Raw genomic sequence first — 115,343 nt, 5'->3', positions numbered from 1 at the left:
CGACCACGACCACTCAACATGCGGTCACGATCATCACGACCATGACCACGATCACCACGATCATCACCATCATTCCGATCATTTAGAAAATGATGGTTTTACTTCCATCTCTTTCCAAAGTGACAAGCCTTTTTCTATCAGGAAGTTTCAGTATTTCTTAGATAACCAACTACCCTCAAATATCTTCCGAGCCAAGGGTATTATGTGGTTTGATGAAAGTCCGAAGCGTCATATTTTCCACCTTTGCGGTAAACGCTTTACCTTGGATGATGATGAATGGCAAGGTAAATTGAAAAATCAGCTAGTGCTGATTGGTCAAAATTTAGATCGTGAGGCTTTAATCAGTCAACTCGAAAACTGTATTTGTCTACCTTCAACCTCTCGCGGTAAAGGCTTTGGCAAATAAAAGTTAGGAGTGGGAAGTTTACTACTCGTTCCCAGGTGGAACCTGGGAATGCATTCTTAATGGCTTTGCCATCAATTTTAAGCGTTCTGATTAAAATGCGTGTTGTTATCCAGCGAGTTAAATCATCTCAAGTTACAGTTAATGGTGAAATTATCGGCAAAATTGGGCGGGGGCTAAATTTACTTGTAGGTATTGCTAATACCGACACTGATGCTGAAATCGACTGGATGGTGCGGAAGTGCTTAGAATTGCGGCTATTTCCTGACGAAAAAGATGACCGTTGGCAAAAATCTGTACAAGAAATTGGCGGCGATTTGTTGGTAGTTAGTCAGTTTACGCTTTATGGTGACTGTAGCAAAGGTCGCCGTCCTTCTTTTGACCGTTCAGCGGCTCCCCAATCAGCAGAAGATTTGTATAATCGTTTTGTTAGCAAATTAAGAGCTAGCAGTTTGCAGGTGGAAACAGGTCAATTTGGTGCAATGATGCAAGTGACAATTGAAAACGATGGTCCCGTAACTTTGTTACTAGAAAAATAACTAGTACAGAACGGCGTAAATAAACCATCCATTCCAAATCAATGAAACGCTTACGTTGTATTGATTTTTAATTTTTAATTTTTAATTCCGCCTTGTGGTACTAGCCTAAGTATATATACCAAAAAAAGAATAACAATAGCCTCTAGACCGTGGTGTTCTAATTGATGAGAGAATATTAAATTAACCATCACCAAAGTTTAAATTCATTTATCATGGCGAAAATCCAGTTTTCTAGAGGTCTTGACGAAGAAGTAACTCCAGATGTGCGCTTGACGCGATCGCGCAGTGGCGATAGTGGCACAGCAACATTTATTTTTACGAATCCAAAGATTTTAGATCAAGGTAGCACCGAAGATATTACCGGGATGTACTTGATTGACGAAGAAGGAGAGATAATTACCCGCGAAGTCAAGGCTAAATTTGTCAACGGGAAACCGGAAGAATTAGAAGCACTTTACGTGATGAAATCTGTTCAAGAATGGGATCGCTTTATACGCTTCATGGAGCGATATGCTGAAGAAAACGATCTGGGACTGAGCAAAAATGAGGCATAGGGCATAGGGCATCGGTAAGCTAAAACACATCTAATTTGCATATTAAAATTTTCTCAATCTCTTGTGGGGTGGGCATCTTGCCCGCCCTGATTATGCAACTTGAATGCTGATTAGCTTAATTATTGTCATACCCAATGCGCTATTCCCGATGCCCAATATCCACGCTCAAACGTTCAGGACTGACTTATGACGCCACAACCCCACCCAGATTCGCCGATAATTACGGTAACTTGTGCTGTGGTTACTGTTAGCGATACACGCACTTTTGAAACAGACAAAAGTGGCCAGCTAATTCAGCAGTTACTTCTTGGTGCTAACCATACTGTGGGAGGCTACACGATTATCAAAGATGAACCAACACAAATTCAAGGGCAGATAGAAAATCTGGGTAAAAGTGCAAATTTGGATGCTGTAATTTTCAATGGTGGTACAGGTATTGCACCAAGAGATACCACTTATGATGCCATTGAGAAGTTACTGGAGAAGACTTTGCCGGGATTTGGTGAGTTATTTCGTTTTTTAAGTTATCAAGAAATTGGTTCGCGGGCGATCGCTTCTCGCGCTGTTGCTGGTGTTTATCAAGATAAATTAATTTTCTCGCTTCCTGGTTCTAGTAATGCGGTGCGACTGGCGATGGAAAAACTGATTTTGCCCGAACTCAATCACTTGGTAAGTCAGGTTGGTAAGGGGATGACATGAGTAGCCGTTTAGAAAGTTACTATGATAACTTTTGTAAAACTGAGGCATGAGGTACTGAAATCATCCTTTCTATCCTTACATCTTGAGGCTACCCAGAATTATAGTGAGACGGATGAAATTTTAATATCAGATCAGCATGGAGCCTATTTACTGGAATTGCATAATTGCTCACGGCATCACTGCATTTTCATACTTTGGCATCTCCACAGTCATAGGGGTTTTCTTTGCTAAAACTAAGGCAACTATCCCTTCTAAGTTTTGGCTAGCCTTTTTCTTATCGGGTGGATTCGTTCTATTCTGCGGATTTCATCATTTACTGGCGATCTTTGAGCCGTATATGCCAGTATCGCTGCTACATTTAGGCGTGCTAGATATAATGGCATTTATTTCTTTGTCTGCCTTACTCTACCTGACGCCAACCGCTTATCTAGCTGTAAAGGCGATCGCTAAATCTCAAGAAGATATCCGCGAACTTCAACGCAGCCAGCAGATGCAACAGCTATTTCTAGATCAGGGGCCGTTTGGAGCCTATATCAAAGATGAGCAATCTAGAGTGCTTTACTACAACCAGGAGCTACAGTCTAGATTTTCAGTAGATTCACAAGAATGGTTGGGAAAAACGGACAGTGAATTCTTGCCAGATCCAGAAGAGGGGTGGCGAGTAATGGAAAACGATCAAGTCGTTTTGAAAACTGTACGCCCCTTGAAGCTGATTGAAGAGGCAAAAATGCCTGGTAACGATCAGCCATGCTACTGGCTATCGTTTAAGTTTCCGTTTAAGGATTACGCAACGGGCGCTAACCGCATCGGTGGGATCAGTATTGATATTACAGAAACCATAGAAGCACAGCGATCGCTCACCGAGCTAAATCGGCAGCTAGCAGAAAAAACACTGGAATTAGAGGCAAAAAAACGAGAACTTATATATCTCTCAGATATGGCGGATATGCTTTATTCTTGCGAGTCTGAAAATGAGGTGTATAAAGTAGTTGCTTTAACTTGTTCCAAGCTATTTACGAATATCAGTGGTTCTATCTATATCATTTCCAATTCCAAGAATTATGTTCAGTTGAATAGTTTTTGGGGAGGTAAAAGAAGCAGTAAAGAAATATTTTCACTATCTGATTGTTGGGCATTGCGGAGAGGAAAATTAAATCTTTTATCGCCTCGTAATTCAGGAATAATATGCAGTCACTTAATACAGCCAGTTAGCGGTATACATTTGTGTGTTCCATTGTTTGCACAAGGCGAATTAGTTGGGATCTTACACATCGATGCGCTTGAAGAAATTAGTCCAGAAGATCAACAAATTATTGAGATTATTGCTAGAACTTTAGGTATTGCACTGAATAATTTATCGATAAAACAACGCCTAACTCATGATAACTTGCGGGATGGGATGACCCAACTATTCAACCAAAGCTATATGCAGAGTATAACAGAACAAAGGTTAGCTGAAGCTGAACGTTCGGGACAACCTCTTAGTATTATTTTTCTTGATATCGATAACTTCAAATCTTACAACTCGCGCTATGGGCACATCACTGCCAACATTGTTCTCCAAGGATTAGCAAAATTACTGTTAAAATCTATTCGCTCCTTTGATATTGCTTGCAGATGGGGTGGTGAAGAATTTGTGATTGTGATGCCTAATATGACACTAGAAACGCTTAGGAAGCGAGTAGAACAATTAAGGATAGATATTGAACAAATGCAATTACGAGACGGCGATCAGATCCTTGAAGGCATCACTGCTTCTTTTGGAATAGCTGTATCAGAACCAGGGATTACGGTTAAGGATTTTCTGAATCGGGCAAATCAAGCGATGCTTGAGGCAAAGCGAACAGGAAAGAATCGGGTTAGGGAGTATGTAAATACCTATAATTAACGTGAGTTCTACGAATCATATAGTGTCTATCTAATTAGCCGTAAAAAAGACCTCTAAGAAGGTTTTACTATGCAAAACCGTCCCTCTCCGACTCGGAGAGGGACAGACTTGAACTTTAGTTCAAGGCAGGGAGAGGTTTATCGAACTCACGTTATAATTAATGTCGGAATTTTTCCTCCTACCAAAAAAACAACTCCCTGAAGATTTGGGAGTTGTTTTTTATATTCAAGCAGTTTTATAAAACATTCAGAATGGAGCGATGTCTGTGGCGGGCTGCGCCTACGCTAAACAGATGGTAGCCAAAATAGCAGCTATAATATAAAACACTCCAACCACTTGCAATTCAGACCAGCCAGTAAGTTCTAAATGATGGTGTAAAGGTGCCATTTTAAAGAGACGTTTACCTTTGCCATCGGGGCCTTTCGTGGCTTTGTAATAACTTACCTGTGCCATCACCGAAAGGGTTTCTACGAAGAAGATACCACTGAGAATAAACAGAGCTACTAAAGTGTTTGTCAATAATGCTACAGCAGCTAAAGCTCCTCCCAATGCCAGGGAACCAGTATCTCCCATGAAGACGCGGGCTGGGTTGCGATTATGGGCTAAGAAACCTAAGCACCCGCCACTTAAAGCAGCACAGAAAACCATCAATCCTGGTGCTGTTGGGGCGACTAAAGCACCTAATGCCAAAAGTGCGATCGCAACTGTTCCTGCTGCCAAGCCATCAATACCATCTGTTAAATTAGTCGCATTACTTTCTGCAACTAGCACAAAACCAGCTAAAGGCCAAAATAGAAATCCTAATGGTAGTGTCAAGCCCACCCAAGGCAAAGCAATATTTGTAATATTAGAAGGTTGATTAAACATCAGCCATAGACAAAACACAGCCGCAAAACTCACCTGCAAAGCTAGTTTTGTCCGGGGAGATATACCTTTATTTGATTTCCGGCGCAGAATTTGCCAATCGTCAAGCCAGCCTATCAATCCATAGCTGGTTGTCAAAGCCGAAACTGCAAGTACCTCTTTAGAAAAGTTAGACAATATACAGGCAATCAGCACAGATACAGGTATAAAAAATATACCGCCCATTGTGGGAGTGCCTGCTTTTTTGAGATGAGCTTGGGGCCCATCTTCGCGAATTATTTGCCCAGTTTTAAGTGCTTGAAGTAAAGGTATTACCCAATAGCCCACCACACCTGAACCCAACGTACACAACAGCAGTGGCAGAGTTAGCGAGATGCTTTGCCAGGGTAGCCGATTGGCCATCGAATCCAAGAAAAATGCTGTTGTACCTAGCCCTATGGCTAATAAAGAGGCGAGAGCGATTCCAGAAATATTTAATCCTTGCTCAGGAGATAATTTAGCGTCCACAAAAGTTTCCCTTCACTCCACACTTATAAAATTGAATACTAGTAACTAGGGATACTGCCAAGTCCCTAGCCTGAAAAGGCTAATTCTCAGCGATTCCTATATCATCATCGTCATCATCATCGAGGTCGTAGCCAATTCCATCTTCTACACCCATTAGGGAGTCTATTCCTTCTTCGTCACCTTGAAAATCCGGTTCGTGAACATCACGCGCGATGATGCGACCATTATTTTGTAACCAGTCCAACAAAGAAGACTCTGGCTTTACGGGGATGACATCGGCTCGCTGGTTACGGGGTTCTTCACGTAATGGAGAGTTCAACATATCGAGTCAGGACAAGAAAAGGTTGACGTAAGTTGACATTTAGAGTCTATCACTTGACACGGATTAATTTAGTTATCTTTTCAACCCTTTGGTTGATAAATCCGCATTCGGATAGAAATTTTTTTATTTAATAAGCATAAGGCTTAGTCCAAGCGATTCTTAGTAATTTGTATGGCTCTACATATATGTCATTAATATCTTGTTTATGCTGATGGAAAGTGAATAATTTTTGAGGTGACAGGCGATGATGGGAAAAGCGGCTCTTATGGATGCGATCGCTGGTACAAATCGCGGTCTACTAGCGACCGAAGCACAGAAACAAGCTATCTTAGCAGCGATCGCTACTTTAGAAGACTTTAATCCTACACCCCGTCCGGTGGAAGCTAGTAATTTGCTAGATGGCAATTGGCGATTACTATACACCACTAGCAAGGCTCTTTTAAACTTAGATCGTCTACCCTTATGTAAACTGGGTCAAATCTATCAGTGTATTCGGGTAGAAACTACCAGTGTTTACAACATAGCTGAGATTTATGGCTTACCTTATTTAGAAGGATTAGTCAGCGTTGCTGCTAAATTTGAGCCTGTTTCAGGTCGGCGTGTCCAAGTAAAATTTGAGCGTTCTATTATCGGCTTACAACGTTTAATAGAATACAATTCTCCGGTAACTTTTATCCAACAAATTGAAGAAGGTAGAAAATTTCCCGGAATTGATGTTGCTATAAAAAGTGACAGACAGCAAGGCTGGTTAGATATCACTTATATAGATAACGACCTACGGATCGGCAGAGGTAATGAGGGAAGTGTGTTTGTCTTAACTAAAACATAAGCTTTTACAAAATAGCTCTTTGCGAATGAAAGTACACTATAACGTCTACCTTGTCAAGTAGGGTCTAATACCTTTTGCAATTTTAGATGTGCTATGCGATCGGGGAGATGAGGAAGATAAGGGGAGATGAGGGGAGAGAAGGAAGAAAGAATAACTAATATTCAATCCCCAATCCCCAATCCCCAATCCCCAGTCCCCAGTCCCCAGCCCCCAATTCAGACAAATAACTTAACAAAGACTCCTGCTGCGACCTTGAGGATGTAGAGTGAAATCAATTAGCCCTCTAGATTGGCGATTGATAACTAAAAGGGAAAATAATCATGGTTCAACGTGGTTCTAAAGTACGTATTCTCCGCCCTGAATCCTACTGGTTTCAGGATTTAGGAACTGTGGCTTCCATTGACCAAAGCGGCATCAAATACCCTGTAATTGTCCGCTTTGAAAAGGTCAATTACTCTGGTATCAATACCAACAACTTTGCCCAGGATGAATTAGTCGAGGTTGAAGCACCAAAGGCTAAACCACCTAAAAAATAGCAGCAACGCTATAAAGGGGTTGTTTGATGCGATGATGAAGGGTAGTCTTAAGTCTGAAGTATGAAATCTGAAATTTTCAGTTCATTCATTCTTCGTTCTAGCCTACCCTAATCTACGAGAGCCGCCCTGCGGGTATTTACGGTTTCTTTTGGGTAGTAATACGAGCTATATACGGCTATGTAAGTTACTACCCCATCTCTTCTGCCTCGATCGCTCAAATAAATCACAATTGCCTGCTTAACTCAGCTTGAATGCCTGAACTGCCTGAAGTTGAAACAGTCCGAAGGGGTCTAAATCAATTGACCCTCAACCAAGAAATCACGGGTGGAGATGTGTTGCTCGATCGCACCATCGCCTACCCGTTTTCTGTTGGTGAGTTTGTTAATGGAATTGAAGAAAATGCGATCGCTACTTGGCATCGTCGCGGTAAATATCTCCTCGCCGAACTCTCCTCATCTTCCGGCTGGCTAGGGGTTCATCTGCGAATGACTGGTCAACTACTGTGGTTACATCGAGATGAACCACTACACAAACACACGCGGGTTAGATTATTTTTTGGGGATCAGCAGGAATTACGTTTTGTCGATCAGCGAACCTTCGGTAAAATATGGTTGGTTCCGCCTGGTGTTGCTGTAGAAAGTATTATCACCGGTTTGGCAAAATTGGCAGTAGATCCATTTTCACCAGAATTTACTGTTGAATATCTAGCAAGCAAACTCCAAAACCGCCGCCGTCCGATTAAGACTGCGCTACTGGATCAATCGGTGGTGGCGGGATTAGGTAACATCTACGCCGATGAAGCGTTGTTTAAGAGCGGAATTTTACCTGAAACCTTGTGTATAGATTTGCAGCTAAAGCAAATTAAGCCTTTGCGAACCGCCATCATTCAAGTGTTAGAAACCAGCATTGAGGCTGGTGGTACGACATTTAGTAATTTCTTAAATGTCAAAGGTACTAACGGCAACTATGGTGGTGTAGCCTGGGTTTATAACCGCGCTGGAGAACCCTGTCGAGTTTGTGGTACATCAATTCAACGGATCAGGTTAGCTGGGCGTTCTAGTCATTTTTGCTCCCAGTGTCAAACGCTAGGAGGAGTGAGGAGACGCGATTAATCGCTTCTTTACAGGAGTTAGGAGTTCTAATTCAGAACTCTTTTAAAATACAGGTGAAAGACGTTACAAATTTGAGAGAGGAATTCATGGCAGTAAAAAAAGGGGATATAGTTCGCGCTGTGCGCGAAAAACTAGAAAACAGTCTGGAGGCTAAAGCCAGCGATCCTCGCTTTCCTTCTTATTTGTTTGAAACCAAGGGCGAAATTGTAGATATCAAAGGTGATTACGCCCTAATTAAATTTGGGAACGTGCCAACACCTAATATTTGGTTACGTGTGGATCAGCTCGAAGAGTTTAAATAATCAATAAAGAATTCAGGAGTCAGAATTCAGAATTCAGCATTTATTTTGACTCCTGAATTCTTGCTGAGAAAAATCGCATCTTAATTTAACGTGAATTCGATTGCTTATATAATTTCTATCCAATTTACTCAATCAAAAAACCTCTAAGAAGGTTTTACTACGCAAAACCGTCCCTCTCCGAGTCGGAGAGGGACAGACTTGAACTTTAGTTCAAGGCTGGGAGAGGTTCGTCGAACTCATGTTAATTTATGTTTTCTTCCTCTAACTCCCCAATTGTGTGTAATTATAGCGGTTCTCAATTGCGTGAAATACAGACCTAACCCCCAGCCCCTTCCTGCGTTCGCGCAGCGTGCCGAAGGCAGGGAAGGGGAGTGAGCATCAAAACGAGAAGCGCTATATTCGTGATTTGTAGAAATAGCAGCAAAAATAAAAGGCAGCGGGATTAAAACCTGCTGCCTTACTTGTTATTCATCACCCTTTGAAAACCAATATCACAAGATTGGTTCGGCGTTAGCGGCGAGAATCCTGATCTGCGGGATCGCCGTAAGGGTCTTCGCTGGCTGGACGGACATCACCAAACTCCCCTGTGTCTGCGGGGTCGCCGTAGGGGTCTTCGCTAGCGGGGCGAACGTTGCCGTAAGACGCAATATCTGCGGGATCGCCGTAGGGGTCTTGACTGGCTGGGGTAACGTTGCCGTAAGATGCCGGGTCTGCGGGGTCGCCGTAGGGGTCTTCGCTGGCTGGACGTACATTGCGATCGCGAAATTCGCCATCTTGATCGGCTTGATCGCTGTTCGACCCCAAAAGTAAGTCTTTCGCCTTTCGGAAAAATTCATTTACCATAATCTGTCTCCTGATTTAAGTTCGTGTTTCCGACGGGCGCGATCGGCGTTATCCTCTGGGAAACCCGCTTTCTTATTTACACACGCTTCGCCGTTCTAGAGTGCTGGTGCTGCGGATGAAGTTATACCCGTGAGATCGCGACCTGTGGCACTCCGGTTATAGCCTTGGAATTCCCGATACTTTTGTGCTTCCGATTCTGGTACGCGAATTCCTTCTGCTGGTGGCGTTACCCAGTGAGCGCGATGTTCAGCATCACGGTAGTATACACGCCCATTCTTGGAAAGATAGTATTTACCTTGCGCTCCTTCTTGGGAAGCATTCTTGTGCTGGTTGTAGAGGTAATAAAGTCCAGCCGCTCCCGCCAAAATAGCAACTTTTTGCCCTGTAGACAAGCCCTTCTTAGCTTCGGTTTGGTTGGTGCGATCGCTCACTGTTCTACCAATGCTGTCATCTACTGGTGGTGGCACATTAGCTTTTTGGGAACCGCCTCCACAGCTACTCAGCAAGGGTACCATTAACAATGCCGAAAGCAGCACTGCAAATAGACGCGAAACTATTTTACGTTCTTTATATATTGTGTTCATTGGATTTCGTTCTCACCTGTATTTGCTAAAAGCCTTGCTGTTGCAAAAACAAAGTTGGAATTCCTGTTATTTCGCGGGGAATTGAAACAAACATATACCACTTAATTTACAACTGCACAGCTACAGCGTGTCTCTATCATGATCGTGGATTTTCTCAAGTATTCCATCCTGCCTTTGAGAGAAGTTGCATTCATCCTAAGGAAATATATTTTTGATTTTTTATGGGTCTATTTAGCTCAAACGCTGGAATCTTCAGCAATTTCTCGGTTATTTTTTCTGTGTAAATAATTTAAAAAGATACAGTTACTATGATGCTTTTTGTGAAAAAGTACGCTCAATATGACATCAAAAAATACTAGCACTCGTCTTCTTTTGGCTTTGTGGGATTTGGGAGGAACGCAGCAGGAAGTTAAGAAAGGTCAGCTTACAAAGCGAATTGTATCGAAAAGCCAGAAGGTAGCAGATTATCAGGGCATATTCGAGGATTTGCAGAAAGAGGGTGCGATCGCAATCTCCAAAAAGGGATATTCTCTCACGTCTGACAAGGGTTTAGAGGCATTGGGTGAGGGTTTGAGAAGTGGCGATTTTAAGTTTGAAGGGACGATTGTCGGTACGTGGGCGGCGAATGCGTTGGTGAAGTGGATTAATCAGATTGATGTTGTGGTGACTGGTGCAGATGTACTGGTTAATGGGAAGGGTGCGATCGCATCTTATGACGAGTTTAAATCTGTGGCGTTGGAAGTCTACGACAAGTTGAACCAGAACTACAACCTAGATGATCTGGTGCCAATTTATCGTATCAGAAGGGAAGTCGGCGATCGCATTAGTCGTTCCAATTTCAATGAATGGTTGCTAGAAATGCAGGCTAACGACATTTTGCAACTACAAGGCGGTAGCTTACCAGACAATGATCCAGCACAGATAGAAGATTCTATAACCACAGAAGTGAGTGGATTGCGCTGCTATGCCAAGCGTTTGAACTCATAAACCCAACTTTCTAAATACTTTTGATTCTTGAATTATCGCCATTCAATATCTGTCTCATACCAAATTTATGAATAGCTCCTCATCTGCAATTACAGACATCACTAATGCCATTGCAAGCCAAAATCCTTTTGATAGACCTTTAGTAGTTAGAAGTCAAGATGTTTGGGGAAAGGGTTTTCCTGATGTACCTTCTTTAAATGCTCAGGTTTCAGATACTATTTTTGAAGCCATTGAGAAAGTTCGCCTTGGACAGCGCCACATCTTTGGTGTCACCATTACTGCTGAAAAAGGATTAGGCAAAAGCCACCTCATTAGCAGGATTAGACATCGCCTTCAGGCTGATGGGACTGCATTGTTTGTCTATATGAGTGAGTGCGCTGACTTAAACCGAATTAAAACTGAATTTTTGCGAAATCTTGCTAATAGCCTTAAACAAATTGGTAGTCAAGGTGTAAGTCAATGGCGAGAATTAGCAACCGCTCTGATTAACGAAGCTTTCAACAAAAATCATACACCGCAACAACTTGTTAATCAATTTCCAGGAGCTTTGGCAAAAAATCCACGAGTTGTTGATATTTTGAGAGATAAGATACTATCGATCAAGCCTGATATCGAAAACCCTGATATTCTTACAGCTATAATATGGACACTTTCTCCTGATTCAGGTCATGAATCCTTTGCTATCAACTGGTTGTCTGGAAGGAACTTACCACAGTCGAAAGCAGACGAAATGGGTTTAGCAAATCCTAGTAACCAAGATAAAGAAGCAGAATCTTTTACTACAATTCGTCAAATTCTTGATTTAATAGGGCGCTATAAACCAATAGTGATTTGTTTTGATGAATTAGATGTACCAGAATGTAATGAGGCAGGTTTTACTAAAGCACAAGTTGTTGCTGGTATAGCTAAGGATTTGTACAACAGCATTAAAAGTGGTGTTTTGCTAACAGCTATGTATGCTGAAACATGGGTTCATCAAGTCAAAGTCTTATCTTATGCTGAAGCAGTAGTAGATCGGATTGGTGAAAAAGTTTTGGAGTTAAAGTATCTCAATTCTGATGATGTTGTAACTTTAGTTTCTACTTGGCTAAAAGATTTTTATGATCAAAAAGGACTAACACCACCGCATCTAGTATATCCTTTTGACGAAGATAAACTGAGAGAATTGGGAAAAGAAAGACCTATTGTTAGACGAGTATTAAAGTGGTGTGCTGAAAATTTTAAAGTTCCCACAGAGCCACAACCTCAGATACTATCTAAAAACCCTGTAGAATCTGCTTACATTAAGGAATTTGAGGGGCTTGCAAGCACTATACAAGATTATATGGATAATAAAGTTGTGCTTTCTGATTCACTATGGTTAGGCTTTTCTGCACTAATTGGAGAAACTATAGAAAAATTCAAAATTGAAGATATTACAGAAATTACGGTCAAAGCTGCTGATAGAGGATACATAGACTTCAAAATTGTTGGCAAAGACAACGGTAAAACAGTCAAAATTGGAGTAGCCGTATTACAAGAATCAGGTGGAATGTTTGTTCAGGCAACATTAAAGCGATTAATTGATTACAAAAAGTTTGATTTGACTCGTGGATGTTTAGTTCGTTCTAAGCAAGTTAATAAAGGTGCTACTAAAGCTCAAGAATATCTTAGCCAACTACTATCACCTAAACTTGGTGGAGAATGGGTATTGCTGAAAAGTGAAGATATAAAACCACTGTTAGCTATTATATTAGTTTTTTATGCGCGTGAAGATTATGAATTGAGTGAAGAAGAAATACTTGATTTTATTTTCGTAAATAAAATAGCAGTTGATAATTATCTTATTCGTGAAATTCTCAGTGATCCATCAGGGCAAGTTCCTCAAGATGCTATTAATGAAGAAACTGAGGGTAGCAACGTAACTCGAACAGAGATTACAAATACCGTAAGTGTTGGTGCAGATGATTTATTTCAGGGATAATGATTAATACCGCTTTACGTTTACCAGCATCAGAAATTGAGGCGTTGTTGCAAGGAAGAATAATTGTAGTAATGCCTAATCAATTTATTACTAAAGGGCGAGAATTCGCCCTTTGTCCAACAGATTCATCAATTAATTTACTACCTGTTGAGCAGTACTATCACTCAAGTTTTTTACCAATTGCCCAAAGTGCATTCACACAGCTAAATAGTCAGGGTGTTTTAATACAACCTCAGCAAATTAACTTACTTCCAGATGAGGAACAGTTAAAACTGCCCCTTCTCGCTTATAAAATAGCCTTGATAAAAGCTTGGGCGAGATGTGAGATGTGCCAAATTCTGAATAATGCTGAATCTTTAGCTTATTTATCACAGCTAACTATTTGGACAAAAGAAGGTTTACAGGAAATATTAACGCAACGTCAAAATATTTTTCTGGCATATCTGCGAGTATATCATTTGCCTAAATCAATTGAAATTGCCATAAATTCAAACAGCCAATTTATTCCCTTACCACAGTTTATTAATGTTACTGATACCAAACCTGTAATAAACGATCGCACCTTCGCCCAACGCAAACGCCAATTAGAAAAGCTAGAACCCCCGCTACATCCTGAATTGGAAGAATTGCAGAGTGCGATCGCATCCCTAAGCATTAGCCAACCAGCAGCGAAACAATTAGACAACGATATCCAAGTATTTTTAGGTTGGAGTAGTGACAAGCTAATTAAGCAAGCCGATCCGAATTTAGCTTGGATAAATGATATTGCAGCATTGGGCGATCGCAGTATCGAACAAGATGATAAAAAAACTAACTATCAAGCTGGTACAGATTTTGAAAATGTAGTGCGTGATAGCTTAGAGCTTCTGGGATTTACGATTGACTATGCTCACAAAGGCGGTGCGGGTGGTTTAGATTTATTTTGTTCCAAACCATACCCATTATTTGGTGAATGCAAAGCAGGTAGAAAGATTCCCAATGATACCGCAGTGCAACTATTGAATTTGGGAATGCTACGCCGACCAGACCTTTTTAATCAGGCTGCTAAATTAATTATTGGCCCTGGTGAACCAACAACTCAACTACAAGATGCTGCAAAAATACAAAGTATGGCTATCATTAAACCAGAAACGCTTCAGAAATTAGTCAAGTTACAAAGTAACCATCGCAACTCAGTAGACTTATTTAAGCTAAAAGAATATTTAAAAGCAGGTCAATCTGATGAGGAAGTAGAAAAATATATTGACCAAGTTTATACAGAGATGAGCCTGCGATCGCAGATAATTACAGCACTCAAAGAACTCTCTGAACAAGACAATGAAACTTCAAAAGTTACACATCCAAGTTTCACAGTTACAGAAATCCGTGTTCATTACAATGCTACTCATAATCCCCGATTAAATGACGAATTAGTTCACGATTTATTGATTGAACTTTCTTCACCATTAACAGGCTACTTGGGGCGAATTAAAGGTAGTGATTGGAAGAGCGATCGCTTTTACTTTCTCCGCGATTTACCTACAAGCTAAAGACAGCAAAATATATCTCTTTTATTACCTCTGTGTTCTCTGCATCTCTGTGGTGTGGTAGCCTGTGGCAAGCCTCTCTGCGTTAAAAATAAATGAAGTGCAGGTTGTTTTGCAGTTGATTCATTCATAAATAATTAATACTATCTATTGACTTAATTTTATTTTATGATACTCAACAAAAAGCTTAGTTCAGCCAACTCTAGGTATAGCAATCCTTCATCTTTTTCTGCGTAAATATTATTTATGGTGACAAACTTTACAGAAAGTTCATACTGAGCCACTGTGTAGCTTCATTTACATAAGATAGTAGATTTAGTACTGTCGAAGAAACACATTATACTTACTACACTGGTATTTATTAATCAAAAATATCTACCAAGTTTAAAGCTTAGGTAAATGACCCATGTATTATCAAATTTGGAATTTCTTTCTTAAAGAAGATAAATACATTTATTGGAAAGAAAAAATAAAAGTTAACAAAAACTTTGACAGAGTTACATGGCAAAAAATTATTGATTTTTTGTCACTAGTAGAGCAAACTTTCCAGTTAAAAAGTCAACTAGCAGAAACCGATAGCCTTGAGCCATTTCTCAAATTAGCAACAGAAAATGGTTATAATTTAACCGCAGAAGAACTTGCCTGGTTTCTAATTACGAGAAGACAGATTTGGGATCTTTTTGATGTTGCACAAAAAACGCCATCTCTCAAAGAAGAATTGCTAATAGCGAAAGATCCACAACAGTTTGTTGATATCGCTGCCGAAAACGGCTATTACTTTTCTGTAGATGAGTTAGCTTGGCTGTTAATTGAAATCAAATCATCTTCAGATTTAGTATCTATTAACAACAGTGTTGGAGAGATTCTTACGGTCTCAAGCTACGGTAGAATTGAAATAGGATACTGGATTTGGCTGGCAGAACATTGGGGAATCGTACCGCCATTCTGTCATCGTGATAAGCCAGGTGCTTTTTCGTCTGAAAATAACAATAATCCTTTTTTACTCGATCGCTGTTTCTTACCCAAGAGTTACTTTAGTCAACGCTTCTTGGTAACTAGTCATTAGTTCTTTCAAGGTGACTCGTCAAATTACGAATTACGAATTATACAGTGAAGCATCCTAGACGGAAGATATATCTTCTATCTAGGATGCTTCACAATAAAAAATTGTTGCTGATACAACAATTATGGGTAAAACGTGATATTTAGACTAGAGCTATCAGCTAGCAGAAACCTTCAAACTACCGGGTTTCTGAAGATCACCTTGTAAAACAACACCTCGCTGATTGGCGTGGATATGACGCAAAATCTTGTAAATTGCCTCAACTTGATCTGATGCGCCTGCTTTTTCGGCGAGTTCGTCAAGAGAAAGGGGAGTTTTTTCTTTTTGTAGTACTGCTACCACTCGTGTTTGCAAATCCAGAATGGAGGCGGCAGCTTTTTTGCCAGCTTCTACCCCTGGTTGATGGTAGGCGTTGACGTTAACCAAACTAGCGTATAAACCAACAGCGCGTTCATACAACGCAATTAATGCCCCTACAGTTCGGGGATTAACTTGGGGAATCGTAACTGTAATGGAATCGCGGTGATTTTCATAAAGCGCTTGTCGGGTTCCTTGGAGAAAACCAGAAAGATAATCGCCTGATGTAACTCCCGGATCTATTTCAGTGGATGGGCCCTGACGATCTTCCAACACTTCAATGAAGGTAGCAAAGAAATTCGCTACACCTTCGCGTAACTGCTGGACGTAAGCGTGTTGGTCTGTTGAGCCTTTGTTGCCATAAACAGCGATGCCTTGATGGACAACATTACCGTCTAAGTCTTTTTCTTTGCCCAAAGATTCCATCACCAGCTGTTGTAAATAACGGCTGAATAAAAATAAGCTGTCCTTGTAAGGTAGGACAACCATATCTTTTTCGCCCTTACCGTTGCCAGTAAAGTACCAAGACAAGGCAAGTAAGGCTGCTGGGTTGTTTTTCACATCTGGGACGCGGGTAGCGTCATCCATCTCTTTTGCACCATCTAGGATGGCACGAACATCAATCCCCTGTAATGCGGCGGGTACTAGCCCCACAGCAGACATTTCTGAGGTGCGTCCTCCTACCCAGTCATACATGGGAAATCTGGCTAGCCAGCCTTCTTCTTTGGCTAGTTTATCGAGGTTGCTATCAACGCTGGTAATTGCTACCGCATATTGAGCAAATTCCAAATTGTGTCCGGCGTAGGCTTTTTTAACTTCAATCATGCCGTTACGAGGTTCAGGCGTTCCCCCAGATTTGGAGATCACCAATACCAGAGTGCTGGCGAGGCTATTTCGGAGATGATTGAGAACGCGATCGATACCTGCGGGATCGTTGTTATCGATAAAGTGAAGTTTCAGGGGCGGGAAATCAGGAGCGAGAGCTTCGGCGACAAATTGGGGGCCGAGGGCGGAACCACCAATGCCAATGGAAATAATATCCGTAAAGCGGCTTGCTCTGGGAGGATGAATAGCACCTGTTTGGACTTTTTCCGCAAAGGCTTCGATTTGTTCTAGGGTTTGGACTATTTCTTGTGTAAGTTCTGGCGCTGGCGCTAAATCAGGATTTCGCAACCAGTAGTGCCCAACCATGCGGTTCTCATCAGGATTTGCGATCGCACCCTTCTCTAGTTGAGCCATATCCGCAAACGCCTTGTCAAACTTCGGCTGCAACGATTCCACAAAGGCATCATCGAACCGTATCCGACTCACGTCTAAGTACAGCCCCAATCCCTCGTGGAAATATAACCAGTTTTGGTATCGTTGCCAAAGTGCCCTAGCATCCATAGGGAAATCTCAAATAAAGTGTTTCTCAAAAACCAGTTTAATGTAAGGTTATAGCGATCCCTGCCTAGCCTTATACAGTTTACAGTTTTCAGTGTTCCCTTAACCGTGCCAATTTTAGATTTTAGATTTTAGATTTTAGATTTTAGATTAAAAATTATTTCGGTTGATGCCCCGCACTTCTTTACCAGACGCTACCGCGAACGTGCTAAGAAAGCGAAGTGGGTGAAACAAATCCAAAATCCGCAATTCCAAAATCCAAAATTGATTGACTCCTCAGTTTAAACATCTGGCATAGGAATGACACGCAGAAATTTCACAATTTCACCCCTGATTTCTATACCAATCAGATAATTATCGAGGGTGAAGCGGTGAAAAATGCCTTCACCATCAAGCTGTCGTAGTTCTTGTAAATCACTCAACTGCCACTTTTGGGCTAACTCAATAAAAACAAAATCATGCACCCGCTCGTAGGCGGCAGGTTCTAGATTCTTCAGGTCTAGTAAAAAAGACCTGGCATAGCGCATTTCCAGACTCACTGGGCGTTACCTTCACCAAAACTTGAGGGGCCACTGGCATTAGAAAAGAAAGCGCTGCTGAATCAAAAAAACATCAACAGTCTTACCGCTTCTTCATGGGTTAATATATCCCACGGTTGCTGCGATCGCTTAACCTGTTGTATCGCTTTGAGCATATAAAAGTCATAATATAAACCTTCCAGAACGTTCCAAATGTCTTGCAAATCGTCATCACCTAATTGCTCAATTAGATGATGCATTCTCAGTCGCAGCAAATTCATACGTTAATTATTCCCTACCAACAAACACCAACAATAAATAGTATTCCCATAAAATTAGCTACGCTCAAGCTACGCTAAAATTTATTCGCTTAGTGAGTGGGAGTGGGGAGTAGGGAGTAGGGGCACAAGCGAAAATAACGATTCCCCATTCCCAATTCCCATTCCTACTTCCCCACTCCCCATTCCTCACTCTCCACTCCCCATTCCAAAACATGGTTGACTATCTAATTTTCTTAGCAATTTCTACAGCACTTTTCGCTTTATTCGCACTCGGACTCAATTTACAGTGGGGTTTTACGGGGCTAATTAACTTTGGTCATATTGCTTTCATGACTCTGGGAGCATATACAACCGTATTGTTAAGCTTAAAGGGTGTACCCCTATTAATATCGGCAATAGCTGGGGCAATTGTCGCCGCCTTGTTGGGTTTGATAATTGGTTTTGCAACTCTACGCTTACGGGAAGATTATCTAGGAATTGTCACCATTGGTACGGGCGAATTAATTCGTTTGGTGGTGAATAACCAGGAATTACCTGTGGGTGACACTTGGGTTTCTGGGGCGTTTGGTGTGCAAAGTTATCCCATACCCCTATCCACAGAACCGAATTTGTTTGTCAGATTTGTGATGATTGGGTTGTTAACGCTGCTAGCTGCCATAACTTTCTTTACATTGTGGCGATGGATTCGTACTACCCAAGTATCTCGGACTACTGATTTAGGCAAAAGGACAACTAGCAAGCAAGAATTTGTATCGCGCTTGGCTGTGGGAATTGTGTTAGCAATTTTGGCGGCAGCAATTTATATTTCCGGGGTGATTGGACTGTATAACTACAACCCAAAAGCAGGTTTAATGCTAGTGTTGCTGTTGGTTTTAGCACTTGTATACTGGCGCTTAGAAATTTTGGTGCGATCGCCTTGGGGTAGAATTCTCAAAGCCATCCGAGAAGATGAAGAAATTCCCAAGGCTCTGGGAAAAAATGTCTTTTGGTATAAATTACAATCTCTCATGTTAGGGGGTGCGATCGCGGGTATCGCTGGTGCTTTCTTCGCTTGGCAACTCGGCGCTATTTACCCTGATAATTTCCAACCACAAATCACCTTTGACACTTGGATTATGGTGATTTTAGGCGGTTCTGGTAATAACGTTGGCACAATCTTAGGTGCGGTAATTTTCTTTGCTTACGATGCGCTGACGCGAGAAGTCTTACCTAGAATCATTCCCCTTGATGAAGCCCGTTTGGGTGCATTTCGGATCATGGTAATCGGATTAATTTTGATGGTACTGATGATTTGGCGTCCTCAAGGTATCTTAGGGAAAAAGGAGGAACTCACCCTTGGTAAATAATCAGTCATCCCCGCTTCCCCTTTTGGTAGCCACTGGACTTTCTAAAAGCTTTGGCGGTGTCAAAGCAGTTAATGAAGCGAAAATCGAAGTCCCTAAAGGCAGCATTACGGGCTTGATTGGCCCCAATGGTGCTGGTAAAACTACTTTATTTAACTTACTCTCAAACTTTATTCGCCCCGACAAGGGACGAGTAATTTTTGACGGCGAACCGATTCACAATTTACAACCATATCAAATCGCCCAGCAGGGAGTAATACGCACCTTTCAGGTTGCACGCACTCTCTCGCGGTTGTCGGTGTTAGAAAATATGCTGCTGGCGGCGCAAAAACAAACTGGTGAAAATTTTTGGCAGGTGCAGTTGCAACCGCACATTGTTGCTAAGGAAGAAAAGCAACTGCAAGAGCGAGCAATGTACCTATTAGAATCAGTGGGCTTGGCAAAAAAAGCACATGATTATGCTGGTTGCTTGTCTGGTGGACAACGTAAGCTGCTAGAAATGGGACGGGCGCTGATGACGAATCCCAAGTTAATTTTGTTGGATGAACCAGCCGCCGGGGTGAATCCGAGATTGATTGATGATATTTGCGATCGCATTATCACTTGGAATCGCCAAGACGGGATGACCTTTTTGATTATCGAACACAATATGGATGTGGTTATGTCCTTGTGCGATCGCGTTTGGGTACTTGCTGAAGGGCAGAATTTAGCTGATGGTACACCCTCGGAGATTCAAACTAATCCCAAAGTTCTAGAAGCTTATTTGGGCAAATAAACTCATACTCATGTTAAATGCCCAAATAATCTTGGGCAAAAGGCAAATTAGTATATGCCCAAGAAAATTAGAGAACTGAAAAGTTTATTACTGCGATCGGGGTTTACCTAAAAATCGGCAAAGGGAAGTCATAGCAAATGGATACATCCAAAATTATCTAAAGCTATTATCATTGCTGGTAAAGATGGTAGTGACGCTAAACTATATTTAGAAAAACAGGTTAATGAAGCACTAGAAGAATTAAATAAGATAGAAGCGGAGGAAAAGAAGGAACCAGAAGCATGAAATATACAATCTTAATTCAATGGTCAAATGAAGATGAATGTTATGTAGTTTCATTACCTGATTTCTCGGATGTTATGCAGCCTTGTACTCATGGAGACACTTATGAGGAGGCTTTGAAAAATGCTCAGGAAGTCTTGGAAATGTTAATAGAATCTTACTTAGAAGATGGTCAGCCTTTACCAGATCCACAAACATTAGGTAAGTCTTTAAAAGTGGCTTGAATACAACATGGATGTGATTATGTTCTTGTGCGATCGCGTTTGGGTACTTGCCGAAGGGCAAAATTTAGCTGATGGTACACCCTGGGAAATTCAAACCAATCCCAAAGTTCTAGAAGCTTATTTGGGAAAAAAAAGTGCTATAAACTTTCTGTTTATGCAATGTATTTAGTAATTTGACTTTGGACAAATAAAAGTAGATGAATACTGTTACTTTTCCAAAGTCAAAGGGAACACTATTAATAGCATTTAGGTTCAACTAAATATTATGGGTATTACAGCTAGCTATAAACGCATTACGCCGCAAAAATTTGCAGAAATTCAGAATGATACTGAAGCAGCAGCATCTTTCTTTAAGCTTAATTTAGATGATTTAGTTTTTGATTTTAGTAATCCACAGACAATGATTGCCCAACTACAAGAGCAACGAAGCAATAAACGTGACTTCAGCCTTGATGATTGGCACGCACTACATTTTCTTCTCACTGGAGAGTCAAGTTTGGAAGGTGATACCCAAATATCACCCCCTCTTTGTAATGTAGTCATGGGAGGTACGCCGACACACATTGAAGCGGGTTACGGATTTGTACGCTATCTCACACTTGAAGAGGTTCGAGATGTTGCCGATGCTTTAAGTCAAATTTCTGTTGAAGAATTGAAGAGCCGATTTAATTCTACTGTATTTAATGAAGCAGGAATTTACCCAAATCCTAGCCCTGGAGGATGGGACGAAGAGGAGATAGAGCCATTGTTTGAACTATATTCAAAATTGGTAGAGTTTTTTCAGAATGCTGCAAAAGAAGGTGATATTGTTTTGCTGTCATCTGATTAATTTTTTTTGGAAATTTGGCTCTTGTTAAAATCGAGTTGTATATCTTCAGTGGAAAAAGCTTTTTATGTCAATGATGACAATCAGAGATTTAGAGCAAGTTCAAACCGCTTTTACTGAAGCAGGTTTAGATTACCAGCTGGAACTCGAAAATGGGAAAATTTCAGTCATGGGCCCGTCAGATATTGTATCCAGCGAAATCAGTAGTCGTCTCATCGCCTTTCTCTTTGCTTGGATAAATCCTCGTCGCTGGGGAAGAGTGTTTGATTCTGCTGGCGGTTTTATCATGCCAGATACAAACCTCAAAGCATCCGATGTTTCCTTTGTGCGGGCTTCCCGACTTCTCCAAAGTCCTCGTTACTTTGGCGAACTTGTCCCTGACTTGGTGGTAGAAATTAAATCTCAGAGCGATAAAATTAAACTTATAACAGCCAAGATTCTGAAATTTATAGAACTAGGAGCCGTTGTCGGGATTCTGATCGATCCTGATGAAGAGACAGTTACAATTTATCGCTCTACAGGTGAACCTACAGTTTTAGAAAATGGTGATATTTTAACGATACCAGAACTGTTTCCCGGTTGGGAATTGCCCGTTACTGAATTGTGGCCTCCTATTTTTACCGAGGGAGAAACACAAATTTAGTGAAGGATTTTGGTAGTTACTTGCTAAACAATTCCAACTTAATTTTGTTGGATGAACCAGCATCCGGGGTGAATTGGAGGTTTATTTTTCAATCCTCATTATTTTCTGCAAAATTTATTTGCTCATAAAGGTCGCGCAATTCAATTTGAAAATCAACCGTTTGCAGTGATAAAGTTGCAGATTCATCTTCAAGTTCAGTAAATGACCATTGACTTTCCGCAGTTTTTACATATTGCATCACATGATACTGATATTGGTCAATTAAAATATATTCTTTGAATTCTGGAATAGAGCGATAATAAAGAAACTTATCGCCTTGGTCATAATTTTTAGTCGATTTAGATAAAACTTCAGCAATTAATATCGGGTTCATAACCGTTGTTGTGCTGGTTCCTGTATAAATAGGTTGTCCCTCAATCACCATCACATCAGGATACGTGTGCTGCCGATAACGGGGTATCCATAAACGTACATCGCCAATATAAACATCATAGTTTTTGCCTCTCAAACCAAACTTCAAATAAGCATAAAAGTTGCCTGCAATTTTATTGTGATTTGTAGTGCCACCCGTCATCGGTACAATTTCTCCATCACGGTATTCGCTTTTGTATTCTGCTTTTTCTTCAATTTCTAAATACTCTTCAGGTGTGTAATATATTTTTTGTGTTTCTAACTGCATAAAAATACGACCTATAATTGCGCGGTTGCTTATTCATCTTTGATATCTATGTTATACGCCAATAAACCCCATTCTCTCGCTGCATTAACTGGCAAGCAATTAACTCTCGTCGCAGGGTGGCGCAGTCGGGATGGTAGTGTTTGAGAATGTCATTTACCATGCGTTCAGGATAGTTGATTCCCACTTCAAACTGGTTTACCAACCATTTAAGAATTACTAAACGTTTTTTGCGGCTAGCGGGGATTTCTTTAAGGGATTCGCCGTCGAAATAGTTTTTCAACACTTTGCTTTCCCAAGCTTCAGTATCCACATCCCCAATCAAGGATGCTATTTTCTCAGGTGTAAAAATTTCCTTGCTAATGCTTTGTAAAGCCTCGCTATCCAATTGATATAGGCGGCTATTACCTTCAGGGCGCATTGTTACCAAATTTAGGTCTTTAAGTTTTGCTAAATGATGAGATACCGTCGGTTCCTTGAGTTGCAGTAGCACCGCTAATTCTTCGACGCTACACTCCTGATTCGCCAGGATACCTACAATCTTCAATCGGCTATCATCCGCTAATGCCTTGAAAAAGCGCAGTAAGATGTTAAATTGCTCTGGCTGCATAACTAACTTCTAATTAGATAGATATCTAATTAGAAGTATATCTAATTTAAAACAAAAGATCCCCGACAACTTTTACGAAGTCGGGGATCTTACTTGTTGTTTAATTTAACTAAACTGTTCCTCTGCATCGAGGTTGAACAGCATTTGCAAAGTTTGCATACAGCGCCGTCTAGCTTCCACATCTTGCTGCGATCGCAATTGCACCATCGGGTCATGTAAAATTTTATTGACAATTCCCCGTGTTAATGCTTCAATTACCTCTTGATGTTTTTCAGCAAATTCTGAACCCAATCTCGACAAAGCTTTTTCTAACTCTTGTTCGCGGATGGTTTCTACTTTATTTCGCAGACAGCTAATAGTGGTAACAGTTTCAAGAGAACGCCACCAAATATCAAAGGCTTCCACTTCTTCTTCTAAAAGTCGCTCGGCTTCCTGTGCAATCTTGCGACGGCTTTCGTAGTTTTGCGCTACTACTGCCTTCAAATCATCCACATTAAACGCCTGCACGTTTTCTAATTCATTTACATCCGCATGAACATTACGCGGCACAGAAATATCAAATAACATTAGAGAGCGCTGAACTTCTAAAACCATTTCTAATTTGGCGCGGTCAAGTATTGGCTCTGTTGCCGAAGTACTGGTAAACACCAAATCACTATCGGCAATTACGCTCATCATTTCCGATAGCGGATGAATATTGATCGGTTGCTGAGGGAATTGCTTTGTTAATTCTAGGGCGCGATCGCGAGAGCGATTTACAATACTAATTTCCACAGCACCTTTAGAAATTAGGTGTTGCACCAGCAGCCGCGACATTTTACCAGCACCCAAAATTACCACTCGGCAAGCAGCTAAATTTGCCACTTTTATCTGTGCTAACTCCACAGCTGCCGAACTGATCGAGACAGCCCCAGTACCAATACTAGTTTCAGTGCGAACCCGCTTACCAGCTGTTAGCGCTTGTTTAAATAATCGATTCAAAATGGTTTTTATACCGCTATATTGCTGCCCCAGTTTGTGAGTAGTCTTCACCTGAGCCAGAATTTGACCTTCTCCGAGTACCAGACTATCTAAACCACCTGCTACCCGCATCACGTGCATCACGGCATCATCATGGAGCAGCATAAATAAGTGTTGTCGCAGAGAAATCACGGGTAATTTACTATATTCCGCAAGAAACTGCGTTATTTCCCGGATACCTTGGTCTGCTTCACTGGTAACAATATAGATTTCCAGGCGGTTACAAGTGCTAAGAATTGCAACTTCGTCTATATGGGGATAGCTGGCCAACTGAGCGATCGCACTTTCAATTTGTGGTTCTGGAATGCTCAGTTTTTCCCGGACTTCTACTGGGGCTGTCTTATGGCTTAACCCCACCACTGCTATATTCATTTGCTAAATCGTAGTTACTAATTGGTAGTTGGCAATCTGGCATTAAGTGAGAATAGGGAATGGGGAATTTTTATTATTGGTTGATATTTTTCCAACCAACAATTAATCACTAACTACTAACTACTAACTACTGTAAAGGAAAAGCATTTTGGTGACTATTTTTCCGTTTTATAGAAAGATTTTTTCCTTATGCTTTGCCTCTACTTTTACCATTCCCCATTCCCTAAAAATTAGTTCAATTGGAGAACTTTTGGTTCGCCAAACAAGTGAATTGTGTCAACAAATCGAGCAGTTTTCGACTGGTTAGAAATAACTAAGCTTTGAGTTCTTGCCCCGTCCTTGAAGAAACGTACACCCTGCATGAGATTACCACTGGTAATGCCGCTAGCAGCAAACAGAATAGTTTTACCAGATGCTAGTTCATGAGCATCATAGACCTTATCGGGGTCATTGATATTCATAGACTTTAAGCGATCGATATTGGCTTCTCTGCTTTCTCCAATCAAACCTGTTTTTACGACTGCTGGATCGTAGATCAGTTGACCTTGGAAATGTCCACCCAAAGCACGCATTGCTGCTGCCGAGATTACACCTTCAGGAGCCGCACCGATACCCATCAGCGCGTGGATATTAGTTCCAGCAAAACCACAGCTAATAGCTGCACCCACATCACCATCTGAAATTAGGGCGACTCTAGCTCCAGCCTCACGAATTTCTTTAATTAAATCGTTGTGGCGTTCGCGCTTCATTACTACCACAACAAGTTCTTCAATACTCCGGTCTAAAACCTCAGAGAGAATCTTCAGGTTTTCCGTGGCTGACTTGTTGATATCTACTTTGCCCTTAGCTGCGGGAGGTGCTGCTAACTTCTTCATGTAGAAGTCAGGAGCAGCAAATAATCCGCCCTTTTCAGAAATTGCCAAGACAGCCATCGAACCAGGTTGTCCATAAGCTACCAGGTTCGTACCTTCACAGGGGTCAACTGCGATATCAATTTCAATTAGTTCATCTGGGTTACAGAAACTTGCGGCATCTGGTTGGGTACAGATACCAACTTCTTCCCCGATGTATAGCATCGGCGCGTCGTCACGTTCGCCTTCCCCGATCACGATGCGACCGCGCATGTGGATTTTATTCATCCGCTCCCGCATCGCTTCCACAGCTACCTGGTCAGCGATATTTTTTTCGCCTTTCCCCATCCACTTTGCGGATGCGATCGCGGCTTGTTCCACTACTTCAATAATCTCTAACCCAAGTGTATTTTCCACAGAGTCTACCCTCTCAGCTGCTTGAATTTGCGTCGTTTCATCTGCCTATTTCAGTTTTCAAGTCTACCAAAGGGCGGATACACGTGGAGGAAAGTTAAGTTTTACTGCTAACTGGTTACAAAAGTGCCATTTAAGACATTCTTGTTTTTTACCTTTAGTACTTCAGTATAAAGCGTGTTCAAAATTAACTAAGTTAAAAACTATTACAAATGGGTAGCAGTTATTCAGTATCTATCTTTAGGTATAAAATAATTAAGAAAAAAGCTGGTAAATTCACTAAAAACTGAAAAACGAGGTGCAGAGTTTAGAGCTTGTTAAATTAAGAGGTTAATCGTGTTTATCGACTACATCACCCTCATGTTAATTAACATGGTGGCTGGCTTATTTCTACTAGCTGACTACGTGTATCGTGGTATAGATAGTTCTAACCAAAAACAGTGGATTCCGGGATTTGGCATAACCGGTGCGATCGCACTCACAACTGGTTTACACATGAGCTTCACCTGGCCAGTAATGGGTAGCTTTAATATTGCCTTCGGTGAGACGAGTGTACTATTTGGAATCTTGTTTGTCGCTGCTGCGATCGCCCTGGCTCAAAATTGGGATTTATTGACAATAGCAATTTATGGCTTCTTTGCTGGTGCAGTTGCGATCGTAGTCGGTATCCGTATCATCAACTTGAATTTGACAAAGCAACCGCTTTTATCGGGAATCGGCTTTATTTTAACTGGATTAGGTGGGATTTTTGCCGCGCCAACTCTCTATTGGAAAACCAACCGAACCTGGCGGCTAATTGGCGTAGCAGTGCTGATAGTAGCGGCTTTAATTTGGGCATTGACTGGATATTTATCTTATTGGAATCATTTAGAGGGTTTCCAAAAGTGGGTTCCAGCGCCTATGCGGTAAGCAATGTTCTAGGCTAGAGACATAGTTAAAACCTTGCTTAAGATCAATATGCTGGACTTTCTTAATCCCTTATTAAATCGCCATCCAGAGCGAGTCAAAGCCAACGTCGAACTTTACACCTGGCAAACTTGTCCTTACTGCATTCGTGCCAAAATACTGCTGTGGTGGAAAGGTGTAAATTTCACTGAATACAAAATCGACGGCGACGCAGCAGCCAGAACCAAAATGGCAGAACGCGCCAACGGTCGCCGTACAGTACCGCAAATTTTTATCAATAACCAGCACATTGGCGGCTGCGATGACCTTTATCAACTAGACACACAAAGTCAACTCGATCCCCTTTTAGCCCAAGCCGCTATTTAGACACGATAAATCGCCATCACAAAGAGGAAAAGGGGCAGGGAGCAGGGAGCAGGGGGGAGAACCCCATAAATAAATTTAGGGGCAAGAAAACGGACGCATTATTTCTCGTGGCACTCTCCGCGACGCTCATTCGCCCTTGGCGTCTCCCCTTGGGAAAAGACTCGCTAACGCTGCGCTATCGAAATAAATATTTTAGATGAGGGCATAAATAAATTTAGGGGCTTGAAACCCTTTGAGCAGGGGAATTCCAGAATCTTTCTTCCCTGCCCCCCGCTCCCTGCTCCCCTGCCTCTTGGTCAAGACGAAAGATTATTGTAGAGACGGCGATTCATCGCGTCTCTTCCCTTAACAGAACAGTTAGATAAAAGTCAGAATATTAAGTTGCACATCATGCATTGATAAGAAGATGCTAACTAAGTATACAGAATATCTTATACATCAACAATGGATGAATTATGCCCTAGAATTAGCAAAAACAGCAGGTGATGCAGGTGAAATCCCTGTCGGTGCTGTTATCATTAATTCAACAGGCAAATTGCTAGCACAAGGAGAAAATAGAAAAGAGCGCGACAAAGACCCTACTGCTCATGCGGAAATTCTAGCTATCAAGACAGCTGCAACAACTTTACAAAATTGGCATCTTAATGAATGCACTCTGTATGTAACTCTCGAACCTTGCCCGATGTGTGCAGGTGCTATTTTGCAAGCGCGTCTAGGACTACTGGTATATGGAGTAGACGATACAAAAACTGGCGCAATTCGTACAGTTATTAACATACCCGATAGCGCTGCTTCAAATCATCGCTTACAAGTAATCGGAGGCATTCTGGAGTCAGCTTGTCGTCAACAATTACAGGCCTGGTTTGCCACTAGGCGGCGTCGGGGAAAATAACGGACAGAGGTAAAACTGTCCATCTAGTACGACACAATTCACGCAAGAGAATCTACGGTGTAACTAATCAGACTTTTCGTTAAATTTTTACCTGTCAATCAGCTGCATCCGTCATGATGGAATTTTATTCTTCATCCGATAACTGCCAGCGCACACCAGCAAATCCTCAGGTAGATAGTGCTACCTCAAGGGTTTCTCCTTGGTTAAGTCCTCTGGCACATTTATTAGGGCGTCACTGCCTATTACCATTATTCTTTGGACAAATTAGAATAACCGGACAAAAAAATATCCCCACAACTGGGCCTGTGATCCTTGCGCCTACACATCGAGCGCGTTGGGATGCCTTGCTCGTACCCTATGCTACCGCTTCTCTGAGAAAACAAGACTTGCGGTTTATGGTGACGATTGACGAATGCCAAGGTTTGCAAGGCTGGTTTGTCCGACGTTTGGGTGGGTTTCCTGTAAATTCTAAGCATCCATCAATCCGCACGCTGCGACATGGAGTCGAGCTACTTCAGCAGCAAAAAACCCTGGTAATCTTTCCAGAAGGTAACATTTTTCGCGATGGTCAAGTTCACCAGTTAAAACCAGGAATTGCTCGTCTGGCTTTGAATGCTGAATCTAGTCATTCGGGGCTGGGAGTGAAAATTATACCTATAGGCATTAATTACAGCCAACCTTATCCCAATTGGAGTACAGATGTGAGTATTGACATTGGTTCCCCAATCAGAGTAACGGATTACATGAGTGGCTGTATAAAACAAGATGCCAAAAGCATTACAGCTGATTTAGCCAAGGCACTGCAACAACTAAGTCATCAAGAAACAAAAGTTACTAATCACGCATTTGCAGAAATTACTAATTCTTAATGTCGTAAATATTACTGGTAAAAACAAAATTTTCGCAAGCGTGGACTGGAGACATCACCGAAACAGTGCTGTTAGCGGATAGCTAAGGTTTAGCCCGTGCTGAGTAATAAAAAGTTAAGAAGAATTGTAGGTTGGGTGAAGCAAAGCGTAACCCAACAAAGCTATGAAAATGTTGGGTTTCTACACAACTTAAGGTTTTTGGCGCTAACTGAACTGCATTGTACTATGGGTATCGGCGATCGCTGCGATAGAAGTTAATTGGTATACAGGGGTAGTGGGAACTCTAGTAAACCGATTTTTAGTCTAAATCAGAGATACTTAGGATGTAACTTTGCTTTGTCCAAGACCAAAACAGAGTTAAGATACCCGAAGTTTCCATAACTCTTTTATCTAGTTGTCGCACTAATTGATCCCATGAACACTGCTGCCGCTGTTACCTTGATGCACCGTACTGTTTTATCAGTTATGGCAGTCCTCAGTCTGCTATCACCTGTGAATGCTCAGGTACCACAGTTACCAGGCACTACCAGCCAACCACAACCCATTGACCCCAACGATCCTAATAATCTTCGCCCCGTAACCGAAAGTAACAGCCTTTTGAGCATTGCAGGAGGCGATCGCTTAGTAAAAGAGGCAGAACAAGCTGTTTCTGCTCAAAACTACCCCTTAGCTGCCAAGAAACTGCAAGAAGCACGTCAGGTTTATAATCAGCTATCTAATTTTTATCAAGAGTTAAATTCTAGCTTTTCGGGAATTGACAATAGAGTTTCTGATTCTCAACGTCAAAAAGCTCTATTAACAGCCCAAAAACGAGATGAAGCCACCTTTCAACTAGCATTGGTACATCGCGCCCAAAATCAGCCAGAATTAGCTGTACCATTGTTGATTCAAATAATTAAAAGTCAAAACCCGACGCGGGATTTAGGCAAAAAAGCCTATAAACAGTTGTTTGAATTGGGTTTTGTCGATTCTCCCTATCCCAAAGAAGGTGGTAATTCATCTTCCTCATCCCAAAAAAAATAAATTAAATTTTTGTTGCCTGCTTTTCGCCATCTCCCTCATCTTTCACATCCTTCTCTCCCTGGACAGCACCCTGGAACGCCCAGTGCTAGGATAGGATTATCTGCCATAGCTTTCCCCAGCGTTCTCAAAAATATACCTATGAGGCGCATTTATTCCAGTCCTTGCCAAAACCTGAAATTGGCACAGGTATTTGCTCTATATCTGTTAATAATAGAAAAGTAAGTTTTTTCAGGAATTGCGATGATTAGTCCGCAGCAGGTTGAGGCAATGATCAAGGCGGAACTGCCAGACGCCCAGGTTCAGGTGCAAGACTTGACTGGTGGCGGAGACCACTATCAGGTGACAGTAGTTTCATCGCGCTTCGCAGGTAAAGGACTAGTGCAACAGCACCAGTTAATTTATGGTGCGTTGGGACAGGCTATGTCAACTGAAGCGATTCATGCCTTGGCATTAAAAACATACACTCCTGAAGCATGGCAAGCAACAGCAAGTTCCTAAAGTTATGAGTTAGGAGTTAGGAGTTATGAATGATGAATTTTTAACCCCTCACTCCTTACTCTTCACTCCTCACTCTCTTAATGCAACATAGGAAACACAAATACCATGACGCCAGAACTCAAAGACAAAATTGATAACTTGGTAAAAGACAACAAGATTTTGGTTTTCATGAAGGGAAACAAGTTAATGCCCCAATGTGGTTTCTCCAACAACGTTGTGCAGATTCTCAATACCTTGGGAGTTCCCTTCGAGACAATTGACGTTCTATCCGACTCTGAAATCCGTCAGGGAATTAAAGAATACTCTAACTGGCCCACAATTCCCCAAGTGTATATCAATGGTGAATTCGTTGGTGGTTCTGACATCTTGATTGAACTGTACCAGAAAGGTGAATTGCAGGAAAAAGTAGAAGTCGCTATAGCCTCATAACATCCTGTTTACAACAAACTAGAGGGTGTACTACTGAATTAGCGCTTTTTAATCAAGGCAATGTACTATTTTTAATGTCCTTGAAAGGGGAAATACGATTTATCTCCCCTTTCAAGGTTTTTTAATAGGTTTCTGACAAAAATAGATTGACTCGTTGAGATGATAATTTTTCAATTACTAACTTCCCTAAGTTTCTCATTCATACTCTTGACAAAATCAGGGTATTAAATTTTGGAAGAGTTAGGGAGGATTAAGTCTCAACCCAAATGCATTTCTGGTTAAGTCAACAATCCCCTCAGTCATATTGGCAAAACCAATATGGGGCTGAGGGGACGCGTTTAATCAATACAATATCTCCAAAATCTCACACCACAGCAACCCGTTGACCAATACAGATAATATGCTATAATTATCTGCGGTAATTAGCGGTTACTATCAATCACCAAGTAAATGGTACTTAGTAGTAATCTGGCTGTGGCTGTGGTTGCGGCACTGCAAAATTTGATCCATCGTACAAGAAGCGGCTGGCTTCCTCTTCTAAGCGATGAATCAGGAAAGGTTCAATGACATTGCTATGTCGCAGTGCGGCTAGATATCCATCCAAATACATCCGCATATCATCCGTGCGATAACCGCGATTCCATAGCTCGATGAAGGCATCGGTAAGTCTTTGGTAATAGCGGATGGTTTGTGTGTCTTGGAGCATAACTGCTGTATTAATCTCTTTGGAATGAGAATTGTAAATGATTCACGCTCGAAAGTGAACTGTAATTTCACTTTGGCATTAACTCAAAGTCAACACATCTACTTTGGGTAGTACCCTCGTAGCAGCTACAAGCTACTTTCATCCTATTCCAGAAAACATCGATTCTAGTTAGCTGCTAAGTTATTTTTCTAATTTTCACGATCAACAGCCCAATTGTATTGGTGTTATGTTCCTGGATGTAGGCACTAATTTTGGTGAAAAAATCTACTTTTGCCATCAGGTTGAAAAGCTGTTGTATTAACGTTTAGCTGGTTAGGTTATGGATATTTGCCACATTACATCCATTTCCATACAAATGTTACGCTAAAAGAACTTTTAATAAGTGTAACAACACTTTCGAGAAATTTAATAAAAATTTAATAATATTTCTAATCCCCTTTCGGCAAGGCATAAATTAAAGATATTGACACGCTTTTTATTAGGAAATGTAAAGTTAATAGCAATTGAAGTAACAAAGGCTACAAAACCTTAGAGATGGGCTTGTTACTTTGAAAGTCATCAGACGCTAAGGGGTCTTGCCACCGTGGGTTCGGTTTGTATAGAAATCATTGAGGGGAATCCCCATCTGAGGTCGTTGTTGGGTTGGCACTTGCAACAACTGGAATACCGTGTGCATCAAGCTGCCAGTATTTATCAAGCAAGGGAAGTATTTTTAAGCCATCAACCAACACTGGTAATTTTAGATGCAGACCTACCTGATGGTGATGGTATTGAGTTTTGTCGTTGGTTGCATCGTCAGCAACAGCCTCTAATCTTAATGCTATCTGCTCGTAATAGTGAAGCTGATATCGTTGCAGGTTTAAAGGCGGGTGCAGATGATTACTTGAGCAAACCTTTTGGGATGCAAGAGTTTTTGGCACGGGTAGAGGCACTAATTCGCCGGAAGCGCACACCTACTGCACCAGCTTATTTGGATTATGGTACTTTGCAAATCGATTTAGTTCAGCGCCGCGTCCGTTTTCAGGGGGAGTTCATTGACTTAACGCCACAGGAATTCAGTTTGCTGTACGTTTTAGCACAAGCTGGGGGAGTACCTCTGAGTAGGTCGGAATTATTGCGTCGTGCTTGGCCGGATGCTATTGATAACCCTCGTACCATTGATACTCACGTTTTATCGCTGCGGAAAAAGGTTGAACTCGATCCTCGGCAACCTAATTTGATTCAAACTATCCGTAATGTTGGATACCGTTTTAACATGGAAATTTTGAATACCAACATTTCACAGTCACAAACAACAAAGTTAGCAAGAGAGAGATTTAATAATCAACGTTCAACACTTAGTAGTAGTCAAGTGTGATGGGGACTGGGGACTGGGAACTGGGAACATTTATACCTAATACCTAATACTCAATATCCATCCAAAATTTAAAATCCAAAATCGTCTTGAGCTTCTGCTTTAATTAAGCTTTTTCGTAATTCAATCCAGTCTATCTCAGAGACTTTTTGATTTGCGAATAAACGACCTTGTTGTAAATGTAATAACCGAGTACAAAACATCTGGGCTAGTTCCAGTTGGTGATTTACCATCAGAATCGTGGTTTGATGAGTTTGACTCAACTGGGTTAGTACTTGCATTAGATGAGAAGCTGTACCAGCATCTAGGGCGGAGGTTGGCTCGTCTAATAATAATATTTTAGGCTGGATGACTAAGGCACGAGCGATCGCTACTAGTTGTCTTTGTCCGGCAGAAAGTTGTACCTCTGTTCGCCCTAACCATTCATTGGGAATCTGGATTTGTTCTGTCCAATGATTGATTCGTTGCTGAATTGTCTGTTTGGATAAACCACGCAAAACTAAAGGATAAGCCAAGGCTTGCCCAACTGTCATCCCCAACAGCTTTGACTCTTGCAATACAAGTACAAGCATCTGCCGTAGCTGGATGACAGGAATCTGGCGATATTCTTGATTTTCTAAATAGAGTTTACCACTCGTGGGTTCAATTAAGCGGTTGAGGAGGCATAATAACGAAGTTTTCCCAGCGCCTACTGAGCCTACAATGGCAATGCGTTCGCCGCAGGCGTTGGCGGAGCCATCGCTCTGGAATACTTCTAAGGAAATATCCTGCAATATAGGGTATCCCTGTTGATTGCCAGGAAGTTGGGTTTTCAGCTTTGTAAACAGATTAACTTGCTCTAGCCTGAGTGTGGCTTTTGCTGTATTCAAGGGTATTGGGGACTGGGGATTGGGGACTGGGGATTGGGGACTGGGGACTGGGGAGATGAGGGAGTGTGGGGAGTGTGGGGAAATGAGAATTTTGCTTCCCTCTCCTCCCACACCCCCCACACCTCCCTATGCCCTATGCCCCATATCCAATTTTAAGTTAATTGTTTGGTAGTTAAGGCTGTAGCGATCGCCCAGCCATCGACCAATAGTAACAGCAGAGTGAATCCTAGTAAAATCAGGTACATCCACGGCTGTGCTAAAGGGCGAACATCTGTAGTATCAATGCTTGTTTTTGCTTGGACAATTTGCACTAGACGGGCAAATCCAGCTACACGCATAGGTAGTAAATAAGCTTTCCCATCTTGGCTAAGGAAGTAATAAACTAAGCCTCCTTGACCGGTGCTGCGGGGTTTTAACTCTTTGACATCTGACCAAGATAAAAACCACCCTTTACGAAAAAAGCTAGGCACCCAGGTGGGGTAAGTAACTTTAATTCCCTGGTCATCTACTATTACTTGTTCTGTCAAGACCGCATACAAGGCAACTAAGCCGATGCTAATCCCTATCCACAATAATTCTGGGGGTACGGGTGCAGCTGTTACCTGCGATAAAAAGGGTAATGGGACTGTGAGTGCTATGTATAGACTCAGCAACGTTATCCGAATCAAAGGAGACAGACGAAAAACAGAAGGTGAGATAGTGGCTGAGTTTGCTGTCACGGCTCAATTACAATGTTTTTCTTCATTGTAGGGTAGGTCTATAAGAAGAATTCAGGAGTCAGAATTCAGGAGTCAGAATTCAGGATTAAATTCTGTACAACTGAGTTAATAAATATTGGTTAAAACCGTACAACTCTTAGAGACGCTACGCTACCGCGTAGCAAGATCCCTGTAGGGGTACGTCCCGCTACGCGCTTTCGCCCATAGTGGGCGAAACTAGTATTAAATATTCTCATCTTAAAACTCTATCCCTTTATGGGTGGAGTATTCAGAATTCTGAATTCTGACTCCTGAATTCTGAATTCTGACTCCTGATTTATTTCCCTGGTATTTGATGTACAGTAGTTCACGGTAAATACTTTTGTACTACAATCCAACCAGTCAGGGATACCCAGGCAAATCCTACAAACAGAATAATATTTACACCGATGTGTAAAGGTCTAGCCCAAGGTCGTCTAGCACTAATTTGCGTCGCGCTGAAAGCAGATAGTAAAACTAGTGCTACCACGATCAACCCAGCGATTAAGTGTGACGAGTGACCTAAAGAACCAAAGTGCCCTAAAGTACCAACAATACCGATCGCTAGCAGTAGTAACACTAAACTTACCATGCTGATGCCCATTGTATAGTGGAGCGATCGCACTCCTTTATTTCCACCCATAAATGGGGTAATAAAAGGGAATTGCTGCGAAGTTCTCGCCCGAAACATCCAAACACCGCTGACTGCTAACATCAGATATGCCAGCAGCGATAACCCCATTGACCAGGCGGCTATTTTCCACAACCAAAGAAATGAAGGCAGATTCATAAGAATGATTGTAGATGAGATGGGGTTCGGTTAAAGTCACAAACTATGTAAACTGAATAATTGTCAGCGATCGCCGACTCCAATCTTTGCTAAATAATAATGATAATCAAAAAAGTAGATGTCGCATATCCACAGCCTCTACAGACCTAAACGCAGATATACTTACCCCAAACGCCATTTTAGAAAGCATTAGTATTATTAATTAATAAATTGAGAATAGTCAAAATTGCTACATGAATGATAATATATATTTTTGAGAACTCAAATAAAAAATAATCTGTTTTTCTACTTTCATAATTTAATATATTCTCTTTGATTATGAAGCCCCTTGGTAAAGTTTTACAACAGGCTGACCTTATTTCATCTGAGCAGGTAGAGATTGCTCTCAAAGAACAGACCCAAGTTGCTGGGTTGAAGCTTGGTGAAATTCTAGTCTTGCATGGATGGCTTAAACAAGAAACGGCTGATTTTTTCTCTCAAGAGTGGCCTGCTTTTGTAGAGCATAAACCAAAACAACCCTTAGGTAAATATTTAGAAGAAGCTGGGTTATTAGATAAACACCAAATCACAACTATCCTGACTGAACAACCACAAAATAAACTTCGCTTTGGGGAATTAGCAGTACTTAAGGGTTGGTTGAAACCGACTACGATTAAATTTTTTCTAGAGAATTTTGCTTTAGAATCCCAACTGCACCAGCAGGAAGAAATATCAAACAATCACAGGTCAGCGCAGAAAGAACTGCATTTGAAAATGGTAGTACCACAGCAGAACAATTTTAAAATCTCGAACCCGATTGAGTATTCAGTTTTTACTTTCAATTCGGGAGAGCAAGAATCAGCAGGGTTAGGAGTGTCTAGCCTTAGTACTATAGAATTATTCAAATTAGATGAAATAGCTAGTTGTCCGAAAGCTTTGCTGGCAGAAGTACAATTCTGGACAGATGGACAACCGACTCTCACTGAAAAAATTTGTCAATTGCTTGCAGAATCGCCAGATCGTATTGCCACAGGTGCAGAAGCAGCAATTGTTAATCAAGTAGTACAAACCTACTTGATTAACAATTGGGAAACTCAAGTCGCCGCCGAGCATTTGCAAGAGATACATGAAAGGATGCTCCACAATCAGCAATGCGATCCGTTATCTCTGTTAGAAATGTACCAGCAAATTTGGCAAGAGGGCGAATTACCAACCGAAGATAGTCTAGAACAGGCAGAACTGCTGTATCTAGGATTAATAATCCAACAACAAGACAAACTCAAACTTGGGAACCGGATTTACCAAGCAGTTTTTAATCGCAATTGGGTAAACCTGGAACTAGAGAAAATACTTTCTGCCTCATTGGCCAATACAACCATCTCACCAGCTAATAATTTCAATGCCAGCAATCTCATTGCGCGTCCTGAATCTACAATAACTAAACGATTTTTGATATTGCTAGCAATAGCTGGTTTAATGGTCTGTGGTTCTGGCTTGATGTTTTTTGGTCTCAATGTATTCAAATGGTTACAAGTAGAAATAACTTTCAAACGAGGTAATGTTTTATTACAGCAAGGAAATTATCAACAAGCGATCGCAAAATATAACAACCTTTTAAAATTTGATAGCAATTACTACCAATCTTGGACTAACCGAGGCTATGCACTAGCTGGACTCAAAGAGTATAACCAGATGTTAGAATCATGCACTACCGCAACTATCATTAATCCAGAAGCCGTTTATGCCTGGAATTGTAAAGGGGAAGCATTATATAACCTCAAACAATATCAGGAGGCGATCGCAGCTTTTGATAAAGCGATTATACTCAACTCTAAAGATCCTGTATTCTGGATTAACAAAACTGAAGTCTTACTAGCACTAAAGCAACCAGATGCAGCGCTTAATAGTATTAATCAAGGAATTGAGCTTTTAAAACAAATTTGGGAAGTTGAACAGAAAGATGCAAACGCCAAAGAGTTAGCCATTGCTTTTAGCTATCAAGGTAAAGTTTTATTGCAAAAACAAGATTATGAAGGCTCTCTAAAAGCCTACGAACAGGCATTAAAGTACAATAACCAATATTTTGTAGCTTTACGGGGTAAAGGGATTGCGCTGCAAGGCTTAAAGCAAGACGATCAAGCGATCGCACAATTTTATTTTCTTCTAGATCATCATCAGCTAACTGATACTCAAAAAGCTGAGGTCTGGTACTATTTGGGATTGAGCCTGTGTAAATTCCAGCAAACCGAAAAAGCGAACGTGGCTTTCGATAAAGCTTTGAAGCTCAAACCTAATTACCAACCCGCAAAACGAGGAAAAGAAACTTGTGCGAAAGTAATTACTAATTCGTAATACTAGTACCGCAAGGCGGAATTAAAAATTAAAAATGAATGCAGCGTAAGCGTTTCATTAATTTGAAATGGGTGGTTTATTTACGCCTTGTTGTACTAGTTATAATGGCCACCACCAAGGTCTGGTGTCTGTGTAAGTACGACTAAGAGTCCGAGCATCGGGACGTTGTGCTTGCTTAAAATCGCTACCCAACATTTCATATAAAGCTTGAGAGGGATTATCAACCGGTTTCAGAATAAATAAAACCTGGGCACTGTAATGGTTACAACCGATACCTCTGCGTTCTACAGCACACACTACAGCTTGCTCGTTAAGCTTATCAGCCGTTAAATACTTAGAACTTCCCGTATCATAGACAGCCTGTAAACTCTTAGCTGTATTCTGGCAATCTTGCACAGCACTCACCGCTGAGAAATATTTCGGGAGAAAATTCAACATCATGTAATTTTCGGGAGTTCCGTTTTTAGCCAAACTCAAAATTACTTTTGGTGTACTATCGGTAGTCTTGCAGGTTATTTGTACATTGTTAGCTCTACTGGGTACACAGACTGCTACTATAAAACCCAGAGTTAATATTGGGGCTGTTCCCATAGTTACCCAAGACGGCCACTTGTTCATATTACTTAACCCCCCTTCTCGATCAAAATTCAGGCTGGAATATAAACTCAATAATAATATCATTTTTAGTTAAATTTACTTAAGTTCAACTAAAAAAACATTCCAATAATTTTTCCGTGGGGTGATTTTCCCCTATTCAAAATGAAACAAGTCTTTCGCCAAATTTTAATTGCTAGTAGTGCTTATATCTGCTGTCTAATTACTGGGTTTCCTGTTTTAGCGCAAATTTCTTCAGATAACACACTCCCCGATGGACAAACTGTAGTTTCACCAGGGACAAAGCCAGGGCTGGATTTTTTAATCACAGGCGGAACCCAAGTCGGTAGCAACCTCTTCCATAGCTTTCGAGAATTTTCTGTTCCCACTGGTGGCGAGGCTTTTTTCAGCAACACTCCAGCTTTAAGCAACATTAGTAACATCATTAGCAGAGTTACAGGTGGTTCAATTTCCAATATTGATGGCTTAATTAGAGAAAACTACGGTGCTAATTTTATCCTCATCAATCCCAGTGGTATTAACTTTGGCCCCAACGCTCAACTCAATATTGGTGGCTCATTTTTGGCAAGTACGGCAGATAGCCTCAAATTTGCTGATGGTGCAGAATTTAGTGCTACCGATTCAACAACTTCTTCCCCGCGACTAACGATTAGTGTGCCAGTAGGTTTACAATTTGGGCAAAATCCGCAAGGGATTCGTGTCCAAGGTCAAGGGCATAACCTCAGTCTGCAAAGTCCGATATTCTCACCCTTTACTAGGGGAAACACCACCGGACTAAAGGTGCAGCCAGGTAATACCCTAGCTTTGGTGGGAGGAGGAATTATTTCAGAGGGAGGAACCCTTACAGCCGAGGGTGGACGTATTGATTTAGGTAGTGTGGCAGGAGGTTTTGTAAGTCTCAACCCTAGTCCTCAAGGCTGGAATTTAGGTTATCAAGGGGTAACAAACTTTCAAGATATTGCCTTATCTCAAAAGGCATTAGCAGATACCAGTGGCCCAGGTAGTGGCTCAATTCAGTTGCAAGGGCGAAACATTTCCATCCGCGATGGCTCAATCGTGTTAATTCAAACCCAAGGAGCGCAATCATCAGGGGGAATTAACGTCAATGCCTCTGAATCCTTATCTTTAGTGGGTACTACAGCAAACGCACAGCTTTCAAGTAACTTATTTACAGAAACTCTCGGCAGTGGCAAAAGTGGAGATATTACTGTTAAAACCCCTCGCTTAGTCATTCAGGATGGAGCAGCCATCTCTGCGGCTACTTACACGCCTGCTGCTGGTGGAAATATTGATATTAAAGCTGGCGATTTGTTGGAAGTGTCAGGATTTTCACCAATTAACCCTAGTCGCTTCAGTAATATTACGGCAGCAACTTTTGGGACTGGGAATGCCGGAAGTCTGACAGTTTCAACGCAGCAATTAACTGCGCTTTCAGGAGGAAATATTGCCTCCATAACTGCTGGTACTGGCTTAGGTGGAAATGTAATTATAAATGCCTCGAAGTTAGTAGAATTGATCGGTGTTACACCATTGGTTTTCACCCCTAGCGAAATAACTGCTGGTACTGCTGGCCCAGGAAAAGCTGGTAGTGTTACAATTAATACTCAACGTTTGACGATCAAAGACGGTGGTAGAGTTGATGCTTCCACCTTAGCTAGCGGCCCGGCTGGTAGCGTCACTATTAACGCTCAAGACAGTGTAGAGGTTAGTGGCAAAGTGCCAGGCTCCGTCAATCCTAGTTTGATCATCTCCTCAGCCAACATCGTTGATCCGAGTTTGCAACAGCTATTAAGAGTACCTCCAGTGCCCAGTGGAGCTTCTGGAGATGTGACAATTAACACTGGGAAATTGGTTGTCAACGATGGCGCACAGGTGACAGCGAGAAATGATGGTACTGGAAATGCCGGAACGTTGTGGGTGAAGGCTGGCTCTATTTTGCTGGACAGTCAAGGTGGAATCACAGCGGCTACCAGAGGCGGTCAAGGTGGCAACATTGATTTACAAGTCCAGAATTCTTTAGAAGTATCCGGTAATAGTCAGATATCTAGCGATAATTTTGGTGCGGGAGCAGGTGGAAGATTGACGATCGCAGCAAGTAATGTGGGACTTAGCGATCGCGCCTTATTATCTGCTTCTACCACATCAGGTGAAGGTGGTAACATATCCTTGCAAACGAATTCCTTACTAATGCGTACTAACAGCCAGATATCTGCCACTGCTGGAGGAAGCGGTAACGGAGGCAATATTAATATTGGTGGTTTTAGTTCTGCCAATTTTGTCACGCTCCTAGAAGGCAGTCAGATTACCGCCGCCGCTTTTCAGGGTATGGGAGGAAATATCAGTATCGATACAAAAGGATTCTTTGTGTGTCCAACTTGTCAGATTACTGCTAGTTCCCAATTAGGAGTCGCCGGACAAGTCAGCATCATTACGCCAGAGGCAGAACGGAATTTTGAAGTCATCGATTTACCACAAGAAGTAGCTAAACCAGAACAGGTAGTAGCTCAGGCTTGTCGAGGGACAACAAGTCAAAATAGAAGCGAATTTACCATCACTGGACGCGGAGGATTGCCACCTCGACCGAGCGAACAGTTAAGTACCGGAGCTTTAATTAGTTTTGAGCCTGTTAATACCAGTGCTGCTACAGAAATGAATAATACTCCGCAACTGCCACCCCCAGCCAGAGGTTGGTATGTTAACGCCCAAGGTGTGCTAGTTCTCGCCAGCCAAACGCCTAATCCTACTCCCTATGGTTCTGGGTTAACATCATCGAATTGTCACTAAATATTTTTTATGTTACGTAGTGCGGGATTGGGGATTGGGGATTGGGGACTGGGGACTGGGGACTGGGAAGATGGGGAGATGGGGAAAAATAACTAATAACTAATGACTAATCCAAAATCTAAAATCTAAAATCCAAAATGGTATTAAGTCTTTGGCGATGGAGATTTTTTTTATCTCCTTGCATTATCCTCATACTCTTGCTAAATCACATAAATTATGCATTTGCCCAACCGATTAATCCTGTAACCCCAAAGCCCCCAGAACAACCGCCAGCTAATCCTCTACCACCAACAAACGTACCTATCCAAATACAGCCGACAGTACCGCCAACCCCGGAAGAAGGACTAGATATTCCAGGTAGTATTACTGTGCAAAAGTTTGAGTTTGTTGGTAATACCGCCTTTAGCCAAGGAGAATTAAACTCTGCGATCGCCAATTTTACCAGACAAGCAATTACCTTTGCCGAACTCCTCAAAGCTGCTAATCAAATTACCGAGTTGTATGTTCAAAAGGGTTACATTACCTCTGGTGCATACATTCCCAGTCAAGAGTTTCGTTCTGGTATCATCAAAATTCAGGTAGTAGAAGGCAGTTTAGAAGATATTCAAGTCAATGTGATTAAAGGACGGTTGAACTCAGATTATGTCCGCAGTCGCATTGCGATCGCTACTACCAAACCGCTGAATATCAACCGCCTTAAAGAAGCTTTGCAACTGCTGCAACTCAATCCCCTGATTGAAAGTTTAGATGCCGAACTCACCGCTGGCACTAGACCAGGTGTCAATTCCCTAGCTGTGACAGTCAAGGGAGCGAAAACTTTTAATACCCAACTCAGTATTAATAATAACCGCAATCCCAGTGTTGGGACTTTTGAGCGCGGCATCACCTTATCCGAAGCCAGCCTTTTGGGAATCGGCGATCGCTTGAATTTTACCTACAAAAATACCGATGGTAGCAATAGCTTTGAGGGTGGTTATACCTTGCCAGTCAATCCCCGAAATGGCACTATTGGCTTCAACTATCGAATTACTGACAATAAAATTATTGAACCTCCTTTCGATGATTTGGATGTTGGAGTAAATTCACGGGAATTTGAATTATCTTTTCGTCAGCCAATTCTGCAAAGAGCCACTCCAGAAGTCAGCCAAGAACTTACACTGAGTTTAACCGCAGCTAGGCGGGTAAGTAATTCTTCGATTCAAGGAGTAGATTTTCCCCTGTTTCCTGGGGCTGACGATCGAGGAGAAACGCGGATATCAGAATTAAGTTTCGCCCAAGAATGGTTACAGCGCAGTCGTCAAGAAGTCTTAGCGGCTCGTTCCGAGTTTAATTTGGGGATTGGAGCTTTTAACGCCACAATAAATAACAGCGAACCAGATAGCAGATATTTCCTTTGGCGGGGACAACTGATCTATTTGCGCCTCCTTGGTCAGGCAAAAGGACAACCAGCGATCGCTCCGACTTTGTTGTTGCGTTCTAATGTGCAATTAGCCACAAGCTCTCTGCTTTCCATCGAGCAGTTTAGTGTGGGAGGTCAAGGAACAGTGCGGGGTTATCGCCAAGATGTTTTACTCAGTGATAACGGCATTTTTGCTTCCGCAGAATTACGATTACCCGTCGCCCGTTTCCCAGAACTGCAAGGTACTTTACAGGTTGCACCATTTATCGATTTTGGTACTGTCTGGAATACAGACAGAGAAAATCCCAGCCCTAATACTTTAGTAGGCTCAGGATTAGGACTGCTTTGGCAAATGGGGGATAAATTTACAGCCCGTTTAGATTGGGGTATTCCTTTAATAAATATTGATAATAGCAAGCGCACATGGCAAGAAAACGGCGTGTATTTTCAAATGGAATACAAAGCATTTTGAACGCAGGAACATCTGACTTAATTTTAAATTTTGGATTTTGGATTTTGAATCATAAAAAAGAATTCAGAAGTCAGAATTGAGGGGTCAGAATAAATCAGTCGGGGATTCAGACCCGCGACTGATAGAGACGCGGAAAGCGAGTCATACAAAATTCATTCTGAATTCTGACTCCTGAATTCTGCTCGATAAATCCGAAAAGGTCTTAAGCTCCCGAATTTAAATGCGAGAATAAATCTAAAATATAAAATCTAAGATTAAATGGCAGAGCTAATGACTAAAGGGTATGGAGTCAATCTAAAATCCAAAATTGTATGATTTATAAGAAGTACCGTCGTCTAGTAATTTTTATCCTTTCAGCCTTATTGGGATTGTTATCTAGTTTCACTATGCCAGCTTGGTCAAATCTCCCCAATTTACATCCGAATGCTGCTAATCCTTTAGCCTTAGCAAGAGAAGGTGAACAACGGTACAATGCCGGAGAATTAGAAGCGGCAGCAAAGTTATGGCAAGCGGCGGCTGAGGCTTATGAACAAGTAGGCGATCGCGACGGAATGACTAAGAGTCTGATCAACAAATCCCAGGCTTTGCAAGATTTAGGATTGTACCCCAAAGCTTGCAATACTCTACTCGAAGTTTTTGCAATCAAAAACCCCAACTGTAGCCAAACCCAAATCGAGCAATTCCAGAAAACCCTTACTCAAAAGAGTGATTCCCTGACATTAACTCAAGCCATTGGTTTGCATAGCCTCGGTGATGTCTTACGCAGACAAGGGTTATTACAAAAGTCGCAAGAAATCTTGCAGTTAAGTCTGTCATCAATTGTCGAATCGTCGGAAAAAAGCTCAGTACTACTGAGTTTAGGTAATACCGGACGGATCTTAGGCAACCAAATCCGCGATCGCTGGGACTATGATGCAGTCACAGAAATTATCGATCGCAAATCTCTCTTGGATGCTCTAGCGCCCTACGATCAAGCTGTTTATTACTATATTCAAGCAGCAAAGATAACATCAGCCCCACCACTGCCTAAAATTCAGGCACAACTAAATCACTTCCAGCTATTACTGGAGATGAAAAGATGGTGGGGTGAACAGACGCAACGCCGGGTTACTTCTTGGTCAAGATTTTCGGAAACTAAATTAATTCAACGAGGAAAAGATTTTATCTCTGGGTTAGAGTTGCAGTTAAGCGAAGATGCTCAAGCATTGCAAAATCAAATTCTACCTAACCTGACTACTCTTACTCCCAGTCGTGCTGCCATCTATGCCCAGATTAACTTTGCTGATTCTTTGATGCAAAGCGCCCAAATAAATAACGTTGAACCTTTATTAAAAAATGCACTACAACAGTCACGGACTCTACAGGATAAACGAACTGAAACTTACGCTCTAGGGTATTTGGGCAAACTTTACCACAAACAAGGGCAGTTAAATCAGGCAACCAAACTGACACAGCAAGCACTGATGTTAGCCCAAGAACAAAATATCAGTGGTGATGCCAGAGAAATTACTTATCTTTGGCAATCTCAGTTAGGGAGTTTACTACGGAAACAGGGAGATATCAAAGGAGCGATCGCAGCTTATACCGCCGCCTTTAATACTCTGCAATCCCTACGCAGCGATTTAAACGCCAACAATCAAGATGTCCAGTTTGACTTTCTCCAAGAAGTCAAACCTGTGTATCTAGAATTAGCAGATTTGTTGTTGAAATCAAATTTGAGTGACAACGAATTAAGTGCGCTAATAGTGTCTAATCCTACCATCAAGCAGGAAAAACCGGAAACTAAAAAGTCTCAAAAACGCCTAGAATTTGCCCGTCAGGTGATAGAATCTCTGCAATTAGCAGAACTGGATAACTTTTTTCAAGACCCCTGTTCTGAAACAGCAGATGTCGCGTTGCAAATTGATAATATTGATGCTAATGCAGCCGTAATTTATCCAATTGTTTTACCAGATCGCTTAGAAGTTATCCTTTCCGTATCAGGAAAACCTTTGCAGGAGGTAGTAATACCGATTGGCGAACAAGAAGTTAATGAGACTCTAGATCGGCTCTACGATAATTTAGACAATGTTAGTATCAGTAACTCTGCAAGAAACATTCTCTCAACTTCTAACCCAAATCCCAAAGAATTAAAGGAAAATCTTCAGAAACTTTTACCAATTTTTGGAGAAGTTTATAACTGGCTAATTAAACCTTTCGAGATGCAGCTAGATCCCAAGGAAATCAAGAGTTTAGTATTTGTACTAAATGGGAGATTGCAGAGAGTGCCAATAGCTGCGCTCTACGATGGACAAAATTATCTCATTGAAAAATATAGCCTTGCCCTAGTTCCCAGCCTACAATTGCTCGCTCCTAAACAATTGCGAAGGAAAGAACTTAAGGTCTTAGCTGCTGGAGTTAGCGAGCAAATGAAGGTACAAGGAGAATTTTTTGCCGCACTGATTAATGTTCCCAAGGAATTAGATCAAATTAAACAAACTTTTCCTGCTTCCCAAAAGCTGCTCAATCAAGAGTTTACTGTTAAAACGATTCAAAAACAGTTGAAATCAAATTTTCCTGTAATTCACCTAGCCACTCATGGGCTATTTAGTTCTAATCCCCTGAAGAATTTTATTATTACAGGGGATGGAAAAAGTATCAGTATTAAGGAGTTGAGTGCTTTGCTCAGAGAACCAGGCACACCCGTAGAATTGTTAGTGTTAAGTGCCTGTGAAACTGCTACTGGTGATGAACGAGCTGTCTTAGGCTTGGCAGGGATGGCTGTTCGTTCCGGCGCACGCAGTACCCTTGCCACTCTTTGGCCTGTAGGGGATGCTTCTACTGCTAAATTTATGGGTCAATTTTACCAAGACCTCAAACAGCCAGGGGGGAAACAAGCAGATGCTCTGAAGAACGCTCAACTATCACTGTTAGAATCTTTGAAACTGAATCCACCTTTTCAGGAGTTGCAGAATTTACCACCTCATCCTTATTATTGGGCACCTTATGTTTTAGTCGGAAATTGGCAATAGCAGGAGAGCGTTTCGGGGAAGGTGAGGGAGTAGGGAGTAGGGAGGAAGAGAGAAGCATTTTCCCCTCTGCACCCCGCACCCCGCCCCTCTGCCTATTTTCAATCCCCAGTCCCCAATAATAAATAAAAAGGTTGCTGAATTAGCAACCCTGAAATTTAGTAAAATTCTTTTTTTTAATCAACCTATGCTAAACCAAGGATTTGCAAGGGTTTTGTAGTATCTCCGATTTTTGTATTAATTTGCTGCACCATTAATTTGGTATTAATAGGGTCTTTTCGATCTGATGAGTCTGTATCAAACTCATAATTATTGGGTTCTTCGAGCATTAGGCGATCGCACGGAATCTTATCGGATAAAATTGCACTTGCCATCATCCCTGTGTGAATCTCCACTTGACCTTTTCGCGGAGCTTCAAAAACTAAACGTTGTCCAGGGAAAACAACCCTTTCAAAGTACCAGTTGGGAATATTGCAGATGCGAGCTACCTGTATTTTGCTCGTGGCATTAATGTAGCAGCAGAGAATTTTTCCTGATTGCTCAGGTGGTAGAGGATCTAATATTTGAGCCATAACTGCTGAGGAGCTTTACGCCACAATTTTACATTACACTAGCCAAGCCTAGCACTCACTGATCCCCAGTTGTTGTAACTGCGAATACCAACTGAGCCTTTGTAGATTATTTCTGTCTAAAGATATATTTTCAGTTATGAAATTTTTGTAATTATTTACACCTTTTTTGAAATTATACACTATGGATAAAAGTCTTTGATATTTTTTACTGGTATAAAAGCTTGAATTTTTCTTTAGGCTGATTGTTAGGAAATTGACATAATGATGATCCCCTTGCCTTTCGCATAGCCAGGAAGTGAGTTTTGCTGTTTCATGTATCCCAGGATTAATCATCTGGGATCATCGCTTAATGAATAAACTCGATGTTATGGTAAAGCTATATGAAAAAATGTCTTCATAAAGCTCTCTATAGATTCCATGTATGTTTTATGCACAGCAATTCTAGCGTTTACCGCAGTTGATAATAGCAGCTTCCACATACCAATAATTAGCTAAAATGTCAAGCGCGATTTGATAAATAAAACCAGATAAAACAAGCACACACTTTAAAACTGAATGTTTCTCTCGCTTTCTTCACAGATTGGCAAGATGGAAGTCCAAACACAGATGATGGAAAATCGAATTCTTTACGTTCGCCTTCCTTGTAACCCCATCTTTCCTATTGGGGTTGTCTACCTGAGCGATCATGTCCACAAGCAGTTTCCTGATATTGAACAGCGCATCTTTGATTTAGGAACAGTGCCACCTTTAGATTACAGTTCCGCTCTAGATCGCTGTATCGATGAATTTAAACCAACACTACTAGTATTTTCTTGGCGGGATATTCAAATTTATGCCCCAGTTGGCGGACGTGGTGGCAACCCGCTGCAAAATGCCTTTGAATTTTACTACGCCAAAAATCCTCTATTGAAACTACGCGGCGGATTGGGTGGTTTGCGTATCTTCACCGCTTACTATGTGGAGTTGTGGCAAAATCAGGGCTTAATCAAACGCGGTTTAAAACGCGCCCAAAAATATAACTCTGATGCGCGTGTCGTTGTCGGTGGTGGTGCAGTCAGCGTCTTTTACGAACAATTGGGTAAAAGCTTACCCCAAGGGACAATTATTTCTGTGGGTGAAGGCGAAACCCTGCTAGAAAAACTTTTAAGTGGCAGAGATTTTCGAGATGAACGCTGTTACGTTGCCGGAGAAACTCAACCACGTCAACGGCTAATTCACGAACAACCCACCCCAATAGAAAAAACTGCTTGCAACTACGACTATATCGAAAGCATCTGGCCGGAATTTAACTATTACCTGCAAGAGCAAGACTTTTATATAGGTGTACAAACTAAGCGGGGTTGTCCTCACAACTGTTGTTATTGCGTCTACACCGTCGTCGAAGGCAAACAAGTACGCATCAACCCAGCCGATGAAGTCGTTGCCGAGATGCGCCAATTATACGATCGCGGCATTCGCAATTTCTGGTTTACCGATGCCCAATTCATCCCCGCGAAAAAATTTATCGCCGATGCTGTAGAACTCTTGCAAAAAATCGTCGATTCTGGTATGACCGATATCCACTGGGCAGCATATATCAGAGCCGACAATTTGACACCAGAGTTGTGTGACTTGATGGCGAAAACGGGGATGAACTATTTTGAAATCGGCATTACCAGTGGTTCTCAAGAACTCGTGCGGAAAATGCGGATGGGTTACAACCTGCGAACCGTCTTGCAAAACTGTCGTGACTTAAAAGCTGCTGGTTTCAACGACGTAGTTTCCGTTAACTACTCCTTTAACGTCATTGACGAACGTCCCGAAACCATCCGTCAAACCATCGCTTACCACCGCGAACTAGAACGGATTTTTGGTGCCGATAAAGTCGAACCCGCCATTTTCTTTATTGGACTACAACCCCATACCCATTTAGAAGAATATGCTTTTAAAGAAGGCATCCTCAAACCAGGGTACGATCCAATGAGCTTGATGCCGTGGACAGCCAAAAAACTTCTCTGGAATCCCGAACCCCTTGGTTCATTTTTTGGCGAAGTCTGCTTGCAAGCTTGGCAACAAAACCCCAACGACTTCGGACGCGAAGTCATGAAAATCTTAGAAGAAAAACTGGGTTGTGCCGAATTAGAAGCAGCACTTACAGCACCATTAGAAACGAAAGAAAAACAGTTAGCAGGTGTATCCTAGAAAACACGAATTCTGAATTTTTCCTCCTCTGTGTCCTTTGCGCCTCTGCGGTTATTTTTACCAAATCCCATGTTAGAAGGTTCAATACTCCAACAGCTAGAAACAGCCCATCGCCACACCACCAGGCCAATTCGATTCGGTGTTTACTACAAAAATACCCTAGTTGCCCTGTGCCATGCCCTAGAAGACCATATCTTAACCGACGACGGTACACCCTTGGTGATTGCAGCCTTTCAACAAGGAAAATGGTATCTACAAGAAGCTGAACGATATGCAGACATCGCCCAGCGCAGCCGCCAAATTGCCATCATGGCTGCCGCTGAATCTGGCTTTGCTGAACATCCTACCAGTCAGCTACCCAATGTAGACTTAGTAGCATTAGATCCAGTTGATTCGGTGGCGCAAGAGTGGCACTTAATTATCTTGTCACCTAATTACACAGCAATGGTAATTTGTCAAGAATTATCGGAGGCTGATTATGGGAGTGCTGGAGTGCCGACATCAGACTTAGAGCGTAAATTCTATGGTTTATGGACATTTGAGCCGGAGTTAGTGCAAGAGACAGCAGAAATTGCGATCGCTCACATCCAAAAATACAACCCAGAACTGGCACAAAAACTCACAGGCAATAAACAGCAAATTGTACCATCAATGGCCAGATCCCAAAATTTAGGTGCAGTTGTCTCCCGTGTAGTAGATTACCTCCAGACTGGGCAAGATAATTTATCCATCTCCACAGCACTTCAGAAACAAACCCTAGATCGCAACTTGGTTTCTAACGAAATCCAAGCCTTTTTGCGAATGGCACAACTGATGGATATGGCAGATGTCAACAATCCAATGGCAGCTGCGGAAATAGTAGTACTTGCGGAAGCGATGGCCCAGCTATTGGATCTTCCCGCATGGCAAATTAAGAGATTGCGGCTAGCGGCTTTGTTACATCGCATAGATCCATTACAAAATGCCGAAAGTGTCCTGACTTCTGATCATATACCCGCGCGCTATCTACATCCCCCCAGTTGTCCTTTAATACCAGGGGTGCAAGTATTGCGAACTATGCCACGACTGCGAGCCGTTGCCCAAATTATCACTCACCAAACCGAATGGTGGAATGGCGCAGGGGAACCAATAGGTTTAGTTGGAGATCAAATTCCCCTAGAGTCGAGAATTTTGGCATTATTGGCAGACTTTCAGTGGCGAGTCAATCAGCGAAAATCGTCAAATCAAAGCCGGGAACAGATATTTACTCAAGCTTTAGATGAGTGCAAACAGCAAGAATCTAGCCACTTTGACCCTAAACTTGTAGATACCCTAGCTTTGTTAGTTATGGGTTTACAACAAGGACTCGACTTACCCTTGATGACACCCAAAGTCAGCGCCGGCATCTGGATACTTGATTCCCAATGGGATAGCCACAGCAAGATCAGTGAAGAGATTGGTAATTACTCTACATGAATATTGAAGCCATTAGATTAGGACAACTCAAACAACTTTCAGGGGCAAATTTAGAAGACGAGGAACTCTCTCGACTGGATTTAAGCCGGATTAATCTTGCTGGCGCTACCCTTGTGGGCGCTAATTTTGCTGGTTCTAAACTCGAAGGTGGGCATTTGGAAGGGGCGAACCTCATGGGAGCGAACCTCCAAGAAACTGACTTGCGGGCGAATTTGATGGGAGCAAACCTGATGCAAGCAGATTTAACGGGTGCTGACTTGCGGGGTAGTAATTTGCGTGGCGCTAACTTGATGGGAGCCAGACTCAGTGATGTGTCATTGGTGGGTGCTTTCTTGAGTGGTGCTAATTTGATGAACGTGAACTTGCAAGGGGTTGACTTGCGCGGTGCTGACTTGCGCGGTGCAAACCTGACTGGGGCAAATCTCAAAGGTGCAGATTTGAGTCGCGCCGATTTGCAAGGGGCTTTATTGAGTGAAGCAAACCTGGAAGAAGCTGATTTGCGGGGGGCGAATTTAGCAGGGGCGAATTTGACGGGAGCGAATTTACTTTGTGCAGAGTTAGATGGTGCAAATTTGAGCGGCGTTAATTTGAATAAAGTGTGTTTGGTGGGGACAGTGATTGAAACGCTTGCGTAAAAATTTGTGTAATCGTACCTAGTCGCAGTCCCTATTAAGGAATCAAAGCATGACCGATGACAGCCAATCAAACAATTCAGATGAAGAAGAGTTTGACCCGGTAACAGATCCAAGGGATTGGTCGGCAGCAGAAACAGAGTTAGCCTGTTTTGCGCTTGCCAGAAGCAAGGGTAAACGGTTGGTTAAAATCATCAACACCAAAAAACCACCTATGCCGATTATTTGTATTTTTGAGGACTATCCAGAATGACACCCGTCGCCGCCCAAGTCTCAATCACCGCAATCATTCCCATGTTGACCGCGATCGCAAATCGGCAATGGGAACAGTTCAAAGAACTGGAGGCAAATTTTGTATCCCAGTATGGAGTAGAGGTATGGCAAGAGGTTTTTAATTTCCGTCTCAAGCCAGCACTGGATAAAGATTCTGACAGATGGCTACTGATTCAGTGGTGTGGTGAAGGAATTATCTCAGTCAAGAATGTGGCGTAGGTGCGATCGCGCAAGGTGAATTATGGCGATCGTTTTTATTCCCATCCGAAGGTCACTACTTCGCCGTTTGCAGTATTCTTAGCTATTGTTAAAATTTTTGCAGATTAAGCAGGTGAAAATTTGTGAGTTTACAAGAAATCATCAAACTAGCAAAGCAGCTTTCAACTGTGGATAAAGTACGTTTGATCCAGCAAATTGCTCCTGATATAGAACGCGAGTTAACAGATAAACTCTCTAATTTTCTCCGACAATCTTTATGGGGACTCTGTGCTGATTTAGGAAATGCACCTTCCGCACATGAAATCGATATAGCCCGTAGTGAAGAATGGGCTAGCTTTCCACGGGAGGATATTTGATGCTGCGTGCCGTAGCCACTTTTTCATCACCAAACCCGCTGAATATTATAGGCATCAAAAGCCGAATCACGACTAATCAAAACAAGGGAATGATTTATCGCCTGTGCCACCAGAATACGATCAAACGTATCACGATGATGCAGTGGTAAATAACGGAATTGAACAGTATCGGTAAAGGTAATAGAGAGAATCGTTATACCCGCAGCAATTAGTTTAGGTTCAATCTCTTCAAAAGCACCCTGTAGGGATAGTTTTCCAATGTTGAGTTTAATCGCCATTTCCCAAAGACTTGCAATACTAAAGAAAACAGCCTCACTCAGCAGATTCAATTTTTTCTCTAGTTAACACTGGCAGGGTGGCATCATTCGAGACAAACCAGATAAAAGCATGAGTATCCAATAGTAATCTATTCATTCCATATATTCTTTCATATCTTGAAGCGGCTCATCAAAGTCGTTAGGCAATGGCAGAACAAACATTCCTTTCATCGTTCCAGCAACGCGACGCTTGTTTGTCTGCTTTTCTTGAGTAGAGTTTTTAGCGTGCTTCTCTATCAAAAACTCAATGTAATGAAGCACTTCTGTCTGAAGAGACTCAGGGAGTTCTTCTAATTTTTCTAAAATGACTGGCTGTATCATTGTTTTTTCTCCTTGGCAATTTTTATCAAAAACATCACAGCTATATTTGTTTGAATGTCAAATACATTTCAATACGGTTTAGATAAGCACTTGAACTCAGTATCAAAGGCTTTTAGCAGTCCGTTGCACTAAAATTGTGTTGTGATAGCTAACTTCCACAACTCTCTAGAACAACTTGACAGTTTTCAGGATCTATTTTGATGATCTTTGCCTTTAAATGGTCATTAATTTTGAAGATTTGGTTTGGATGGTCAACAGATGGATGGAACATTTTTGAGGTCGGTAACAAAGCATATAAATCTCCAATATCAACGAACACACCATAGTTTTTGATACCCCGTATAATGCCGCTAACAACCTGACCAACCTGCAACTGCTTGAGTCTGACTGAAACAGAGTGATGGAGCAGTACTAGGAAATTATCCTCCTCTCGCACTTTTATAATATTGAGTGGAAGTTCCTCCCCTACTACCAATTCTTCCCTCTGCTTATCAACATAAGTACGAATTGAGCTATATAAACCCTCAATTTTCACTAATGCACCCCTCGAAGTCTTTTTAAGGATTTTTCCATATACTGTTACGTCCTCAGTCTGCAATTGCCGTACCCGTTCCCATGCTTTTCGCATCTCTAGTTTGCGAATTGAAAAAGAAACTGTTGGTGGATGCTCTTGAGAACACAAGAACCACTGAATAGTTGCTGAGACTCCGTTTCCATGAACATCACGAATTTTAGTGTGTACGATCAGGTCTTCTCTACTTATGGGATAACCACATTTTTCCGAAGCCAGATACAATGCCGTCTCATACAAGCGATCGCTATCTTTTAGTGTCTCAGGTGAACAATGCGAGAAGAAAATATTGTGTTCGCCATCGTAATTTCCCACAACCAGAAATTCTCGGATTTCATTTAATTGCACGGCTTCTTCTGGGGACTGAATATCAGCGAATGATAGCTCTAGGAGTGGAACATAAGCTAGTTGATCGGTATAAAAATCAACTAAAACACCTTTAGGCTCCACCTTAATGATTTTTCCAGTGATGATATCGCCGAGTTGAAAGCTCTCTAAACTAAAGCTCATAGCATAGTGGGCTTAACATAACCCATTATAGAAACAATTTAGTATTTTTAATTCTTTACTGTTCGCCCCCGTATCCCCAAAGCTAGTACACTCATTAATAACACCCCCATCACTCCTTGTAGGGGATTATTATTCACACCGGTCACCCAATCAGGAACCTGGCCAGAATATTTCACTAATTCCCCAACATTAATAATGTAGTAACCCCAAACTAAACCACCATGTAAACCAATTGGAAAACCCAAGCGTCCCCTCCGCCAACGCTTTCCCCACACTTGCGTTAACCCCAGCAGTACTAAAGCTGGAAATTGCGGCAGTGTATGAATAATTGCTTCCAAGGGTTTAATAAAGTGCAATGTAGCAAAGGCAGTTGCATCTGTCCACAGTGCCACACGCAGACTGTAATCTCGTTGTAGTTCATCTAGCAACCAGCCTCGGAATAACAATTCCTCAGCAAATCCAATACCCAAAGCAACAAGTAAACCCTCTAAAATTATTTTCAGCAAGAAAACTTTTGGTTGTTGCCATACCAACCAACCAAACAAACTTTCTACCCCAAAAAGTATCAGAATATTAATTATGCCTATAGCCAAGCCACGTATTAAATCCACACCATTTTGTCGCGTGAATTCTAAACCATAATGCCGCAGAATTTGGGTCTGTTTATAGACATATTTACCCCACAGTCTCAGGAGCGAAATAAACACTACATATAACAATACCAATGTCAATATACTTTCTAAGTTTGAATCATGCACTAGTAAGTATATTGGTGCAGTTAATGGCAACCATAGCAACAATAAAGTCAAAATAAAACAACCCAGCCTAATAGGAGCAGGGTGTTCAGCTAAACGGACAAGGTTTTTTTTCATACCAATGTTAAGTCACCAGCCAATACTCTATATTTCAACTAATGACCAATGACCAATGACTATTCATCAGGTTCAATCGTGCTACTTAAACCGTGACTTATCAATGTTTCGCAATAAAACTCAGCGTGTTCCAGGGCGCAAGTAATGACTAAAGCTAGCCCGTTAGTATGGGCTTCCATCATAATGCTCACAGCCTGGGGTTGTGTAAGGCTTGGTACAGTGGCTATTAGTGACTGTACAACATGCTCCATCGAGTTGTAGTCGTCGTTATGGAGCAAAACGCGATACCGAGGCGCGAGCTTGCGGGTTGTGGAAGGCTTTTGAATGGTTTCAACTGACACGGCTCTTTGCTCTTTTCTCGTTACTTCACTACAACAAAGTCTCTGTTTTGCGATCGCTCAACAGTTGTTCACCTATTCTATAGTATTTCTGCTCAGATACTATGCTAGGAAAACCCTTTACTGCCAAGGATTGGTCGTATTAGTCTTGCGTAGCCACTGGTAAGGCAAATGTCTTAGACACGGCTGCCGTAACAGTGTTACCCTAATCTTACAGAAGCCTTCCTTAAAGTTAACGCATTTTCACTTTGAAGATTAAGGAAGTTGCAAAATAATCCTTGCCCCTGCCCAAGCTGCATAATGATGGACATCAGCCTAGAATTTCTTCAACCAGGACAAATTGTGTCTTTAAAACATGGCGATAGGAATCTGTATGCAGAAGTCATTCAATTTGTAGTTTCCCGTCAGTTATACTGGGTGCGTCCTTTATTAATGGTCACTTTCATTCAAGAATCGCCGCTAATTACCGATTTGCGAGATGCATCTGACCTACTTTGGCCTGCCAATTTATTTTGTCCAGCATTAGACACAGAAGTAATTACCTTCTTGAGCCAAGTTTTAGCAAAAGAACCAAAAACTGAATCAGATTCAGCCGCAAAGCAGCAACTAAATCAGTTTATTCACCAACTGTGGCAAGCATATCAAGAGGGATTGGAGATTGAGGATTGAGGATTAGGGCATTGGGCATGCAGAAGAGACAAGGTAGACAAGGAAGAGGGGGGAAACAAGGGAGAGACTATTCAATAATTCCCCCTTGTCCCCTCATCTTCCCCACTCAGCACTGATTACTCAGCACTCTTGAGGTGCAAGGAGCGAAGGAGAAAACTCTTCTCCCTTAATCTCTCCTCATGGGCAAATTTTGTAGCTCTTTTCAATCCCCGTTACAAAACTTAATTAAGTTAGCGAGTCCGCGTACCCATACAGGGAAGCAAGCTACGCCTTTAGCGTCTCCTAGAGAGTATCATTACGAATTACGAATTACGAATTATTCTAATATCCCAGGCTAGGAACTAACTGAATTCTGCCAGCATCCATCTCTGCCATTAATAATTCGAGGGCTTCGTAATCAACATCAGAAATATAACCAAGTTCTGTCAATTCTGAGTTTATTTCATTTTCTATCTCAGGGGTGAGTTTTTTTATGTCAAGAGCTTTTTCTACCAATTTACGAATAGCGTACTGAGTTCTCATAAGTAATAACCAAACTGTAATATGATACTAATCATTTCAGATTAGTCTAAGTATGAAGAGTGCTCCAAATACTAACTTACTAGTGATATATATCACAGTTTAATTAGTTCGATAAATAATTCGCTTTGGCTTTGCTGTATGCCATCAGCAACGCTAAAGTGAAAGATTTAACCTAACGTTAAGACTTGGCTAAATTAGCTTTAGTTATAGACTAAGCAAGATTTCTCAGCATAGTTACTGATGATTTGTCTGCTCTATGACCGTCTATAGTTGATTGTTTTTGAACTGAGATAAAAAAAAAGTATATATAAACACATTTTAACCTGGAATTATAACAATCTTTAAACAGAGATACGAAAGCAATAAAGATTCAGCAAAGAGAGGTAAGACGTATGGTCGATGCAACAAAATAGAGTTTATGTTCAAATAATCCTTAGCTTGACGCTTCAAAATTCTTAATAGGATGTAACTATGCAGGCAGTGCTTAACTATCCCAAGATTGCAGTTATTCGCCCCCAAGGGTCTTTGAATGCTGCAAACGCCTTGGAATTTGAACGAGATATGACCACCGCGTTGGCACAAAATGGTATTTCCATCTTGGTAGTAGACCTAGCAGCAGTAGAATCCTTAGACAGCACAGGGTTAATGGCATTGTTATCTACACACAAACTGGCTCTTACTTTAGGAAGAAGTTGCCGGCTTTGCGCCGTAGCTCCACCAATTAGAATTATTTTTGAACTGACGCAACTTGATAAGGTATTTGAAATCTTAGACGGTGAAGCTGCATTTAGCCAAACAGAACTTTGATGTAAAAGTACAAAGCTTAGGACAAGAAGTAGACTTTAATGTAAAGGAATTGTAAGTTGCAACGACAAACTCTGTTAGAAGTCCTAATTAAATGCTAAGGTTAGCTTTGGGTAGCTGTAATTAAGGTAGCTAGAAGATAGCACAGTGGTTGTTGCAGTTGAAAAATTAATAACATCGGGTATTTCCAAACCAGCTCGTTACCTGGGTAACGAGCTATTAGCAATACACAAAGCTTGGGATAAGACAGCAATACATTGGGTTTTAACCTACCCAGAAGTATATGAAGTCGGTGCATCTAACTTAGGGCACATTATCCTCTATAACATTTTAAATGCCCAACCGCGTCAATTGTGCGATCGCGCCTACCTCCCAGGACAAGACCTGGCAGCCAAACTACGCGAAACTAATACGCCATTGTTTGCGGTAGAGTCAAAGCGATCGCTAACAGAATTTGACATTTTGGGCTTTAGCCTCAGTTATGAACTGGGTGCAATTAACATCCTCGAAATGTTGGATTTGGCTGGAATTCCCTTGACGTGGCGAGAGAGGCAGGGGGGTAGGGGAGAATTTAGTGATACCCAGTCTTCCTATCCGTTGATTTTCGCTGGTGGGCAAACAGCGACATCAAATCCTGAGCCTTATGCTGACTTCTTCGACTTTTTCGCCCTGGGAGATGGAGAAGAACTGCTGCCAGAAATTGGTTTAGTCTTAGAAGAAGGCAAACAAGCAGGATTAAGTCGGGAACATCTGTTACTTGACTTGGCACAGATACCAGGTGTATACGTACCTCAGTTTTACGATATGGCAGAGGATGGCTCAGTTCACCCTCATCGCCCAGATGTCCCAAAACGAATTCTGCGAAGGGTTGCAACTCCCATACCAGCATATTCCATTGGGTTAGTTCCCTATGTAGAAACAGTTCATGACCGTTTAACCATTGAGATTCGGCGTGGTTGCACTCGTGGCTGTCGCTTCTGTCAACCAGGAATGCTGACTCGACCAGCACGGGATGTAGAACCTGATAAGGTGGTAGAAGCAATTGAACAAGGTATGCGGGCAACTGGTTACAATGAGTTTTCCTTATTATCTCTGAGTTGCTCTGATTACTTATCCCTACCAGCAGTGGGGATGGAAATCAAAAATCGCTTAAAAAATGAAAATATTTCTCTAACTCTACCAAGCCAACGGGTAGACAGATTTGATGAGAATATTGCCAACATCCTTGGAGGTACTCGCCAAGGTGGACTGACTTTTGCTCCTGAGGCTGGTACTCAGCGGATGCGAGATATTGTAAATAAAGGGTTGACAAATGAAGAATTATTGCGGGGGGTGAAAACCGCTTGGGAGCAAGGCTGGGATAAAATAAAGTTGTATTTTATGATTGGCTTGCCGGGTGAGACAGATGCCGACGTTGTAGGCATTGCCGAAACAGTAAGCTGGCTACAGCAAGAATGTCGAGGCAAAGGCAGAAAACCCCTAAACTTTAACCTGACAATTTCTAACTTTACACCCAAGCCCCATACACCATTCCAGTGGCACTCAGTTTCGACTGCTGAATTTAAGCGCAAACAAAACCTGTTGCGGCAAGAATTCCGCCGAGTCAAGGCAGTGAAGGTAAATTTTACCGATGTCCGCATTTCGGCAATGGAAGATTTTGTGGGACGAGGCGATCGCAATTTGGGCAAAGTAGTCCGGCGTGCTTGGGAATTAGGTGCTGGTATGGATTCTTGGTATGAAAATTTAGATCGAGCTTTTAGTGCTTGGGAGATTGCGATCGCCCAAGCCGATTTAGATTGGAAATACCGCCAAATAGAAAATGGCGAATGGAATTTGTTTCATGTACAAGAGCAGAAAAGATCGGGAGATGCGGAAAATACCCAATTCCTAACTCCTAACTCCTCACTCCCTTGTACAGACGCGATTAATCGCGTCTCTCCCCACTCCCTCGATATTCCCCTCCCTTGGGATCATATCGATACCGGGATTAACAAAAAGTGGCTTCAAGAAGACTTGCAACGCGCCCTAGAAGCTGCAATTGTACCCGACTGCTCTTTTGAAGGTTGTTCTCATTGTGGCGTCTGTGGCACTGATTTTGGTCATAACGTGGTGATTGAATCACCTGCTATCCCAAAATTTGCTGGCGAATTTGTCCCCAATACAACTAAGGCGCAAAGACTGCGAGTTTGGTTTGGGAAACAAGGTAGTATGGCTTTGATGAGCCATCTTGATTTAATCCGTCTATTTGACCGAGTTGTGCGGCGAGCAGGCCTACCAATTGCTTTTACTGGCGGGTTTCACCCAATGCCACGGATTTCTCTCGCAACTGCTTTGGCTCTAGGAGCTACTAGCAGCGGTGAAATTGCAGATTTTGAGTTAACTGTGCCAATGGAAGTTGATACTTTCTTCAGAAAGTTGGCTTGTGAAATGCCCACAGACATACCAATATATAATGTGGAGCAGATAGATTTAAAAGCTAGTGCCGCTACCCAACTGCTAGAGTCCGCAGAGTATCTGATTACTGTAGCAGCACTTCAAGAAACAACACCCATACAATGGCAAAACTGGATTGATATAATCAAAGCAAAAGAGGAATTTTGGTACGAGCAAACAACTAAATCAGGCAAGAGCCAGTTAATAAATCTGCGCGATCGCTTGTTTGAACTGGAATTAGTAGAAAACTACAATTGCATTGCAGAATCTATGTCATCTGTAATCCGTTATCTAGGTAGCTATCGCCAGGACGGTCTGCTATTGCGTCCCGAACAAATTCTGTTTATGCTAGAAGCAGTGGCGAATGTAGAATTTCAACTCCTGCACATCCACCGCAATCGGCTAATTTTAGGGGTATAATCCCTGTAAGGCAACTTGCTAGTAGTTGTCCTGACATGGCAGGTAATATGAATTGATTTTTAGCAAGGTTGCGTTAGAATAGGGTGAAGAGAAATTTTCTGGCGCTGCATTGAATTAGCTGGTTCACTACCCTGGTATTCAGGGGGCGAAAGCAAAGATATTTAGAGTGCAACTTCTAGGATTTTATTCTAGACAAACAAAAAGCAGATTAAAGAATGCACACTCTCTCTATAGCTACCTTGTGAATCAGTAACTAACAGCAGGCTCAGTTAGCTTCTCTAAATCCATGCTTTTTAAACAACTGCTGAATGTCTAATCCATGTAGTGCCCAAGAGCTAGTGCATTACTTTTTTAGAGTTAAAGCAACTGCTGTCGGCTATGCCGACTTGTAGACTTTCACAGACGCGCAAAGCGCGGCTTGTCTTAGGCTAGAGCAGCTCAAGGCAGGGTAGCAACTGGCGCTGCTGAGTATAACCCTAAGATAAATCCGGGGAATGGAAAATAGAAATAGTTTCTTTTTCTTAACGAATTCAGTAGGTTATCAATGAAATATCTTGAGTTCAAATGCTCGCTCAGGATTTAAAACTTTCAACTCAGAACTCTCAAGATTTGAGGGTATTGCATCATAAATTAACCACAGACGGTTGATTTAATTGCTTAAACGATATGCAGCAGTTCTGGAATAATCAGCCGTGTAAACGCTCTTAAGAGCGCCAATAGCTATTTAACTTAGAAGCTCAGATTTGCGATTTTTATTACCAGTAGCGCCTTTTGAGGGTTGTGAGGGCAGCAAAAGTATAATATCAAACCGAGAAAACACTAATAATTAGAACTGACGCCCAGACGCGAGGAGTTTTGGATTAGAAGTAATTAACCGGACTTGATACAACAAACCTCAAACCTATAAGTGCTGCCAATTTTTGAGGAAATTGAATGCCGAAACAAATTATTATCGCGGAGCAGCACCAAATTGCTGCGGTTTTTTCTGAAGATCAAATTCAGGAACTCGTTGTTGCTACAGGTCATCATCAAATAGGTGATATCTACTTAGGAGTAGTAGAAAACGTATTACCTGGGATAGATGCAGCTTTTGTCAATATTGGCGATCCAGAGCGTAACGGTTTTATTCACGTCACCGACTTAGGGCCATTAAAGCTGAAGCGTACCGCAGCAGCAATTACAGAACTACTTGCACCACAGCAGAAAGTTTTGGTGCAAGTAATGAAAGAGCCAACGGGGACAAAAGGGCCCAGGCTCACGGGTAATATTACTTTACCTGGACGCTACGTAGTACTGATGCCTTATGGTCGGGGCGTAAATTTATCCCGACGGATTAAAAGTGAAAGTGAACGCAACCGCTTGCGAGCATTAGCGATTTTGGTCAAACCGGCAGGAATGGGCTTGCTCGTGCGTACAGAAGCCGAAGGCAAACCCGAAGAAGCGATTATGGAAGATTTGGAGTTACTGCAAAAGCAATGGGAAGCCATTCAGCAGGAAGCCCATTCTACTCGCGCTCCAGCACTGCTCAACCGGGACGATGACTTTATCCAGCGCGTATTGCGAGATATGTACGGCGCGGATGTCAATCGGATTGTCGTAGATTCTAGTACTGGTTTGAAGCGCGTCAAACAGTACTTGCAGAATTGGAGTGGCGGTCAAACACCGCAGGGATTGTTGATTGACCATCATCGCGATCGCTCCCCAATTTTAGAATACTTCCGCATCACTGCTGCCATTCGCGAAGCTCTAAAACCGAGAGTAGACCTACCATCTGGCGGTTACATCATCATCGAGCCGACAGAGGCATTAACCGTAATTGATGTTAACTCAGGTTCCTTCACGCGATCGGCAACAGCTAGAGAAACAGTTTTGTGGACAAACTGTGAAGCTGCAACAGAAATTGCTCGCCAGTTGCGTCTACGAAATATCGCCGGTGTGATCGTCGTTGATTTTATTGATATGGAATCGCGACGCGACCAACTACAAGTTCTCGAACACTTTAATAAAGCACTCAAAGCAGACAAAGCTCGTCCTCAGATTGCTCAACTTACCGAACTAGGTTTAGTAGAACTGACCCGCAAACGTCAGGGTCAAAATATTTACGAATTATTTGGTGAAACTTGTCCTACCTGTGGCGGTTTAGGACATACTGTGCGTCTCCCTGGAGAAATCGAAAACCGATTGCCGATACCGGCAGATACACCAGAGCGCGAGCGTTTTGTATCCTTACCTCACCGAGAACCACGTCAGCCATCGGCCCGCACTCCAGAACCACGAGAAACCTACGATGGATTTGGGGAAACATTTGATGGCGACTCAGAATTGAGCAACCTAAATCTGATCAATCATCCTAGTTATCAAGAACTTAATGATAAGCGCCGTACCCGGACTCGCCGCAGTCGAATTGGTGTCAATGGGTTAAACGGGAAAGATGAAGCTCGGGTTATTCCCAATCCCTTGGCTTTTGTCAACGAGCCAGATTTAGACCTGGATGTGGAACCAGAACTAGGAGTTGCACCAGAGATCCCATCCCCTACCCTTGGTAAACCAGGTTGGAGTGAAAGAGTAGTAGAGCGCACTAAAATTATCAAGGCAGAACCAGTTAAGCCAGTGGTAGAACCACCGGAGATTAGAACTGTAGAAATGAGCCTCCAAGAACAGGATATATTTGCCTTGATGGGAATATCTCCTTTGGTGAAGCTAGAACAAGAAGTTAAAAATACCAAGTCTGTGATTATTAATGTGATTCAGCCTGGTCAATTGCCAACGACCCCAATTGAATCAACCTCAGAATCAACTATTGTCCAAAAGGCAACACCTGAAATAATCACTATTGCTCAAAAGGCAACACCTGAAATAACTGCAAGTAAAATACCGACACCAAAAGTTATTGAGCCAGAACAAAAATCTTTAATCGAAGAGACAACTGAAGCATCAGAGTTGACTGCGAATCCTTCGGGACGTTTATCTGCCAAAGCTGCCAAAGCCAACGAGATCGCAGATGAAAGTGAAAGTGAAGCCAATAGCAGCGCTACTGCCAGCCGTCGCCGTCGCCGTCGTTCCTCAGCGATCGAGGATAATTAATTTGCTTTATGGTAGAAACATCGCCAACGCCTTTGGAACAATCCACTTGGCTAGAGTTTTCTACCTTGTCAGGGATTGCAGGGTTGGTTGCAGGTGTGGATGAAGTAGGGCGAGGCGCTTTATTTGGCCCTGTAGTAGCGGCAGCAGTGATCCTACCAGATCATGCTTTGCCAATACTGATAGCAGCTAAAATCAAAGACAGTAAAAAATTATCTAGTTCTCGGAGAACTCAGCTAGCACAGCAAATTTGTGAGCTAGCTGTAGACTGGAAAATTGGGTTTGCTTCCACTGCCGAAATTGACAAGATAAATATTTTGCAAGCAACGCTGTTAGCAATGAAGCGGGCTGTGCTGAAGTTAAAGGTACAGCCTGCACTCTGCTTGATTGACGGAAATCAGTCAATCAAAGATTTGCTAGTGCCGCAACAAACAATAGTCAAAGGAGACGAGCGATCGCTCGCTATTGCCTCTGCTAGTATTGTTGCGAAGGTCTGGCGTGATGAACTGGTAATGCGTCTAGCATTAAAATACCCTATGTACAATCTAGAAAGTAACAAGGGTTATGGTAGCCAGCGGCATTTGCTGGCTTTGCAACAATATGGGCCCTCGCCCCTACATCGTCAGTCTTTTCGTCCTTGCCAAATCAAACTACCAAATGCTGAGTGATGAAATAATTACTCAGCATTCAGGATTGGTAATTCAGTACTATCGCCGTTAAGTCCTCTATCTTTGGTTTGTGATATCACCCAGTAGCGATAATCCGCCAAAAGTTGATTTAATAACCGTTGCTTGACTGACAACAACACGCTTTTAAGCAAACCATTGCCAGTAGCTTCTAAAATCGGCTTAGGAGTAAAGGAAAATGGCGGTGGGAAATCTATCACCACTTCTAAATCAGCTTTTCCTTGCAGGCGAGTTCCAGTGCTAAACTCTTTGGGAGACAAATAGCCTTTTAAATTGAGAGCAAAGCGCTGGTTAATATACTCGAAACCTAAAATTTCACAGTTTAGCGATCGCAAATAAATTATTCCATTTGATTCTGCCCATACTCTCATGTCTACAGTAGGTTGAATACTCAGTGACATAAAAGTAAGCGGACGCATTTTCAAGCGAAACACTTCCTCAGAAAGCTGCTGAATCCGGCTATTGTCAACTAAAGCCTTAACCAGACGTTGAGGCTGACGTAAGTAGTGTTGAATGGGAATAGGCTGCTCTGGAACAGCGATTTCAACCGATTGGGAGGCAGTAAACCGGGTAGCCATGAGCTAATAAAAATATCTGTTTCTCAATTTTAATATTTTTTAACAACTTAGTTCTGATTATTAGAAAATTACAAAATTTATAGACCGTAAAAATAATTTTTACTTATCAGGTATACATCATTGGCAAAAAGTTGGTACGTTCATTATTATATTTATTTCAATAAATATAGATTAGGATTTTATACTTGACATAAAAACAAAAATATGATTTTTGTTTAGGTAGAAACTAATAGAAATCTTCAGGATAAAATAGCAAAAAACTGCCTAGAAATCTATCTGATAAAAGACTGATTTCCATAACTTATTTTCTTGGATACATATTTTGGTCTATTTGTTTATTGCGTAAATTTTACACCTAACAGTGTTAACAGTGTCTAGTAGGATTAGATATTGGATATATTTGCCAAGACAGGAATATCATACCTCTATTTACCGATTAAACTTGTAACTCAAGGCTAAAGGCATGACTTTATCGATCGCACATTTAGGGCCTCCCGGCACTTACACAGAACAAGCAGCTGTTTTTTATGTCAACTGGCTAAACAAAAGCACGGGAGTTGAAGCTATGTTAAGCCCTTATCCCACTATCTCCCAATCATTGCACGCCGTTGCTAATGGTCAAGCACAATTGGCTGTTGTGCCGGTGGAAAATTCTATTGAAGGGAGTGTTACCACAACCTTGGATACACTTTGGCAGTTGGACAGCTTGCGAATTCAGTTGGCTTTGGTATTACCCATTGCCCATACATTAATTTCTTGCGCGTCTAACTTAGATAAAATTAAAACTGTTTACTCTCACCCGCAAGCTTTGGCACAATGTCAGGGATGGTTAGAGCGTTTTCTCCCAACTGTACAGATTATTCCCAGCAATTCCACAACCGAAACACTACAGCGATTAGAGCAAGAAACGACAACGGCTGCGATCGCTTCTAGTAGAGCCGCTCAACTTTACAACCTGCCAATACTTGCTAGTGGCATCAACGACAATCCAGAAAACTTTACTCGTTTTTGGGTAGTAAGTCAGGGTGAAACGGACACTGGATACCAGACTCAAAAAGTGTCTACTACTCACACATCGCTGGCTTTTAGTATGCCTGCCAACACACCCGGAGCATTAGTCAAACCTTTGCAAATATTTGCTCAACTAGGGATTAACCTCAGCCGGATTGAATCTCGTCCGACGAAGCGATCGCTAGGCGAATACTTGTTTTTCATGGATTTAGAAGCGGATGCCAAAGAAGCACAAATGCAATCTGCTTTAGCAGAATTAACTATCCACACAGAGGTTTTAAAAATTCTTGGCGCTTACAATGTTTTGCCGATCAGCGCCGTTAATTAAGAAGTTAGGAGTTAATAATTATCAGTTAGGATTTACGAGTTCTCAGTTATTAGCTAGGGAATATAAATTATAAGTTGTCAATCTTTTATTTTTTGTTTTTTCTTCCTAACTCCTAACTCCTAACTTGTGACTCCTAACTCTTAACCCCTCACTTTTCACTAAATGTATCTTTGAGAACAGCACGAGCAGCCAAGTGATTCCGAGTAGAGGTTAAAATTTCTGCTTCCCTCTCTAGACGAGTTACAGTATCTTGCATTTCTAGCAATAACTGCTGCTCTGCGGCGACACCATAAAGGTTACTGGCTACCCAATAGGATAACTCTGTTGGGAGATCGGGTAAATCTTCTGGCAGTTCGATATTTTGTTCGGTTAACTTGGCTGACAGACGCACAACATCTCGTAGCAGTTGTTCTACTTCAGAAGATAAAGGTCGCAAATCTTTAGTTGGTGGTTGGTCTTCAATCCACTCCACTAAACCAACGCGGTATGGCTTTTCACGAACATACTCTAATACACGAAATCTTTGCTGCCCTAAAGTCATCATTTTGATCCGATCGTCTGGTAGCCGCTGGTGATGAATGATTTCAGCACAGCAACCAGTGTTTGCAATTGTACCTTTGACTGGATCGAACATCAAAACCCCGAACCTGCGATCGCTCTCCAAAATCGTGTTCATCATGATTCGGTAGCGAAATTCAAAGATGTGCAGAGGTAATGGCCTGGTAGGAAACAGAACTACTTCGGGTAACGGGAACAGAGGTAGTTCGCGAACTGCAATTTTAGAAGATGATGTCATTGTTACTTTGGTATAAACTTAATCTTAAAAAATAATTTTTCTCTGCTTTTCCCGCACTTTGTCTACATTCTATCATTTGTTTCCTAGCTAAAGAAAAGCCCTGAGATATATTTCTTCAGGGCCGTGTAAATATTCATACTAATGTCCTTCGTTCTTTGTCCTTTGCCAATGACAAATGACCAATGACTAATGACTAAATTAAAGTTTGACTTCAATATCTACACCCGATGGTAGATCCAATTTCATCAGGGCATCAATAGTCTTAGAAGAGGGCTGGTAAATGTCAATAATCCGGCGATGAGTACGGGTTTCAAAATGTTCCCGTGAATCTTTATCTACGTGAGGCGATCGCAGCACACAATAGATTCGGCGTTTTGTTGGTAAAGGAATTGGGCCTATAGCTGTAGCGTTGGTGCGGTTAGCTGTGTCTACAATCTTCTCGCAAGATGTATCTAATAAGCGCCTATCAAAGGCTTGTAAGCGAATTCTAATCTTCTGCTGCTGTAGAGTTGCCATCTTTAATTTTCCAGGTTCTAGAGATTTTAGATTCTAGATTTTAGATTTTAGATTAAATCCAAAATCTAAAATCTAAAATCTAAAATTAATTAAGGGAAGAGAAAGGAGCAGAGAGGCACAATAAATACCATCTCTGCTCCTTCATTATGAGCAAAAAGGTGCTACTTCAAAATTTTGGAGACAACACCAGCACCGATGGTGCGACCACCTTCGCGGATAGCGAAGCGCATTCCTTGTTCAATAGCGATCGCGTTGATCAATTCTACTGTCACTTTAATGCGATCGCCTGGCATTACCATTTCTACTTCTTTACCTTCATCAGAGGTGTAGCCTTTGATAGTACCAGTTACATCGGTTGTCCGTACATAGAACTGGGGACGGTAGCCAGCGAAAAATGGAGTCTTACGGCCACCTTCTTTTTCTGTGAGGACGTACACTTCCCCTTCAAATTGAGTGTGAGGTGTAATTGAACCTGGTTTGGCTATCACCATACCGCGCTCAATATCTTCCTTTTTAAGACCACGCAGTAGTACGCCTGCATTATCTCCAGCCAGACCTTCTTCGAGGCTCTTCTTGAACATTTCAATCCCGGTGACGGCGGTACTACGAGTGTCTCTCAGACCAATTAGCTCGACAGTATCGCCAACCTTGACTTTTCCGCGTTCAATCCGTCCAGTCGCCACAGTACCACGACCTGTGATGGTGAACACGTCTTCTACAGCCATCAGGAAGGGCTTATCAACATCCCGCTCAGGAGTGGGGATGAAAGAATCCACAGCATCCATCAATTCGTAGATTTTGTCTACCCAAGGATTTTCACCTTTTTTGGTCTTAGGATTCTTGGTCATTGCTTCGAGAGCTTGCAGACCAGAGCCTTTGATAATGGGGATATCATCGCCAGGGAAATCATAGCTGGTTAACAGTTCTCTTAGTTCTAGTTCTACTAGTTCCAAGAGTTCTGGGTCATCCATTAAGTCTTCTTTGTTCAAGAATACAACCAGACTGGGAACACCCACCTGTTTTGCTAACAGAATGTGTTCGCGGGTCTGGGGCATAGGCCCATCGGTAGCAGCTACTACGAGGATGCCACCATCCATCTGAGCCGCGCCGGTGATCATGTTCTTCACATAGTCAGCGTGGCCTGGACAGTCTACGTGAGCATAGTGCCGAGTTTCGGTTTCATACTCAACGTGAGCGGTATTGATGGTAATACCCCGTGCTTTTTCTTCTGGCGCGTTATCGATTTGATCGTAGCCTTTAGCTGTAGCTTGACCAAGAGCTGCCAAGGTCATAGTAATGGCTGCTGTTAACGTGGTTTTACCGTGGTCAACGTGGCCAATAGTACCAATATTGAGGTGGGGTTTATTTCTTTCAAACTTTGCGCGTGCCATGAATGCTCATTTCCTTATTTTAACTAAGCGTTCCCTTTGCTTTTTGCAATGATAGTTTCAGCTACGCTGCGAGGCACCTCTTCGTAGTGGCTGAACTCCATCGTGAAGATACCCCGACCTTGCGTTTTTGACCGGATATCAGTGGCGTAGCCAAACATGGTCGCCAGTGGAACTTTGGATGCGACCTTAGCAAGTCCCTGTTCGGTGCTTTGGCTTTCAATTTGCCCCCGGCGGGCGATGAGGTCGCCAATGACGTTCCCGATATAGTCTTCAGGAACTTCAACCTCAACTTTCATCATAGGCTCTAAGAGGACGGGTGAAGCTTTCAGCACAGCCTCTTTCATCGCCATTGAACCAGCGATTTTAAAAGCCATTTCCGAAGAGTCTACATCGTGGTATGACCCATCAATTAGCGTCGCTTTAACGTCAATCAATGGATATCCAGCGAGAACACCGGATTCGCAGCTTTCTTTCATTCCTTGTTCTGCGGGGCCAACATACTCTTTAGGTACTGAACCGCCAGCAATTTTAGAAACGAACTCAAAGCCAGTACCAGGTTCTCCAGGCTCCAAATTGATCACAACGTGACCGTATTGACCCTTACCACCACTTTGGCGGATGAATTTGCCCTCAACTTTGTTTACAGCTTTCCGAATTGTTTCTCGGTAAGCTACTTGCGGCGCACCTACATTCGCTTCCACCTTGAATTCTCGTAACATCCGGTCTACTAGAATTTCTAGGTGTAGCTCTCCCATCCCCGCGATCACGGTTTGGTTTGTTTCGGGATCGACGCGGACACGGAAGGTGGGGTCTTCTTCTGAGAGAGATTGCAGAGCCTTGGACAGCTTGTCCATGTCGTTCTTGGTTTTGGGTTCAACCGCTACCGAGATTACAGGCTCAGGAATGAATAGTGATTCCAGAATTACTGGCGATCCATCATCACAGAGGGTGTCACCTGTCAAGGTGTCTTTCAATCCCAGGGCTGCTCCCAAATCACCCGCTCGCAGTTCATCGACATCTTGCCGATCGTCTGCCTTCATGAGAACTAAGCGGGAAATCCGTTCTTTTTTATTCTTACTAGCGTTGAGAACGTAGCTGCCCTTCTTCAGGACACCAGAATAAACACGAACAAATGTCAGGCGACCATAAGGGTCAGCCATAATCTTGAATGCCAGAGCTGCTAGGGGTTCGTTGTCATCAGCCCGCCGCTCAACAGTATCGCCATTTGGCAGTAAGCCTTGAATTGGCGGTACTTCACTTGGCGCTGGCAGGTAATCGACAACGGCATCCAGCATCAATTGCACGCCTTTGTTTTTGAATGCCGAACCGCAAAGTACTGGCACAATTGTCCCCGCAATTGTGCCTTTACGTAGGGCAGTCCGAACTTCCTGTTCTGTAAGTTCTTCGCCATCAAAGTACTTAGCCATTAGAGCATCATCGGTTTCTGCCGCAGCTTCTATTAGCTTGGTACGGAATTCGTCTACCTGCGCTTGTAGTTCTTCTGGGATATCAGTTTCCTGAATATCAGTTCCTTGGTCATTAGCGTAAATATACGCACGTTGCCGTACTAGGTCAACAATACCTCGGAAGTCGTTTTCACTACCAATTGGTAGTTGAATGGCGATCGCATTTGCCCGCAGGCGATCGCGAATTTGCTCGTGAACTTTATAAAAGTTCGCTCCGGTGCGATCCATCTTGTTGATAAAGGCGATCCGAGGAACTTTGTAGCGTTCTGCTTGCCGCCACACTGTTTCAGACTGCGGTTGCACGCCGCCCACAGAACAAAATACTGCGATTACACCATCCAATACGCGCATGGAGCGCTCAACTTCAATTGTGAAGTCTACGTGACCCGGAGTATCGATAATGTTAATTTGATGATCTTTCCAGCTGGTACTGATAGCAGCGGCAGTAATGGTAATTCCCCGTTCCCGCTCTTGCTCCATCCAGTCTGTGACGGCAGTTCCTTCGTGAACTTCGCCAATTTTATGAATTATCCCAGAGTAAAATAATATTCTCTCTGTTGTTGTTGTTTTGCCCGCATCTATATGCGCCGCAATACCAATGTTGCGTACTTTCTCTAGCGGGATCGTGCGTGCCACAGCTACCTCCTATAGTTTTTGCCTCATGATATCTTGTATATTACTCTTTGTTAAGATTCTATACTTTTACGGAAAACCGTCTTCTTTTTGTAAATCCACGATATACCGCTTCGGCAAGGCGATATATCGCTTTTTTACTTAGTAACGATAGTGGGCAAATGCTTTGTTAGCTTCCGCCATCCGGTGTGTTTCTTCACGTTTGCGAATGGCATTGCCAGTTTCGTTAGCAGCATCCATTAACTCATTTGCCAATTTGCTAGCCATTGTCCGGCCTGGTCTTGAGCGGGAATATTGCACTAACCAACGCAGTGCTAGGGTAGTGCCCCGTTCTGTACGCACTTCCATTGGTACTTGGTAGGTTGCTCCACCAACTCGCCGGGCCTTCACTTCTACTAAAGGCGTGGCATTTCGCACTGCTCTTTCAAATGTTTCTAAGGCACCAGCACCAGTGCGTTCTTCAATAGTTTTTAAGGCATCATAAACAATGCGTGCGGCAAGCGATTTCTTGCCATGACGCATAATCCGTCTGATAATCATGCTGACAAGGCGACTGTTATATACAGAGTCAGACGGAACTGGGCGCCTTTGAATAACACCACGACGAGACATACTTCACCTTTAATTCGGAATTGGCAACGAAATTATATGCTATCAGACACCGGAAACTAAAAGCGGTAGAACCCAACCCTCAGACTTCCTCAATTTTTTCGACCGTTGCAGCAAGGCTGACTTATTGACTGCCAATTTTGGATTTTGGATTTTGAATTTTGGATTAAAAGTTTTCGGTATATATTCCGATCTCAAGGATCTGAACAAATCAAAAGTCTGTAAGCCTAATTCCCTTGTGGGTTCAGCTAATCCAAAAGACGCTCGATAACTCGCTAACGCTACGCTATCGCAAATCTAAAATCTAAAATTCATTGACTTGCTACCTGCAACTAAATACTCAAGGCGACAAGATTATAAACTTTAATGTTCAGATGAGAAATTCGCTGTCAGTTACAACCTTCTCTTCAGAACTTCTACACTTGCTCGCTTAGTGTAGGTGTAGCTTGCTTGATTTTTTTAAACAGACATAATTGCTGTTAGAACACAGACGGCGATGCTTTTAAGGTAGACGATTAATCGTGTTGGATGCGATTAATCGCCTAATCCTATTTTTTCGCTTCTTTAGGCCGCTTGGTTCCATACTTGGAACGGCCTTGCTTGCGGTCTTTGACTCCGGCTGTATCTAGGGTGCCACGGATAATGTGGTATCTCACGCCTGGTAGATCCTTAACCCGACCGCCACGAATCATCACAACTGAGTGTTCTTGTAAGTTGTGACCAATGCCTGGAATGTAAGCTGTAACTTCAAATCCAGAGGTAAGTCTGACTCTTGCTACTTTACGTAGGGCTGAGTTAGGCTTTTTTGGTGTGGTCGTGTATACTCTGGTACAAACTCCCCGACGTTGGGGGCATTGCTTCAGAGCAGGGGACTTGGTTTTCTGACGCGCTTGTTCGCGCTCAGTTCGTATTAGCTGCTGTATTGTTGGCATGAGTTACAGCGTCGTAAAGCTGCTTATGGTCTAAGTTTTAACAAATCCTGATTATATCTTTTTTTACGGCTTTATGTCAATTGTGATTTTTCCTTAGTGATTGAACATCTGTTTTTTGACTAATGCTCAATCACTAATGACTTAAGGAAAAGGAATTGCCACAGCCACAAGTAGCGATCGCCTGGGGATTGTGGAAGCGAAAACCACCACCCATTAAGTCTTCTGAATAATCCACCCTCAAACCGTTGAGGTAATTTAAGCTTGTGGCATCTATAACTACTTGAATTTCATCCAAGTCGAAAACCTGGTCGCCAACTTTTATTGCTTCATCGAAGGACATATCATAAAATAACCCGGAACAACCACCTGGTTTTACTGCCAATCGAAACAAGACATTTGGCTGTTGTTTGGACTTTATCCGCCCAATTTCACTCACGGCTGCTTGACTCAGATGAATCATGGAACTCGTTTTTTGCAATTGAATACCCCATCTTCCATTTTACAGATGGGTTGACTCTTGCTTGTGCAAAATTCTAAATTATCTGAGGCATGAGCGCGATCGCTATTACTACATTTATAACACTAACATATTTCAGCCCCCACCTTAACTAGGTAGGGACTTCTGGGGTGTAGTAGTTCGTTTACAAAGAAGGTTTACACGAATTAGCTTTGAGATTAAAGCTTTAATAGCGTTCTTCTGCTTTTAATCTTTGGTACGAGCATAGTCATCTTGGTAGCGGATAATATCATCTTCTCCCAAGTATTCGCCATTTTGGACTTCAATCAACACCAAGGGAATCACGCCAGGATTCTCTAAACGATGAGATGTACATTGGGGTACATAAGTTGACTCATTATTACTCAGTAAGACTTCTTTCTCCCCACAAACTACTCTAGCTGTACCAGAGACAACAATCCAATGTTCACTGCGGTGATGGTGCATCTGTAGACTGAGGCGGTGTCCGGGCTTAACTTCGATGCGCTTAATTTTGTATCCGCGCCCTTCTTCCAAAACTGTAAAAGCACCCCAAGGACGTAATTCAGTTGCAGCAACGCCCCTAGAAGTGATGACTGGAGGTAGGTGTAGAGTTTCAGTCTGTGTAGTTTCTTGATATCGAGCCATAGTTACCTCATTTGAAGACATAACAAACCGTTGGTACTCTTAACTATTGATAAAAAATCTGGCGTTATCTTGCAACCTTGAAAATCAGCAATTTTGTCGCACTTTGATAAACATAGCAAAATCAAACCTGATGGTGTAAACTATCACTACTAAAATTCTGATGTTTACACCAAGTCTTCATCAAGCAAAATGGCAGCTTGTTCTAAACTTTAAAAAGTGATTGGGGATTGGGGACTGGGGACTGGGGATTGAGTTTTTTCTATTACCTTATTTTCGTGGTTGTAGGAAAATACCAATTCCGTTATGAACACGAGCGGCGGTACTAGGCGATCGATCGAGTAATTGCCCTCCTAAATAAAGGCTGGTAGAACTACCGCCGTCCAAATTTAGGGCATCCACACAGCCCATGAGTTGCATTAATTGGGCGTGTTCTGCCAAATTAGGCCCATAACCGCCGACACGATTATGGGTGGCAGTAATCATTAGTGTGCCTGTTGCCGTTGTGCAAATACCACTACGAATAGCTTTTTCGGCAATAAAGGCATTGCTGAATTTTTCGCTTTTGGCATCAAGGACAATTTGACGATTTTGGACTAGTAGCGGCCCAGCCCCGATAATGTGGGGATAACGACTAAAATCAGCTGGAGTAGTGGCGCTGGAAATGCTTACTGTGCTTCCAATAGGTAACTGGGAGGCAGCACTAGTAGCGTTAGCGCGTAAGGTTAGCAAGTAGCCATCCTGGGGAATGGGAACTGCTGTGCCACCAACTTTGCCGCCTGGTAACTGTTGAGTAATTTGGTCTTTCTGTACTACTAAGATAATTTCGTTATCCGTCAGGGGTGTGTAAGTTGATCCCCAAGCTGGAGTATAACGAGCAATTCCACTCTGAACGTAACCGCTGTTAAGAAACAGAATTGGTAGACGCTGGTCATTTGCTGCGATTAAAGTTTCTTCTAAGGTGAGACGACCAAAGTAAAATTGGCCTGAATCATTCCAAGCGATCGCACCTCGATTCAAAATGGGGCCTGATAACCATTGATTATCCCGACGAATCGCACCCAATGGCAATCTATTATTGCGGTTAAAATAACCACCATTAATTCCAGCGACAGCTAAGTAACGTTGGGCTGTTTGAATTAAGGGAGCAGTACCCGCAAGCCCATCAGTACTAGCCCACATCGGTTTCAAGGTTAGACCAAATTTGCGGGGATTAACTTCTAGCCAGACCACTGGAAAGCGTTCTGTGCCCAAGTTGACATAATGTTGCCGCCAGCGCAATCCTGGGGCCCAAGTAATATCCCGCTCTTCTAAAGGATCGGGTCGAATATCGATAATCAGGCGATTGGGGTTAGCGACAGTACTAACTTGAGGCGATAGTCCAAAGGGAACGCTCAGACTAATAATTGTTTGGTTTTTCACCACCTCCACCTTTTGAATCAGTGGTTCAGGGGGTGATGGTATTGGTTCTGTTGGTGTAGCTGGTAATAATTGTTTGAGCAGATTTGGCAGTAATGTTGGTGGTGCTGCTGGTGGCTTCGGGGTATAGCGTTCTATCAAAACGGGATCGGCTATTCCATCCAGGGTAACTGTCCACTCTCGATTTGGTGGTGTGGTGGATTTTGGGGTTGGCGTGTCTGGATCAGAAGATGGAGTTTGCGGTTTGGCGATCGCAGAACCTTGTGCAACTTGCCAGGGAGTAGGACGATCTAAATTGACAAGCATCCGAGTCTGTTGCAAAGGCGCACTCGCTTTTGGAGGTTCCTGGCTCTGAACAATATTTGTGATTTGTGTTTTGGGGGTAGCAATCATCAAAGTGTTACCATTAACCTGAATTTGCCATCCCGATGTTTGAGCAAAATTAGTAATATCCAGATAGCGATATGCTCCTAGTAGCCTAGCAGTTAATACCTGTGGCGTTGTCACCGACGAAAACCACTGTATTGGTTGCTTGGCTGAATTACTACTGTTTAAGAAATTTACTCCAATTAATTGCCTGAATGCTCCGTCACTGAGATGAGTTGTCACCTGACCAGATTTTCCTGGTTGCTGCAACCAAGTTCCTGGTAAAGTACGACCATTGAGGGAAATTTGATTGCCAGAGGATGCCACACCTGTTGAGGGAGGTGCAGGTGACTGTGAGATTAACTTAGGTGTTGATTTGGTGGTTTTTGGGGACTCCTGGGCGTTGATAGGATAGGCAGTAATTAAACACAGTAGTGTCAACAGTATTGGTGACACAGTAGCTCGAAAAAATTTGCGTTCGCCCTTGGCGTTGGCGGAGCTATCACTAATCCCTGATTGGGAATAATTCGGCATTTTTACCATAATTTACTAGGTATTTTTGAAAACTATCACCCAAGGTATAAACTAAACTAATTATTGGCAAATATAAAGAAAACATGACTTTATTTTTGAATAAATATGGTAATCTATATATTGGATAGTTATCTCTTATAAACATTAACTAATTTATTTAGACGCCAAAGCCACTGCAATCAAGTGTTTTAACTGGCACTAATTCTAACCATACTCTACACGGTAGTTTTGGTTATCAAAACTGGATTAAGATATTTAATCCTGACTGAGCGTTGCTACTATCAGTTAGGTAGGATCAATAGTAATATATGTGGCAAGTGGTAAGCAGCAAAACTCTAGACAACAACAATATTTGGGAATTGTCAAATGGGTATATATTGTAATACGCTGATTTTATTGCTGGATCGGGATGATTTCGGCTTTAAGACATAGTAAAGCCTTAAAATTGAAGGCTCTATGAGTAAGTAGCGTGCATCTGGAAAGAGGGGATTGAGAAAATACTTAGCATCACAATATAAAAAAGAAACTGTCAGGGCAAAAATAATGTCTTGGCTGAGGTAGCTTGTCTAACACCGCATAAATACATAAACAATACGCAATTATTTTAACACGGGTGAACGACGAAAGTAAAACCGAAGTTAAAATTTTTTTTCCCTAAATTTCGGTGCTTATATATTTCTCCATCGCGGAATTTAGAAAATTTTTCCCGTAAGTGGCAAAATTGGTAACTCAATACTTCAGGAACAGGGTATGAATAATCAACCGATGAATCAAGACCAGGAAATCACAGCGGATATCAACTCAAGAGATACCTATCAGGGGCAAAAGTGGTTAGTAGAGGAACGAGATGCCTGTGGTGTAGGTTTTATTGCTCATCGCCAGAATCATACCAGCCACGAAATTGTCAAAAAAGCTTTAGCTGCTTTAACCTGCTTAGAACATCGGGGAGGTTGTAGCGCCGATCGAGACTCTGGTGATGGTGCAGGAGTGTTGACAGCAATACCTTGGGAGTTGTTCCAACAAGACTTTGCCCAAAGGGGGAAGGAATTTCCATCCACTGATAATATAGCTGTGGGGATGATATTTCTACCACAAGACCAAGAAGCAGCACAAAAAGCTAGGGCGACTGTTGAGCAAGTAGCTGCTGAAGAAAAATTGATTGTATTGGGTTGGCGAGTAGTGCCAGTGCAATCTCATTTACTGGGGATACAAGCAAGAGAAAATCAACCCCAAATTGAACAAGTTTTGTTAGCTTCTGTTGACAAAAGCGGCGATGAATTGGAACGGCAGTTGTATATTACCCGCCGCCGAATTAGTAAAATTGCAACCAAAATTTCAGAAGAATTTTATATCTGTTCGTTATCAAGTCGCACAATTGTCTACAAAGGCATGGTGCGTTCTGCTATTTTAGGCAGCTTTTATGACGATTTAAAAAATCCAGCTTACAAAAGTGCCTTTGCTGTCTATCATCGCCGCTTTAGTACCAATACGATGCCTAAGTGGCCCCTAGCCCAACCGATGCGGCTTTTGGGTCACAACGGCGAAATCAATACCTTATTGGGTAACATCAACTGGATGATGGCACGAGAAGCTGGACTGAATCATCCAGTGTGGAACGATCGCATCCAGGAACTCAAGCCACTAGTTCATATTGATAACAGCGATTCAGCTACCCTGGACAATGTAGTGGAATTGCTGGTTTGCTCTGGACGCACCCCCTTGGAAGCTTTAATGATTATGGTTCCAGAGGCTTACCAAAATCAGCCTTCTTTACGTGAATATCCAGAAATTGTTGATTTCTACGAATATTACAGTGGTTTGCAAGAAGCATGGGACGGACCAGCACTTTTAGTATTCAGCGATGGTAAAAAAGTTGGTGCGACTCTAGATCGTAATGGTTTAAGACCCGCTCGTTACTTGATCACCAAAGATGATTACATTGTTGTAGCTTCGGAAGCTGGTGTGGTGGACTTCCCAGAAGCCGATATTGTCGAGAAAGGTAGACTCGGCCCAGGGCAAATGATTGCCGTAGATTTAGAAAATCAGGAAGTGCTGAAGAATTGGGATATAAAGGGGCGCATCGCCAAGCAGCACCCTTATGGAGAATGGCTGCAACAACACCGTCAAGAATTAAAGTCATTAGTCATTAGTCATTCGTCATTAGGAAATGGCAACGGCAAAGCACAATTGACAAATGACCAAGGACAATTAACTATTGACAAGCAAACCTTACTTCAGCGTCAAACTGCCTTTGGCTACACCACAGAAGATGTAGAAATGGTGATTCATCCAATGGCGATCGCAGGTTCGGAACCAACTTTCTGCATGGGTGATGATATTCCCTTAGCGGTGCTGTCAGAAAAGCCCCACTTGCTTTATGACTATTTCAAACAGCGCTTTGCTCAGGTGACGAACCCAGCGATCGATCCCCTGCGCGAAAAGTTAGTCATGTCTCTGAAAGTCGAACTGGGTGAACGGGGTAACTTATTAGAACCCAAGGCAGAATATGCCCGGAGATTGAAACTTGAATCGCCAGTATTGACTGATGATGAACTAGAGGCGATTAAGCTGTCAGGATTTGCCACGGCTGAGTTATCAACCTTATTTGCGATCGCCAATGGACCAGAAGGATTGAAAGCTGCTGTGGAGTCTTTACAAGCACAAGCCGCTGAGTCAGTCCGGGCAGGTGCAAAGATTTTAATATTAAGCGATGGTGTCAATGACAGTATCAACACAGAATATACCTACATTCCTCCCTTATTAGCAGTAGGTGCAGTGCATCACCACCTGATTCGGGAAGGGTTGCGAATGAAAACATCCCTGATTGTCAATACTGCTCAATGCTGGAGTACCCATCACTTTGCTTGTCTCATTGGCTATGGTGCTGGCGCAGTTTGCCCTTATATGGCTTTAGATACGGTGCGTGATTGGTGGTCTGATCCCAAAACTCAAAAGTTAATGGGTGTGCAAAAAATTCCCACCCTCACCCTAGAACAAGCTTTAGGAAACTATCGCAAATCAGTGGAATCAGGTTTGCTAAAAATTCTCTCCAAAATGGGAATTTCTCTACTCTCCAGCTATCAAGCAGCCCAAATCTTTGAAGCTATTGGCATCGGTGGAGATTTAATCCAATTGGGATTCCGTGGTACGACTTCCCGCATCGGTGGTTTGAGTGTGAGTGAACTCGCTGATGAAGTGCTTTCCTTCCATAGCAAGGCTTTCCCAGAACTGACGACTACGAAGTTAGAAAACCTGGGCTTTGTGCAATACCGTCCTGGTGGCGAATACCATAGCAATAGCCCAGAAATGGTGAAGGCGCTGCATAAAGCTCTAGATGGCAACGGCTACGACCACTACGAAGTTTACAAAAAGCACCTCCAAGGTAGACCAGTAACAGCCTTGCGGGATTTACTAGACTTCCAAGGCGATCGCCCTTCAGTTCCTCTAGAAGAAGTGGAATCGATATATGAAATAGTCAAACGCTTCTGCACCGGTGGCATGTCTTTAGGCGCTTTGTCAAGAGAAGCCCATGAAACTTTAGCGATCGCCATGAACCGCATCGGCGGTAAATCCAATTCTGGAGAAGGCGGTGAAGATCCAGTGCGCTACACAGTTTTAGATGATGTAGACGAGTCTGGTCACTCGCCAACCCTACCTCATTTAAAAGGATTGCGAAATGGCGATCGAGCTTACAGTGCCATTAAGCAAGTTGCATCGGGACGCTTTGGTGTTACCCCAGCGTATCTAGTTAACGCCAAACAAATTGAAATCAAAATTGCCCAAGGTGCTAAACCTGGGGAAGGTGGACAACTGCCAGGGCCAAAGGTGAGCCAATACATTGCGATGTTAAGACGCTCGAAGCCAGGTGTGACACTGATTTCACCACCACCACACCACGATATCTATTCAATTGAAGACCTAGCACAACTGATTTTTGATCTGCACCAAATTAATCCCAAAGCAAAGGTGTCAGTGAAGCTAGTATCAGAAGTTGGCATTGGCACGATCGCAGCTGGTGTAGCGAAGGCCAACGCTGATATCATTCAGATTTCCGGTCATGATGGTGGTACAGGTGCATCGCCACTTAGTTCGATTAAACACGCTGGTTCACCGTGGGAACTCGGTTTAAGTGAAGTGCATCGCGTTTTGATGGAAAATGGCTTGCGCGATCGCGCGATCTTACGCGTAGATGGCGGATTTAAGAGTGGCTGGGATGTGGTAATAGGTGCATTGATGGGCGGTGAAGAATTTGGTTTCGGCTCCGTCGCCATGATTGCTGAAGGCTGTATCATGGCGCGAGTTTGCCACCTGAATACCTGCCCGAAGGGTGTTGCTACCCAGAAAGAAGAACTCCGTAAGCGGTTTACGGGAATACCCGAACAAGTTGTCAACTTCTTCTATTTCATTGCCGAAGAAGTGCGTAGTTTGTTAGCCCAACTTGGCTACCGTTCTTTATCAGAAATCATTGGGCGTGCAGATTTGCTGAAACTGCGCCCAGAAGCAAAACTCACCAAAACGCGATCGCTGAATCTCGACTGTTTACTTCAGCTACCAAATAGCAAAGACAATCGTAGCTGGTTGGTGCATGAAGAAGTTCACAGCAACGGCGTGGTTTTAGATGACAAGTTTCTTGCCGATGAAGATATTCAGGCTGCCATTAGGAATCAGTCTACTGCTACTAAGACTTACCCAATTATCAATACTGACAGAACAGTAGGCACAAGATTAGCAGGTGCGATCGCTTCTCAATACGGTGACAGCGGCTTTGAAGGACAAATTAATCTCAACTTTACAGGTAGTGTTGGGCAAAGCTTTGGTGCTTTCAACCTCCCAGGCATAATTCTCAGCCTGGAAGGAGAAGCAAACGACTATGTAGGTAAAGGGATGCATGGTGGTGAAATCATTATCAAACCTCCAACTGATGCTACCTATAACCCATCACAAAATGTGATAGTTGGCAATACCTGCCTCTATGGTGCTACGGGTGGCGTGTTATTTGCCAACGGTTTAGCAGGAGAACGCTTTGCTGTGAGAAACTCCAAAGGCGTCGCAGTAATTGAAGGCGCTGGGGATCACTGCTGTGAATACATGACAGGTGGTGTGATTGTTGTCCTCGGCAAAGTCGGACGTAACGTAGCTGCTGGCATGACAGGTGGACTCGCATATTTCTTGGATGAAGACGACTCATTTCGCGAGTTAGTCAACCCAGAAATTGTCAAAATTCAGAGGGTGATTACCGAAGTAGGTGCAAAGCAACTGCAAGAATTAATCCAAAATCATGTAGAACGCACTGGTTCACCAAAGGCGAAGAAAATTCTGCAAAACTGGCAAGAATTTTTACCGAAATTCTGGCAATTGGTTCCACCTTCTGAAGCTGATAGTCCAGAAGTTAATCCTGAAAAGACAACAACTGAGTTCAGTTTAGTAACTAGTAGTCATTAGTGAGTTTAATGTGATTCGTAGAAACAGCTTTTAGATTGCCTCATTCCTAGTCTCCGACTGGGAACGCCCGTCGTTGAGGCTCCGCCTCTCTTGCGCCAGCAAGAGAGGCATTTCCAGCCGGAGGCTGTAAACGAGGTTTTGAAGGAGTTTCAGATGAAGATAACTAAATATCGCCAAAAATCTCCAGTCTACTTCAGTAGACTTAAGCCTATTAGCCCGAAAATTTATTTCCGGGCGGGCATGGAAGCCAACAGTTAAGCTATTTCCAACTTAAGTTGACACCAATGGGCACTGCCGTACCCCTATAGGTGTACCTCACTAGATCGAGAAATGCTATATCTTTACTAACTGATTCAGAAATTAGTATTTTAACCAAAAAATAAATTATTAACTATAGTTAATAATTTATTGCTTTTTGTTAGCAAGTAACTTTTGCTCTTTATCCTGAATTTCTAAAAGTTCTGGAATAGTGACAAAACTATAGCCTTGCTTTCTAAAGTTGCTAATAATTTCTGGTAAAGCTTGCACAGTTCTAGAACGGTTCCCGCCACCATCGTGCATTAGCACAATTCCACCAGGTTTTGAATCTTTAATTACGTTATTTATCAACTTTGGTACAGCTGGTAATTTATAGTCTGTAGAGTCAGCTGACCACATTACCACAGTATACTTTTGGCCTTTAGCATAAGCAGCTAATCCATTGTGCAGATTGCCGCCTGGTGGTCGGAATAGATTTGTTTTAGCACCTGTAACTTGATAAATTAGGTCTGTTGTACGGTCTATTTCAAAAGCTGCTGCTTGTTGATTAAAGAAGTGATACCAGTGATGCCAAGTATGGTTAGCTATAACGTGACCTTGAGAGACAATCTGCTTTCCTATCTCTGGAAAATTTTTTAAATTCTGCCCGACGACAAAAAACGTTCCTTTGATATTATTTGATTTCAGGATATCTAATATTTGCTCTGTAGTTTCAGGCCAAGGGCCATCATCAAATGTGAGAGCAATCACCTTCTCGCCTTGAGTGAGTTTTGCAGACTCAATTGTTGCCCCTTGAAAGCTTGATGGTATAGGGTAAGCTATACCCTTTATTTGTGCTTGTTGCTGCCAACTTGTAAGCATCGTCGCTTTTAATTTCTCAATGCGCTGCTGAGTTCCTACGTTTGCAGTCACATCTTTGATATTTATACTTTGTCTACTCTGAGCTTCTGAAGCATTTGGTCTTAGAAGCATCATGAAAGCAAGACTAAAAACACCACCTAAGGCAAGCAGCGCAATTAATATTCCTTCTGGCCACAGAAACGATTTATTATTTTCCACCTCATAGCTCCTTCAAAGATCGAACCATCAACCACGGTTATGATGGTACGTAATAGCAGATTTTTTAGATATTTTTAGATACAATTGCTTTCTAGTAATCCCAAAAATTGGAATTGGGATTAACGGAAATTTAGAATTGAGAAAATAGCCAGATTTTCTCACGCATAAGCTGTATAATTTACAACTTAGTGAGTTATTCGATTAACATACAAAAATACTTACAACGGGTGGAGTATCTTTCAAAAAAGAGTTTAGTCAACTATTAGTTCTATTCTTGATAGGATATATTCTACTGCCTGCTGGCATTGCTTCCTTTTTAAGAAAAAGTTAAGTTTTCAACTGACAGAATGCTCACTTGTACTTTCTATGAAATAGGCAGACGAAAATTGATTCAATATAGTTTCTCATTGCCAAGGGGCACTTATTCGTTAATCTAGATACTTTTGACTCACTCAGCAAAAATAATTCTATCAGCAGCTTCGTTATCTTTTAGATGCTGATACTTTAGCCGAAATTGCTAGTAGCTTTCTGTCTGCTAATGTTTTTCTCGATAATTTCAGGATATTTATATCTTAATTAATAGTACAGTTTAATATGCACTGTCACCGTATAACTACGGAACTTAATCGCATATACATAAGCAATTTTTTGAAATCTTAATTGGTATGGCATTTATAACTATAAAAGCATTACAATCTATATCTGTATGTAATATTTTTTACTAAAATATTTTATTTAACTAGACTTTTGTATTTAAAGGTACATTTAAGTCTTATTGGTTTTATGTAATATAACTTAACAATATAAGAATAAAATATATTTTCTTGCAACTCAGTCTCGCTTCATAACTTGCCTTATAATTACATCAATTGGAATTATAATTTTTAATCATCTATTTAGCAATCCTAATTATTAGCTTATATTTTCTTAGACAGGTGATAGTTTTTGATAATATTTTTGCCGATCTTCAGTAGATACGATAAATGTAGTATTTAATACTTGTATAATTTGACTCTAAACCCAGTTTTCCTCTTACATATACCTTTTGAGGCACAATAATCAAGGTATTTGTCTAACTTCTGAAAGTGGCTAGAAATTTTTATGGTTCCTCACGAAAGTGATGCAAAAGAAGAACGTGCATCGTTAAAAGTATGGCGTAGTTCGCAAGAAAATCTGATTTTAATTGCGATCGCACTGTGTTTGGCATTCTTAATCAGGACTTTTATCGCTGAACCCCGCTATATACCTTCTGACTCGATGTTGCCTACCTTACATACAGGCGATCGCTTGGTAGTTGAAAAAATCTCCTATCATTTTCACCCTCCCATAACTGGGGATATTATTGTTTTTCAGCCACCCGCAGAACTACAACGTCGGGGATATCCCAAAGACCAAGCCTTTATCAAGCGGGTTATTGGCGAACCTGGTGAGGTAATTAGTGTTGATTCTGGCAAAGTCTACCTCAACGGTCAACCCTTGGCAGAAGACTACATCGCTGAACCCCCAAATCAGCCATATCGACCCGTGAAAGTTCCAGAAAATGAATTTTTTGTTATGGGAGATAACCGCAACGATAGTAATGACTCTCGCTATTGGGGCTTTTTACCGAGGAAGAATGTCATCGGTCGGGCAACGTTTCGCTTTTGGCCTCTCGATCGCATTGGGTTTATTTAATCAATTTTGGATTTTAGATTTTGGATTTTAGATTTTTCTTTCAATCCTAAATTCAAAATCTAAAATTTCCAGAGTTAGGAGTTATTTTTAGACTTTTGGCCTAAAACGTTAAATAATACATCAACTGAGCGATCGCATCCCCAGTTAACTCCAAGCGTCGTTGGAAATCAGCCAGGTTACGATAAGGCCCGGCTGATTGCCGATTTTGCACCATAGCTTGCGCCAGAGATAAATCTATAAATGGAATTTGTGCTAATTTTTCAACGCTTGCGGTGTTCGGGTTAACTAAATGGGTAGGACTTTCTAAAGATTCGTGGTCATAGTAAATAAAATTCAGCAGAGGCTTTAATGGCTCTAGGCGCGGCGCTGGAATACCCAAGGCCGCAGCAATATCTTCAATACAATAAAATTTCACACCCGAACGGGAAAGTTCTACAAGCGATCGCGCTTGGTGAATTGATAACCCTGGTAAGCGTAACCAATCATCTACAGTCGCTTGATTAGCATCAATGCGAATACCCAATTTAGCCGCTATCTGAATTTCTTCCCCAGATTGGAGGCGATAGTAGGGATCGTTGAGGAGCTTGGCGCGGAGTTTTTGCAGCCTGGAGTTTAAAGGTAGCCAGTTATTCATGATTGTCGCTCACCTCAAGAAATCTGGTCTAGCAATTGACGGCGCTTTTGCTCAAATTCATACTCTGAAATCAGTCCATCCTGGCGCAGAGCGTCTAATTCACGCATTGCATCAGCGATCGCTCCTACCTGATTAATCACATTTTGTGAGTTTCTTGCTGCTGACTTCCCGAGATTAAAATTGCGATCGAAAGCTTCTTCGTCTTGAGCTAAATACCAAACTCCCTCAATCGCACTAGCTACCCTGGGTATAGGCGTCCAGGAAAGCAAAAAATATAAAATACCCCACATCGGCTGTCCTAGATAAAATTTATGCCATCCTGCAATTGTCAACGTGCCAGAAAAAGCTAGAACAGCGGCAATACTTCGGCTTTTGCGCTTAGTGAACATATTTCTAATAAATCTACCAACACCATAGTTTCTACAATAAGACAGTCAAAAGGCGCAGAAACAATTCATCCCTAACTAAATCTTCCCAATCCCCAATTTGAAGAAATTTGAGTAAGTTTCACATGACTGTGCATTGAGCTTTGATGCTAATTTTAAGTTTTCAATGGATCGATTACTACGATGTCACAGATTTTCCTACCACCAAAATGGCTTGAACAGCTTCACGATCCTTATGCTGTGCTAGGAATTTCTGTCAATGCTGACGATCGCCAGATTTTTAAACGCTATCACACTTTAGCGAAACTCCTACATCCCGATCGCTATGCCAAAAGCTGCAATCCAGACCAACAATTAGCAACGGCAATACTTAGCTATTTAATCAATCCAGCTTATGAACAACTCAAACATCGACACAAGCGCTTGATTGCCATAGCTATGCTGCGATCGGAAACAAGAGCATTACAACAGCAAGCTTTGTGTGCCCAAAATACCATAGCTGAGGAAATTAGGGAAATGTCTCCACCTCAAGCACAATTGTTTTACGAAGAAGCGATCGCCTCCTACGCAGAAGCTCAATACAAATCACTCCATCAGTTTTATCAAGTTACCCAACAAATTAGCATACTGAATTTAGTTTACTTACAATTGCATAAACCTGACCTGTTCTTACCACCAAAAGCTGTTCGCATCATCTCTCAAGTAGAAGTCAAGCCAGTTGAATTGACATTAGATGAAAAAGCTCATGTCCAACCAATTTTGACAAACTACGCTCAACGCCACTACCAGCGAGCTATTGAGTACGTCCGGCTAGCCAACTGGCCTTTAGCCGTGCAAGAACTGCGCGATGCCATCAAGTTAGAGCCAAACAACAGCAACTATTATGCATTATTAGGTTTGGTACATCTAAAACAGCAATTTATTGGTATGGGCAGGGTTTACATCCGTCAAGCGTTAAAACTTAACCCGCAAGATTCACTAGCTCTGAAATACGCTCCCGGACTGAAAATTCAACCAGGTGAAAACACCAATCCGAAATCAATGGCAAAAGCTCTGAGTATTGCAGCTTTATTAAGTCGATTTAGGAATGGGAAAGCTTCTCAAGTCAAGTGTTGAAATTTCGGTAACAAACCGTACTAAAACCGAAGCTTCGTGACTAGATTACTCTCCTAGACTAAAATAATAAATAGAAGTAAAACTATTAAGCTGCTGAGTCTGGGCACTCAGTTTAATATAAGCAATATGGGATTCTTCGATTCTGAGATAGTTCAGCAAGAAGCAAAACAGCTGTTTGAGGATTATCAAGCGCTGATCAAGCTTGGCAACGGCTACGGCAAATTTGACCGCGAAGGCAAAAAGCTGTTTATTGAGCAAATGGAAACTATGATGGATCGATACCGCATCTTTATGAAGCGCTTCGAGTTATCAGAAGATTTCATGGCGCAAATGACAGTAGAACAGCTAAAGACACAATTAGGTCAGTTTGGTGTCACGCCGCAACAAATGTTTGACCAAATGCACCTCACTTTAGAACGGATGAAAGCCGAGCTAGAAAAACAAACTTAACAAAAGTTAGGAGTTGGGAGTTACGAGTTTTCAATAAACTCATAACTCATAACTTATCACTCCTAACTTTGATTTGACTTGGGGCGAGAAAACTGCGAAGGTGGTTTAAATTTTTCTACGGGTACGTTCTTAAGTGCTTTCTCCATAAAATCTTTCCAAATGGGAGCGACCATAACACCGCCTGTTGCATGGTCAGCCAACTGTCTGTTGTCGTCTCTCCCTACCCAGACAGCAGTTGTTAACTGTGGCACAGTGCCCACAAACCAGATATCTTTTTCTGATGATGTTGTTCCCGTCTTCCCGGCGGCTGGGCGACCGATCGCAGCGCCTTTACCAGTACCTTCATTGATTACCGATTGCATCACATCTAAAATCGCTGCTGATGCCCAAGGATCGAGAACTAGCTGCGGCTTAGGGGTGTTATCCAGCAACACATTACCACTACTATCAGTGACACGGGCAATTACAGTTGGTGGAGATTGCCAACCATAGTTAGCAAAGGTAGCATAAGCACTAGCCATTTCCAGAGGTGTGACACCAATTGCTCCAAGTGGCAAGGAAGTCACAGGTTCCATCGGACTCGTAATACCTAAGGTACGGCAGGTTTCGATCACTCTATTCATCCCCACAGCCTTACCAACCTTGATCACCGGAATGTTTCGTGATTGGGCTAAAGCTGTGCGGATTGGCATTGATCCCCTAAAGGTATTATCATAATTTCTCGGAGAGTACCAACCGTTACCATCTCGATAGCTGACTGGAGAATCTTCCACCGTTGAATCTGGCGCATATTTACCACTAGCGAAAGCAGTATAATATACAAAGGGTTTAAAAGAAGATCCGGGCTGCCGTTGAGCTTGAGTTGCACGATTAAATTCACTGGTTTTAGGATCTATACCGCCCACCAATGCTTTGATAAAATGCGTGCGTGGATCGACTGCCACCAGGGCCATTTGATTCTTAGATAATCCCTGATCTAAAAGTGTTTTATGCCACTTCGTAACAGTTTCTTCAGCCATGATTTGGAAGTTGGCATCAACTGTAGTTTGTACCCGCATTCCGCCTTTGAGCAGTGTGTCACGCCCAAACTTCTTAGCTAACTCTTGGGCTACAGTATTGGTTATATAAGGCAGGGCACTACCTTGAAAGGATTTTATTTTCCCAAGTTTGATTTCTTGCTTGAGGGCATCATCATAGTCTGACTGGCTGATCCAGTTCAATTCCAGCATCCGTCCTAGCACTTCTTTTTGTTTCTGTTTTGCCAGTTTCATGCTCACAAACGGGCTGAATTCTTCTGGTGCTTGGATTAAACCCGCCATCATTGCCGATTCACCCAAGCTTAAATATTCTGATGACTTATTAAAATAACTGCGGGCTGCCGTTTGTACACCATAATTGTTATGACCCCAATAAACTTGATTGAGGTACATTTCTAATATTTGGTCTTTATTGAGAATTTGCTCTAACCGGATTGCTAACACCGCTTCTGCTAACTTGCGGGTAAAAGCCCGCTTACGAGACAAAAACAGATTTTTTACCAACTGCATAGTAACAGTAGAGCCACCCTCTTTGACTCCACCTGCTACAGCATTAACTACCACAGCACGTCCCACACCGACGGGGTTAATACCGTGGTGATCGTAAAAGTGGCTATCTTCACTTGCCAGCACGGCCCGTTTTAAATTCGGCGAAATTCTATCTAGAGGTACGACTTCCCGGTTGGCTTCCCCGTGGATACTCGTTAAGAGTTTGCCCTTAACGTCATAAATGTAAGTCGTTTCCGAGGGAAAGAAGTTACGTAGCTGTCTCACATCTGGCAAATTACGGAAACTGATGGCTAAACCAACTAGTCCTCCGGCTACAATGGAACTTGCCAGCATGGTGATTGAAAGGAGAGTACCGCCAGTTACCTGACCGACTCCTTTCAAAAACTCAAAACCTGATGAAGCCCGATCCTGTGGCTTTTTATCTCCCAAAGCACTAGACGATGACACGGCTATTTCACTTCCTCACTTGTAAATTGAACTGTAATTGATTGGGTGAAGCAAGGCGGTTAGTTTTTTGCAATTATAGTAGTTTGGCGGATGAGAAAGTGGATAAATTGCCAGTGGATATAACCAACTTAACTTCTAGAGTAAAAAGCATAACTAGTAGTGAATCTCTTAGTAAAGAGCAAGATTTTGCTTGGCTGCGTCGTGGTGTAGTAGAAGTTTTCCCACAATCAGTTGATGTTAACAGCGAAAGTCTAGAAAGGCTATTACTAACTACAAACCAACCTTTGAGGGTCAAATTAGGGATTGACCCTACTGGTACTGATATTCATCTTGGTCATAGCATACCAGTACGAAAACTGCGAGGATTTCAAGATGCAGGACATACAGCAGTTTTAATTATTGGCGATTTTACAGCGCGTATTGGCGATCCAACTGGTAAATCTGAAGTGCGTCGTCAACTTACAGAAGCAGATGTCGCACAAAATGCTCAGACTTATCTTGACCAAGTACGTCCTATCTTGGATTTTGACACACCAGGAAGGTTAGAGGTGCGCTATAACTCCGAATGGCTCTCTGAACTAAACTTAGAGAAAATTTTGGAGTTACTCTCCACGATGACAGTGGGGCAGATGTTAGCGAAAGAAGGATTTGCCGATCGCTATAAAAAAGAGAATCCGATTTTTATTCATGAGTTCCTGTACCCGTTAATGCAAGGTTTTGATTCGGTTGCAGTTGAGGCAGATGTGGAATTAGGTGGCACTGATCAGAAATTTAACATTGCTGTAGGCAGAGATTTGCAGCGTCATTTTGGCCAAAAGCCCCAATTTGGGATGCTGCTGCCAATTTTGATTGGCACAGATGGGGTGCAAAAAATGTCCAAGTCTTTAGGTAATTATATCGGATTGGCAGAACACTCAGGGCAAAAGTACCAAAAGTTACAAGGAGTTCCCGATCATTTGCTGTCACAGTATTTTGAACTGTTGACGGATTTACCTTTGGATCAACTGCCAGAAAATCCGCGCGATCGCCAAACACTCTTAGCTTATGAAGTTGTCAAGCAGTACCACGGCGAAACCGCAGCCCAAGAGGCAAAAGTTGCAGCCCAAAGCGGCGGTAAGGAAGGGGCAGTTCCCGAATTCTCTCTTTCTTCTGGTGTGCAGCAGTTCCCTACTAAGTTAGCGTATATTCTGAATGTCACTGGCTTGTGCAAAAGTACAGGCGAAGGAAAGCGGAAAATTCAAGAAGGGGGAGTGCGTTTAGATGGCGATCGCATCACTGATGCTGATATCACTTTCGATTCTCCCGCCCAGTTACAAGGTAAAGTTTTACAAGTTGGGAAAAATAAGTTTGTGCGTTTAGTTTGAATGGGGAGTAGGGAATGGGGAATGGGGAACAGGCAGAACAACGAGTGATTGTAGCTTTGGATGTGCCAGATGTAGAAAGTGCGATCGCTCTTATAGATGAACTTCCGCAAGTTGGTTTTTGGAAAGTCGGCTTAGAGTTGTTTACCAGCACTGGCCCGAAAATTCTGGAAGTGCTGAAGTCTCGACAAAAGCGCATTTTCTTAGATTTAAAGTTTGATGATATCCCCAATACCGTTGCTGGTGCTTGCCGGAGTGCAGCTAAATACGAAGTGGATTTACTGACAATTCATGCGACTGCTGGTAGAGATGCCTTGAAAGTCGCAACTGAGGCGGCACAGGAAGGGGCTGCAAAAGCAGGTGTACAACCGCCAAAGTTAATTGCTATTACTCTACTAACGAGCATTTCTGCTAGGCAATTGGCGTTTGATTTAAAGATTCCCCTAGAGTTACCAGAATATGCTCTAGAAATGGCCCTGCTGGCTCAAGAATCTGGTTTGGATGGGGTAGTTTGTTCGCCCCAAGAGGTGGCACAGCTACGACAAACTTGTGGAGATGACTTTTTGTTAGTTTGTCCAGGAGTTAGACCAACTTGGGCTGATATTGGCGATCAAAAGCGATCGCTTACCCCATCCCAAGCAATCATTGCTGGTGCAGATTATCTCGTGATTGGTCGCCCCATCACCGCTGCTACTGAGCCTAAGTTAGCCTGGAAGAGGATTTCTGAGGAGTTAACTACGGTGGCATGAAGCTAAGAGTCAGCGAGAAACTGCCAGAAAGAGTGCAAGGTGCAGGCAAGATTGCTCTTGCCTCTTCGCTCAATCAGAAAAATTATAATTGGCTTTTAGCTTGTAGCTTCTGGGTTTTAGTCTCAAATAGCCTTGCTTACCCAGCGTTTTCAATAAACCTCAACTCTAAACCTTTTGCGATCGCACAAAGGCAAAATGTCAACGGTGGCGAGAGGTCTTTGTGTTCTGAGCAAAATTTAGAAACATTAACTATACAGTTATTACAAGATTTACCTAGTTATACCAATCGCGCTAGTCAACGCGCCCGTCGCCTCAGTAGAAGCAGTGACATTTACAGTTATATGCTAGTGGCAGGAAGACCTGAGTTTACTCCTCTGCCCCTTAACCTTGAAGAATATAGTGCAAATGCACCTAAAAGCTCTGCATCAGGAGTTGAGCAAGTTTTCTTTACAACCTTAGAGCGCCAGTACATAGGAAAGAAAGCATTAGAATTGCAACAATTCCACTGGTTATTGTTGACTAAAACTAAAAGTGGTTGGCAACTAGTGATGATGTTTTCTCAAGCTAGTTCCCATTCTGAAAATCAGCCACTATCCCCGCCACGCGATAGTAGTAACGGTACCGTCGCTCAAGGAATTAAAGCTTGGTTGCGCGATTGTCAAGCTGGAAGTGTACGGAGGATGCGTACTGTCAATATGGGATATAAAATTTAACTTCGTCAAACTGATGTCAGTTTAGTAATGTACATTAAACTGCACTGATATTGTACTGAGCTAATAAAGTTAGAGCGAGACTGTTCTAATCAATTTTGCTCGACATCAATTTCTGATTCAGATACTTATTTAAAATAAAATAAATGTACATCATCTAGCTAGCTTGTATCAGTGGAATTGCACCTATATCTTTAGGAAGATTTTCGGCAAAAATAGGTGATAAATAGCTAAAAAAAACAGACATTATTTAAAAGCAAAGACTTGCTTGAATTTAAGCGTTGTAACTCCTGTTTTTTGGCGATAACATGAGTATAAGTTTATTTCAAGCTTCTCAAACCGCGTTTAGCGTCAGTTTTTTTTATGGACATTCAGTTAATCAACATCGGCTTTGGTAACATCGTGTCTGCCAACAAAGTAGTTGCCATTGTCAGTCCAGAGTCGGCCCCAATTAAGCGGATTATTACCGAAGCACGGGACAAAAATCAACTGATTGATGCAACTTATGGTCGTCGGACTAGAGCTGTAATTATCACTGATTCCAACCACGTAATACTGTCAGCGATTCAGCCAGAAACGGTAGCAAATCGCTTTGTAATTTCCCGCGATCATCAAACTGTAGATAATTGACTAGTACCGCAAGGCGGAAGTCTAAAAGTCAAAAGAATTGTATTCCCAGCTCTTACGCTATTTGAAATGGTCTGTTTCTTTACGCCGTGCTAGTGGTTTGTCTCATTAAATATCATGGGACAGACCACTTGTACTTGACCTCTATCACTCTTGCTACAAATTCTTTAATCACTAGTGGACTTGGCCGGGAACACAAGACTAATGAATAATATCTATTGATTGATTCACAGGTTGAAGGGATGATGCCAGTTTTACCCATCCAGAATAGTGCTACTACCGAAGAGTGCTTACATTTAGGCAGGTTAATTGTTTTAACTGGCCCCAGTGGGGTTGGTAAAGGCACTTTAATGCGATCGCTCCTACAACGTCATCCAGAACTCTATTATTCTGTATCCGTGACGACTCGTTCTCCCCGTCCAGGAGAAATCGATGGCAAAAGTTATTACTTTATCAGCCACAGTAAGTTTGAACAACTAGTTGCGGAAGGTGAATTTTTAGAATGGGCAGAATTTGCTGGTAACTATTACGGCACTCCCCGTGAAGCTGTACTTAACCAAATTAATTCTGGTAAGTTGGTAGTGCTAGAAATTGAACTAGAAGGAGCAAGACAAATTCGTGCTTCCTTCCCCAGTGGCTTCAGCATTTTTATATTACCGCCTTCTTTCGATGAATTAGAAAAACGGATACGCTCTCGTGCCCAAGACTCTGAAGAATCGATCGCCCGTCGTCTATTGCGTGCCCAAGAAGAAATTCAAGCCGCAGGTGAATTTGATATTCAAATCGTTAATGACGATTTTGAGACTGCTTTAAATGATATTGAAGCAGTTTTGTTTAAATAAGTTAGGAGTTAAGAGTTAGAAGTTATAAATTTAAACTCCTAACTCATAACTCCTAACTCCTAATAATTAACCAAATAGACCTTGAATTAGTGCCAAATTACTAGTCAAAAAGTAAGCAACTACTGCACCACCAATACCACCAATCAAGAAAGAACTGGCGAAGTTATTCCAGCTTTCTTTAGAATTAAAAGCATCTGCCGGAGGCTTGGGTACGGTAACACTAGGAAGTGCTTTGCCAGGGTTGCTACTGGAATATAGAGATAAGGCACCGGTCAGAACAACAACCAGACCGATGGCTGCCAGTAACCCAGCTAAGTTAGCGTTATCTGTGTCCCGCAGTGGGCCTAATTTGGCAAAGGGGCCAAATAGCCAGTAACCATGAGCTTGACCAACTTCTAAACCACGTCTGGCAGGAGTCAGACCTGGACGATAGGCAGGTAAATTATTGATGAATCCCTTGATCAAGGGAGAAGAATTAACCGGGGTTTCTAAGTTGCCAATCTGCGGATCGCCGAATGCGGGAAAAACAACTTCCCGATTTCTGGGATCGCCAGGGAGATTCTTTGATGCATCTACTGCTTGTGCCATATTTTACGTTCGCCTCTAAATTAAAATGGTGGCATTTTTATATTAATAATAATTGTGGCTAAAGATGTCTTTTAGCTAGGAAGTTTAGAAAAATTAATTTAGCTTTTTTAAAAACCGTGAAACTCGCGATCTGTAAACAGTATCACGAGTTTCAAAAAACTATTTTTGCCGCCTATTTTGGTGATAATTCGGACTTTTGAAGCTGAATATATCAACTACACAATATTAGGCAAAAAACAAGACATTTATTAAAGTGTCCTAAATCCCATTAGACACTTATGACAGTGGGTGAAAAAGGAGGTCGGGGAAAAAGCGGTTGAATTCAATCAAGATACCTGCTGTGATTGTCAGCCAGATGGTAGCTGCCACAGGTGCCGTGGAAATGAATTTAATCAAATAAGATGATTGGTCGCCTTTGTCTGCCATGAATTTAGTCTCCTAAACGAATGAATTAGTTAAGCTGATTTAGCGTGGGGAAATGGGGATTTCTGAATCTTTGGCTGCTAATTTTCCAGAGAGAAATTCTTGGAGTGCTGCTGCTGGCCAAGCAAAGCCTGACGCTATTATGGGTAGTGCCAAACCAAGATCGATTTGGATTTCTTTTTGTTCAGCGTCAGATCCCTTTTTGATTGCTTGTAGATAGGCACGACCTACCCAACCAATCCAACCAGTAATATATAGAAACAGAATGCTAGGGATCAAAAAGTCACCAGCATGATCTAGACGACCATCAACAATCAAGTGAGGGTATCCTTCAGGGCCGCAGAGCGCCTGAGAATAACGCTCAAACCGCTTTTTCCCTGATTGGGGGTCAGCGGTGGTATTACGGGCATTAGCTGCTAGCTCTTGGAAAGCGGGATTGTCCTTGCACGGTGTCAAATTAGCTCCTAAAGCCTGCGCTGGGGGAGCAAAGTTGAACCAAAGACTAATCGCTAACATCAAAGCAAACAATCGTCGCATAGAGTTGTTTCCTTTTATTACAAAACAAGAAGTTTTTTGTACAAAACGAAGCGGCTTGTACAGTCTGTTTATTTGCATAACTAGGAAGTCATCATACTCTTGGGTGGGAACCGAGTAAAGTTTAAGTAAATAAAAGTTAAAGCTTCTCAACCAAAATTAGTGCTGAGTGCTGAGTAACGAGTGCTGAGTATAAGAATTGTTGTTGTAGGGTAGTAAAGAAGCAAGATTTTCTCTCCACTATTCAGGACTCAGGATTCAGGACTCAGCACTCAAGAAATGACAACCGTTTTAGCAATAGAAACCAGTTGTGATGAAACAGCCGTCGCAATTGTTAACAATCGTAAAGTTTGCAGTAATATCGTAGCCTCACAAATTCCAGTCCATCAGCAGTATGGCGGGGTAGTGCCAGAAGTTGCATCTCGCCAGCACTTGGAAACGATAAATGTTGCGATCGCACAAGCCTTAGAGCAAGCCCAACTAGACTGGGGAAAAATTGACGCCATTGCCGCCACTTGTGCCCCTGGACTTGTAGGAGCGCTGTTAGTAGGATTAACTGCTGCCAAAACTCTAGCGATGGTACACAACAAGCCATTTTTGGGAGTTCATCACCTCGAAGGTCACATTTACGCAACTTACTTGAGCGAATCAACTTTAAATCCCCCTTTCCTTAGCTTACTGGTTTCAGGCGGACATACAAGCTTGATTTATGTCAAAGATTGTGGTAATTACGAAACCCTGGGACAAACTCGTGATGATGCAGCCGGTGAAGCCTTTGATAAAGTGGCGCGATTGTTAAAGCTAGGTTATCCCGGTGGCCCAGTGATTGACAAGTTGGCACAACAGGGAAATCCTCAAGCCTTTGCTTTACCAGAAGGAAAAGTTTCTCTACCTGGTGGGGGGTTTCATCGCTATGACACAAGTTTTAGTGGGTTAAAAACGGCTGTATTGCGTTTAGTGCAGCAGTTAGAGAAAGATGGGGGACAAGTGCCAGTGGCAGATGTAGTAGCTAGCTTTCAGGATACCGTAGCGCGATCGCTAACCAAAAGAGCGATCGCCTGTGCCCTAGACTATGGTCTAGACACAATTGCTATTGGTGGCGGTGTAGCTGCAAATAGCGGCTTGAGAAAAAACCTCCAAGCCGCCGCCATTAAACACAACCTACGCGTCCTATTCCCACCTCTAAAATTCTGTACCGATAACGCTGCCATGATTGGCTGTGCCGCCGCTGATCATCTATCCCGTGGTCATACATCTCCCCTCACACTGGGGGTTGAGTCTAGGTTAGCGCTCACTCAGGTGATGAAGTTGTATCAATATTGAGTAGTCATTGGTCATTTGTCATTTGTCATTTGTAACTACCAATGCCCTGTACCCTATACCCTATAGCTGTTGACTATCGCCCGGATACGATCGGCCACAGCATCCGGCTGTTCCAACATCGCCAGGTGTCCGCAATTAGGAATTTCTAGAACATTGTCACCACAATATTGGAACAGTCTGTGAAAGCTAGCTAAATGGCGCACATACTTGGGTTCCATAACCTTATCTTCCGCGCCAGCCAAAAAATAAACTGGCTGCTTCAGTTGGGATACTAGCTCAGGTAAACGATTGATTTCTTCTTCCGTTGTGGAGTCTAACAGACTTCCCAGAGCCGCTTCTGGGTCAGCCACGACGAAATCAATTACCCGCTGGCGTGCCCAAAAGCGCTCCAAAGGACGAACTACACTAGCTCTGGTAAATAGCAAATCAATCAAAGGCACTTGAGAAAGCCATCGCGGACGGATTTGCAAAAATTTCTGACCCGCCGAGCGAAACTGCTCAAAGGCTTCTTTGAGGTAAATACCACCGCCAGCGTTGATACAGATTACACCCTTAACACACTCAGGTATTTGATCTGCTCCCCAAAGAGCGATCGTTCCACCCAATGAGTGACCAATTAGCCAAGCACTGGTAATATTTAGCTGTTTCAGAAGAACTGCTAAATCCTGAGCATAAGCAGCAGGAGTATAAAGAGATTCCATTGGTGAGCCAACCGCACTACTGGAGATGGGTGTCAGGCTCAGAGACGTTTGTGTTCGACTAAAATCGGTTTTTACCTGAGATTGCGATTCACCAAAACCCCGCAAATCATAGGAAAGGCACTGCAAATCATCTGATAGGCGGGAAATCACAGGTTGCCAATATCCACGGCTATTTAGCCAACCGTGGATAAATACTAAAGCATGGGGGCAGGAAGTGGGAGCCGTTAGCTCGTATGCGTGTGGAACGCCCAAGATTTCGATAGTTGCCATACTTATATCGTACCCTTAAGGGCGAGTGCGACTAAATACGGAATAGGAAGAGAGTTAGAAGTTAGGAGTGAGGAGTTACTAACTCATAACTCATAACTTTTTTTATTTACCCAGCAACCTCTGTCGCACTCCTTCAGCAATCTTGTGACCTAGATATTCAGGAATGAGGCTTTCATTCGGCCCCAACAAGTAGAGAATTAGCCGTGTACGTCCGCGCCAAACCAGTAAATTGGCATTGACTACCAGAAGGTCTTCTTGCCAGATGGCGTACATCACTTTGTAAAATAATCCTGGTTGATTATCGGCTTCAATCACTAGGGCCGGGAGATGAAATACCGGATCGACATAGAACTCAGTTTGTACCTGCTCTAAGCCAGTATCAAGATTGAATTCTACTGCCAGCATCTCTTCTACCTCAAACCGACCTCCTAAAGCCTCACGAATGGCACGACAGACATTTTCTGCGGTTTTCTCGGTCAAGGCTTTACTACCACGAGACACCAATAGTTTGATAAAAACTAACATTGGCGGACGGATCTGACCGTATAGACTTAGACCGTGGATAGTCAAACCATAAGCTGCTAGTACACCAAAAATATCGCTGAGGAGAAAAGACTGGTTGCGGTAAGCAAAATGCAAGGCACTTTTACTACCTTCCGGTTTCAGTTCAATCACAGCGCGTCTAGTTTTATAGAGACGGTAGGCTAGCCGCAAATTTTGCAGTTGAATTTCACTACTGACGAATTGCTCATAAAACTGGGGAAACGCTCGGTTAAAGCGCTTTAGGAGTTCCAGTGTAGAAGATTTTAAACCAGAAGCCATTGTTAAAGGTAAGACTCGCTTGCTTTCGTCACCTGGGGACTGGGTGGATGTTGGGGATTGGGATTGGGTGTTGGGGACTAGTGGCTGGGAACTGGGAGACAAGGGAGAATAACTAATCCCTAATCTCGCATACCCAATCCTTTGTATACAATACACTCCTAAGCTAACGTGCATTTAAGCACTATACGAGCAATTGCCAGGATTAGGTTTTTCCATTTTGAATTTTGAATGCGTGAATTTTGAATTACTTATATCCTTCCCTTTTTGTGAATTTCCCCTACCCTCTACAACAAAATGCTAAAGTTGAAAATGATTGGTGTGAAACACGCTCTAACTCGCTGTTACCATTGCAAATCCCGAAAGCAACCGAAAAACTTTGAGTGTAAGGGGTAGTCAATGGCGATCGCTATGTTAAACGTGAATCAACACTCTTAAAAGTGGAAACCAATTCAGTTATACTACCCGAACCACGTTGGCATGGGTTTTTGGAAAACTTGGTTTAGTACTCCTGAATCTGTAGCGGCAACTAGGACAAACTCATTTGAAGAGCATACGGTGGGAACTGCGGGCAATTCCAGCCCCAGTAGCATTAGCGAAGCTTCTTCAAAGGAGGCTCGGATCGTCTTTAGTACGGAACGAGACATTGACCTATATGAGCTAGAAGAACTCTGTGATGCAGTTGGTTGGTCACGTCGTCCTCTAAGAAAAGTAAAAAAAGCTATTGAGCATAGTTTTCTCGTCGCCTCAATGTGGCAGGTGAGAGGAAACCAAAAGCGGCTCATTGGTTTTGCCCGTGCTACTTCAGATCACGCTTTTAATGCCACTATTTGGGATGTGGTAGTTCACCCAGACTTTCAAAGTCAAGGATTGGGCAAGGCGCTGATGAAATACGTTCTCAAAAAACTTAGGAGTGAGGAAATTAGTAATGTCACTCTCTTCGCCGATCCCCATGTTGTAGATTTCTACCGAACGATGGGGTTTATGGCTGATCCAGAAGGCATCAAAGGTATGTTCTGGTATCCTCACTAGCACTCAATCCAAATAAAACCCGATTAGCACAATAAAATCAGGTATAGTAGTACAAATCTATTATTTTGGTTTGGTTTGACAAGGTTTAGCCGACGAACGAGCAAGTATATCTCTTGTAAAACTAAGTCGGCCGAAAACCCTTGATGATTGTAAGGATGTGATTTAGCTTGTGTTTGCAGAATATAAAAAATATTACGCTTATGCTTAATATTCTGATATAATCAAATTAATGCTTTTGTGAAAGCGCGATCGCTTTGATGGTTAAGTTAAAACGAAACCAGAAAAGTAGATAGACATAACCGGGATGTAGCGCAGCTTGGTAGCGCGCCTGCTTTGGGAGCAGGATGCCGCAGGTTCAAATCCTGTCATCCCGATTAAATTAATAAATTTAATGAATATATTTAGCAGCTAGCGCTGACTGGCTAGGTTTTTTTGTTAGGATGTGCAGTTAAATTGCATATTTTTACGGCGAAAAATAATTTAGCTTGTTTTTCTGTTAGGTTGGCTATTGAAGTTTAATAGATGAAAGGGATTAGGGAGTGGGGAAACTAAGCCGCTTAACATCGGGCGGGGTTTCAACCTACCTTGGGATACAAGGATTTTTTCTCGTGCGAACGCTACCGCGAACGTGCCACTTACGGGCGTTATCGCAGCGGGACGAAGTACGGCTTTAAACCTCAATTTCGAGGCTAATTTCTTCCCCTACTCCTACTCCCGCCCCGAAGGGATAATAAACTTACTTCTTAAGCAGTAATATATTCCTGACACTTAGCTTTGTCTAAATTTGAGAATATACTATTAAATCAATCGGAGATGGAACGATTTATTAAGTGATAGCGTCACCCAATCTTAGAAAAAGCCGATAGAATGGCATTTATCGTCTCCAAGGTACCAGAGATGGAGAGGCTTTTCACTCTTTGAAAAGGCATATAACAGGCATCTACCGCATTTCGCGGTGAATAGCGAAGCAAAACTCAGAAAAACAGAACGTTAGCACAGCCAGTTTGTGAAAACGATACCATAGCAAGCCTAAATAGTTGGGTAATATTGGATTTTGACCGTTGAGACTCACTCAACCTCAACGCGCACAATGAATTTTTCACAACTCAAATAGATTGCTATATAACTAAAGCTAGTTGGTGCTGTGCAAATCCAACCGTTTGTTTAATTTAATTAGAATATTGATGCGAGGAGCAGTCATGAAATCATTTATTCGCTTGGGCGCAACATTGAGTATAGCTGGCAGTGTATTTTTCACAGGGCTTTCAGGAATAGGCAATTTACCAGGAATGGGCAATCTAGAGGCGATCGCATTGCCACAAAATGAGGTAGTGAAAAAGCTCCAAGAAGTACCTGTATTCACACTCACCAATCCCAAGGGCGAATTTGTAGTTCTTTCGAGAAATAACGCATCCAAGCCGATCTCGCAAGTAGGATTTTTTATTAGCAAGCAAGATGCTCAAAAATTCCTGGACAATCGGCTCAAAAAAGAAAATCCCCAGTTGGCAAGCACCCTACAGGTTAGACCCTTGTCCCTGGCAGATTACTACAAAATAGTGCAAGAAAGCAAAAAGAAACCAGACTCCGTAATTTATACTTTAGTGCCGACACAAGAACAGGTAGCCTCGGCAACAAGTATGATAAATCAAAGTGGTAAAAAAGCGGAGCAATTCAACGGTATTCCCTTATTTGTACCCAAATTTAAGAAAGATAATAGCTATCTAACTATTCCTGTGGCCAAAGGTAATGAGCGCTACATCCCTTTCTTTTTTGAGAAAGAGCAAGCAGTGGCTCTGTTAGACGAATTCAAGAAAGCCGTGCCCAAGGAAGCAGATAACACTGAAATTCAGGTGGTGGATTTGTACGGTGTTCTAGAAGCTCTCAATAGCAGCAACGATCCTAGTATCAATAAAATTGTTCTGTATCCATCGCGGGAGTCGATTAACTTTATTCGATCGCTGGCTCCGAATCAGTCACCAGCCGCGCCCGCCCCGAAAAAATAACGGTTATGCGCTCCAGGGTTGAGGTATGGGAGAGAAACATCTGATAGTTTCTGGTTTACAACTTTGGCAGTGGCGAAATGCAGCGCTTCAAGCAGCGATCGCCACTGATGTTCCACCAACAGAGGTAGATTGGCTACTTTTAGAGGTGGCTGGCTTAGACCGCTTGGCCCTGCGTTTGGAGTCTTTTAAAAACTGGCCACAAATTCCGCTGCAATTACCGCTAGAAGAGTTAGAACAACTGTGGCAAAGGCGATTAAACGATCGCTTACCAGTGCAGTATATTACGGGAGTTACACCTTGGCGTAATTTTAAAATTGTGGTGTCAAGTGCGGTTTTAATTCCCAGACCAGAGACAGAGTGCTTAATTGATTTAGCAAAAGCATCTGCTAGCAATGCTTCAGGACACTGGGCAGATTTGGGTACTGGGAGTGGAGCGATCGCCATCGGATTAGCAGATATCTTGCCAAACGCAACAATTCATGCTGTTGATTACAGTATTGAAGCTTTGGCGATCGCCCAAACCAACGCTGATAATTTGGGTTTTGCTGACCGCATTCGATTTTATCAAGGTTCTTGGTGGGAGCCACTGGTATCGTTAAAAGGTCAGTTCAGTGGTATGGTGTCCAACCCTCCTTACATCCCCACCAGCACCTTACCTACTTTGCAACCGGAAGTAGTTAACCATGAACCGCATCTAGCTTTGGATGGTGGTGCTGATGGCTTAGATTGCCTTCGCCATTTGGTAGAAATCTCCCCTATTTATTTGCAACCTGGCGGCGTGTGGCTAATTGAGATGATGGCTGGACAAGCCGATGCAGTGCAAGAACTTTTGCAAAATCAAGGTAATTATTGCAATATTCAAATTCATGCGGACTTAGCTGGAATTGAACGCTTCGCCCTAGCTTATAGAAGTTAGGGCAAGCGTTCAATTTGGCTATCTCCATTATTCACGTTTTCCAAAAATTGGATTGTGAATTAGGCATCGTCTGATAAATAGCTGTAGTTAGAGAAACGCGATAAATCGCCGTCTCTATAGGGAATTTATCGATCAATTATTTATTGACTGAAAACGACTCATGATACAAGCCCCTAAATTTATTTATGGGGATCATTAATTTTGAATTTTGAATTCGGAGCGAAGCGACGTGACGCAAGTTTCCCTCACAGACCTAATAGCTGGCGCACGCGCTGGCTTATTGGTGAGTTTTCCCACTGATACTGTTCCTGCACTTGCGGCTATACCAGAAAAAGCAGCATTAATTTTTGCAGCGAAGCAACGCAGTCAAGATAAACCTTTGATTTTGATGGCGGCTAGGACTGAAGATTTGTGGCTATATGTCAAAGGTAGTGAGAATGAATATAAAGTTTGGCAAGAACTAGCAGATAAGTATTGGCCAGGAGGGCTGACATTAGTTTTACCAGCGAGTCAACACTTACCAAAAGTTATGAACCCTATTGATCCAACGACAATTGGGATTCGAGTACCGAAAAGTGCGATCGCTCAATCTATTTTGGCCCAAACAGGCCCTCTTGCCACCACTAGCGCCAATTTTTCCGGTCAGCCGCCTTTGCAAACAATGGCAGAAATTGAGACTCAGTTTCCTCAAGTTCTGACTTTAACAACAACAGAATGCCAGGGTGAAATGCCGGGGATGGGTGTACCTTCCACTGTTGCTAAATGGACAGGGATAAATTGGCAGATTTTGCGGCAAGGAGCGATCGAGCTAGAGACTTCGATTGATAACCAGACATAGGTCAATACAATTCAGAATGAGCAACAAAAACTTGTCTTGACGGCGATTTATCGCGTCTGTCTCGAAAACCCAAAATTATTGCCAGCAGCCCTTAACCCAAGCGTATTGAGATATAGGTGGCTATAATGTTGTTTTCGTGGTTTTAACAACAGAGAAATCTGAAACTTTAGCAGGTTAATAATTGCCAGATATGAATTGGAGCAACTGGATATATCTAGGAGTAGGAATAGCTCTAGGTATAGTTTTCCGTCAGTTATTTGGGCGATGGCTACGCCCACCGCAGGCATTGCCTAATGTTTCATCTAGCTCATCTTCAGTTGCGCCATTAGCTGAACAGGATACGCCACCAATATCGCAACAGCTACAGCAAACGCAACTGGCATACCTGATGGCAAGGGAGATGAGTTTGTTTAAAGCTGGTTTTTTGGCGCGGACTACTCATGAATTGCGATCGCCTTTTAATGGTCTAATTGGCTTACATCAGTTAATTTTGTCAGATTTATGTGAAAATCCAGCTGAAGAGAGAGAATTTATTGCCCAAGCTTATGAGCGATCGCTAAAACTCCTGAAGCTGATGGATGAAATTCTCAACGTTGCCAGAGTTGAACATGGTACCAATAAATTAGATATTGAGCCTAGACCTTTAGCCCAAATTTTGGAGGAGGTTCATGACTTAACTTATATGCTGGCGGCAAATCGCAATTTTCCCTTGCAATTCTTACCCGCCGATCCAGAAATTTATGTTTTGACAGATTATCTCTGGCTCCGCCAAGTATTAATAAGTTTAATAGACACTGCTATAGCTCAGATGGAGGAAGGTAGCATCTCTATTTCTAGTAGCACCCTACTTAAAAATAATTTTGTAAATATTTGGCTGGATGTACCAACCCATGCTATATCCTGGAGCGAGCCGATTGATTTGCTCAAATCTGAATATCTGCCGACTCAAATTGACGAAAAGAACGCTGCTCTTTCTCCAGGAATGAGGCTACTAATCAATCAGACTTTGGTGGAGGTTATGGGAGGAAAGTTGGAAATTCTGCCTTCTACCATTGTGAAGGAACCACTTCAGCAACTTACTAGACTACAAATATCTATCCCCCTAGCGAGTAGTGCTGAGTAGTAGAGACGAAATCCTGCCTCTTGACTACCCTACGACTACTACAATTTTGATACTCAATACTCAGTACTCATTGCTCGGAACTGTTTCGGTGATTCCTGAAGCTGAACTTCTGTAGCAGCAACAAAAACACGGTTAGCTAGGTTGTGTAGCACCATCGTAGTGGTAGTGTTGGGTTGAAAACCAATTTTTTCGTAGAAACCCTGCTGGTGAGTAGTCATCAGGTAAACACGCTCAACAAACCTCATTCGGGGATGATTTAAAACGGTTTCGACTAAATTGCTGCCCAACCCACTATGTTGATACTCTGGATGAATCACGACATCCCAAATTGTGGCGCGATATATGCCATCAGATGTTGCTCTGGCAAAGCCAATGAGTCGATCGCGAAGGCAAACGGAAATTACTGGCTCACTATTGGCAATAGCTATACCTAAATCCTCAATACTGCGTCCCTTTGCCCAAAAAGCGGAAACGTTTAACAGTTCTTGGAGTTGGTAAAGGTCAATTTCAGACTTGCGATCGCTAAATTGAATTTGAAGATCGTTCATGTATGGCATCCACTTCTGGCACTATCTTTGTATATTTAAGTCATATTTTGCTAGAAATTGCTGTACGTGTCTATGTATATGTAACGAGAAAGAAAATTTAGCGACAAACCCACTTCCATAAAGGATGAGTTGCTCCCTGCTGACGTATCCGATAAACTTGTTTTTCTAAACGTTGTTTTTCCTGCTGTGGTAGTCCGAGTAGAATATTCCGACTTTGCCAAACTAAAACCGCAGCAGTCATTCCCAGACAAAAGGCTAGACCGAAGGTAGGCAGTGGATGGTAGAATAATCCAAATCTCACTGCTATCCAGGTAAAATATTGTTCCCACAGAGCAATTTCTGTACGTAGACCCCACAAAGAGACAGGTGCAACTGTGAGCCATAAACAGCCCACAAACAGCCACCTACCATATACTGTCAGCTGATGTAGCCTTTGTACTTGTTGAGCAAACGATGGGTCAGATTTCTCTAAGTCTGGGACGGTAGTTAATGGTTCTTCAGGTTGATCCATAGGGGAATAAAATTGCAAAGCGTGGGTGAGCAATTCAAAATGCCTTCACCCAATTGTGAAATATACACAAGTTTAACTATCCTGGGAACTAGCAGATGTATCAATCGGCTCTGCATTTTCTAGCACCTGAGATTGACCCCTGCGCTCTCGCCACCAAGCAAGGAGAGTACTGGCGACGAAAATACTTGAATATGCACCCATTGTAAATCCAATAATTAAGGCTAGGGCAAAGTTTCTCAGGGTTTCACCACCAAATAGAAACAGAGAAAATAATGTTAGCAAAACGGTTAACGTGGTATTAATCGATCGCGTTAAAGTTTGATTGGTTGCATCATCAACAACTTTGTCAATGCGATCGTTAGGATGTAGATGCAGTATTTCTCGAATGCGATCGTAGATGACGACGGTATCTGTCACCGAGAAACCAGTAATAGTCAAAATAGCAACGACGAAAAGGCTATCAACTTCAATACCTACTACTAATCCTAAGATGGAGAAAACACCCAAGGTAATCAAAACATCATGGAACAAGGCAAGAATTGCGATTACGGCATAGTCCACCTGGAACCGCACACTTAAATAAATAACGATCCCAGCAAAGGAGACAATCAGAGCTAATAGCCCTTGGGTAAATAGCTGACGACCAAGTGTTGGGCCAACGGTGTCAATTTGAGTGACTTTCGGGTTAAAGACTCCAAGTTTTTCACTCAAGGCTGTTTGCAACTGGGTGCGTTCATCGACATTTAATGTCTTTGTGCGAATGGATATTCCCTGTTGTTTTTGACCAACAACTTGGATGCTACTATTATTTAGCTTTTGAGCGTCAATTACTTCTCTGACATTAGAAATTTCAATTGGTTGAGTGCAGCTGTTTGGCTGTGTACAATCGCGTTCAAATTGTAGTCGTGTACCACCAACAAAATCTAAACTGGGACGTAGTGGTGCGCCTAGTTGTTGCCAAGAAATCACCATTGCCACGATGCTAATGATGATTAAGGTGGCAGAAATTGTCCACCAAAGTCTCCGACGTTTGATGACACTAAATTTCATGACTGTACCTCCGCACCAGACTTAATTGACGTTGAGAGATTGGGGCAAAACAACTCTGGCTTACGCAAGTTGGGAAATCCCAATGTTAGAAACAGCAGTGTGCGACTACAAGTAATGGCAGTAAACAAATTCACCCCTAACCCTAGCGCCAATGTCAAAGCAAAGCCTTTAACTAAACCTGCTCCTAAGAAAAATAGTGCTGCACAAGAAATTAATGATGTGACATGACTATCTAAAATGCTAGACCAAGCTCGGTAGAATCCTGACTCTACAGAACGATATAAAGTTTTACCAGCACGTAGTTCTTCGCGGGTACGCTCAAAAATCAATACGTTAGCATCAACTGCCATACCAATACTGAGGATAAACCCAGCAATACCGGGGAGAGTTAATGTAATGCCTAGTAAAGCAAAAGTGGCATAGGTCAATAGTGCATAGATAATCAAAGAAAAGTCGGCAATTAACCCTGGTAGTCGGTAGTAAACTAACATGAAAACTAATACTAACAGCAATCCGCCAATACCAGCGTAAATACTGCGTTGAATACTATCTTTACCTAAACTTGCCCCGACGGTACGGTTTTCAACTATTTCTACTGGTACGGGTAATGCGCCACCGCGTAGCTGTACGCCTAAGTCATTGGCTTGTTGGGCGGTAAATCGTCCTGTAATCACGGCAGAACCGCCAGTAATCCCAGTGGCGGCAAATTCTATACCCACGGTAGGAGCGCTGATGAGTTCATTGTCCAGAAAAACACCAATACTACGCCCAGTACCGGCGAGATTTTTCGTCAAATTGGCAAACAGTTCACCACCCTTTTGGTCGAAGCGAATGGCAACATTCCAGTTGTTACCTTGAGTGGGTTCACCATAAGCATCCTTGAGGTATTTGCCAATTAGTGGTGGATTGGTGCTTTCAAACAATTCTGCGATCGCTTGATTATTTTTCTTTAAATCTTCTTGATTCTTGACAATTGCCGCTTTGTCTGTATTCTTTTTTAACTCATCTTGCTTGGCTTTCAATTCGGCTCTTGATGCTTGAAAAGCAAGTAGTTGAGTTTCTGTATTCGCCTTTTGGGTACGAAATTCTAACTGTGCTGTACCCCCTAGCACCCGTTCAGCTTGCTCTGGATCATTAACTCCTGGTAGTTGCACCAAGATTTTATCTGAGCTAACTGTTTGGATCACTGGCTCAGAAACACCCAAACCATTAATCCGACCTTCGACAACTTTCTTCACACCTTCCAATTCTCGGTCGGTGATTTTGGGAATTTCCGGTGATGGTTTCACCTGAATTGTAAGCTGTGAACCTCCGCGTAAGTCCAGTCCAAGGGGTATTGGAATTGTGGCAATCACCGTAATAGCGGCGATTATCAGGACTAAAATCAAAATTAATAGCGATCGCTGTCTTTGCATACCATAACTCGCGACTGACAAACGCTATAATAGCGCTCTTTTGAGGAGTTATGAGCAAGTATTGGGTACTGGGGAAGGTGGGCCCCCTCTGGGGATAAGGGTTAATGGGGATTGGGCACAAGAGGCAGAGAAAAAACTTACTGCAACTTCTCCTCTGCTCCCCTGCTCCCCTGCTCCCCTGCTCCCCTGCTCCCCTAGTCCCCAGTCCCCAGTCCCCAATCCCTAAACTCGCAACGCTACCATTTTTTCCACAGCTTCTACTATTTGCTCTGGTTGGACGATTGTCAGCCGCTCCAGATTGCCGTTATAGGGTGTGGGAATATCTTGGGAAGAAAGCCGCAGTACTGGCGCATCTAATTCATCGAATAAGCGATCGTTTATTGAGGCGATGACTTCTGCTCCAATACCCGCAGTTCGCATGGATTCTTCCACAACAATGACTTTATGAGTTTTACGTATGGATGCACCAATGGTATCAAAATCTAATGGTTTGAGAGATATTAAATCGATAACTTCTGGATCGTATCCTTGTTTTTCAAGAGTTTTGACTGCTTGCACGACATGATGGCGCATCCGCGAGTAAGTAATAATTGTCACATCTTTTCCCGGACGGACAATTTCTGCTTTATCCAGAGGTAGTAAGTATTCTTCTTCTGGTAAATCTTCTTTTAAGTTGTAAAGCAGAACGTGTTCAAAGAACAACACTGGATTATCATTGCGGATAGCGGATTTCAGTAGTCCTTTGGCGTTTCTTGGTGTGGAGCAGGCAACAATTTTCAACCCTGGCACAGCTTGAAAGTAAGTTTCTAATCGTTGAGAATGTTCTGCGCCTAGCTGTCTTCCAACACCGCCAGGGCCGCGAATTACCATCGGAATTTTAAAGTTACCGCCAGAGGTATAGCGTAGCATTCCAGCGTTGTTGGCTATTTGGTTGAAGGCGAGCAGTAAAAAGCCCATATTCATGCCTTCAATAATCGGACGCAAGCCAGTCATTGCGGCTCCCACAGCCATACCTGTAAAGCTATTTTCAGCGATGGGGGTGTCTAGAACGCGGAGTTCGCCATATTTTTGGTACAGGTCTTTGGTAACTTTATAGGAACCGCCGTAGTGTCCAACATCTTCACCGAGAACGAATACGCTGGAGTCACGTGCCATTTCTTCGTCAATGGCTTCCCGTAAGGCGTTGAAGAATAGTGTTTCTGCCATTTAGACCTTTTAGTACGATTATGGTTTTAGAATTTTATCGTGCCGCTGTCGTAAATACAGTGAGCGATCGCACTAGTTAGAGTTTAAGTTATTTAAACGAATCGCCCCAAGGTAGAGCGAGTAATTGCCATCAAGTGAATTCCTGTTTGCGGGGAGTCCGCCTGGGCGGACTTAAGTTTGTGTCGCTGCGATTAGAAATCGCCAGGTATATTTGCTCTAGTCAAGTAACCACATCTCATTAGAACTATCAGGATATTCATTTGGTTGATTTTGTGGTTGATTTTGAGCTAGTGTTTCCGATGACCGATGTGATTTCTTGTAGTTAAGTGGATTGTAGTGGTCTTTTTTTACTGATTTGATCGCACTAGTCTCTTTGACAGCTACAGCAAGTTGAGATTTTTCTTCTGCTGTTTGTTTTAAAGTCTTAATTTCTTCTATCAGCTGGGAGTTTGCTTCTGCAAGTTGCAATGCTGCTTTTTTGGTTTCTTCAAGTTCTTTTGTTAGCTGTTCTAGTAATGATGTTTGCTCTGATGCAAAGGTTTTTTGTTTAGATAATTTTGATTGCAAATCAGTAATTTCTTGTCCAAGAGATGCTTCTTTTTTGTGGCTTGTTTCTAGATTACTTGTCAACTCTTTGACAGTTGCTTCTAAATCAGCCTTAGTAGGACTTGTGCGCTTAGTAGAAGTTGGCTCAAGTGGTTGTCCTAACGATTCTTCATCATCTGAAGCTTCTTCGACAATTTTTTCTGCTGTAACTTCGATCGCAGATTCACCTTCTGGGGGTGTAAATTTTTGCGCCTCTTCTTGTAGTAAGTCAGAGAGACTTTGTTTCCTAGCCATTATTCTTTTCTCCAATCACGCTGTAATTCATCAGCTGCACGGCGGTAGTCTAATTCCGCCTCCCGTGCGTTTCCTCCTCGCCATTGAGTAATCGCTACACCTTCTAGTGCTGCTCGTTCATGAGCTTTATAAGCACGGATAAAGGTATTACAAGTAGGAATACCTAAGCGAGTAAGAGTGTTTTTTGCTTCTTGCGCTTCCCCCAGACTGCGCGTATCGACTTTGGTGAGCAATACCCGATGGGGGATTCCCACGGGGATGACGGCTTCCTTGACTGTTTCCACGAGGATTGCTAAATCCATTGCGGCTGGGGGTGTAGGCAAAACCAGATAATTTGCGATCGCAACTACCGCCACTAATGCTTCAGAGCGCAGGGCGGGAGGTGTATCCACCACTACTAAATCGTAACCTGTTATCTTTCCTAAATCACGTAAAAGTGTGGGATCGGTTTCTTGAGATAAATCAAATCCCATTCCCTGTTGACTGCGCCCAAACCACCAACTAGCAGAACCTTGAATATCTGCGTCAATCAACAGCACCTTTTTTTTCTTCGCAAAGTTTGCAGCCAGATTGACTGCGGTAGTCGTTTTACCGACTCCTCCTTTACCGTTAAGAATAGCGATGATTTTTGGCACTGCTTTAGTTAGAAGAAGGGAGTGGGGAAGGTGGGGCCCCCTCTGGGGATAAGGGGTAATGGGGAGTGGGGAGTAGAGGGAAAAATATTTTTCATATTTGGTCGTGGGATTTTTTGATGAAGGACTGACTTAAAAGAGTGTTGAGTACTGAGTTAGTTATTAGAAGTTATTAGTTATTATCCTTTTTTCCACTCCTACTCCCCACTCCTTACTCCCTATTCTCCATTGATTGAATATACAGCTTTCTGTAACCTATAAGTAACATGAAAACTCGTAACAATAAAATTCAGAAGCCATTAACTCCACAAAGTCCGATGACAACTACTTACAATCTGCCTGATGGGCCTCAAATGCCGCGCTGGCTAAGAATGATCAAGTTTATTAGCCAACCAGTCAAATATGTGGATGATTTTGCCAAAATCTATGGTGACACTTTCACAATCAGGAGTGTTCACTCAGATAATCATCTGGTGTATTTTAGTCAACCCCAAGCACTGGAGCAGATTTTTACTGCTGATTCCAGCCATTTTGAGGTGGGAAGGGGGAACATAGGGCTAAGATTTTTGCTTGGCGATCGCTCCTTTATGTTATCAGATGGCGATCGCCACCAACGGCAACGGCAATTATTAGCTCCACCTTTTCATGGCGAAAGGATGCGGGCTTACGGCGAGGAAATTCGGGAAATCACCCGACAGGTAAGTAATGAATGGCAAATTGGTAAACCTTTTAACATCCGTGAGTCGATGCAAGAAATTACCTTGCGTGTTATTCTGCGGGTTGTATTTGGTTTGAATGAAGGACAGCTGTTTGAAGAACTGAGGCGATCGCTAAGTGACTTATTAGACTTCATTAGTTCGCCGATAATGTCTAGCGCCATCTTCTTCCGGTTCATGCAAAAAGATTTTGGTGCGTGGAGTCCGTGGGGTTGGATTCTACAACAACGGCAAAAAATTGATCGACTTATTTATGCTTTGCTTCAAGAACGTCGGGCTGAATCTGAACAAAATCGGCAAGATATCTTAAGTTTGATGATGGCGGCTCGTTATGACGATGGTCAAGGGATGTCAGATGAAGAATTACACGACGAGTTAATGACATTGCTAGTTGCAGGACATGAAACTACCGCTTCTGCATTGACATGGGCTTTTTACTGGATTGACCATTTACCAGAGGTGCGTGAGAAGTTGCTAGAAGAACTCAACACCATTGGAGTTAACCCCGATTTGAGTAATGTGGCTAAATTGCCCTATTTAACAGCAGTTTGCCAAGAAACATTGCGAATTTACCCAATTGCCATGAATGCTTTCTGGCGGGTTGTGAAAACCCCAATTACAATTATGGGCTACGAACTGCGAGAGGGAACGGCAATAATCCCCAGTATTTATTTAGCCCACCATCGGGAAGAAGTTTACCCACAATCCAAGCAGTTTAAACCAGAACGCTTTTTAGAAAGACAATATTCACCTTATGAATATTTACCCTTTGGTGGTGGTAATCGTCGCTGTATTGGGATGGCATTTGCTCAGTATGAAATGAAAATCGTCTTGGCAAGTATTTTGTCAGAATTTCAAGTATCGCTAGTAAATAAACGTCTTGTACGTCCTGTGCGCCGTGGTTTAACTTTAGCTGCACCCGCCGGAATGCGGATGATTGCAACGCCTCAAGTTAAGCGTGCAAATCCAATTGTTGCCTCTACTTTAAGTTGATTTACTGAAGTGAAGCTATGCTGAAAGCAATAACTTTTATTCTCTAACAACATGGGTCAAATTTCGAGAAAGCAGGGGCAGTAAACGCACTGTATTGGGCACAGGTTTCCTTACGCTTTGATAGAGAAGTTCCCAGCTTTAGCAAAGAGTACGCAACATCAGAGTCACAGGCAGCTTATGATGCTTTAGCAGATATTCAGCTACGCAAACGCTGCCTGTTTCTGAGAGAGTTCGTGAAAAATTCTAGCGTCGAGGTACGCCGCAGTATTATTCCTAGTCTTGTACTAGATCCATTGTTTTATTCCGATGAACTTAGACATCTTATACCAGAAGCAATTGCGATCGCTAAAACTTATCCTGATAGTTATATTCGTCATCGTATCGAGGTGCAATTATGGACAGAAAGTCTACTCCAGCCATTACCCCCGCGAAATTCTAAACATCAAACCTGAAAAATTCCCTTGAATTAAGTAAGTCGGTGAGAAAATTCAATGTATATGAAGAAATATAAATTAACTGTATATCCCTGCACAAGTTATCAAATTTCTATCTAGCAAGCTTTTTGCCTTTTTCCAACCGTCGAACTCACGTTAATTTAGTGATTTTGTGAATATATCCTTTTTATTCAATAAAGATATGGGACGAAAAACTTATTTTGTGATGTAGATAATTCTGTCAATAAGGGTAAAAACGCAGTGATGTTAGCTTACTATCGCCAGATGAATTTCACTGAATTCAATAAAATTAAAGAAAGCCGTATAATTCAGAAGAATTTAATCTACAGTGATTTAACAGAATCACCGTATGGAGATTACCTGTGTATTGATATATGGTGGGGAACAATTGACTTTTTACTCGTTGGGCCAGGAGCCAATAAAAGCAATCCACTCAAAAAACTGATCTTTGGTGGAGTCCCTTTAGATACTGATGATATTTGGTTTGATTTTGGGCCAATACGCTATCTTGAGCCAAATGAAGTTCAAGAAATCTCAGAGCTTCTTGTTAAAATCTCGCCAGAAGTGCTAATTGCCCGATACGATACCGCATCAATGATAGAACATCAAGTACCCCCAGATATTTGGTGGACAGAAAATCAGAGTGAGGTTGTCATCTCAATTAAAAGTTGCTACTCAAAAATAGTGGATTTTTTTCAAAAAGCTGCGAGTAGAAAAAACTATATCCTTGCTTACATCACAGCGTAGTTTCGTTTAATTTTCTCTAAAAATCTGTTTATTTTCTCAGCTAATCTTAGCTATCTTCAGTTTCTCCTCGAAACCAGGAATTCAGAACATCCAGTTAGGCGGGGTTATTACAGGTAGAGTTGATTGTTCTGTGAGGGAAGGCGGAGCCTTTTGGATGGCATTCCCAGTCGGAGACTGGGAACGAGGAGAACGAGGAAATTTAGGTATTGACTAAATACCAATGCTGTAGCGCCAAACGTTGAATTTCGCGCCAGGGAATATTATGTTTTCGGGCTAAGTCTGCACAATCTTCATATTCTGGCTGTACATTTGCAATAACTTTTTCTAGTGATTGCCCTTTCCATGCTATTTTCACACGCACTTTGCCATATTCCGTTTCCACTTGTTGAATTTCTCGTTGTAAAACGGCACGTTGCTGAGTTGTTCGCCGAATGCCCAAGGTTGTAGTTTCGCGGAAGATAACGGCTTCACAACTGAGTAAATTTTCTGGATGACAAATCACAGTCAGCAAAATGCCCGGACGCGACTTTTTCATACCGATTGCTTGAGTAAAAACATCCAGCGCACCAGCCGCAAACAACGCCTCAAACGTATAGCCGATCGCTTGTGGATTCAAATCATCAATTTGGGTTTCTAATACCGAGATGGTTTCCAAATTTGAGCTAGTATCTTCAGAATCACTGAAATTTGACGGTAAACTTGCACTTTCACCCAACCAGAGGCGTAAAATATTTGGAATGGGTAAATTTATGGTTCCTGCTCCCAGTCCTACCTGCTTGATAGCGATCGCAGGTGGTGAACCAAAATCTCTTGCCAAAGTAGTAGCGATCGCGGCTCCTGTTGGTGTTACTAATTCTCTATCAATGCCATTGCTATAAACTGGACAACCCCGCATTTCCCACAGCTTTAATACCGCTGGGACTGGTACTGCCATCTGACCATGTGCAGCCCGAACAGTGCCGCCACCAGTCGGAAACGCCGAGCAATAAAGTAGGGGCAATCCTTCATCATTGCTCGCAATCCCCAACCAATCCAACCCCAGGCAAGTACCCACAATATCTACGATCGCATCTATAGCACCCACTTCATGAAAATGAACTTTTTCAGGTGAAATGCCATGCACCGCCCCTTCTGCCACCGCTAGCTGTCGGAATACCGCCAAACTCCAAGCTTCTGCCCTTGATGGCAACCCCGCTTTGAGAATCATCTGCTCTATTTCTGGCAAGTGGCGTGTGTGATGGTGACTGTGTTCGCCATCGTGGTGATGGTGGTGATGATCGTGTACTAAATCCACATGGATTTTAGTCGCCTGTTGACCATTCCGTTGGACAAATTCTGCCCTTAACTGATATTCCTGTTCAATACCCAACCCATTAAGTTTTTCAATTAAATACTCCACAGGAACACCCAAACTTACCAAAGCACCCAGGCACATATCACCAGAAATTCCTGTCGGACATTGAAGATAAGCGATTTTATTCATAAAAATTTGTCATTTGTCATTTGTCATTTGTCATTGGGGATTGAGCATTGGGCATTGGGCATTGGTTATTAATATTTTCTCCTCTGCTCCCCTGCCTCCCCTGCCTCCCCTGCCCCCCTGCCCCCCTGCCTCTCCTGCCCCCTGCCCCAATCTCCGTTCTATGGCAAAAATTTTCCCAGTTCATCCGGATAATCCTCAAACTCGCCGAATAGAGGAAATAAAGTCGGCGCTCTCTAGTGGCGCAGTCATGCTTTACCCTACTGATACAGTCTATGCCATCGGTTGTGATTTAAATGCCAAGTCGGCGGTAGAACGAGTGCGGCAAATTAAACAGCTAGCAAACGATAAACCATTGACATTTTTATGTCCCTCGCTTTCAAATGTGGCAACTTATGCCTTCGTAAGTGACACAGCTTATCGGATTATGAAACGCCTGATTCCAGGGCCATACACGTTTTTGCTCCCAGCTACGAAGTTAGTACCGAGATTGGTACAAAGCCCCAAGCGGAAAACTACTGGAATTAGAGTACCAAACCATACTGTGTGTTTGGAGTTGCTGGCAGCCTTGGGCAATCCGATTATTTCAACTTCAGCACATCTGCCACCAGATGAAGCAGACAATGGCATGATTCGGATAGATCCAGAAATTGTTCAGTCGCGGGTAGAGTTATTCGATCGTTTGGACAAGTTGGTAGACATAATTGTAGACACTGGCGAGGAACCTACTTATGAAGTATCTACCATCTTGGATATGACTGGAGACGAAGCAGCAATTATACGGAGGGGTTTAGGTTGGGAAACAGCAGCAGCATGGGTATAAGAATTCCACTTCACAGGCGCACCTCTCCGTTTCGGAAATTGTGATAAAAATAACTCCAGTTTTAAAATTGTCATATTTAAAAGCGATGTCTAGGATGGGCTGTTCGGTGAAACAGTGGATATAAGAGGATGGTGGCAAAACTTGGCACAGTAAGGTATTTGACAACTTTAAGAAAATAGCGGGTACTCGTGTGCCAGCGTTGAGATGGTGGCTTGTGAAGGAAACCGACACATTGCCATAACTGTAACTCTTTCGTATTTCCTATAGTTTTGATATATGAGCTTTAGATGTGAGCATTATATACGGCAAGTCTTGATGGATGAATGCCTAAAGATTCACAAGCTTTGGACAGCTTTTATTGCTGTGTCTGCGTTGTAATTACGGTGCAATACTACTACCTGGAAAAGTCATGAAATCTAACGTCGTCAATCTACCAAACTCTACACCCATTTTTGAGAACCACGTTTCGACTGAAGAATTTTCAGATAGCAGCAGTGATACCTTAATTGAATTGCTGTGTGAGGAAATGCAAGCGCAAGTGAAAGCAACGCCCAAGTGCGTAGAAGCTTTAGCAAAGCGCATAGCCGTAGAAGTAGAACGCATTTGCGATAAAAGCTCCCGCATTCAAACATCTGGGGAAATCAAGTCCTGGCAGATGACGTTGGGAAGGCATCGTATGCAAAAATGCTTACGTTACTACCAACTGGGTTCCAAACAAGGACGGGTGGAATTACATAGCAATTTGGGTGCTATGGTTTACCGCCATGTAACGATGTCCGGCTCTGAGTTGGGCTTTGATGCTCGTTACAGCCTGATTGAAGATTTTTTACAAGCATTTTATATAGAAGCGATTAAAGCTTTTCGTAGAGAAAACGAACTACCAGAGAATCACACGCCGCGTACTCAGCTGCAATTAGCTGAATATATGGCTTTTACAGAACAGTATGCCAAACGCCGGATCAATTTACCTGGTGGTGCAA

The 115,343-nt window shown here is 42.4% G+C and carries 113 protein-coding genes, 1 tRNA gene and 2 pseudogenes (2 of these 116 cut by a window edge); 66 read left to right on the top strand and 50 right to left on the bottom strand.

The window, feature by feature from the left end; all coding sequences use genetic code 11:
• The 5 genes from V7L31_RS28440 to V7L31_RS28420 form a co-directional block, all read left to right on the top strand.
• Positions 1-406, top strand: partial view of a CobW family GTP-binding protein gene (locus V7L31_RS28440; RefSeq protein ID WP_334699317.1) — the final stretch only. Its footprint begins 701 nt before the window's first position; only the last 406 of its 1,107 coding nucleotides appear in the window; the start codon falls outside the window, past its left edge; it ends in the stop codon at positions 404-406.
• 95 nt (positions 407-501) lie between these two features.
• Positions 502-942 (top strand): D-aminoacyl-tRNA deacylase, encoded by a 441-nt coding sequence (gene dtd, locus V7L31_RS28435; RefSeq protein ID WP_334699395.1) that lies wholly within the window; start codon positions 502-504, stop codon positions 940-942.
• A 212-nt stretch (positions 943-1,154) separates the two neighbouring features.
• Entirely contained in the window at positions 1,155-1,496 is a 342-nt protein-coding gene (psb28, locus tag V7L31_RS28430; protein WP_292853702.1) for a photosystem II reaction center protein Psb28, read from the top strand.
• A gap of 186 nt (positions 1,497-1,682) precedes the next feature.
• The gene (locus tag V7L31_RS28425) at positions 1,683-2,195 is read left to right on the top strand and encodes a MogA/MoaB family molybdenum cofactor biosynthesis protein (RefSeq protein WP_334699316.1); all 513 of its coding nucleotides are present in this window, start codon (positions 1,683-1,685) and stop codon (positions 2,193-2,195) included.
• A gap of 136 nt (positions 2,196-2,331) precedes the next feature.
• A complete protein-coding gene (locus V7L31_RS28420; protein WP_334699315.1) occupies positions 2,332-4,083 on the top strand; it encodes a sensor domain-containing diguanylate cyclase in 1,752 nt (583 codons plus the stop codon).
• 279 nt (positions 4,084-4,362) lie between these two features.
• On the opposite strand, the gene mraY is transcribed toward V7L31_RS28420, so the two are convergent.
• Together mraY and V7L31_RS28410 are read right to left on the bottom strand one after the other, a co-directional pair.
• On the bottom strand, positions 4,363-5,454 hold the full coding sequence (gene mraY, locus V7L31_RS28415; protein WP_334699314.1) for a phospho-N-acetylmuramoyl-pentapeptide-transferase: 1,092 nt from the start codon (positions 5,452-5,454) through the stop codon (positions 4,363-4,365).
• Positions 5,455-5,533: 79 nt separating this feature from the next.
• Entirely contained in the window at positions 5,534-5,776 is a 243-nt protein-coding gene (locus V7L31_RS28410) for a DUF3134 domain-containing protein (protein ID WP_334699313.1), read from the bottom strand.
• 244 nt (positions 5,777-6,020) lie between these two features.
• Here V7L31_RS28410 and V7L31_RS28405 point away from each other — a divergent pair, with 244 nt between their 5' ends.
• The 4 genes from V7L31_RS28405 to V7L31_RS28390 all read left to right on the top strand — a co-directional run bounded on the left by V7L31_RS28405 (position 6,021) and on the right by V7L31_RS28390 (position 8,555).
• Positions 6,021-6,605: a PAP/fibrillin family protein gene (locus tag V7L31_RS28405; RefSeq protein ID WP_334699312.1), complete on the top strand. Its 585-nt coding sequence runs from the start codon at positions 6,021-6,023 to the stop codon at positions 6,603-6,605.
• A gap of 320 nt (positions 6,606-6,925) precedes the next feature.
• Positions 6,926-7,141, top strand: a complete 216-nt coding sequence (locus V7L31_RS28400) for a photosystem I reaction center subunit IV (protein WP_069073932.1) — start codon at positions 6,926-6,928, stop codon at positions 7,139-7,141.
• 251 nt (positions 7,142-7,392) lie between these two features.
• Complete coding sequence (locus tag V7L31_RS28395; RefSeq protein WP_334699311.1) at positions 7,393-8,253, top strand: DNA-formamidopyrimidine glycosylase; 861 nt, start codon at positions 7,393-7,395, stop codon at positions 8,251-8,253.
• An 86-nt stretch (positions 8,254-8,339) separates the two neighbouring features.
• Positions 8,340-8,555: an NAD(P)H-quinone oxidoreductase subunit O gene (locus tag V7L31_RS28390; protein WP_334699310.1), complete on the top strand. Its 216-nt coding sequence runs from the start codon at positions 8,340-8,342 to the stop codon at positions 8,553-8,555.
• Positions 8,556-9,065: 510 nt separating this feature from the next.
• On the opposite strand, the gene V7L31_RS28385 is transcribed toward V7L31_RS28390, so the two are convergent.
• Both V7L31_RS28385 and V7L31_RS28380 read right to left on the bottom strand, forming a co-directional pair.
• On the bottom strand, positions 9,066-9,398 hold the full coding sequence (locus V7L31_RS28385; protein ID WP_334699309.1) for a translation initiation factor: 333 nt from the start codon (positions 9,396-9,398) through the stop codon (positions 9,066-9,068).
• A 95-nt stretch (positions 9,399-9,493) separates the two neighbouring features.
• Positions 9,494-9,982 (bottom strand): hypothetical protein, encoded by a 489-nt coding sequence (locus V7L31_RS28380; RefSeq protein ID WP_334699308.1) that lies wholly within the window; start codon positions 9,980-9,982, stop codon positions 9,494-9,496.
• Positions 9,983-10,321: 339 nt separating this feature from the next.
• Between V7L31_RS28380 and V7L31_RS28375 the strand changes: the two genes are divergently transcribed.
• The 4 genes from V7L31_RS28375 (at position 10,322) to V7L31_RS28360 (ending at position 15,524) form a co-directional block, all read left to right on the top strand.
• Positions 10,322-10,969, top strand: a complete 648-nt coding sequence (locus tag V7L31_RS28375) for a hypothetical protein (RefSeq protein WP_334699307.1) — start codon at positions 10,322-10,324, stop codon at positions 10,967-10,969.
• Positions 10,970-11,036: 67 nt separating this feature from the next.
• A complete protein-coding gene (locus V7L31_RS28370) occupies positions 11,037-12,932 on the top strand; it encodes a P-loop NTPase fold protein (RefSeq protein WP_334699306.1) in 1,896 nt (631 codons plus the stop codon).
• Entirely contained in the window at positions 12,932-14,461 is a 1,530-nt protein-coding gene (locus tag V7L31_RS28365; protein ID WP_334699305.1) for a DUF1802 family protein, read from the top strand. The genes V7L31_RS28370 and V7L31_RS28365 overlap by 1 nt, the downstream gene beginning before the upstream one ends.
• Positions 14,462-14,864: 403 nt before the next feature.
• A complete protein-coding gene (locus V7L31_RS28360; protein ID WP_334699304.1) occupies positions 14,865-15,524 on the top strand; it encodes a Nif11-like leader peptide family natural product precursor in 660 nt (219 codons plus the stop codon).
• A gap of 153 nt (positions 15,525-15,677) precedes the next feature.
• Here V7L31_RS28360 and V7L31_RS28355 read toward each other — a convergent pair whose 3' ends face one another.
• The 3 genes from V7L31_RS28355 to V7L31_RS28345 form a co-directional block, all read right to left on the bottom strand.
• Positions 15,678-17,264, bottom strand: a complete 1,587-nt coding sequence (locus V7L31_RS28355; protein ID WP_334699303.1) for a glucose-6-phosphate isomerase — start codon at positions 17,262-17,264, stop codon at positions 15,678-15,680.
• 278 nt (positions 17,265-17,542) lie between these two features.
• Positions 17,543-17,800, bottom strand: a complete 258-nt coding sequence (locus V7L31_RS28350) for a cytotoxic translational repressor of toxin-antitoxin stability system (RefSeq protein WP_292853673.1) — start codon at positions 17,798-17,800, stop codon at positions 17,543-17,545.
• 62 nt (positions 17,801-17,862) lie between these two features.
• A complete protein-coding gene (locus V7L31_RS28345) occupies positions 17,863-18,060 on the bottom strand; it encodes a hypothetical protein (protein ID WP_179067621.1) in 198 nt (65 codons plus the stop codon).
• Between the two features lie 212 nt (positions 18,061-18,272).
• Between V7L31_RS28345 and V7L31_RS28340 the strand changes: the two genes are divergently transcribed.
• The 7 genes and pseudogenes from V7L31_RS28340 to V7L31_RS28310 all read left to right on the top strand — a co-directional run bounded on the left by V7L31_RS28340 (position 18,273) and on the right by V7L31_RS28310 (position 22,153).
• Positions 18,273-19,406 carry a branched-chain amino acid ABC transporter permease gene (locus V7L31_RS28340; RefSeq protein WP_334699302.1) on the top strand — a complete coding sequence of 378 codons (1,134 nt, stop codon included), beginning with the start codon at positions 18,273-18,275 and terminating at the stop codon, positions 19,404-19,406.
• The gene (locus V7L31_RS28335) at positions 19,396-20,178 is read left to right on the top strand and encodes an ABC transporter ATP-binding protein (RefSeq protein WP_334699301.1); all 783 of its coding nucleotides are present in this window, start codon (positions 19,396-19,398) and stop codon (positions 20,176-20,178) included. Before V7L31_RS28340 ends, V7L31_RS28335 begins: the two co-directional genes overlap by 11 nt.
• A gap of 54 nt (positions 20,179-20,232) precedes the next feature.
• A pseudogene (locus V7L31_RS28330) lies at positions 20,233-20,463 on the top strand (type II toxin-antitoxin system HicA family toxin).
• On the top strand, positions 20,460-20,684 hold the full coding sequence (locus V7L31_RS28325) for a type II toxin-antitoxin system HicB family antitoxin (RefSeq protein ID WP_334699300.1): 225 nt from the start codon (positions 20,460-20,462) through the stop codon (positions 20,682-20,684). The pseudogene V7L31_RS28330 and the gene V7L31_RS28325 overlap by 4 nt, the downstream one beginning before the upstream one ends.
• A pseudogene (locus V7L31_RS28320) lies at positions 20,680-20,853 on the top strand (hypothetical protein); the annotation flags it as partial. The gene V7L31_RS28325 and the pseudogene V7L31_RS28320, both read left to right, overlap by 5 nt.
• 96 nt (positions 20,854-20,949) lie before the next feature.
• Positions 20,950-21,513: a YfbM family protein gene (locus tag V7L31_RS28315; RefSeq protein ID WP_334699298.1), complete on the top strand. Its 564-nt coding sequence runs from the start codon at positions 20,950-20,952 to the stop codon at positions 21,511-21,513.
• Between the two features lie 64 nt (positions 21,514-21,577).
• Positions 21,578-22,153, top strand: coding sequence for a Uma2 family endonuclease (locus V7L31_RS28310; protein ID WP_334699297.1), 576 nt, complete (start codon positions 21,578-21,580; stop codon positions 22,151-22,153).
• Positions 22,154-22,241: 88 nt separating this feature from the next.
• Here the strand turns inward: V7L31_RS28310 and V7L31_RS28305 are convergent, their stop codons facing one another.
• The 4 genes from V7L31_RS28305 to glpX all read right to left on the bottom strand — a co-directional run bounded on the left by V7L31_RS28305 (position 22,242) and on the right by glpX (position 26,099).
• Entirely contained in the window at positions 22,242-22,832 is a 591-nt protein-coding gene (locus tag V7L31_RS28305) for a Uma2 family endonuclease (protein WP_334699296.1), read from the bottom strand.
• Between the two features lie 46 nt (positions 22,833-22,878).
• Positions 22,879-23,439 (bottom strand): DUF2087 domain-containing protein, encoded by a 561-nt coding sequence (locus V7L31_RS28300; protein WP_334699295.1) that lies wholly within the window; start codon positions 23,437-23,439, stop codon positions 22,879-22,881.
• A 105-nt stretch (positions 23,440-23,544) separates the two neighbouring features.
• Positions 23,545-24,831 (bottom strand): glutamyl-tRNA reductase, encoded by a 1,287-nt coding sequence (locus V7L31_RS28295; protein ID WP_289795305.1) that lies wholly within the window; start codon positions 24,829-24,831, stop codon positions 23,545-23,547.
• 230 nt (positions 24,832-25,061) lie between these two features.
• The gene (gene glpX, locus V7L31_RS28290; protein WP_334699294.1) at positions 25,062-26,099 is read right to left on the bottom strand and encodes a class II fructose-bisphosphatase; all 1,038 of its coding nucleotides are present in this window, start codon (positions 26,097-26,099) and stop codon (positions 25,062-25,064) included.
• A gap of 333 nt (positions 26,100-26,432) precedes the next feature.
• Between glpX and V7L31_RS28285 the strand changes: the two genes are divergently transcribed.
• The 8 genes from V7L31_RS28285 to grxD all read left to right on the top strand — a co-directional run bounded on the left by V7L31_RS28285 (position 26,433) and on the right by grxD (position 31,079).
• Complete coding sequence (locus V7L31_RS28285) at positions 26,433-27,005, top strand: DUF981 family protein (RefSeq protein WP_334699293.1); 573 nt, start codon at positions 26,433-26,435, stop codon at positions 27,003-27,005.
• 48 nt (positions 27,006-27,053) lie between these two features.
• Positions 27,054-27,368: a glutaredoxin 3 gene (gene grxC, locus V7L31_RS28280; RefSeq protein WP_334699292.1), complete on the top strand. Its 315-nt coding sequence runs from the start codon at positions 27,054-27,056 to the stop codon at positions 27,366-27,368.
• Positions 27,369-27,774: 406 nt separating this feature from the next.
• Complete coding sequence (gene tadA / locus V7L31_RS28275) at positions 27,775-28,260, top strand: tRNA adenosine(34) deaminase TadA (protein WP_334699291.1); 486 nt, start codon at positions 27,775-27,777, stop codon at positions 28,258-28,260.
• A 113-nt stretch (positions 28,261-28,373) separates the two neighbouring features.
• Positions 28,374-29,129: a lysophospholipid acyltransferase family protein gene (locus V7L31_RS28270; protein ID WP_334699290.1), complete on the top strand. Its 756-nt coding sequence runs from the start codon at positions 28,374-28,376 to the stop codon at positions 29,127-29,129.
• Positions 29,130-29,225: 96 nt separating this feature from the next.
• Positions 29,226-29,387, top strand: a complete 162-nt coding sequence (locus V7L31_RS28265) for a hypothetical protein (protein ID WP_334699289.1) — start codon at positions 29,226-29,228, stop codon at positions 29,385-29,387.
• 156 nt (positions 29,388-29,543) lie between these two features.
• Positions 29,544-30,152, top strand: a complete 609-nt coding sequence (locus V7L31_RS28260; protein ID WP_334699288.1) for a hypothetical protein — start codon at positions 29,544-29,546, stop codon at positions 30,150-30,152.
• A gap of 240 nt (positions 30,153-30,392) precedes the next feature.
• Complete coding sequence (locus V7L31_RS28255; RefSeq protein ID WP_179067608.1) at positions 30,393-30,650, top strand: BolA family protein; 258 nt, start codon at positions 30,393-30,395, stop codon at positions 30,648-30,650.
• Between the two features lie 105 nt (positions 30,651-30,755).
• Complete coding sequence (gene grxD, locus V7L31_RS28250) at positions 30,756-31,079, top strand: Grx4 family monothiol glutaredoxin (protein ID WP_334699287.1); 324 nt, start codon at positions 30,756-30,758, stop codon at positions 31,077-31,079.
• 457 nt (positions 31,080-31,536) lie between these two features.
• Here grxD and V7L31_RS28245 read toward each other — a convergent pair whose 3' ends face one another.
• A complete protein-coding gene (locus V7L31_RS28245) occupies positions 31,537-31,785 on the bottom strand; it encodes a DUF6761 family protein (protein ID WP_099102685.1) in 249 nt (82 codons plus the stop codon).
• 583 nt (positions 31,786-32,368) lie between these two features.
• Here V7L31_RS28245 and V7L31_RS28240 point away from each other — a divergent pair.
• Positions 32,369-33,142 (top strand): response regulator transcription factor, encoded by a 774-nt coding sequence (locus tag V7L31_RS28240; RefSeq protein ID WP_179067605.1) that lies wholly within the window; start codon positions 32,369-32,371, stop codon positions 33,140-33,142.
• Positions 33,143-33,210: 68 nt separating this feature from the next.
• On the opposite strand, the gene V7L31_RS28235 is transcribed toward V7L31_RS28240, so the two are convergent.
• From V7L31_RS28235 to V7L31_RS28225, 3 genes are all read right to left on the bottom strand, one after another.
• Positions 33,211-34,008 carry an ABC transporter ATP-binding protein gene (locus V7L31_RS28235; RefSeq protein WP_442944507.1) on the bottom strand — a complete coding sequence of 266 codons (798 nt, stop codon included), beginning with the start codon at positions 34,006-34,008 and terminating at the stop codon, positions 33,211-33,213.
• 152 nt (positions 34,009-34,160) lie between these two features.
• A complete protein-coding gene (locus V7L31_RS28230) occupies positions 34,161-34,727 on the bottom strand; it encodes a hypothetical protein (RefSeq protein ID WP_334699286.1) in 567 nt (188 codons plus the stop codon).
• A 346-nt stretch (positions 34,728-35,073) separates the two neighbouring features.
• Complete coding sequence (locus V7L31_RS28225) at positions 35,074-35,535, bottom strand: DUF4079 domain-containing protein (protein ID WP_292853644.1); 462 nt, start codon at positions 35,533-35,535, stop codon at positions 35,074-35,076.
• Between the two features lie 318 nt (positions 35,536-35,853).
• On the opposite strand from V7L31_RS28225, the gene V7L31_RS28220 reads away from it, so the two are divergent.
• A complete protein-coding gene (locus V7L31_RS28220) occupies positions 35,854-37,866 on the top strand; it encodes a tetratricopeptide repeat protein (RefSeq protein ID WP_334699285.1) in 2,013 nt (670 codons plus the stop codon).
• A gap of 99 nt (positions 37,867-37,965) precedes the next feature.
• Here V7L31_RS28220 and V7L31_RS28215 read toward each other — a convergent pair whose 3' ends face one another.
• Positions 37,966-38,484, bottom strand: coding sequence for a COP23 domain-containing protein (locus V7L31_RS28215; RefSeq protein WP_334699284.1), 519 nt, complete (start codon positions 38,482-38,484; stop codon positions 37,966-37,968).
• A 141-nt stretch (positions 38,485-38,625) separates the two neighbouring features.
• Between V7L31_RS28215 and V7L31_RS28210 the strand changes: the two genes are divergently transcribed.
• The 3 genes from V7L31_RS28210 (at position 38,626) to V7L31_RS28200 (ending at position 46,147) form a co-directional block, all read left to right on the top strand.
• Complete coding sequence (locus tag V7L31_RS28210; RefSeq protein ID WP_334699283.1) at positions 38,626-41,265, top strand: S-layer family protein; 2,640 nt, start codon at positions 38,626-38,628, stop codon at positions 41,263-41,265.
• Positions 41,266-41,462: 197 nt separating this feature from the next.
• Entirely contained in the window at positions 41,463-43,136 is a 1,674-nt protein-coding gene (locus V7L31_RS28205; RefSeq protein ID WP_334699282.1) for a ShlB/FhaC/HecB family hemolysin secretion/activation protein, read from the top strand.
• A gap of 311 nt (positions 43,137-43,447) precedes the next feature.
• Positions 43,448-46,147 carry a CHAT domain-containing protein gene (locus V7L31_RS28200; RefSeq protein ID WP_334699281.1) on the top strand — a complete coding sequence of 900 codons (2,700 nt, stop codon included), beginning with the start codon at positions 43,448-43,450 and terminating at the stop codon, positions 46,145-46,147.
• Between the two features lie 182 nt (positions 46,148-46,329).
• Here the strand turns inward: V7L31_RS28200 and V7L31_RS28195 are convergent, their stop codons facing one another.
• A complete protein-coding gene (locus tag V7L31_RS28195) occupies positions 46,330-46,716 on the bottom strand; it encodes a DUF1830 domain-containing protein (protein WP_334699280.1) in 387 nt (128 codons plus the stop codon).
• Positions 46,717-47,304: 588 nt separating this feature from the next.
• Here V7L31_RS28195 and V7L31_RS28190 point away from each other — a divergent pair.
• The 6 genes from V7L31_RS28190 (at position 47,305) to V7L31_RS28165 (ending at position 51,832) form a co-directional block, all read left to right on the top strand.
• Positions 47,305-48,897 carry a photosystem II high light acclimation radical SAM protein gene (locus V7L31_RS28190; protein ID WP_334699393.1) on the top strand — a complete coding sequence of 531 codons (1,593 nt, stop codon included), beginning with the start codon at positions 47,305-47,307 and terminating at the stop codon, positions 48,895-48,897.
• A 69-nt stretch (positions 48,898-48,966) separates the two neighbouring features.
• The gene (locus V7L31_RS28185; RefSeq protein ID WP_334699279.1) at positions 48,967-50,352 is read left to right on the top strand and encodes a DICT sensory domain-containing protein; all 1,386 of its coding nucleotides are present in this window, start codon (positions 48,967-48,969) and stop codon (positions 50,350-50,352) included.
• On the top strand, positions 50,349-50,987 hold the full coding sequence (locus V7L31_RS28180) for a pentapeptide repeat-containing protein (RefSeq protein ID WP_334699278.1): 639 nt from the start codon (positions 50,349-50,351) through the stop codon (positions 50,985-50,987). The genes V7L31_RS28185 and V7L31_RS28180 overlap by 4 nt, the downstream gene beginning before the upstream one ends.
• A 49-nt stretch (positions 50,988-51,036) precedes the next feature.
• Positions 51,037-51,237, top strand: a complete 201-nt coding sequence (locus V7L31_RS28175) for a hypothetical protein (protein ID WP_334699277.1) — start codon at positions 51,037-51,039, stop codon at positions 51,235-51,237.
• Positions 51,234-51,476: a hypothetical protein gene (locus V7L31_RS28170; RefSeq protein ID WP_229492475.1), complete on the top strand. Its 243-nt coding sequence runs from the start codon at positions 51,234-51,236 to the stop codon at positions 51,474-51,476. The genes V7L31_RS28175 and V7L31_RS28170 overlap by 4 nt, the downstream gene beginning before the upstream one ends.
• Before the next feature lie 122 nt (positions 51,477-51,598).
• Positions 51,599-51,832: a hypothetical protein gene (locus V7L31_RS28165; protein WP_334699276.1), complete on the top strand. Its 234-nt coding sequence runs from the start codon at positions 51,599-51,601 to the stop codon at positions 51,830-51,832.
• Between the two features lie 26 nt (positions 51,833-51,858).
• Here the strand turns inward: V7L31_RS28165 and V7L31_RS28160 are convergent, their stop codons facing one another.
• The 5 genes from V7L31_RS28160 to clpS all read right to left on the bottom strand — a co-directional run bounded on the left by V7L31_RS28160 (position 51,859) and on the right by clpS (position 54,764).
• Positions 51,859-52,161, bottom strand: coding sequence for a type II toxin-antitoxin system VapC family toxin (locus tag V7L31_RS28160; RefSeq protein WP_334699275.1), 303 nt, complete (start codon positions 52,159-52,161; stop codon positions 51,859-51,861).
• 81 nt (positions 52,162-52,242) lie between these two features.
• Complete coding sequence (vapB, locus tag V7L31_RS28155; protein WP_334699274.1) at positions 52,243-52,470, bottom strand: type II toxin-antitoxin system VapB family antitoxin; 228 nt, start codon at positions 52,468-52,470, stop codon at positions 52,243-52,245.
• A 148-nt stretch (positions 52,471-52,618) separates the two neighbouring features.
• On the bottom strand, positions 52,619-53,551 hold the full coding sequence (locus V7L31_RS28150) for a S1 RNA-binding domain-containing protein (RefSeq protein WP_334699273.1): 933 nt from the start codon (positions 53,549-53,551) through the stop codon (positions 52,619-52,621).
• 47 nt (positions 53,552-53,598) lie between these two features.
• On the bottom strand, positions 53,599-54,423 hold the full coding sequence (locus V7L31_RS28145; RefSeq protein ID WP_334699272.1) for a CPBP family intramembrane glutamic endopeptidase: 825 nt from the start codon (positions 54,421-54,423) through the stop codon (positions 53,599-53,601).
• A gap of 59 nt (positions 54,424-54,482) precedes the next feature.
• Positions 54,483-54,764: an ATP-dependent Clp protease adapter ClpS gene (gene clpS, locus V7L31_RS28140; RefSeq protein WP_012410249.1), complete on the bottom strand. Its 282-nt coding sequence runs from the start codon at positions 54,762-54,764 to the stop codon at positions 54,483-54,485.
• A gap of 300 nt (positions 54,765-55,064) precedes the next feature.
• On the opposite strand from clpS, the gene V7L31_RS28135 reads away from it, so the two are divergent.
• Positions 55,065-55,430, top strand: coding sequence for a hypothetical protein (locus V7L31_RS28135; RefSeq protein ID WP_334699392.1), 366 nt, complete (start codon positions 55,065-55,067; stop codon positions 55,428-55,430).
• A gap of 321 nt (positions 55,431-55,751) precedes the next feature.
• Here V7L31_RS28135 and V7L31_RS28130 read toward each other — a convergent pair whose 3' ends face one another.
• A complete protein-coding gene (locus tag V7L31_RS28130) occupies positions 55,752-55,952 on the bottom strand; it encodes a hypothetical protein (protein WP_179067590.1) in 201 nt (66 codons plus the stop codon).
• A gap of 471 nt (positions 55,953-56,423) precedes the next feature.
• Between V7L31_RS28130 and V7L31_RS28125 the strand changes: the two genes are divergently transcribed.
• The 4 genes from V7L31_RS28125 (at position 56,424) to V7L31_RS28110 (ending at position 63,358) form a co-directional block, all read left to right on the top strand.
• Positions 56,424-56,759 carry an STAS domain-containing protein gene (locus V7L31_RS28125; RefSeq protein ID WP_334699271.1) on the top strand — a complete coding sequence of 112 codons (336 nt, stop codon included), beginning with the start codon at positions 56,424-56,426 and terminating at the stop codon, positions 56,757-56,759.
• 144 nt (positions 56,760-56,903) lie between these two features.
• Complete coding sequence (locus V7L31_RS28120; RefSeq protein ID WP_334699270.1) at positions 56,904-59,609, top strand: TIGR03960 family B12-binding radical SAM protein; 2,706 nt, start codon at positions 56,904-56,906, stop codon at positions 59,607-59,609.
• A 933-nt stretch (positions 59,610-60,542) separates the two neighbouring features.
• Positions 60,543-62,693, top strand: coding sequence for an Rne/Rng family ribonuclease (locus V7L31_RS28115; RefSeq protein ID WP_334699269.1), 2,151 nt, complete (start codon positions 60,543-60,545; stop codon positions 62,691-62,693).
• A gap of 8 nt (positions 62,694-62,701) precedes the next feature.
• Positions 62,702-63,358, top strand: a complete 657-nt coding sequence (locus V7L31_RS28110) for a ribonuclease HII (protein ID WP_334699268.1) — start codon at positions 62,702-62,704, stop codon at positions 63,356-63,358.
• 8 nt (positions 63,359-63,366) lie between these two features.
• On the opposite strand, the gene V7L31_RS28105 is transcribed toward V7L31_RS28110, so the two are convergent.
• Positions 63,367-63,954 carry a DUF1997 domain-containing protein gene (locus V7L31_RS28105; RefSeq protein ID WP_334699267.1) on the bottom strand — a complete coding sequence of 196 codons (588 nt, stop codon included), beginning with the start codon at positions 63,952-63,954 and terminating at the stop codon, positions 63,367-63,369.
• Positions 63,955-64,417: 463 nt separating this feature from the next.
• Between V7L31_RS28105 and pheA the strand changes: the two genes are divergently transcribed.
• Positions 64,418-65,293, top strand: a complete 876-nt coding sequence (pheA, locus tag V7L31_RS28100) for a prephenate dehydratase (protein ID WP_334699266.1) — start codon at positions 64,418-64,420, stop codon at positions 65,291-65,293.
• Between the two features lie 148 nt (positions 65,294-65,441).
• On the opposite strand, the gene V7L31_RS28095 is transcribed toward pheA, so the two are convergent.
• The 9 genes from V7L31_RS28095 to V7L31_RS28055 form a co-directional block, all read right to left on the bottom strand.
• Positions 65,442-66,089 carry an LON peptidase substrate-binding domain-containing protein gene (locus V7L31_RS28095; RefSeq protein WP_099099764.1) on the bottom strand — a complete coding sequence of 216 codons (648 nt, stop codon included), beginning with the start codon at positions 66,087-66,089 and terminating at the stop codon, positions 65,442-65,444.
• 198 nt (positions 66,090-66,287) lie between these two features.
• Positions 66,288-66,605, bottom strand: coding sequence for a 30S ribosomal protein S10 (rpsJ, locus tag V7L31_RS28090; protein ID WP_008232935.1), 318 nt, complete (start codon positions 66,603-66,605; stop codon positions 66,288-66,290).
• A 161-nt stretch (positions 66,606-66,766) separates the two neighbouring features.
• On the bottom strand, positions 66,767-67,996 hold the full coding sequence (tuf, locus tag V7L31_RS28085) for an elongation factor Tu (protein WP_179067583.1): 1,230 nt from the start codon (positions 67,994-67,996) through the stop codon (positions 66,767-66,769).
• A gap of 23 nt (positions 67,997-68,019) precedes the next feature.
• On the bottom strand, positions 68,020-70,098 hold the full coding sequence (gene fusA, locus V7L31_RS28080) for an elongation factor G (protein WP_179067582.1): 2,079 nt from the start codon (positions 70,096-70,098) through the stop codon (positions 68,020-68,022).
• Positions 70,099-70,236: 138 nt separating this feature from the next.
• Positions 70,237-70,707 (bottom strand): 30S ribosomal protein S7, encoded by a 471-nt coding sequence (rpsG, locus tag V7L31_RS28075; RefSeq protein WP_069070112.1) that lies wholly within the window; start codon positions 70,705-70,707, stop codon positions 70,237-70,239.
• 545 nt (positions 70,708-71,252) lie between these two features.
• Entirely contained in the window at positions 71,253-71,636 is a 384-nt protein-coding gene (gene rpsL / locus V7L31_RS28070; RefSeq protein ID WP_015214573.1) for a 30S ribosomal protein S12, read from the bottom strand.
• A gap of 133 nt (positions 71,637-71,769) precedes the next feature.
• Complete coding sequence (locus V7L31_RS28065) at positions 71,770-72,096, bottom strand: HesB/IscA family protein (RefSeq protein ID WP_292853756.1); 327 nt, start codon at positions 72,094-72,096, stop codon at positions 71,770-71,772.
• Between the two features lie 243 nt (positions 72,097-72,339).
• Positions 72,340-72,759: a cupin domain-containing protein gene (locus V7L31_RS28060; RefSeq protein WP_334699265.1), complete on the bottom strand. Its 420-nt coding sequence runs from the start codon at positions 72,757-72,759 to the stop codon at positions 72,340-72,342.
• Positions 72,760-73,026: 267 nt separating this feature from the next.
• On the bottom strand, positions 73,027-75,084 hold the full coding sequence (locus V7L31_RS28055; protein ID WP_442944504.1) for a phosphodiester glycosidase family protein: 2,058 nt from the start codon (positions 75,082-75,084) through the stop codon (positions 73,027-73,029).
• A 741-nt stretch (positions 75,085-75,825) separates the two neighbouring features.
• On the opposite strand from V7L31_RS28055, the gene gltB reads away from it, so the two are divergent.
• Positions 75,826-80,517, top strand: coding sequence for a glutamate synthase large subunit (gene gltB, locus V7L31_RS28050; protein WP_334699264.1), 4,692 nt, complete (start codon positions 75,826-75,828; stop codon positions 80,515-80,517).
• A 405-nt stretch (positions 80,518-80,922) separates the two neighbouring features.
• Here the strand turns inward: gltB and V7L31_RS28045 are convergent, their stop codons facing one another.
• On the bottom strand, positions 80,923-81,834 hold the full coding sequence (locus V7L31_RS28045; RefSeq protein WP_334699263.1) for a polysaccharide deacetylase family protein: 912 nt from the start codon (positions 81,832-81,834) through the stop codon (positions 80,923-80,925).
• A gap of 1,101 nt (positions 81,835-82,935) precedes the next feature.
• On the opposite strand from V7L31_RS28045, the gene lepB reads away from it, so the two are divergent.
• On the top strand, positions 82,936-83,508 hold the full coding sequence (gene lepB / locus V7L31_RS28040; RefSeq protein ID WP_334699262.1) for a signal peptidase I: 573 nt from the start codon (positions 82,936-82,938) through the stop codon (positions 83,506-83,508).
• Between the two features lie 100 nt (positions 83,509-83,608).
• Here lepB and V7L31_RS28035 read toward each other — a convergent pair whose 3' ends face one another.
• Both V7L31_RS28035 and V7L31_RS28030 read right to left on the bottom strand, forming a co-directional pair.
• Positions 83,609-84,142 carry a ComEA family DNA-binding protein gene (locus tag V7L31_RS28035; protein ID WP_334699261.1) on the bottom strand — a complete coding sequence of 178 codons (534 nt, stop codon included), beginning with the start codon at positions 84,140-84,142 and terminating at the stop codon, positions 83,609-83,611.
• Positions 84,143-84,156: 14 nt separating this feature from the next.
• A complete protein-coding gene (locus V7L31_RS28030) occupies positions 84,157-84,531 on the bottom strand; it encodes an NINE protein (protein WP_334699260.1) in 375 nt (124 codons plus the stop codon).
• 180 nt (positions 84,532-84,711) lie between these two features.
• Between V7L31_RS28030 and V7L31_RS28025 the strand changes: the two genes are divergently transcribed.
• Together V7L31_RS28025 and V7L31_RS28020 are read left to right on the top strand one after the other, a co-directional pair.
• Complete coding sequence (locus V7L31_RS28025; protein ID WP_334699259.1) at positions 84,712-85,644, top strand: J domain-containing protein; 933 nt, start codon at positions 84,712-84,714, stop codon at positions 85,642-85,644.
• A gap of 126 nt (positions 85,645-85,770) precedes the next feature.
• Positions 85,771-86,094, top strand: a complete 324-nt coding sequence (locus V7L31_RS28020; protein ID WP_179067573.1) for a DUF1825 family protein — start codon at positions 85,771-85,773, stop codon at positions 86,092-86,094.
• Positions 86,095-86,156: 62 nt separating this feature from the next.
• Here the strand turns inward: V7L31_RS28020 and V7L31_RS28015 are convergent, their stop codons facing one another.
• Positions 86,157-88,088 (bottom strand): transglycosylase domain-containing protein, encoded by a 1,932-nt coding sequence (locus V7L31_RS28015; protein WP_334699258.1) that lies wholly within the window; start codon positions 88,086-88,088, stop codon positions 86,157-86,159.
• Between the two features lie 119 nt (positions 88,089-88,207).
• Here V7L31_RS28015 and tyrS point away from each other — a divergent pair, with 119 nt between their 5' ends.
• The 5 genes from tyrS (at position 88,208) to gmk (ending at position 92,377) form a co-directional block, all read left to right on the top strand.
• Entirely contained in the window at positions 88,208-89,452 is a 1,245-nt protein-coding gene (gene tyrS, locus V7L31_RS28010) for a tyrosine--tRNA ligase (RefSeq protein WP_442944510.1), read from the top strand.
• A gap of 14 nt (positions 89,453-89,466) precedes the next feature.
• Entirely contained in the window at positions 89,467-90,198 is a 732-nt protein-coding gene (pyrF, locus tag V7L31_RS28005) for an orotidine-5'-phosphate decarboxylase (RefSeq protein WP_334699257.1), read from the top strand.
• Entirely contained in the window at positions 90,195-90,911 is a 717-nt protein-coding gene (locus tag V7L31_RS28000; protein ID WP_334699256.1) for a hypothetical protein, read from the top strand. Before pyrF ends, V7L31_RS28000 begins: the two co-directional genes overlap by 4 nt.
• Before the next feature lie 360 nt (positions 90,912-91,271).
• Entirely contained in the window at positions 91,272-91,538 is a 267-nt protein-coding gene (gene remA / locus V7L31_RS27995) for an extracellular matrix/biofilm regulator RemA (RefSeq protein WP_179067570.1), read from the top strand.
• A gap of 239 nt (positions 91,539-91,777) precedes the next feature.
• A complete protein-coding gene (gmk, locus tag V7L31_RS27990) occupies positions 91,778-92,377 on the top strand; it encodes a guanylate kinase (RefSeq protein ID WP_334699389.1) in 600 nt (199 codons plus the stop codon).
• A 66-nt stretch (positions 92,378-92,443) separates the two neighbouring features.
• On the opposite strand, the gene V7L31_RS27985 is transcribed toward gmk, so the two are convergent.
• From V7L31_RS27985 to V7L31_RS27975, 3 genes are all read right to left on the bottom strand, one after another.
• Positions 92,444-92,965 (bottom strand): photosystem I reaction center protein subunit XI, encoded by a 522-nt coding sequence (locus tag V7L31_RS27985; RefSeq protein WP_334699255.1) that lies wholly within the window; start codon positions 92,963-92,965, stop codon positions 92,444-92,446.
• Positions 92,966-93,241: 276 nt separating this feature from the next.
• Complete coding sequence (gene psaJ / locus V7L31_RS27980; RefSeq protein ID WP_179067568.1) at positions 93,242-93,391, bottom strand: photosystem I reaction center subunit IX; 150 nt, start codon at positions 93,389-93,391, stop codon at positions 93,242-93,244.
• A gap of 39 nt (positions 93,392-93,430) precedes the next feature.
• Positions 93,431-93,925 (bottom strand): Photosystem I reaction center subunit III, encoded by a 495-nt coding sequence (locus tag V7L31_RS27975; protein WP_334699254.1) that lies wholly within the window; start codon positions 93,923-93,925, stop codon positions 93,431-93,433.
• A gap of 276 nt (positions 93,926-94,201) precedes the next feature.
• On the opposite strand from V7L31_RS27975, the gene tsaD reads away from it, so the two are divergent.
• A complete protein-coding gene (gene tsaD / locus V7L31_RS27970) occupies positions 94,202-95,245 on the top strand; it encodes a tRNA (adenosine(37)-N6)-threonylcarbamoyltransferase complex transferase subunit TsaD (protein WP_334699253.1) in 1,044 nt (347 codons plus the stop codon).
• Between the two features lie 53 nt (positions 95,246-95,298).
• Here the strand turns inward: tsaD and V7L31_RS27965 are convergent, their stop codons facing one another.
• Positions 95,299-96,216, bottom strand: coding sequence for an alpha/beta fold hydrolase (locus V7L31_RS27965; RefSeq protein WP_334699252.1), 918 nt, complete (start codon positions 96,214-96,216; stop codon positions 95,299-95,301).
• A gap of 102 nt (positions 96,217-96,318) precedes the next feature.
• A complete protein-coding gene (locus V7L31_RS27960; protein ID WP_012410214.1) occupies positions 96,319-97,038 on the bottom strand; it encodes a hypothetical protein in 720 nt (239 codons plus the stop codon).
• Positions 97,039-97,515: 477 nt separating this feature from the next.
• Between V7L31_RS27960 and V7L31_RS27955 the strand changes: the two genes are divergently transcribed.
• The 6 genes from V7L31_RS27955 (at position 97,516) to V7L31_RS27930 (ending at position 102,947) form a co-directional block, all read left to right on the top strand.
• Positions 97,516-98,067, top strand: a complete 552-nt coding sequence (locus V7L31_RS27955) for a GNAT family N-acetyltransferase (RefSeq protein WP_292853566.1) — start codon at positions 97,516-97,518, stop codon at positions 98,065-98,067.
• A gap of 300 nt (positions 98,068-98,367) precedes the next feature.
• A tRNA-Pro gene (locus V7L31_RS27950) sits at positions 98,368-98,441 on the top strand.
• A gap of 825 nt (positions 98,442-99,266) precedes the next feature.
• Complete coding sequence (locus V7L31_RS27945) at positions 99,267-100,070, top strand: Tic22 family protein (RefSeq protein WP_334699251.1); 804 nt, start codon at positions 99,267-99,269, stop codon at positions 100,068-100,070.
• 25 nt (positions 100,071-100,095) lie between these two features.
• Positions 100,096-100,986 carry a peptide chain release factor N(5)-glutamine methyltransferase gene (gene prmC, locus V7L31_RS27940; protein WP_334699250.1) on the top strand — a complete coding sequence of 297 codons (891 nt, stop codon included), beginning with the start codon at positions 100,096-100,098 and terminating at the stop codon, positions 100,984-100,986.
• Between the two features lie 229 nt (positions 100,987-101,215).
• A complete protein-coding gene (locus tag V7L31_RS27935) occupies positions 101,216-101,824 on the top strand; it encodes an L-threonylcarbamoyladenylate synthase (protein ID WP_334699249.1) in 609 nt (202 codons plus the stop codon).
• A gap of 190 nt (positions 101,825-102,014) precedes the next feature.
• Positions 102,015-102,947, top strand: a complete 933-nt coding sequence (locus V7L31_RS27930) for a sensor histidine kinase (protein WP_334699248.1) — start codon at positions 102,015-102,017, stop codon at positions 102,945-102,947.
• A 53-nt stretch (positions 102,948-103,000) separates the two neighbouring features.
• On the opposite strand, the gene V7L31_RS27925 is transcribed toward V7L31_RS27930, so the two are convergent.
• The 7 genes from V7L31_RS27925 to V7L31_RS27895 all read right to left on the bottom strand — a co-directional run bounded on the left by V7L31_RS27925 (position 103,001) and on the right by V7L31_RS27895 (position 109,152).
• Entirely contained in the window at positions 103,001-103,495 is a 495-nt protein-coding gene (locus V7L31_RS27925; RefSeq protein ID WP_334699247.1) for a GNAT family N-acetyltransferase, read from the bottom strand.
• Between the two features lie 97 nt (positions 103,496-103,592).
• The gene (locus V7L31_RS27920) at positions 103,593-104,006 is read right to left on the bottom strand and encodes a hypothetical protein (protein WP_334699246.1); all 414 of its coding nucleotides are present in this window, start codon (positions 104,004-104,006) and stop codon (positions 103,593-103,595) included.
• A gap of 72 nt (positions 104,007-104,078) precedes the next feature.
• Positions 104,079-105,056 (bottom strand): protein translocase subunit SecF, encoded by a 978-nt coding sequence (gene secF, locus V7L31_RS27915; RefSeq protein WP_334699245.1) that lies wholly within the window; start codon positions 105,054-105,056, stop codon positions 104,079-104,081.
• On the bottom strand, positions 105,053-106,471 hold the full coding sequence (secD, locus tag V7L31_RS27910; protein ID WP_334699244.1) for a protein translocase subunit SecD: 1,419 nt from the start codon (positions 106,469-106,471) through the stop codon (positions 105,053-105,055). The genes secF and secD overlap by 4 nt, the downstream gene beginning before the upstream one ends.
• 222 nt (positions 106,472-106,693) lie before the next feature.
• On the bottom strand, positions 106,694-107,677 hold the full coding sequence (locus tag V7L31_RS27905; RefSeq protein WP_179067556.1) for an alpha-ketoacid dehydrogenase subunit beta: 984 nt from the start codon (positions 107,675-107,677) through the stop codon (positions 106,694-106,696).
• Between the two features lie 216 nt (positions 107,678-107,893).
• Positions 107,894-108,517, bottom strand: a complete 624-nt coding sequence (locus V7L31_RS27900; RefSeq protein WP_334699243.1) for a hypothetical protein — start codon at positions 108,515-108,517, stop codon at positions 107,894-107,896.
• Positions 108,517-109,152, bottom strand: a complete 636-nt coding sequence (locus V7L31_RS27895; protein WP_334699242.1) for a ParA family protein — start codon at positions 109,150-109,152, stop codon at positions 108,517-108,519. The genes V7L31_RS27900 and V7L31_RS27895 overlap by 1 nt, the downstream gene beginning before the upstream one ends.
• Before the next feature lie 314 nt (positions 109,153-109,466).
• Here V7L31_RS27895 and V7L31_RS27890 point away from each other — a divergent pair, with 314 nt between their 5' ends.
• From V7L31_RS27890 to V7L31_RS27880, 3 genes are all read left to right on the top strand, one after another.
• Positions 109,467-110,858 carry a cytochrome P450 gene (locus V7L31_RS27890; protein WP_334699388.1) on the top strand — a complete coding sequence of 464 codons (1,392 nt, stop codon included), beginning with the start codon at positions 109,467-109,469 and terminating at the stop codon, positions 110,856-110,858.
• Positions 110,859-111,091: 233 nt separating this feature from the next.
• Positions 111,092-111,310 (top strand): hypothetical protein, encoded by a 219-nt coding sequence (locus V7L31_RS27885; RefSeq protein WP_334699241.1) that lies wholly within the window; start codon positions 111,092-111,094, stop codon positions 111,308-111,310.
• Positions 111,311-111,556: 246 nt separating this feature from the next.
• Positions 111,557-112,060 carry a DUF1877 family protein gene (locus V7L31_RS27880; protein ID WP_334699387.1) on the top strand — a complete coding sequence of 168 codons (504 nt, stop codon included), beginning with the start codon at positions 111,557-111,559 and terminating at the stop codon, positions 112,058-112,060.
• A 199-nt stretch (positions 112,061-112,259) separates the two neighbouring features.
• Here V7L31_RS27880 and larC read toward each other — a convergent pair whose 3' ends face one another.
• Positions 112,260-113,543: a nickel pincer cofactor biosynthesis protein LarC gene (gene larC, locus V7L31_RS27875; RefSeq protein WP_334699240.1), complete on the bottom strand. Its 1,284-nt coding sequence runs from the start codon at positions 113,541-113,543 to the stop codon at positions 112,260-112,262.
• 160 nt (positions 113,544-113,703) lie between these two features.
• On the opposite strand from larC, the gene V7L31_RS27870 reads away from it, so the two are divergent.
• Complete coding sequence (locus V7L31_RS27870; RefSeq protein ID WP_334699239.1) at positions 113,704-114,363, top strand: L-threonylcarbamoyladenylate synthase; 660 nt, start codon at positions 113,704-113,706, stop codon at positions 114,361-114,363.
• 409 nt (positions 114,364-114,772) lie between these two features.
• Positions 114,773-115,343: the start of a HetZ-related protein gene (locus V7L31_RS27865; RefSeq protein ID WP_334699238.1), read on the top strand. Its footprint extends 650 nt past the window's final position; only the first 571 of its 1,221 coding nucleotides appear in the window; the start codon lies at positions 114,773-114,775; its stop codon lies beyond the right edge, outside the window.

The sequence above is a fragment of the Nostoc sp. genome (assembly GCF_036916655.1).
GTDB lineage: Bacteria > Cyanobacteriota > Cyanobacteriia > Cyanobacteriales > Nostocaceae > Nostoc.
This window is presented reverse-complemented; position numbering and strand designations above follow the sequence as displayed.

Coding starts and splice junctions, on each gene's coding strand:
- dtd (WP_334699395.1), top strand. CDS start 502: ATGCGTGTTGTTATCCAGCGAGTTAAATCATCTCAAGTTACAGTTAAT.
- psb28 (WP_292853702.1), top strand. CDS start 1,155: ATGGCGAAAATCCAGTTTTCTAGAGGTCTTGACGAAGAAGTAACTCCA.
- V7L31_RS28425 (WP_334699316.1), top strand. CDS start 1,683: ATGACGCCACAACCCCACCCAGATTCGCCGATAATTACGGTAACTTGT.
- V7L31_RS28420 (WP_334699315.1), top strand. CDS start 2,332: ATGGAGCCTATTTACTGGAATTGCATAATTGCTCACGGCATCACTGCA.
- V7L31_RS28410 (WP_334699313.1), bottom strand. CDS start 5,776: ATGTTGAACTCTCCATTACGTGAAGAACCCCGTAACCAGCGAGCCGAT.
- V7L31_RS28405 (WP_334699312.1), top strand. CDS start 6,021: ATGATGGGAAAAGCGGCTCTTATGGATGCGATCGCTGGTACAAATCGC.
- V7L31_RS28400 (WP_069073932.1), top strand. CDS start 6,926: ATGGTTCAACGTGGTTCTAAAGTACGTATTCTCCGCCCTGAATCCTAC.
- V7L31_RS28395 (WP_334699311.1), top strand. CDS start 7,393: ATGCCTGAACTGCCTGAAGTTGAAACAGTCCGAAGGGGTCTAAATCAA.
- V7L31_RS28390 (WP_334699310.1), top strand. CDS start 8,340: ATGGCAGTAAAAAAAGGGGATATAGTTCGCGCTGTGCGCGAAAAACTA.
- V7L31_RS28385 (WP_334699309.1), bottom strand. CDS start 9,398: ATGGTAAATGAATTTTTCCGAAAGGCGAAAGACTTACTTTTGGGGTCG.
- V7L31_RS28380 (WP_334699308.1), bottom strand. CDS start 9,982: ATGAACACAATATATAAAGAACGTAAAATAGTTTCGCGTCTATTTGCA.
- V7L31_RS28375 (WP_334699307.1), top strand. CDS start 10,322: ATGACATCAAAAAATACTAGCACTCGTCTTCTTTTGGCTTTGTGGGAT.
- V7L31_RS28370 (WP_334699306.1), top strand. CDS start 11,037: ATGAATAGCTCCTCATCTGCAATTACAGACATCACTAATGCCATTGCA.
- V7L31_RS28365 (WP_334699305.1), top strand. CDS start 12,932: ATGATTAATACCGCTTTACGTTTACCAGCATCAGAAATTGAGGCGTTG.
- V7L31_RS28360 (WP_334699304.1), top strand. CDS start 14,865: ATGTATTATCAAATTTGGAATTTCTTTCTTAAAGAAGATAAATACATT.
- V7L31_RS28355 (WP_334699303.1), bottom strand. CDS start 17,264: ATGGATGCTAGGGCACTTTGGCAACGATACCAAAACTGGTTATATTTC.
- V7L31_RS28345 (WP_179067621.1), bottom strand. CDS start 18,060: ATGAATTTGCTGCGACTGAGAATGCATCATCTAATTGAGCAATTAGGT.
- V7L31_RS28340 (WP_334699302.1), top strand. CDS start 18,273: ATGGTTGACTATCTAATTTTCTTAGCAATTTCTACAGCACTTTTCGCT.
- V7L31_RS28325 (WP_334699300.1), top strand. CDS start 20,460: ATGAAATATACAATCTTAATTCAATGGTCAAATGAAGATGAATGTTAT.
- V7L31_RS28315 (WP_334699298.1), top strand. CDS start 20,950: ATGGGTATTACAGCTAGCTATAAACGCATTACGCCGCAAAAATTTGCA.
- V7L31_RS28310 (WP_334699297.1), top strand. CDS start 21,578: ATGTCAATGATGACAATCAGAGATTTAGAGCAAGTTCAAACCGCTTTT.
- V7L31_RS28305 (WP_334699296.1), bottom strand. CDS start 22,832: ATGCAGTTAGAAACACAAAAAATATATTACACACCTGAAGAGTATTTA.
- V7L31_RS28300 (WP_334699295.1), bottom strand. CDS start 23,439: ATGCAGCCAGAGCAATTTAACATCTTACTGCGCTTTTTCAAGGCATTA.
- V7L31_RS28295 (WP_289795305.1), bottom strand. CDS start 24,831: ATGAATATAGCAGTGGTGGGGTTAAGCCATAAGACAGCCCCAGTAGAA.
- grxC (WP_334699292.1), top strand. CDS start 27,054: ATGCTGGACTTTCTTAATCCCTTATTAAATCGCCATCCAGAGCGAGTC.
- tadA (WP_334699291.1), top strand. CDS start 27,775: ATGCTAACTAAGTATACAGAATATCTTATACATCAACAATGGATGAAT.
- V7L31_RS28270 (WP_334699290.1), top strand. CDS start 28,374: ATGATGGAATTTTATTCTTCATCCGATAACTGCCAGCGCACACCAGCA.
- V7L31_RS28260 (WP_334699288.1), top strand. CDS start 29,544: ATGAACACTGCTGCCGCTGTTACCTTGATGCACCGTACTGTTTTATCA.
- V7L31_RS28255 (WP_179067608.1), top strand. CDS start 30,393: ATGATTAGTCCGCAGCAGGTTGAGGCAATGATCAAGGCGGAACTGCCA.
- grxD (WP_334699287.1), top strand. CDS start 30,756: ATGACGCCAGAACTCAAAGACAAAATTGATAACTTGGTAAAAGACAAC.
- V7L31_RS28245 (WP_099102685.1), bottom strand. CDS start 31,785: ATGCTCCAAGACACACAAACCATCCGCTATTACCAAAGACTTACCGAT.
- V7L31_RS28225 (WP_292853644.1), bottom strand. CDS start 35,535: ATGAATCTGCCTTCATTTCTTTGGTTGTGGAAAATAGCCGCCTGGTCA.
- V7L31_RS28220 (WP_334699285.1), top strand. CDS start 35,854: ATGAAGCCCCTTGGTAAAGTTTTACAACAGGCTGACCTTATTTCATCT.
- V7L31_RS28215 (WP_334699284.1), bottom strand. CDS start 38,484: ATGAACAAGTGGCCGTCTTGGGTAACTATGGGAACAGCCCCAATATTA.
- V7L31_RS28210 (WP_334699283.1), top strand. CDS start 38,626: ATGAAACAAGTCTTTCGCCAAATTTTAATTGCTAGTAGTGCTTATATC.
- V7L31_RS28200 (WP_334699281.1), top strand. CDS start 43,448: ATGATTTATAAGAAGTACCGTCGTCTAGTAATTTTTATCCTTTCAGCC.
- V7L31_RS28195 (WP_334699280.1), bottom strand. CDS start 46,716: ATGGCTCAAATATTAGATCCTCTACCACCTGAGCAATCAGGAAAAATT.
- V7L31_RS28190 (WP_334699393.1), top strand. CDS start 47,305: ATGGAAGTCCAAACACAGATGATGGAAAATCGAATTCTTTACGTTCGC.
- V7L31_RS28185 (WP_334699279.1), top strand. CDS start 48,967: ATGTTAGAAGGTTCAATACTCCAACAGCTAGAAACAGCCCATCGCCAC.
- V7L31_RS28180 (WP_334699278.1), top strand. CDS start 50,349: ATGAATATTGAAGCCATTAGATTAGGACAACTCAAACAACTTTCAGGG.
- V7L31_RS28175 (WP_334699277.1), top strand. CDS start 51,037: ATGACCGATGACAGCCAATCAAACAATTCAGATGAAGAAGAGTTTGAC.
- V7L31_RS28170 (WP_229492475.1), top strand. CDS start 51,234: ATGACACCCGTCGCCGCCCAAGTCTCAATCACCGCAATCATTCCCATG.
- vapB (WP_334699274.1), bottom strand. CDS start 52,470: ATGATACAGCCAGTCATTTTAGAAAAATTAGAAGAACTCCCTGAGTCT.
- V7L31_RS28150 (WP_334699273.1), bottom strand. CDS start 53,551: ATGAGCTTTAGTTTAGAGAGCTTTCAACTCGGCGATATCATCACTGGA.
- V7L31_RS28145 (WP_334699272.1), bottom strand. CDS start 54,423: ATGAAAAAAAACCTTGTCCGTTTAGCTGAACACCCTGCTCCTATTAGG.
- V7L31_RS28135 (WP_334699392.1), top strand. CDS start 55,065: ATGGACATCAGCCTAGAATTTCTTCAACCAGGACAAATTGTGTCTTTA.
- V7L31_RS28130 (WP_179067590.1), bottom strand. CDS start 55,952: ATGAGAACTCAGTACGCTATTCGTAAATTGGTAGAAAAAGCTCTTGAC.
- V7L31_RS28125 (WP_334699271.1), top strand. CDS start 56,424: ATGCAGGCAGTGCTTAACTATCCCAAGATTGCAGTTATTCGCCCCCAA.
- V7L31_RS28115 (WP_334699269.1), top strand. CDS start 60,543: ATGCCGAAACAAATTATTATCGCGGAGCAGCACCAAATTGCTGCGGTT.
- V7L31_RS28110 (WP_334699268.1), top strand. CDS start 62,702: ATGGTAGAAACATCGCCAACGCCTTTGGAACAATCCACTTGGCTAGAG.
- V7L31_RS28105 (WP_334699267.1), bottom strand. CDS start 63,954: ATGGCTACCCGGTTTACTGCCTCCCAATCGGTTGAAATCGCTGTTCCA.
- pheA (WP_334699266.1), top strand. CDS start 64,418: ATGACTTTATCGATCGCACATTTAGGGCCTCCCGGCACTTACACAGAA.
- V7L31_RS28095 (WP_099099764.1), bottom strand. CDS start 66,089: ATGACATCATCTTCTAAAATTGCAGTTCGCGAACTACCTCTGTTCCCG.
- rpsJ (WP_008232935.1), bottom strand. CDS start 66,605: ATGGCAACTCTACAGCAGCAGAAGATTAGAATTCGCTTACAAGCCTTT.
- tuf (WP_179067583.1), bottom strand. CDS start 67,996: ATGGCACGCGCAAAGTTTGAAAGAAATAAACCCCACCTCAATATTGGT.
- rpsG (WP_069070112.1), bottom strand. CDS start 70,707: ATGTCTCGTCGTGGTGTTATTCAAAGGCGCCCAGTTCCGTCTGACTCT.
- rpsL (WP_015214573.1), bottom strand. CDS start 71,636: ATGCCAACAATACAGCAGCTAATACGAACTGAGCGCGAACAAGCGCGT.
- V7L31_RS28065 (WP_292853756.1), bottom strand. CDS start 72,096: ATGATTCATCTGAGTCAAGCAGCCGTGAGTGAAATTGGGCGGATAAAG.
- V7L31_RS28060 (WP_334699265.1), bottom strand. CDS start 72,759: ATGGCTCGATATCAAGAAACTACACAGACTGAAACTCTACACCTACCT.
- V7L31_RS28055 (WP_442944504.1), bottom strand. CDS start 75,084: ATGGTAAAAATGCCGAATTATTCCCAATCAGGGATTAGTGATAGCTCC.
- gltB (WP_334699264.1), top strand. CDS start 75,826: ATGAATAATCAACCGATGAATCAAGACCAGGAAATCACAGCGGATATC.
- lepB (WP_334699262.1), top strand. CDS start 82,936: ATGGTTCCTCACGAAAGTGATGCAAAAGAAGAACGTGCATCGTTAAAA.
- V7L31_RS28035 (WP_334699261.1), bottom strand. CDS start 84,142: ATGAATAACTGGCTACCTTTAAACTCCAGGCTGCAAAAACTCCGCGCC.
- V7L31_RS28030 (WP_334699260.1), bottom strand. CDS start 84,531: ATGTTCACTAAGCGCAAAAGCCGAAGTATTGCCGCTGTTCTAGCTTTT.
- V7L31_RS28025 (WP_334699259.1), top strand. CDS start 84,712: ATGTCACAGATTTTCCTACCACCAAAATGGCTTGAACAGCTTCACGAT.
- V7L31_RS28020 (WP_179067573.1), top strand. CDS start 85,771: ATGGGATTCTTCGATTCTGAGATAGTTCAGCAAGAAGCAAAACAGCTG.
- pyrF (WP_334699257.1), top strand. CDS start 89,467: ATGGGGAATGGGGAACAGGCAGAACAACGAGTGATTGTAGCTTTGGAT.
- V7L31_RS28000 (WP_334699256.1), top strand. CDS start 90,195: ATGAAGCTAAGAGTCAGCGAGAAACTGCCAGAAAGAGTGCAAGGTGCA.
- remA (WP_179067570.1), top strand. CDS start 91,272: ATGGACATTCAGTTAATCAACATCGGCTTTGGTAACATCGTGTCTGCC.
- gmk (WP_334699389.1), top strand. CDS start 91,778: ATGATGCCAGTTTTACCCATCCAGAATAGTGCTACTACCGAAGAGTGC.
- V7L31_RS27985 (WP_334699255.1), bottom strand. CDS start 92,965: ATGGCACAAGCAGTAGATGCATCAAAGAATCTCCCTGGCGATCCCAGA.
- psaJ (WP_179067568.1), bottom strand. CDS start 93,391: ATGGCAGACAAAGGCGACCAATCATCTTATTTGATTAAATTCATTTCC.
- V7L31_RS27975 (WP_334699254.1), bottom strand. CDS start 93,925: ATGCGACGATTGTTTGCTTTGATGTTAGCGATTAGTCTTTGGTTCAAC.
- tsaD (WP_334699253.1), top strand. CDS start 94,202: ATGACAACCGTTTTAGCAATAGAAACCAGTTGTGATGAAACAGCCGTC.
- V7L31_RS27965 (WP_334699252.1), bottom strand. CDS start 96,216: ATGGCAACTATCGAAATCTTGGGCGTTCCACACGCATACGAGCTAACG.
- V7L31_RS27960 (WP_012410214.1), bottom strand. CDS start 97,038: ATGGCTTCTGGTTTAAAATCTTCTACACTGGAACTCCTAAAGCGCTTT.
- V7L31_RS27955 (WP_292853566.1), top strand. CDS start 97,516: ATGGGTTTTTGGAAAACTTGGTTTAGTACTCCTGAATCTGTAGCGGCA.
- V7L31_RS27945 (WP_334699251.1), top strand. CDS start 99,267: ATGAAATCATTTATTCGCTTGGGCGCAACATTGAGTATAGCTGGCAGT.
- prmC (WP_334699250.1), top strand. CDS start 100,096: ATGGGAGAGAAACATCTGATAGTTTCTGGTTTACAACTTTGGCAGTGG.
- V7L31_RS27930 (WP_334699248.1), top strand. CDS start 102,015: ATGAATTGGAGCAACTGGATATATCTAGGAGTAGGAATAGCTCTAGGT.
- V7L31_RS27925 (WP_334699247.1), bottom strand. CDS start 103,495: ATGAACGATCTTCAAATTCAATTTAGCGATCGCAAGTCTGAAATTGAC.
- V7L31_RS27920 (WP_334699246.1), bottom strand. CDS start 104,006: ATGGATCAACCTGAAGAACCATTAACTACCGTCCCAGACTTAGAGAAA.
- secF (WP_334699245.1), bottom strand. CDS start 105,056: ATGAAATTTAGTGTCATCAAACGTCGGAGACTTTGGTGGACAATTTCT.
- secD (WP_334699244.1), bottom strand. CDS start 106,471: ATGCAAAGACAGCGATCGCTATTAATTTTGATTTTAGTCCTGATAATC.
- V7L31_RS27905 (WP_179067556.1), bottom strand. CDS start 107,677: ATGGCAGAAACACTATTCTTCAACGCCTTACGGGAAGCCATTGACGAA.
- V7L31_RS27900 (WP_334699243.1), bottom strand. CDS start 108,517: ATGGCTAGGAAACAAAGTCTCTCTGACTTACTACAAGAAGAGGCGCAA.
- V7L31_RS27890 (WP_334699388.1), top strand. CDS start 109,467: ATGACAACTACTTACAATCTGCCTGATGGGCCTCAAATGCCGCGCTGG.
- V7L31_RS27880 (WP_334699387.1), top strand. CDS start 111,557: ATGTTAGCTTACTATCGCCAGATGAATTTCACTGAATTCAATAAAATT.
- larC (WP_334699240.1), bottom strand. CDS start 113,543: ATGAATAAAATCGCTTATCTTCAATGTCCGACAGGAATTTCTGGTGAT.
- V7L31_RS27870 (WP_334699239.1), top strand. CDS start 113,704: ATGGCAAAAATTTTCCCAGTTCATCCGGATAATCCTCAAACTCGCCGA.